The organism is Paenibacillus sp. 2KB_22 (assembly GCF_052115745.1).
Classification (GTDB): domain Bacteria; phylum Bacillota; class Bacilli; order Paenibacillales; family Paenibacillaceae; genus Paenibacillus.
Map to the genome: position 1 here is coordinate 57,672 of NZ_JBFRHG010000005.1, position 115,343 is coordinate 173,014.

At 47.4% G+C, this 115,343-nt stretch carries 98 protein-coding genes and 2 riboswitches (2 of these 100 cut by a window edge); of the genes, 24 read left to right on the forward strand and 74 right to left on the reverse strand.

All coding sequences use genetic code 11. From position 1 onward, the window contains the following. A protein-coding gene (locus AB4111_RS24265; RefSeq protein ID WP_442033536.1) for an MFS transporter crosses the window boundary here: on the reverse strand, window positions 1-974 show its 5' portion. It extends 238 nt beyond the left edge of the window; 974 of the gene's 1,212 nt are visible here — the first part of the coding sequence; the start codon lies at window positions 972-974; the stop codon falls past the left edge of the window. A gap of 154 nt (window positions 975-1,128) precedes the next feature. Then, on the reverse strand, window positions 1,129-2,544 hold the full coding sequence (locus tag AB4111_RS24270; protein ID WP_442033537.1) for a sensor histidine kinase: 1,416 nt from the start codon (window positions 2,542-2,544) through the stop codon (window positions 1,129-1,131). Between the two features lie 240 nt (window positions 2,545-2,784). Here AB4111_RS24270 and AB4111_RS24275 point away from each other — a divergent pair, with 240 nt between their 5' ends. Beyond that, complete coding sequence (locus tag AB4111_RS24275; RefSeq protein WP_442033538.1) at window positions 2,785-3,438, forward strand: phosphatase PAP2 family protein; 654 nt, start codon at window positions 2,785-2,787, stop codon at window positions 3,436-3,438. A gap of 4 nt (window positions 3,439-3,442) precedes the next feature. Here the strand turns inward: AB4111_RS24275 and AB4111_RS24280 are convergent, their stop codons facing one another. The 6 genes from AB4111_RS24280 to AB4111_RS24305 all read right to left on the reverse strand — a co-directional run bounded on the left by AB4111_RS24280 (window position 3,443) and on the right by AB4111_RS24305 (window position 8,756). Further along, entirely contained in the window at window positions 3,443-4,954 is a 1,512-nt protein-coding gene (locus AB4111_RS24280; protein WP_442033539.1) for an HD domain-containing phosphohydrolase, read from the reverse strand. Between the two features lie 249 nt (window positions 4,955-5,203). After that, window positions 5,204-6,187 (reverse strand): anti-sigma factor domain-containing protein, encoded by a 984-nt coding sequence (locus tag AB4111_RS24285; RefSeq protein WP_442033540.1) that lies wholly within the window; start codon window positions 6,185-6,187, stop codon window positions 5,204-5,206. After that, a complete protein-coding gene (locus AB4111_RS24290) occupies window positions 6,184-6,780 on the reverse strand; it encodes an RNA polymerase sigma factor (protein ID WP_091018589.1) in 597 nt (198 codons plus the stop codon). Before AB4111_RS24290 ends, AB4111_RS24285 begins: the two co-directional genes overlap by 4 nt. Before the next feature lie 1,145 nt (window positions 6,781-7,925). Beyond that, a complete protein-coding gene (locus AB4111_RS24295) occupies window positions 7,926-8,237 on the reverse strand; it encodes a hypothetical protein (protein ID WP_339299038.1) in 312 nt (103 codons plus the stop codon). Window positions 8,238-8,500: 263 nt separating this feature from the next. Then, window positions 8,501-8,608, reverse strand: coding sequence for a sporulation protein YjcZ (locus AB4111_RS24300; protein WP_190945226.1), 108 nt, complete (start codon window positions 8,606-8,608; stop codon window positions 8,501-8,503). Window positions 8,609-8,651: 43 nt separating this feature from the next. Next, window positions 8,652-8,756, reverse strand: a complete 105-nt coding sequence (locus AB4111_RS24305) for a hypothetical protein (RefSeq protein WP_017690880.1) — start codon at window positions 8,754-8,756, stop codon at window positions 8,652-8,654. Window positions 8,757-9,196: 440 nt separating this feature from the next. Here AB4111_RS24305 and AB4111_RS24310 point away from each other — a divergent pair, with 440 nt between their 5' ends. Beyond that, window positions 9,197-10,321, forward strand: coding sequence for a PsbP-related protein (locus tag AB4111_RS24310; RefSeq protein ID WP_442033541.1), 1,125 nt, complete (start codon window positions 9,197-9,199; stop codon window positions 10,319-10,321). A gap of 92 nt (window positions 10,322-10,413) precedes the next feature. On the opposite strand, the gene AB4111_RS24315 is transcribed toward AB4111_RS24310, so the two are convergent. After that, on the reverse strand, window positions 10,414-10,740 hold the full coding sequence (locus AB4111_RS24315; protein ID WP_017690882.1) for an MTH1187 family thiamine-binding protein: 327 nt from the start codon (window positions 10,738-10,740) through the stop codon (window positions 10,414-10,416). Window positions 10,741-11,515: 775 nt separating this feature from the next. Between AB4111_RS24315 and AB4111_RS24320 the strand changes: the two genes are divergently transcribed. From AB4111_RS24320 to AB4111_RS24335, 4 genes are all read left to right on the forward strand, one after another. After that, on the forward strand, window positions 11,516-13,849 hold the full coding sequence (locus AB4111_RS24320) for a ribonucleoside-diphosphate reductase subunit alpha (RefSeq protein WP_442033542.1): 2,334 nt from the start codon (window positions 11,516-11,518) through the stop codon (window positions 13,847-13,849). Between the two features lie 192 nt (window positions 13,850-14,041). After that, window positions 14,042-15,073, forward strand: a complete 1,032-nt coding sequence (locus AB4111_RS24325; protein ID WP_105601435.1) for a ribonucleotide-diphosphate reductase subunit beta — start codon at window positions 14,042-14,044, stop codon at window positions 15,071-15,073. A 165-nt stretch (window positions 15,074-15,238) separates the two neighbouring features. Further along, a complete protein-coding gene (locus AB4111_RS24330; RefSeq protein WP_442033543.1) occupies window positions 15,239-16,213 on the forward strand; it encodes an SMI1/KNR4 family protein in 975 nt (324 codons plus the stop codon). A gap of 21 nt (window positions 16,214-16,234) precedes the next feature. After that, window positions 16,235-17,269 carry a phosphotransferase family protein gene (locus AB4111_RS24335; RefSeq protein WP_442033544.1) on the forward strand — a complete coding sequence of 345 codons (1,035 nt, stop codon included), beginning with the start codon at window positions 16,235-16,237 and terminating at the stop codon, window positions 17,267-17,269. 99 nt (window positions 17,270-17,368) lie between these two features. Here AB4111_RS24335 and AB4111_RS24340 read toward each other — a convergent pair whose 3' ends face one another. Further along, window positions 17,369-19,180, reverse strand: a complete 1,812-nt coding sequence (locus AB4111_RS24340; RefSeq protein ID WP_442033545.1) for a S9 family peptidase — start codon at window positions 19,178-19,180, stop codon at window positions 17,369-17,371. A 139-nt stretch (window positions 19,181-19,319) separates the two neighbouring features. Next, the gene (fosB, locus tag AB4111_RS24345; protein WP_442033546.1) at window positions 19,320-19,739 is read right to left on the reverse strand and encodes a metallothiol transferase FosB; all 420 of its coding nucleotides are present in this window, start codon (window positions 19,737-19,739) and stop codon (window positions 19,320-19,322) included. A gap of 155 nt (window positions 19,740-19,894) precedes the next feature. On the opposite strand from fosB, the gene AB4111_RS24350 reads away from it, so the two are divergent. The 4 genes from AB4111_RS24350 (at window position 19,895) to AB4111_RS24365 (ending at window position 25,645) form a co-directional block, all read left to right on the forward strand. Next, window positions 19,895-20,794 carry a glucose 1-dehydrogenase gene (locus tag AB4111_RS24350; protein ID WP_442033547.1) on the forward strand — a complete coding sequence of 300 codons (900 nt, stop codon included), beginning with the start codon at window positions 19,895-19,897 and terminating at the stop codon, window positions 20,792-20,794. Between the two features lie 218 nt (window positions 20,795-21,012). Then, window positions 21,013-22,623: a gamma-glutamyltransferase family protein gene (locus AB4111_RS24355; RefSeq protein ID WP_442033548.1), complete on the forward strand. Its 1,611-nt coding sequence runs from the start codon at window positions 21,013-21,015 to the stop codon at window positions 22,621-22,623. 329 nt (window positions 22,624-22,952) lie between these two features. Continuing rightward, window positions 22,953-23,966, forward strand: coding sequence for a BMP family lipoprotein (locus AB4111_RS24360; protein ID WP_442033549.1), 1,014 nt, complete (start codon window positions 22,953-22,955; stop codon window positions 23,964-23,966). A 26-nt stretch (window positions 23,967-23,992) separates the two neighbouring features. Beyond that, complete coding sequence (locus AB4111_RS24365) at window positions 23,993-25,645, forward strand: methyl-accepting chemotaxis protein (protein WP_442033550.1); 1,653 nt, start codon at window positions 23,993-23,995, stop codon at window positions 25,643-25,645. Between the two features lie 744 nt (window positions 25,646-26,389). Here the strand turns inward: AB4111_RS24365 and AB4111_RS24370 are convergent. The 10 genes from AB4111_RS24370 to AB4111_RS24415 form a co-directional block, all read right to left on the reverse strand. After that, a complete protein-coding gene (locus tag AB4111_RS24370) occupies window positions 26,390-28,084 on the reverse strand; it encodes an NAD(P)H-hydrate dehydratase (protein WP_442033551.1) in 1,695 nt (564 codons plus the stop codon). Between the two features lie 196 nt (window positions 28,085-28,280). Next, window positions 28,281-28,913 carry an NAD(P)-dependent oxidoreductase gene (locus tag AB4111_RS24375; RefSeq protein WP_442033552.1) on the reverse strand — a complete coding sequence of 211 codons (633 nt, stop codon included), beginning with the start codon at window positions 28,911-28,913 and terminating at the stop codon, window positions 28,281-28,283. A gap of 262 nt (window positions 28,914-29,175) precedes the next feature. Continuing rightward, entirely contained in the window at window positions 29,176-30,975 is a 1,800-nt protein-coding gene (locus AB4111_RS24380; protein ID WP_442033553.1) for an alpha/beta hydrolase family protein, read from the reverse strand. After that, window positions 30,915-32,381, reverse strand: coding sequence for a tetratricopeptide repeat protein (locus AB4111_RS24385; protein ID WP_442033554.1), 1,467 nt, complete (start codon window positions 32,379-32,381; stop codon window positions 30,915-30,917). The genes AB4111_RS24380 and AB4111_RS24385 overlap by 61 nt, the downstream gene beginning before the upstream one ends. Beyond that, window positions 32,378-33,178: a hypothetical protein gene (locus AB4111_RS24390; RefSeq protein WP_442033555.1), complete on the reverse strand. Its 801-nt coding sequence runs from the start codon at window positions 33,176-33,178 to the stop codon at window positions 32,378-32,380. The genes AB4111_RS24385 and AB4111_RS24390 overlap by 4 nt, the downstream gene beginning before the upstream one ends. Then, a complete protein-coding gene (locus tag AB4111_RS24395) occupies window positions 33,156-35,900 on the reverse strand; it encodes a lanthionine synthetase LanC family protein (RefSeq protein ID WP_442033556.1) in 2,745 nt (914 codons plus the stop codon). The genes AB4111_RS24390 and AB4111_RS24395 overlap by 23 nt, the downstream gene beginning before the upstream one ends. Before the next feature lie 118 nt (window positions 35,901-36,018). Next, window positions 36,019-36,156 (reverse strand): hypothetical protein, encoded by a 138-nt coding sequence (locus AB4111_RS24400; protein ID WP_161799395.1) that lies wholly within the window; start codon window positions 36,154-36,156, stop codon window positions 36,019-36,021. A gap of 186 nt (window positions 36,157-36,342) precedes the next feature. Further along, window positions 36,343-37,614, reverse strand: a complete 1,272-nt coding sequence (locus AB4111_RS24405; protein WP_253442352.1) for an MFS transporter — start codon at window positions 37,612-37,614, stop codon at window positions 36,343-36,345. Continuing rightward, window positions 37,604-37,981: a ribbon-helix-helix domain-containing protein gene (locus AB4111_RS24410; protein WP_253429552.1), complete on the reverse strand. Its 378-nt coding sequence runs from the start codon at window positions 37,979-37,981 to the stop codon at window positions 37,604-37,606. Before AB4111_RS24410 ends, AB4111_RS24405 begins: the two co-directional genes overlap by 11 nt. Before the next feature lie 157 nt (window positions 37,982-38,138). Further along, a complete protein-coding gene (locus tag AB4111_RS24415) occupies window positions 38,139-38,552 on the reverse strand; it encodes a GNAT family N-acetyltransferase (protein WP_442033557.1) in 414 nt (137 codons plus the stop codon). Between the two features lie 111 nt (window positions 38,553-38,663). On the opposite strand from AB4111_RS24415, the gene AB4111_RS24420 reads away from it, so the two are divergent. Further along, window positions 38,664-39,551 (forward strand): hypothetical protein, encoded by an 888-nt coding sequence (locus AB4111_RS24420; RefSeq protein ID WP_442033558.1) that lies wholly within the window; start codon window positions 38,664-38,666, stop codon window positions 39,549-39,551. Between the two features lie 731 nt (window positions 39,552-40,282). On the opposite strand, the gene AB4111_RS24425 is transcribed toward AB4111_RS24420, so the two are convergent. Next, window positions 40,283-42,994, reverse strand: a complete 2,712-nt coding sequence (locus AB4111_RS24425; protein ID WP_442033707.1) for an S-layer homology domain-containing protein — start codon at window positions 42,992-42,994, stop codon at window positions 40,283-40,285. Between the two features lie 364 nt (window positions 42,995-43,358). Here AB4111_RS24425 and AB4111_RS24430 point away from each other — a divergent pair, with 364 nt between their 5' ends. Together AB4111_RS24430 and AB4111_RS24435 are read left to right on the forward strand one after the other, a co-directional pair. Further along, window positions 43,359-45,680 (forward strand): helix-turn-helix domain-containing protein, encoded by a 2,322-nt coding sequence (locus AB4111_RS24430; protein ID WP_442033559.1) that lies wholly within the window; start codon window positions 43,359-43,361, stop codon window positions 45,678-45,680. Window positions 45,681-45,995: 315 nt separating this feature from the next. After that, window positions 45,996-47,531, forward strand: a complete 1,536-nt coding sequence (locus tag AB4111_RS24435; RefSeq protein ID WP_442033560.1) for an extracellular solute-binding protein — start codon at window positions 45,996-45,998, stop codon at window positions 47,529-47,531. Window positions 47,532-47,606: 75 nt separating this feature from the next. Here AB4111_RS24435 and AB4111_RS24440 read toward each other — a convergent pair whose 3' ends face one another. From AB4111_RS24440 to AB4111_RS24480, 9 genes are all read right to left on the reverse strand, one after another. Further along, window positions 47,607-47,846 (reverse strand): YezD family protein, encoded by a 240-nt coding sequence (locus AB4111_RS24440; RefSeq protein ID WP_442033561.1) that lies wholly within the window; start codon window positions 47,844-47,846, stop codon window positions 47,607-47,609. 156 nt (window positions 47,847-48,002) lie between these two features. Beyond that, window positions 48,003-48,878 (reverse strand): sulfate ABC transporter permease subunit CysW, encoded by an 876-nt coding sequence (cysW, locus tag AB4111_RS24445; RefSeq protein ID WP_442033562.1) that lies wholly within the window; start codon window positions 48,876-48,878, stop codon window positions 48,003-48,005. Between the two features lie 67 nt (window positions 48,879-48,945). Then, complete coding sequence (gene cysT, locus AB4111_RS24450; protein WP_442033563.1) at window positions 48,946-49,782, reverse strand: sulfate ABC transporter permease subunit CysT; 837 nt, start codon at window positions 49,780-49,782, stop codon at window positions 48,946-48,948. Window positions 49,783-49,869: 87 nt separating this feature from the next. Then, window positions 49,870-50,949 carry a sulfate ABC transporter substrate-binding protein gene (locus AB4111_RS24455; protein WP_442033564.1) on the reverse strand — a complete coding sequence of 360 codons (1,080 nt, stop codon included), beginning with the start codon at window positions 50,947-50,949 and terminating at the stop codon, window positions 49,870-49,872. A 433-nt stretch (window positions 50,950-51,382) separates the two neighbouring features. Further along, the gene (locus tag AB4111_RS24460; RefSeq protein WP_442033565.1) at window positions 51,383-53,260 is read right to left on the reverse strand and encodes a rhamnogalacturonan lyase; all 1,878 of its coding nucleotides are present in this window, start codon (window positions 53,258-53,260) and stop codon (window positions 51,383-51,385) included. A 260-nt stretch (window positions 53,261-53,520) separates the two neighbouring features. Next, a complete protein-coding gene (locus AB4111_RS24465; protein WP_442033566.1) occupies window positions 53,521-53,928 on the reverse strand; it encodes a hypothetical protein in 408 nt (135 codons plus the stop codon). Between the two features lie 38 nt (window positions 53,929-53,966). After that, on the reverse strand, window positions 53,967-54,446 hold the full coding sequence (locus tag AB4111_RS24470) for a hypothetical protein (protein ID WP_442033567.1): 480 nt from the start codon (window positions 54,444-54,446) through the stop codon (window positions 53,967-53,969). Between the two features lie 343 nt (window positions 54,447-54,789). Next, window positions 54,790-56,157 carry a helix-turn-helix domain-containing protein gene (locus AB4111_RS24475; protein ID WP_442033568.1) on the reverse strand — a complete coding sequence of 456 codons (1,368 nt, stop codon included), beginning with the start codon at window positions 56,155-56,157 and terminating at the stop codon, window positions 54,790-54,792. Window positions 56,158-56,401: 244 nt separating this feature from the next. After that, the gene (locus AB4111_RS24480) at window positions 56,402-57,457 is read right to left on the reverse strand and encodes a lactonase family protein (RefSeq protein ID WP_442033569.1); all 1,056 of its coding nucleotides are present in this window, start codon (window positions 57,455-57,457) and stop codon (window positions 56,402-56,404) included. 235 nt (window positions 57,458-57,692) lie between these two features. Between AB4111_RS24480 and AB4111_RS24485 the strand changes: the two genes are divergently transcribed. Further along, a complete protein-coding gene (locus tag AB4111_RS24485) occupies window positions 57,693-58,553 on the forward strand; it encodes an AraC family transcriptional regulator (RefSeq protein ID WP_442033570.1) in 861 nt (286 codons plus the stop codon). A 158-nt stretch (window positions 58,554-58,711) separates the two neighbouring features. Beyond that, window positions 58,712-59,395, forward strand: a complete 684-nt coding sequence (locus AB4111_RS24490) for an S-layer homology domain-containing protein (protein WP_442033571.1) — start codon at window positions 58,712-58,714, stop codon at window positions 59,393-59,395. Between the two features lie 188 nt (window positions 59,396-59,583). Here the strand turns inward: AB4111_RS24490 and AB4111_RS24495 are convergent, their stop codons facing one another. Both AB4111_RS24495 and AB4111_RS24500 read right to left on the reverse strand, forming a co-directional pair. Further along, window positions 59,584-60,210: a nitroreductase family protein gene (locus AB4111_RS24495; protein ID WP_442033572.1), complete on the reverse strand. Its 627-nt coding sequence runs from the start codon at window positions 60,208-60,210 to the stop codon at window positions 59,584-59,586. A 285-nt stretch (window positions 60,211-60,495) separates the two neighbouring features. Further along, the gene (locus AB4111_RS24500) at window positions 60,496-60,960 is read right to left on the reverse strand and encodes an RrF2 family transcriptional regulator (protein WP_442033573.1); all 465 of its coding nucleotides are present in this window, start codon (window positions 60,958-60,960) and stop codon (window positions 60,496-60,498) included. A gap of 432 nt (window positions 60,961-61,392) precedes the next feature. Between AB4111_RS24500 and AB4111_RS24505 the strand changes: the two genes are divergently transcribed. Next, on the forward strand, window positions 61,393-62,124 hold the full coding sequence (locus tag AB4111_RS24505; RefSeq protein ID WP_442033574.1) for an MBL fold metallo-hydrolase: 732 nt from the start codon (window positions 61,393-61,395) through the stop codon (window positions 62,122-62,124). Further along, a complete protein-coding gene (locus AB4111_RS24510; RefSeq protein ID WP_442033575.1) occupies window positions 62,121-62,693 on the forward strand; it encodes a TetR/AcrR family transcriptional regulator in 573 nt (190 codons plus the stop codon). Before AB4111_RS24505 ends, AB4111_RS24510 begins: the two co-directional genes overlap by 4 nt. Window positions 62,694-63,204: 511 nt before the next feature. On the opposite strand, the gene AB4111_RS24515 is transcribed toward AB4111_RS24510, so the two are convergent. Genes AB4111_RS24515 through AB4111_RS24525 form a run of 3 tightly spaced genes read right to left on the reverse strand, consistent with a single transcriptional unit; the run spans window position 63,205 to window position 66,965 of the window. After that, window positions 63,205-64,335 (reverse strand): hypothetical protein, encoded by a 1,131-nt coding sequence (locus tag AB4111_RS24515; protein ID WP_442033576.1) that lies wholly within the window; start codon window positions 64,333-64,335, stop codon window positions 63,205-63,207. Between the two features lie 52 nt (window positions 64,336-64,387). Next, a complete protein-coding gene (locus tag AB4111_RS24520) occupies window positions 64,388-65,830 on the reverse strand; it encodes a glycosyltransferase family 2 protein (protein ID WP_442033577.1) in 1,443 nt (480 codons plus the stop codon). Then, window positions 65,811-66,965, reverse strand: coding sequence for a HEAT repeat domain-containing protein (locus tag AB4111_RS24525; RefSeq protein WP_442033578.1), 1,155 nt, complete (start codon window positions 66,963-66,965; stop codon window positions 65,811-65,813). The genes AB4111_RS24520 and AB4111_RS24525 overlap by 20 nt, the downstream gene beginning before the upstream one ends. Window positions 66,966-67,182: 217 nt before the next feature. Between AB4111_RS24525 and AB4111_RS24530 the strand changes: the two genes are divergently transcribed. Then, window positions 67,183-67,668 (forward strand): CcdC family protein, encoded by a 486-nt coding sequence (locus AB4111_RS24530; RefSeq protein ID WP_442033579.1) that lies wholly within the window; start codon window positions 67,183-67,185, stop codon window positions 67,666-67,668. A gap of 114 nt (window positions 67,669-67,782) precedes the next feature. Here AB4111_RS24530 and AB4111_RS24535 read toward each other — a convergent pair whose 3' ends face one another. Together AB4111_RS24535 and map are read right to left on the reverse strand one after the other, a co-directional pair. Then, window positions 67,783-68,796 carry an NADP-dependent oxidoreductase gene (locus tag AB4111_RS24535; protein ID WP_442033580.1) on the reverse strand — a complete coding sequence of 338 codons (1,014 nt, stop codon included), beginning with the start codon at window positions 68,794-68,796 and terminating at the stop codon, window positions 67,783-67,785. 174 nt (window positions 68,797-68,970) lie between these two features. Continuing rightward, window positions 68,971-69,717, reverse strand: coding sequence for a type I methionyl aminopeptidase (gene map, locus AB4111_RS24540; RefSeq protein WP_091018494.1), 747 nt, complete (start codon window positions 69,715-69,717; stop codon window positions 68,971-68,973). Between the two features lie 207 nt (window positions 69,718-69,924). Between map and AB4111_RS24545 the strand changes: the two genes are divergently transcribed. After that, on the forward strand, window positions 69,925-70,134 hold the full coding sequence (locus AB4111_RS24545) for a hypothetical protein (RefSeq protein ID WP_074093270.1): 210 nt from the start codon (window positions 69,925-69,927) through the stop codon (window positions 70,132-70,134). Window positions 70,135-70,353: 219 nt separating this feature from the next. Here the strand turns inward: AB4111_RS24545 and AB4111_RS24550 are convergent, their stop codons facing one another. Next, window positions 70,354-71,175: a serine/threonine protein kinase gene (locus AB4111_RS24550; RefSeq protein ID WP_442033581.1), complete on the reverse strand. Its 822-nt coding sequence runs from the start codon at window positions 71,173-71,175 to the stop codon at window positions 70,354-70,356. Between the two features lie 135 nt (window positions 71,176-71,310). Then, window positions 71,311-71,997, reverse strand: coding sequence for a hypothetical protein (locus tag AB4111_RS24555; protein WP_442033582.1), 687 nt, complete (start codon window positions 71,995-71,997; stop codon window positions 71,311-71,313). A gap of 544 nt (window positions 71,998-72,541) precedes the next feature. Here AB4111_RS24555 and AB4111_RS24560 point away from each other — a divergent pair. Continuing rightward, the gene (locus AB4111_RS24560) at window positions 72,542-73,495 is read left to right on the forward strand and encodes an L-lactate dehydrogenase (protein ID WP_442033583.1); all 954 of its coding nucleotides are present in this window, start codon (window positions 72,542-72,544) and stop codon (window positions 73,493-73,495) included. 257 nt (window positions 73,496-73,752) lie between these two features. Here AB4111_RS24560 and AB4111_RS24565 read toward each other — a convergent pair whose 3' ends face one another. Next, window positions 73,753-76,461, reverse strand: a complete 2,709-nt coding sequence (locus AB4111_RS24565; protein WP_442033584.1) for a PAS domain S-box protein — start codon at window positions 76,459-76,461, stop codon at window positions 73,753-73,755. Between the two features lie 339 nt (window positions 76,462-76,800). On the opposite strand from AB4111_RS24565, the gene AB4111_RS24570 reads away from it, so the two are divergent. After that, a complete protein-coding gene (locus AB4111_RS24570; protein ID WP_442033585.1) occupies window positions 76,801-77,361 on the forward strand; it encodes an acyltransferase in 561 nt (186 codons plus the stop codon). Window positions 77,362-77,456: 95 nt separating this feature from the next. Here AB4111_RS24570 and AB4111_RS24575 read toward each other — a convergent pair whose 3' ends face one another. From AB4111_RS24575 to AB4111_RS24595, 5 genes are all read right to left on the reverse strand, one after another. Further along, entirely contained in the window at window positions 77,457-78,191 is a 735-nt protein-coding gene (locus AB4111_RS24575; protein WP_442033586.1) for an ABC transporter permease, read from the reverse strand. 1 nt (window position 78,192) lies between these two features. After that, window positions 78,193-78,909, reverse strand: coding sequence for an ABC transporter permease (locus AB4111_RS24580; RefSeq protein ID WP_442033587.1), 717 nt, complete (start codon window positions 78,907-78,909; stop codon window positions 78,193-78,195). Further along, window positions 78,906-79,820, reverse strand: coding sequence for an ABC transporter ATP-binding protein (locus tag AB4111_RS24585; protein ID WP_442033588.1), 915 nt, complete (start codon window positions 79,818-79,820; stop codon window positions 78,906-78,908). The genes AB4111_RS24580 and AB4111_RS24585 overlap by 4 nt, the downstream gene beginning before the upstream one ends. Before the next feature lie 85 nt (window positions 79,821-79,905). After that, on the reverse strand, window positions 79,906-81,441 hold the full coding sequence (locus AB4111_RS24590) for a HAMP domain-containing sensor histidine kinase (protein ID WP_442033589.1): 1,536 nt from the start codon (window positions 81,439-81,441) through the stop codon (window positions 79,906-79,908). 26 nt (window positions 81,442-81,467) lie between these two features. Then, on the reverse strand, window positions 81,468-82,151 hold the full coding sequence (locus AB4111_RS24595) for a response regulator transcription factor (protein WP_105601503.1): 684 nt from the start codon (window positions 82,149-82,151) through the stop codon (window positions 81,468-81,470). Window positions 82,152-82,376: 225 nt separating this feature from the next. On the opposite strand from AB4111_RS24595, the gene AB4111_RS24600 reads away from it, so the two are divergent. Next, the gene (locus tag AB4111_RS24600) at window positions 82,377-84,131 is read left to right on the forward strand and encodes an alpha-glycosidase (protein WP_442033590.1); all 1,755 of its coding nucleotides are present in this window, start codon (window positions 82,377-82,379) and stop codon (window positions 84,129-84,131) included. A 142-nt stretch (window positions 84,132-84,273) separates the two neighbouring features. On the opposite strand, the gene AB4111_RS24605 is transcribed toward AB4111_RS24600, so the two are convergent. The 26 genes from AB4111_RS24605 to AB4111_RS24730 all read right to left on the reverse strand — a co-directional run bounded on the left by AB4111_RS24605 (window position 84,274) and on the right by AB4111_RS24730 (window position 111,326). Continuing rightward, window positions 84,274-84,786, reverse strand: a complete 513-nt coding sequence (locus AB4111_RS24605; RefSeq protein ID WP_253429480.1) for a PadR family transcriptional regulator — start codon at window positions 84,784-84,786, stop codon at window positions 84,274-84,276. Window positions 84,787-84,840: 54 nt separating this feature from the next. Continuing rightward, window positions 84,841-86,055 carry a YhgE/Pip domain-containing protein gene (locus AB4111_RS24610; RefSeq protein WP_442033591.1) on the reverse strand — a complete coding sequence of 405 codons (1,215 nt, stop codon included), beginning with the start codon at window positions 86,053-86,055 and terminating at the stop codon, window positions 84,841-84,843. 266 nt (window positions 86,056-86,321) lie between these two features. Continuing rightward, complete coding sequence (gene sdaAA, locus AB4111_RS24615; protein ID WP_253429476.1) at window positions 86,322-87,266, reverse strand: L-serine ammonia-lyase, iron-sulfur-dependent, subunit alpha; 945 nt, start codon at window positions 87,264-87,266, stop codon at window positions 86,322-86,324. Beyond that, complete coding sequence (gene sdaAB / locus AB4111_RS24620; RefSeq protein ID WP_442033592.1) at window positions 87,256-87,945, reverse strand: L-serine ammonia-lyase, iron-sulfur-dependent subunit beta; 690 nt, start codon at window positions 87,943-87,945, stop codon at window positions 87,256-87,258. Before sdaAB ends, sdaAA begins: the two co-directional genes overlap by 11 nt. A gap of 112 nt (window positions 87,946-88,057) precedes the next feature. Beyond that, a riboswitch (glycine riboswitch) is annotated at window positions 88,058-88,193 on the reverse strand. Between the two features lie 4 nt (window positions 88,194-88,197). Continuing rightward, window positions 88,198-88,322: riboswitch (glycine riboswitch) on the reverse strand. 353 nt (window positions 88,323-88,675) lie between these two features. Continuing rightward, window positions 88,676-89,653 (reverse strand): phosphotransferase enzyme family protein, encoded by a 978-nt coding sequence (locus AB4111_RS24625; protein ID WP_442033593.1) that lies wholly within the window; start codon window positions 89,651-89,653, stop codon window positions 88,676-88,678. A gap of 239 nt (window positions 89,654-89,892) precedes the next feature. Then, window positions 89,893-90,648: a phosphate ABC transporter ATP-binding protein PstB gene (pstB, locus tag AB4111_RS24630; protein ID WP_253429470.1), complete on the reverse strand. Its 756-nt coding sequence runs from the start codon at window positions 90,646-90,648 to the stop codon at window positions 89,893-89,895. A 12-nt stretch (window positions 90,649-90,660) separates the two neighbouring features. Then, window positions 90,661-91,548 carry a phosphate ABC transporter permease PstA gene (gene pstA / locus AB4111_RS24635; protein ID WP_105601638.1) on the reverse strand — a complete coding sequence of 296 codons (888 nt, stop codon included), beginning with the start codon at window positions 91,546-91,548 and terminating at the stop codon, window positions 90,661-90,663. Between the two features lie 2 nt (window positions 91,549-91,550). Further along, window positions 91,551-92,486: a phosphate ABC transporter permease subunit PstC gene (gene pstC / locus AB4111_RS24640; RefSeq protein ID WP_017690972.1), complete on the reverse strand. Its 936-nt coding sequence runs from the start codon at window positions 92,484-92,486 to the stop codon at window positions 91,551-91,553. A gap of 115 nt (window positions 92,487-92,601) precedes the next feature. After that, on the reverse strand, window positions 92,602-93,528 hold the full coding sequence (locus tag AB4111_RS24645; RefSeq protein WP_442033594.1) for a phosphate ABC transporter substrate-binding protein: 927 nt from the start codon (window positions 93,526-93,528) through the stop codon (window positions 92,602-92,604). A gap of 569 nt (window positions 93,529-94,097) precedes the next feature. Next, window positions 94,098-95,390: an arsenic transporter gene (locus AB4111_RS24650; RefSeq protein WP_442033595.1), complete on the reverse strand. Its 1,293-nt coding sequence runs from the start codon at window positions 95,388-95,390 to the stop codon at window positions 94,098-94,100. 188 nt (window positions 95,391-95,578) lie between these two features. Continuing rightward, window positions 95,579-97,669, reverse strand: coding sequence for a methyl-accepting chemotaxis protein (locus AB4111_RS24655; RefSeq protein WP_442033596.1), 2,091 nt, complete (start codon window positions 97,667-97,669; stop codon window positions 95,579-95,581). Between the two features lie 174 nt (window positions 97,670-97,843). Beyond that, window positions 97,844-98,902 carry an EAL domain-containing protein gene (locus AB4111_RS24660; RefSeq protein WP_442033597.1) on the reverse strand — a complete coding sequence of 353 codons (1,059 nt, stop codon included), beginning with the start codon at window positions 98,900-98,902 and terminating at the stop codon, window positions 97,844-97,846. A 216-nt stretch (window positions 98,903-99,118) separates the two neighbouring features. Further along, window positions 99,119-101,368, reverse strand: coding sequence for a bifunctional 2',3'-cyclic-nucleotide 2'-phosphodiesterase/3'-nucleotidase (locus AB4111_RS24665; protein ID WP_442033598.1), 2,250 nt, complete (start codon window positions 101,366-101,368; stop codon window positions 99,119-99,121). Between the two features lie 478 nt (window positions 101,369-101,846). Continuing rightward, window positions 101,847-102,263 (reverse strand): pyridoxamine 5'-phosphate oxidase family protein, encoded by a 417-nt coding sequence (locus AB4111_RS24670; RefSeq protein ID WP_339786775.1) that lies wholly within the window; start codon window positions 102,261-102,263, stop codon window positions 101,847-101,849. Between the two features lie 452 nt (window positions 102,264-102,715). After that, window positions 102,716-103,174, reverse strand: coding sequence for an NUDIX domain-containing protein (locus AB4111_RS24675; protein WP_442033599.1), 459 nt, complete (start codon window positions 103,172-103,174; stop codon window positions 102,716-102,718). Window positions 103,175-103,259: 85 nt separating this feature from the next. After that, on the reverse strand, window positions 103,260-104,033 hold the full coding sequence (locus tag AB4111_RS24680; RefSeq protein ID WP_442033600.1) for a LamB/YcsF family protein: 774 nt from the start codon (window positions 104,031-104,033) through the stop codon (window positions 103,260-103,262). A gap of 14 nt (window positions 104,034-104,047) precedes the next feature. Continuing rightward, entirely contained in the window at window positions 104,048-105,064 is a 1,017-nt protein-coding gene (locus AB4111_RS24685) for a biotin-dependent carboxyltransferase family protein (protein WP_442033601.1), read from the reverse strand. Continuing rightward, window positions 105,061-105,777 carry a 5-oxoprolinase subunit PxpB gene (gene pxpB, locus AB4111_RS24690; protein ID WP_442033602.1) on the reverse strand — a complete coding sequence of 239 codons (717 nt, stop codon included), beginning with the start codon at window positions 105,775-105,777 and terminating at the stop codon, window positions 105,061-105,063. The genes AB4111_RS24685 and pxpB overlap by 4 nt, the downstream gene beginning before the upstream one ends. Window positions 105,778-105,814: 37 nt before the next feature. Continuing rightward, window positions 105,815-106,648, reverse strand: a complete 834-nt coding sequence (locus tag AB4111_RS24695) for a DUF2785 domain-containing protein (protein WP_442033603.1) — start codon at window positions 106,646-106,648, stop codon at window positions 105,815-105,817. Then, window positions 106,649-107,242 carry a histidine phosphatase family protein gene (locus AB4111_RS24700; protein ID WP_442033604.1) on the reverse strand — a complete coding sequence of 198 codons (594 nt, stop codon included), beginning with the start codon at window positions 107,240-107,242 and terminating at the stop codon, window positions 106,649-106,651. After that, window positions 107,239-107,829, reverse strand: coding sequence for a DUF1572 family protein (locus AB4111_RS24705; RefSeq protein ID WP_442033605.1), 591 nt, complete (start codon window positions 107,827-107,829; stop codon window positions 107,239-107,241). Before AB4111_RS24705 ends, AB4111_RS24700 begins: the two co-directional genes overlap by 4 nt. A gap of 68 nt (window positions 107,830-107,897) precedes the next feature. Further along, entirely contained in the window at window positions 107,898-108,227 is a 330-nt protein-coding gene (locus AB4111_RS24710) for a DUF952 domain-containing protein (RefSeq protein WP_442033606.1), read from the reverse strand. Window positions 108,228-108,278: 51 nt separating this feature from the next. After that, entirely contained in the window at window positions 108,279-108,836 is a 558-nt protein-coding gene (locus AB4111_RS24715; protein ID WP_442033607.1) for a GNAT family N-acetyltransferase, read from the reverse strand. A 28-nt stretch (window positions 108,837-108,864) separates the two neighbouring features. Next, window positions 108,865-109,272, reverse strand: coding sequence for a DUF2809 domain-containing protein (locus AB4111_RS24720; protein WP_442033608.1), 408 nt, complete (start codon window positions 109,270-109,272; stop codon window positions 108,865-108,867). 4 nt (window positions 109,273-109,276) lie between these two features. Then, complete coding sequence (locus tag AB4111_RS24725; RefSeq protein ID WP_442033609.1) at window positions 109,277-109,828, reverse strand: GrpB family protein; 552 nt, start codon at window positions 109,826-109,828, stop codon at window positions 109,277-109,279. A gap of 391 nt (window positions 109,829-110,219) precedes the next feature. Beyond that, window positions 110,220-111,326, reverse strand: coding sequence for an Ig-like domain-containing protein (locus AB4111_RS24730; protein WP_210110000.1), 1,107 nt, complete (start codon window positions 111,324-111,326; stop codon window positions 110,220-110,222). 179 nt (window positions 111,327-111,505) lie between these two features. Between AB4111_RS24730 and AB4111_RS24735 the strand changes: the two genes are divergently transcribed. After that, a complete protein-coding gene (locus tag AB4111_RS24735) occupies window positions 111,506-111,709 on the forward strand; it encodes a hypothetical protein (RefSeq protein WP_076253873.1) in 204 nt (67 codons plus the stop codon). A gap of 226 nt (window positions 111,710-111,935) precedes the next feature. Here the strand turns inward: AB4111_RS24735 and serS are convergent, their stop codons facing one another. Then, entirely contained in the window at window positions 111,936-113,234 is a 1,299-nt protein-coding gene (serS, locus tag AB4111_RS24740; protein WP_442033610.1) for a serine--tRNA ligase, read from the reverse strand. Between the two features lie 388 nt (window positions 113,235-113,622). Here serS and AB4111_RS24745 point away from each other — a divergent pair, with 388 nt between their 5' ends. Then, window positions 113,623-114,858 carry an MFS transporter gene (locus tag AB4111_RS24745; RefSeq protein WP_442033611.1) on the forward strand — a complete coding sequence of 412 codons (1,236 nt, stop codon included), beginning with the start codon at window positions 113,623-113,625 and terminating at the stop codon, window positions 114,856-114,858. Between the two features lie 422 nt (window positions 114,859-115,280). Here AB4111_RS24745 and AB4111_RS24750 read toward each other — a convergent pair whose 3' ends face one another. Then, on the reverse strand, window positions 115,281-115,343 hold the 3' portion of the coding sequence (locus AB4111_RS24750; protein WP_442033612.1) for a hypothetical protein. 357 nt of this gene lie beyond the right edge of the window; the window shows 63 of its 420 coding nt (coding positions 358-420); its start codon lies beyond the right edge, outside the window; it ends in the stop codon at window positions 115,281-115,283.

The window sequence follows — 115,343 nt, forward strand, 5'->3', positions numbered from 1 at the left end:
AATGCCAGCTGATTAAATCCACCTACCCCAATCCCAAGGAAGATATGAGATAGAAATAGCGCGATCAATACGGGCATGAACGACATTAACCCCCATGACAGACAGGAGAGTGCAATGACTGGCAATGTCCAAAATAGCAGGGTTTTGTTGCTGAATCTGGCATTCAGATTGCCCCAGACATAGAAACCAGCCATCATAACCAGCGTCTGGACTACCGTGATCAGGGATACGGTCTGATAATTAATGTTTAATAGATCGAGCATAACATAGGAATAGAGCGGAACAATCAAGGTCTGGATCAATAACCAGACAGCCAGGAACAGCGTTGCTTTCAGGAAAGAACGATCCTGGAACGGCTTGATAAACATCCGCCAGAAAACCTTTTCGGTAGAACGCTCAAATAGCACGTCCGGGTAGAAGAAATAAATGACTGTATTGGCAATTGCACAGATCCAAACCGGAATAAACAGGATCAGAAAGCCCATTTCTCCAGGGTAACGGTCCAAAACAATACCACCTGCAAATAAGCATACGCTTCCAAGAGCATTCAGAATCGTATTTCGAATTCCAAAATAACGCCCTCTCACCTTGGCAGGTACGATGTCGCCAATCAGTGAAGTCCAGATCATGCCGCCGATCGTATTCGATATAAAAGCAACCGTATACACACCAATATATACGCTTACCCACCACTCTTTGGGAAATATAAACGGGATCAGTCCCGTCGCACTCCATAAGATACGATGTGTGCCCACAAATAACAGCAGCATGCGTTTGCGACTGCGAATACGCTGCATCCAGTATGCTGCTCCGATCTGGGCAATGTTCACGAACGTGGTAATCGCGAGCACAAAGCCGATATGTCTCGACCCGGCCCCAAGGTACAGCAGAAACCCGGTTAAAAACGGGCCTCCCAGCAATGTCTGTAAAATAATTGCCGGTACACCCTCCCATGTTGCAATTGATAAATTCATGCGTTGTGTCGAACCCTTGCGCCGTGGTTTGCTTGCTGACGGGGGAGGGTTAATGTTGACCGTCTTCTGTATGGGGATACACTCCTTAGACCGGGTCTCAAAAGCCGGTCGATGCTAGTTGTCATCCCAAATTCTACTCACGGCGCGGAGGTTGTCAACTCATTTTTTCACGGTTCAATGGAAGATAGAGATGGAAGGTGCTTCCCTTGCCTTCAACGCTCTCAAGTTCAATCGATCCTCCCAGTAATCTCGCCAAATCCCGACTGATCGAGAGGCCAAGTCCGGTACCGCCAAATTTTCGACTAATCGACCCGTCAGCCTGCTGAAATGCTTCAAATATGGAATGATGCTTGTCCTCAGAAATTCCAATGCCGGTGTCCTGAACGGAGAAAACAAGCCATTGATTCTGAATACCTGCATTCTTCACCTGCTTGGTGCTTACGATCAGCGTGACCTTCCCCCGGTGAGTGAACTTGATGGCATTGGACATCAGATTCCGCAAAATCTGTTGAACCCGCTGAGGATCAGACCAGAGTGTGTCGGGCAGTCCCGGTTTCTTCTCCATTTGCAACTGAATACCTTTTTTCTCGGCAATCAGTTGAAAGTGATTCATGGTATCTTCTGTAAGTTGTGCCACACTGATATCCTCCAACACAATATCCAATCGGCCTGCTTCCACTTTGGACAGATCCAAAATATCATTAATAAGCGTGAGCAGTTCCTGCCCGGAGTGATCAATCATGGTAGCAAAACGTACAATATCCTCCTGGTCCATCGTGTCCGCGTTCTCGCTGATCATCTGGGCAAAGTTAATGACACTGTTCAATGGTGTACGCAGCTCATGTGACATATTGGCGAGAAATTCGGATTTGTACTGTGAGGCAATCATCAACTGTTTCGCTCGATCCTCTAGTACAATCTGGGCTTTCTGTAACTCTTCCTTTTGCACAGATAATAGCCGGTTCGTACTTTGGATAAGCAAAATTCGATTCTGTTCATTCTGAAAATCACGTAATATAAAGGCAAACATAAGGCTTAACAAGATACCTGCAGGAAGCGTGTAAGGCATAATATGGGAGAAGAAGTATGTAGCCGGAATGACGCCAAAAATAGCAATGCCTACACTATTGACCACATTGACGATAAGAACAACAAGGATGCCTTTTGTGATCAGTCTGAAGTTGCTGCGTCTTATCCATATATTTAAACCCGCACATATTACACCGAGTAAAGTCATATTAATTACCGCTGCCACCGTAGCATCCGTGATACCAAAGGTTAACCTGGATAAACCTATCCCTACACCCACAATAATTACACTATAGGGTTGTCTGTATGTCAGAACGGCAACAATTAAAGGAACATAACGAAGGTCAAAGACTACTTCATCCGTGAGTTGAAATCCAAAAACTGTACTGATCCAGCCCGCAAAGATAAGGACAAGTACTGAACCGATCTGTTTCATTCGGGAAGAGGCACGTATGACGATATATTTATAGAACACACTGGCAAGATAGGCAATCGTTATAAGCATCCCCATATTCAATACGAACATTTTCAAAAATTGCATTCACTCACTCCTGTTGTCCCGACTTTACTGGTCAAATTGCCTTCGTCCGTATATGTTTCTATCATATCATGCCCATTGAAACTTCTGCATTCCTTCTTCGTCAAAAAAATACACAAAAATACACAAATCAGGATTCAATTTGTGCGCGGAACGTAGTAAAATATATTGTTGTTCAAATTTGAATTAGTTAATCGCTGGGGTCATGTTCCTGTTGAACATGGTTGAAAGGAGAACGTTGTTGTGCAATTGTTAAAAAGTAAATCCTATTGGCTGTCATTGAGTCTGATGTTGTCCTTGGCTGTCATGGGGCTATTCTATGATATTCTCAATAGTCCGGAACGCGGGTTCGTAGTACTTAATTCCTCGCTTGACCGGATCATTCCTTATGTACCCGTCATGTCCATTCCATATTTGGGTTGGTACCCGTTTGTATTCGGTGTGCTCGCCTACCTGTGTGCCAAGGATCGACTGACGTATTACCGCGTCTTGTTATCCATGAATATCTGTGTCTGGATCTGTTATCTCATCTACTTCAACTTTCAGACCATGGTACCGCGCCCGGAACTGACGGGTACAGGCCTGGGAGTATCTGTTCTCGGATGGCTCTACAGCCAGGACCGCCCGTTTAATTGTTTTCCAAGTATTCATTCTCTTCACTCTTATCTGGTTATGCGTGCCGTTCTCTCGGTTCCAAGCATTCGCAAACCCATTAAGCTGTTGGTGGCTGCCGGAGCAGCGACCATCATAGTATCGACGCTAATGATCAAACAACATGTAATCTATGACGCCTTGGGTGCAGTCATACTCGGCGAATGTGTTCTCACCATCATCACAGGCCTCGCTCTACACCGGAGACGCAGAAAAGAATCGAAGTGGACAGAGGGGATCAACTGATCCCTCACTTCGATGGTTTCTGAAGATGCTGTTGTCGTCTCCATTCATCAATAAACAAACCTGCAAAATAGGGGTCCCACTGGGTCCCTTTTCCTTCTTCCAAAATCGTTAGCGCTTTCTCGTGACTCATCCCATTCCGATAGGGTCGATCTGATGTCATGGCATCAAAGGCATCTGCTACCGCAATGATGCGGCCAAAAAGGGGAATATCATCACCAGCCATCCCATCCGGGTATCCTTTGCCATCATATCTCTCATGGTGAGATCGTACACCTGGCAGAAAGTCCGCCATGGCATCAACAGGTTCTATCTGTAACAAAATACTCTCTCCCTGCACGGGATGTGTACGAATAATCGCGAATTCTTCATCGCTTAGTTTTCCATCCTTCAGCAGTACCTCATCAGGTATGCCGATTTTCCCGATATCATGAAGCAGAGCTGATTTGTACAACAAATCTGCCTGTTCCTCATTCATTCCACTCAGCTTGCCAATCATCAGGGAATACTCTGCCACCCGCATCGAATGCCCTGCCGTGTACTTATCTCGAGCGTCTAAAGCAGCCGCCAGTGTAGAAAAATAACTTTGCAACAGCTGCCGATTGCGTTCCTGTCTCATCTCCAGCCGATTAATCATCATATTAAAGCCGGAGATCAGTGCCGAAAACTCATCCGCATACAGATCCGGAGCTCGTCTGCCAAGATCTCCCCCCTGAATTCGGTTCATCTCATGCGTCAGTTCAGCAACTGGATCACGAACATCACGAATCAAGAGCCAGCTTCCCACCAGCGCAAACCCCGCGCCCAGAACCACGATGAGAATTCCCCACAGAATGTACTCTTTTGCAAATTCACTGTCCATATACTGAAGCCGGATATATGTAGCCAGGAAAAATAGAAATAGAGGAAATAATCCGATCAGTGCCGTACTTAGCTGAAATTTACGTTGAATCGATACCAGAATACGTCCTCCCAGTGAAGGCTCCATCCCATACTGAGTTTTGCCTCGATGACGAATCTCAAGTAACAGAGGTCTAATCGCTCGTACCGTTAGGTAATACTCAATCAGCGCATGCATGACGGCAATCAGAAAGGCGCATGCGGCGGCCACGATAATATACAAGTAAGGGAATTCTAGCCCCCCTGTGGATATCATCCATATGGTTAATCCGGCTGCCGGAAGTGAAAAACCAAGCATGTGCGGACCCATGATCCGATATATGGTCTGTCCAGGGAAACGATGAATTCTCTCGTACATGTGATTCAATTCGTCTCTCTCGTGATGCTCGGAAGCGAAAAATTGTCTTATGGGCCCAAGCTGCACCCACAGCGTAATTAATTCTGCAACCAACATGAACAAGAGTGAAATCAGTACAATAAAGATGAGTCGAACAAATTGAATATTGGGTATTTGCAGCGTAGACACCATAACCACTGTACCGACAACAAAAACAGCTGCCAGTGAACCGATCAGATAATTGCGTATCAGGCGAAAGATAAATGAACGGTATGCTTCCAACTGAACCCCTCACTCTCTATGTGCAACCCGTTCTCCCTTGAGACACGGGGAAATTATGGGTATTGCCTTCTATTTGTTTATCGGCTGCTCCGACTAAAAAAATTAATAAAATCCAATGGATGGGTGCCGAGACTTCAACTGTCGAATCGTTTCAAAAAATTTGACCCTGTCCCGATCTTCTGGTAGTAATCTGTAAAGCACGAAAAGGCTGCTCCATAACGGAGCAGCCTTAGGTGATATATCCTATATTTATCCTTTAATCTTGGCAGCCAGAATCATCGTACCCCGCGGCTCATCTCCCATTGCATCCGGTTCAAGCGTGATCGCAACCGTATCATAGTCGTTGGCCGAATCCAATGTGTAGTATACCGCTCCCGTCCCATCACGACTAAGGAACGTACCTGCATTCTGAGGGGTATCTCCTTTGATCAACCACACCTGAAAAGCCTCGTTGCCTTCCAGGTTCGGCAGGTTCTCAGCCTGCACAACCAAGTGAGTGCCTTTGCTGTCAATAACGATGGTTGCGAGACCCTGAGCTACAATATCCTGCGTTGCAGGATTCAGCTTCACTGCCTCGCCAGTCTGCATGCCCTGTGCAGGTTCCAAAGCTGATGCCAACTGCTCTTGCAGCTGCGCATTCTGCGCCTGTGCCTGCACCAGTTGCTCTTGCGTAGCCGACGAGCTCGCCGCTTGCTGCGTCAGCGAGTCGATCTGGCTCTGCAGCTGCGCCGCGTACACGCCAAGCACCAGCGCCGCTGCCGCAAGGCCGGCACTGGCCACGCGCCAGGCGCGGCTGCCCCGCGTACGCGCGCGCCCTTGAGGCTGCCATGGCTGTGCCTGGGCAGCCTCTTCTCCCCGGGCCGCAGGCACCGCCGTTACCGGCGGCAGGCCTGGCCCGGGCTGCGCCGCACGTTCGTGCTGCGGCGCAAGATCCTCCTGAAGCACCACGGGTGCTTCAGGATCAGCAGGAGCAGCCGCCGGCTTCGCCTCGGTGCTCTCCTGCACATGTCCGAGCACGTTGCCCAGCACACGTGCTCGCATGCCTGGCGGCGGTGCCACAGGTTCCGCCGCAAGTGGCAGGAAGCCAGTCACTTCCTGCAATTCCTTCACCTCCTGGCGACAAGGTTCGCAAGTTGCCATATGCGCTTCAAACGCCGCCACTTCCTCTGCTTCCAGTCCGCCCAGCACATACATCGGTGCCAGATCAGACCACTCCTCATGTCGTTCTATCATGGATGTATGCCCTCCCTTCCCGCGTCCGGATGCAATTCAGCATCGGCCAGCAACTTTTGGAGCTGTCGCATGGCAAGCCTGACACGGCTCTTTACTGTACCCAGCGGAATCCCGAATCGGCTGGATACTTCCTGCTGGGTTAATCCCGCATAATAAATCGATTCTATAACTTGCTGCTGATCACCATTCAGTTGGGACAACGCCTCTTTAATACGGGTGCCTTCCAATTTACGCTGCACTTCTTCTTCCGTATTCGTATGCTCATCGGCATAGGCCGCCAGTGTCTCATGTTCAACTGAAGTAGCCGCTGCCCCTTTCGATTTCCGCCTCAGCATGTCCACTGCTATGTTGCGCGTAATCGCAAACATCCATGTGGTCAGCTTCCCCTGTGAGGCATCGTATCGTTCAGCATTATTCCAGACCCGCATAAAAAGTTCCTGAACGGTCTCTTCTGCCGTCATGGGATCACCAACGATCCGATAGGCAAAAGAATACACCGCTCGCTCATAACGGTCATATAAAAGCTCCAGTGCGGAGGAATCACGTTCCGCAATCTGCCGCATTAACCTGCTGTCCTCCATCGATTCAGTCATGCGAGGGCCCCTTTCTGTTTCTTCCCTCTTATTATAACCTACGCAGAATCTTTTGAAGAGGATTACCTCAATTGAGAAATAGTTTGAAAAAATTCTGTATATTTTCAGACGAGCATTTCAGCTTCTGACTTGAAAGACCACCAGAAAAACATGTTTTTTATGTTCGCCCTTTCCTTTTTATTGCAATAAATTACAACCTGTGGTATAGTATAAGAGTTGTATTAAACAACCTCATATGATTTCTGTCTTCTTTAAACCCCGGAATATTTTCTTCATGCTGCGACCGCAGCGAATTAAGCACAATCAACCTATGAAGATTGAAGAACCTGCATCACAATAACCCGGTAGTACAGAGTTTCACAAGATGTTCCCATTCACACTGGCGCGGTCATCGGAGCCGCAAGGACAAAAGAGAGGTAGGGCTTTTGTTGTTTTGGATATCACTTATTCTTGAGAAGATTGAAAACATACACAAAGCACCCGGAATTGGGTTCCGGGTGTTTATCCATGTCTACATATTCAGTTCAGCACCACGTACAGACTGCCCTACACCAACCTTCAGTGAGTAAAGTCTCTCCTTCCGCTTATCAGACTAACCAGATAAATTCGGCTCTGCTTTTAAAACTTTTCCGTTCTCCCACTGACTGCACTTCTCGATTCTTACTTCCTTACTTTCTTACTTTCTTACTTTCTTACTTTCTTACTTTCTTACTTCTCCAATTATGAAAATAACACCGACTCCTAAAGCAAATGTTTACGACGCTCACCAGACACTAACGAATCCTGGACACCTTATATTGAGGATTTCTGCGGTATGTAATATCTAACGAATCTCAGCCACGTTAATCCATGTCACTTCATGAATATAGGCTCCAAACATGCCCGGATTGAGGAAATAAGAATTCCACGATTCGTTAAACTTTTGAAATGGCAGAATTTTATGAAATAGAGCCTATGGATTTCGTTAAAGAAACTATTCGCGAAATAAAAAGGGAGCAACGCAGGATGGATTCCTACGCTGCCCCACTCTGAATCACGGGAACGCTACCCCTTTATCTCAGGGTTTAAGAATTTAAGGCTTTTTGGACCAGCGCCCATGCGTAACGATCCACGTTCAGCAAAACCGTGTTTGCACGCACAACCAACTAGATGAACATCGTTTTGGAGATAATGACCAGCAGGATGAACAGAACAAGAATTGTGCCCATGGAACCCCAGCTTCCGCCGCCATGCCCATAGGATACTCCACAACCTTGTTGATAACCATGCATCATTGGAGCTTGATTTGGCTGGTGTCCGTATCCATAGCCATATCCCATTGGCATTGTTCCACAACCATATCCATACCCATGCATTTCATGACCTGTGTATTGGTATCCTTGCATATGCTCATAACCTCCCATATGTCCGTATACATGCCCCTGTCCGTTCGGTGAATTCGGTTTTACTTCGCTCATTGTTCATTCCTCCTTAACATTTGCCTACACCCCTAAGCTATGTATTCAGCCTACCTCTGGACCGGGCTATCGCCCTCATTTTGACAAAATGGGCGTTTAGCCGTTAAGTACCCTTCCCTTTTTTCGAAATATATTCCGTCTTTCAGTTCTGGAAATCCACCAATTCTTCCGTTCACCGTAAGTGATCTCTTCTCCCTGGCTCTCCATCACGCTTGTCCTCTAGAAAAAAAACCCCACCGGTTGCCCGGCAGAGCTCGTCATTATTATACCCAGAATGATTTTGTGATGATTACGAGAAGGATGAACAGAACCAGGATTGCTCCAGTCGATGTCCAGCCGCCGTATCCTGCGCCTTCAACTACGTTGCCCATGTAGAACCCTCCTTTACTAATATATTAGGGTCCAAACGGTTTATTAGATCAGGAATGCTTTAGAAATGATGACCAACAAGATAAAGAGAACCAAAATCGCGCCAGTCGATGTCCATGCGCCGCCGTATCCACCTACTACTCCACTCATGTAAACCCCTCCTTTGATTTGAGGTACAGTTCACTATATGCACTGATCACACATGGGACCGGGCTCAGGTCGAAAATGGGCTTTTTTTTCACATGACTATTCTCTAATTGAACATACATACAGGGTTAATTCTTAAGTCTGACGGTTATGTTCAAATACGTTTAAGTCATACATGAAACACACGGTACATCAACCAAATGTATGTACTATCGTTCAAGATCGATATCAACACGGTATATTATTAGATTTCAACTTGTTAAATACAGCTAAATTACCTTTTTAGTAAGTATGAATACTGAAGTATTTATTTATGTTATTATTTTACTAATAAAGTAGAAAGGAGTTTATTCCCACCATCTAGACTTGAGTATGCCAAACGAAATGATGACCTTAGAAAAAATCCCAGCCGATGGGAAGCACATTAGGAGAAATTAGACATAATGAAGAAACTTATTACGATCTTGGCACTAGCCACATTGCTTAGCGCTTGTGGTAATTCAGAAACAAATACAACAGCTAGTAGCCAAACTCCAGAAGCAACCCAGGCAACTGAAACTGTCTCAACAGAAGCAAAAGCTACGAAATACACTACATATAGTGGAGAAGGATTTTCTTTTGCTTATCCTGAATCCTGGCAAAGCGTAGATACAAGTCAAATGAATGTGCCATCCATTAAAGCTGCTTTTTCAGACCAATCTTCATCAGCCACATTTGCAGATAATATTAATCTGACGATTGAGGCCAGTTCAACCGGTTCAATTAATCCTGAAGAATACGCCAATAATGTGGTTGATTATTACACACAAAACGGTTCAAGTATCGGCATTACCGATTATAGAAAAAACAGCTACACAAACAAGCCTTATAAAGAATATAGTGCAGGTGTATTGGAAGGTACGTATAAACACTCCTCGGGTACAGATGTTGTCCTTGTCCAATATCTGATTCCAACCAATACAGAACTGTATAGCATGACACTAACCTATGCCAAAGATACATATAACCAGGACGAGATCAAAGATATTCTGGATTCCCTAAGCATCACTGCTCCTCTGGAGCAAACAGCGCCAACTGCAACGACTGGAAATTTAGCTGCCACAGCATCAGCCGCTGATTTCTTTAATGAGTTAACTCCGTACATTACGGAAGATACAGCCTTTATGGAGCAGGCTTCATATGATTTCTTTGACAAGCATAGCGATGTATTCCCTGCCAGCACGGCAGAACTCCGTAAAAAGGCGAAGAATCTCGTTGAAACCAATGTAACGACCCGACACCTGAATAAAAATGTGGCCAACTATTACACTACTTTCGTGCAAGTCAACGGTGAAGTTATTTCAGTTGAAGAAGATAACTCTCTCGGAGCAACCTTCTCTATCGTTCATGTCATGGATGAGAACGGAAATGATATTATAGCGATGTACCCTGCAACGACCGGAGATTTACTTGATGGTGACTATGCCACTGTTATCGGTGCTCCAATTACCAACTTCTCTTTTGAAAATATTGGCGGTGGCTACACCAACGCCACTTTGATTGGAGCCTCATTGGTAGTTGCAGATTAAACTGTTCAATGAGTATACAAAAAGGCCAGCTCTTTAAAAAGACTGGTCTTTTTGACATTCGATTTAGGGATGTAGAGTATTTACATTAGGAATTAATTCGGTCTTGCCTGAAGTGACGTCAGTTTATCCTGAACCGATTGTAACTTCTGTATACTAGAGGCATCCGGTTTATCACGACGGTCATCAATCTTGACGGATGTGGAAACACGCTGAGCTCCTGACAAAAACGGCGCTTCATGCAGAGCCGCAATTGCTGTAAAGATCTCGTTAAGCGGTCCCTCAATAATGGTACTCATGGAAGTTAACTGATATGTAATGCCCCGTTGATGTTCCAATACCTTTTGCATGTCTGCCACATAACTGCTTAGACTCGTTGTACCCGTTCCGATTGGAATGACAGTCACTTCTGCTATTGCCATTTTGCTCCGCCTCCTCTGGGCCCCGTGAACAACCGCTGCCGCTTATTTTAGTCGAATTTTGACTACTTTTATTCTACCAGTTGAATGCGTTACAATTCAAACTGACGTGAAGACGTCATTGGAATTGGTCAAAATTTTTTTTTGATAAATCTTCAAATCTTCCAGTCCTTTTCCTTTGCGGATTCCTGGCTTAAATGGTATACTCGGAATTACGTTTTACTGGTTCTGCCCACTTTACAAACACAATATGTTGGGTTACAGTATGTTGACAGCTACAAAATGTAGTAACACTAGATTTCTCCGCTTCTAATAGTCACCTTCTGCATTCTCGCGAAAAACAGGATGAAATCACCTCCAAAGGCACGTCCCTGTAGGTGTAAATCGCTTTCTCGAAACAGAGTTGACACCGAGGTTAAAGGGGCTGTTTGGACTGCATCCGGTATCCTCAAACTACAGGCACATCTGCATATAGACAAAAGCTTACATAAGCACCCTTCTCTGTCGATATTCCTGAACCTCCAAGACAGTAAGGAAGCCAGAGCATCCATGGGCATTTTCAGCCGCAAGGCGGGAGAATGCTTTTTATATGAGCATGTTCTGCATTGTGCTGCTTTGTGCGCTCAAGTTGAGCGATCTAAGACATGATTTGTCGCCGCCGTTTCAGTCCGCAAAACGCAACCCTATTTCTTTTTCTCACCGTAAGAAAGACACTCAATTCTTTATATAAAGAATTTCTCCAATTTATCTCTTAAACATGCGAAAGCGAGGAATATTCATGCCACAAGTTGTGACCAAGCCGAACAACCGCCAGCTTGCCTTTGATGATATGCGCATCTCGGTATATGCCGACCGTATTCTGGAAGGACTGGACATGCTCGACAAGGAACGTCTGGTACGCGGGGTAAACAGCAAGCTCCGCCGTGACGAAGTTACCGGAGACGAGATCAGCAACGCTTTTATGATGAGCGCACTGGAACTGGTAACCAAAGAGGAGCCTAACTGGAAATTTGCAGCGGCACGCTCCCTGCTCACTTCCCTGTACAAAAAAGCGGCTACCAACCGCAGATACAAGTCTTACCCGGACGAGCCTTATGGCGCATTCCACCCTCTTCTTGTAGATCTCGTAAAAAAAGGCATCTACCGTGAAGAATTGCTGGAATGTTACACCAAAGAACAGATCGACGAACTTGCGGAGTGCATTGACTATCGCAACGATCTGCTCTTCGATTACATCGGCTTGCTCACACTGGCAGAACGTTACCTTGCTCACGATTTTGACGGAAAAGTGATGGAGTTGCCTCAAGAGCGTTACATGGTTATCGCGATGTACCTGATGCATCAGGAGCCTGCTGAGAAACGTATGGACCTCGTCAAGGAAGCTTACTGGGCGATGAGCAACATGTATATGACAGCAGCTACACCTACGATGTCCAATGCGGGCAAAAAAGTGGCTGGACAGCTCTCCAGCTGCTTCATTGATACCGTGGACGACTCACTTGAAGGTATCTTCGATTCCAATACAGATGTAGCACGTCTGAGCAAAATGGGCGGCGGCATCGGTGTGTACCTCGGTAAAGTCAGAGCTCGTGGATCGGATATCCGTGGACACAAAAACACAAGTTCTGGTGTAATCCCTTGGATTCGCCAACTGAACAATACAGCGGTCAGCGTAGACCAGCTCGGTACACGTAAAGGTGCCATTGCCGTATATCTGGACGTCTTCCACAAAGACATCTTGGCCTTCCTTGATCTGAAGCTGAACAATGGTGACGAACGGATGCGTGCACATGACGTATTCCACGGCATCTGTCTGCCTGACCTGTTCATGGAGCGAGTAGCCAGCCGCGGTGAGTGGAGTCTGTTCTGCCCGCATGAAACGAAAAAAGTGATGGGCTGGAAAGATGAGAACGGTCGTGCACTCGGACTGGAAGATTTCTATGATGAAACTGTAGGCGCAGGCGCGTTCCGTGAGAAATATGAGGAAGCGGTCAACCACCCGCTGTTGTCCCGTATCACAGTTCAGGCGATTGATATCATGAAACGTGTTATGAAATCCCAACTGGAAACGGGTACGCCTTACATGTTCTACCGGGATACCGTTAACCGTTCGAACCCGAACAGTGCACACGGCATGGTGTACTCTTCCAACCTTTGTACCGAGATCATGCAGAACCAATCTGCGACCGTAGTTGAAAAGGAAGAGCTCGTAACCAAGGATGGACAAACCCGTATCGTGATTTCCAAAGTACCCGGCGATTTCGTAGTCTGCAACCTGAACTCTATTCACTTGGCACGTGCTGTACCTCATGATGTATTGGAACGTCTGGTACCGATTCAGGTTCGTATGCTGGACAACGTTATCGATATCAACAACATTGAAGTGCTGCAAGCCCAATACACCAACAGTCAATACCGTGCAGTTGGTCTGGGAACCTTCGGACTTCATCATCTGCTTGCTCTTGAAGGCATTCGTTGGGAATCGGAAGAAGCAGTCACATATAACGATAATCTGTATGAAAAAATTAACTATCTGCTCGTGAAAGCCAGCATGGAACTTTCCAAGGAAAAAGGACATTATCCGAAATTCCAAGGTTCCGATTGGCAAACAGGCAAATACTTCGATCAACGGGAATACACGACTGGTGAGCGCGTAGGCGAATTCGTTACAACGGAACAATGGAAAGAACTGCAAGCCCAAGTTCAGCAAAACGGTGTACGTAACGCTTGGTTGTTCGCCATTGCACCAAATGGTTCAACGTCCATCATTGCAGGTTCAACAGCCAGCATTGATCCGCTTTACGAACTGTTGTCCTACGAAGAGAAAACGACATACAAGATTGCCAACCCGGCACCTGATCTGTCCGAAAAAACGATCTGGTACTACAAAACAGCGTTCATGGTGGATCAACATGCTTCCATCAATATGGCTGCTGCCCGTCAACGCCACGTCGATCAGGGACAGAGCTTCAACCTGTATGTTCGTCCGGATATCAAAGCAACGGAATTCCTGGAACTGCACTTGCACGCCTGGAGAGCCGGCATGAAATCGACGTATTACGTTCGTAGCCGGGCATTAACCATTGAAGAATGCGATTCTTGCGCAAGCTAAGTTTTATCCGTGATAGAGAAGATTAACTAGATTCACGATGACCACCAGGGCATCCTGTTTTGATTGCAAAATGGCGTTGCCCTGGTTATTTTTTGCCTAAAACACGATCACAGCATCGCAAGATGTTGATATAGATGATTTTCCAAAGTTCTGTCGGCAGAACATTATGATATTTCAAGGAGTGAACGGACGATGCAAGTACAGAAAATTTTCAACACCGAAGCCCCTAACCAATCCACCCGTATTATTGAAGGTGAATGCTCCGGTATCCTGAACTGGAACGACATTCGCATGCCACATATGTATAAATTGTACAAAGTACTGCTGCTCAACCACTGGATTGCAGACGAGATTCCAATGTCCAAAGATGCTTCCCAGTTTGCTCAACTGGATGAGGAAGAACAACGCACATTCAAAATCAACATTTCCCTGCTCGCAGTACTTGATTCCATGCAGACGATGTTTGTGGGTGACGTAAAACGTTACTTTACCGATTCTTCACTCGAAGCGATCTCGGCCATTATTGGACAGCAGGAAGTTGTTCATAACCAATCGTATTCCTACGTCCTCTCTTCCATCGTATCTGATCGGGAGCAAAAGGAAATTTTTGAATACTGGAAACATGATCCGGTACTGCTCGACCGCAACCGTTTCATTGCTGATATCTATCAGAACTTCCGGGACGAGCCGTCTCCACAGACGTTCTTCCAAGCTATGGTAGCCGATCTGGTACTCGAAGGAATCTTCTTCTATAGTACGTTTGCCTTCTTCTACAACCTGGCCCGTGACCAGAAAATGATGGCAACCAGCCAGATGATCTCTTATATCCAACGGGATGAAAACCAACACTGTTACTTCTTCGCTGAAGTGTACAAACAATTGCTGGTGGACTTCCCTGAACTGAACACACCTGAGAACATGGAATATGTATACACAACAATTAATCGTGCGGTTGAGCTTGAAACCAACTGGGCACATTATACACTCAGCAACGTACGCGGCATTGACCTGAACGAGCTGGAAGATTACATCAAGTACATCGCCAACAAACGTCTGCGTCTGATGGGTATGGAAAAAGCATATGAAGGTGTGGATGTAAACTGCATGCCTTGGATCAAACCATTTTCCGATGAAGCACTGAATGCAACCAAAACCGACTTCTTCGAAGCCAAATCCCGTAACTACGGTAAAGTTGGTGACGATAACGGATTTGACGATTTGTAAAATCTTCTGATCAAGTATCCCGATATAAATAAGCACACATTAAAACACTCCCTTTGATAGAATGCCTTCATGGCTATCTGCATGCGGGAGTGTTTTTTTGTCTCTTAACCCTGTAAGATAGTTTGTAAAAGACTCACATCCCTCCCAACGAAATGAGGCCTATTCATGGAAAGAGAACTGCTGGAACAAATCAACTTGTGGCATGAGCAGGACCAATTCAGTCTCATTATTGAACGTATCGAGCGTATCCCCGTCTCAGAACGGGATTATGATCTGATTGGTCAACTCGCCAGAGCCTATAACAATGACGCACGTTACCGCGAAGCCATTCAACAACTAATGTCTGTCGAGGAGCAAGGGGTAAACGATCCGCTCTGGCAATATCGCTTAGGGTACGCGTACTGTTATATCGCCGACTATGAACAAGCACTATTGGCGTTTGAGAGAGCTAACGAACTTCAGCCACATGATGAATCAACCCTTGAATTTCTAAGTCAGATTCGACCTTTTACCGAGAAGATGCGACGGGATCGACAACGCCATGAAGAACAAGTGACAGCATGGGAGCAGCGTGGCACGTTGAACCATCTTCGTGCTGCTTCAGGAACGTACGACCCAGTGACATTCTGGAAGCAGAGTGATTATGCACGGGATAACCATGTGTCGGCCCCCTTTGACGAAGACATGATTGTATCGCTTGAACAAGAATTTGGTTACAAGCTCCCTGCCTCCTATATTCAGCTTATGCATACCCAAAATGGTGGAATCCCTGCACGAACGGTGTTCCCAACCGAAGAAGCAACCTCCTGGGCTGTGGACCATATTGAGATTTCAAGTATTTTGGGGATCGGCCGGGACAAGATGTATTCCCTTGGAGGAGAGTTTGGGAGTCGGTTCATGATCGAAGATTGGGGATACCCCGACCTGGGAATTGTGATCTGTGATTGTCCATCCGCTGGTCATGATGTCGTTATGCTGGATTATCGCTTCTGTGGCCCTGAAGGCGAGCCCTGTGTAGTTCATGTAGATCAGGAAAATGATTTTGAGATTACATATCTTGCTCCGAATTTTGAAGCTTTCATCCGTGGATTGGTCGATGAGGATTGGTATGACCTGTCTGACGAAGAGAATGAGGACTAAACTTCAGGAGGATCCGGCCATATGACAACCCGTATCTATTTTGGTTCCAATCAACTTGGCGAAGTGGCTGCCATTTCATTGCAGGACGCGCTGAATGAACTTGAACTGGGAACCCTTGAAGACTATCAACGAACGGATAAAGGGGTTATGGGGCAGACCTTGCTCATTCGAACTTCCCGTGGAGAGTATATTCTGAAAGGCAATCCTTTATATGCTGGACAGTTACAGGAAGAAAAGTTCTTTGTAGAACAACTGGCGAAACATACGTCCATTCCTGTCCCTGACCCCTATTTATTACATGAAGATACCGAACTTCTGGGCTGGAGTTATGCCATCATGCCGCGCCTGCCCGGGAATCACCTGTATGATCCAGCATTCCAGGCCTCATTGTCACAGCAAGATCAGGAAGAGATCGCCTGTATGTTTGCACATACTTTGGCTGAACTGCACCGCTGGAAGGTGCCTGATGCCGGAGAATATGACCCTGTAGCGCAGCAGATTGTTTCCTTTGCAGGCGATTATCTGGACTGGTTGTACGGAACCATTCGTCACTGGTTACATGATGCTGAACAGTACTCGGTGATTACGGATGAAGATGTTCAGTGGGTGGACGAGCAATTCAAAAATGCTGAACCGGCGTTTCGTTCCAAAGCTGTTCCGAGTTTTGTCATGGGAGACTTCAAGGTCGAGAATATCCTGATTCAAAATCTGGATGATCGTCCTTCAGGGTGGCAGATTAGTGGTCTGTTTGATTTTACAACCGCCTATTTCGGAGACGGCACAGCCGACTTAACCAAAATATCCACCAGATATGTTCGTGAGGGTCAACCAGAGCTGGCCTCACAGTTCCTTCGCTGCTACCGAGATCTGATCTGTGCAGCAGATGAGGAGAAATGCCAACACTTCCGTACACGTCTCAGCATGCATCTGCTCTATCAACGGATCTTGTGGTGGGGCGAAGCCAAAGCGACAGGACAAGTGACGTGGGCACCCGACCTGCCTTTTGCACAGTGGGCGGAGCAGTCCATCGATTCGATTCTGGCATTGCTGGATTAATCCAGGCGAACGCGTATAACCGCCAAAGATCATTGATGATCTCTGGCGGTTTTCTTCATACCACTATATATCTCGAATAACGATGAAACCCTGCTCGACTCAAGCCTGTGCGACGGGTGACTCCTGATGTTTCTGCAAAAACTCCAGCATCCGGCGATACACGAGAATCTCGTTTGCCTTTCTGGAGAAGCCATGGCCCTCATCGTCCAGAACGATATATTCCACATCAAGTCCCTTCGACTGGAGCGCAGCCACGATCTGATCGGATTCGGCCTTCACGACCCTTGGATCATTGGCACCCTGAATGACCAGCATTGGGTTAACCATCTGATCGAGATACGTAATCGGTGAATCCTTGGTTAAGCGTTCGCGGTCACGGACCGGATCACCTAGCCAGTTATCCATCATCGGCTTCCAGTCTTCCGGTACGGATTCCAGGAATGTGAACAGGTTACTTGGCCCAAAAATATCAACCGCAGCCCGGAACAGCTCCGGATGGCGTCCTGCCAATAACAGGGTCATGTATCCCCCATAACTTCCACCTACCACAAACAGCCGCTCTGGTGAGGTAATTCCCTGATCAAACAACCAGTTGATCCCGGCAACACAGTCCAGTCTTGGCCCTTCGCCCCAATCTCGTTCAACCAATTTGACGAATTCCGCACCATATCCGGTACTGCCCCGGAAATTCGGTGCAAAGATATGATAGCCCTGAGCGAGCATCATCTGGAACATCGGGCGAAAAAACTTCGCTTCGGAGGCTTGCGGCCCACCATGAGGCCAAAATACGGTGTAGCCATTGGCCTGATCTGGCTTTGCTTTGAACAAGAGAGCTTCAATCTCCAGTCCGTCGTAGGAGTTATACCGAATAACGTCAGGGTACACGAGATCACTTGGGTGCAGTCCGGTTACCCGATTGGCAGTCAGCGGCTCCCAGGACTCAGCACCTGCCATTTTGCGATAAATGTTATGCGGCTGGATTGCTCCACGTCCGAGGATATACACATTGCCCGCCTTCGTAACGTTCACCTGCTCTATCGTATCCAACGGCATCTCTATGCGCCGAGGCTCATCGGCATTTTTGCCTAATACGTACATACGATTCTCCGGCCCTGTAAGTGTCCAGAAATATAAGGTCTCGGAAGCCTGATGCCAGCGGATAAACTCCACATCTTCCCCTTCGATTTTGCACAATGAACGGAATTCGCGGGTATCGATACGGTACTCAGCCACATAGGCGTATGTGGAGTCATCATTGGTAATGAACAGAAGGCGATTGTCATCTGCAAAAATCAGATCGGATACCTGACTATGACGTTCTGAGGCTGGCAGAATGACCATTTCTTCATCGTTACGATACAGATGCGCCGTCTGATACGTATTCGAGTACATTTTGAGAATGACATAACTCTTCTCGTCAGGACTTACGGCAACCAGGCTGCTCGTAACCTCTTCTCCACTGTACAAAAGTTCATCTTCACCTGTCTCCAGATCGATGCGCCGTGAATTCAGATAGTTCGGATTACCCGCGCTGGTGACATAATAGAGACGTTGTCCATCCTCGGACAATTCAGAGAAATAACAGCGATCATTCGGTTCTGCCGGAACCACAGGCAGTGGAACACCACCCTCGGATGGAAGTGCATAAAGATGATAGTTCTCATCTCCATCCCGATCAAACGCGGTAAGAAGATGACGTCCTTGCGGGTCTGCTTTAATAAATTGACTGCTCTGATTCAAGTACGTTAAAGGATACGGGTATCCTCCAGGCAAATCCATCGCCCAAATATTCGGCTGACCGTTCAGATTGCTGTCCATGAACAAACGTTTCTCGTCTGCCGATACGGCAAAATGCGAAATACGGTACGTCTGAAAATATTGCTCAACATCCGGTTTAGGGAACTGAATCATGACAAACCTCCTTGGAATTGAACCAATGAATTTAACATTGGTAAATTAAGGTACCATTTGTCCATATTATAGGTAATGCCAATGTTTAGACAATAGATATGTGAGTTATAATTCCGATTCTCTCCATTTTCCCCTCAAATCATGGATAAAAGGTCATATGAGCTTTGTCTTCCCGATAATAATCCAGCCTTTGTTTCATCGTACCTGTATGCAGTTCAAACAGATGTCCATCCGGATCGGTGAAATAGACAGAAGCTGCGTCCCGTGGATCTCTTGGCCTTCCGGGAAGTATGTCCGCCCCGGCGGCTCGCAGTTGCTGTACAGACTCGTCGAACTCCTCTTCTGTAACGGTAAAAGCAATATGGGTATAGGTTCGTTCCGTATAGTTGCGAATAACATCCTCCTGATTCAGTGCAATCCATAGTCCGGCAAGCTCGAAATAAGCGAGTTTACGTCCTTTCACTTGAATTCGGGCACCGAGAGCCTGCTCATAAAAGGTAATGGACCGCTCCAGATTGGAAACGGAAAAGCACAAATGATTAATTCCTTGAATATTCATGTGGCTCCTGACACCTCCATCGATTTAAGGATCTATCCTTATTATGGTATATTTTGCGCAAAAAACAACCGCTGTGCCTGCTCCTCTCGCACATCCTTCTGGGCGAATGCATAGGTTATCCGTATCAATGAACGTTCGAGGAGGATGTAAAGCGAATGAATCCTGTCTATCCTTTTTATGGTGAGAAAACGGTGTGCAAGGAGCAAAAGCTGGCATTTCCACCCCAGCATCAGGACCAGCAACCCGGTCTGGAAACCCTGATGGTGCCTGAACCGATTAGTGAAGATCCTGCTTATATCGGCAGCTGCAAACTCGAAGGCAAAGTTGCCATTATTACGGGTGGTGATAGCGGAATCGGCCGGGCAGCAGCCATCGCTTTTGCCAAGGAAGGTGCGGATATCGTCATCGCTTATCTATATGAACGGACAGACGCCGAAAGGACTCGTGAACGGATCGAAGAACTGGGACAGCGCTGTCTCTTAATCGAGATTGACCTCCGCCTAAAGAAAAATTGTGAAACCGTCATTCGCACGACGATGGAGACCTATGGAAAGATCGATATTCTGGTCAACAACCATGGCGTACAATATGTGCAGCCAAGCATTGTTGATATTACGGAGGAGCAGTTGTACCACACCTTTCAAACGAATGTGTTCGCCTATTTCTTTCTGATCCAGGCCGCACTCCCCCATCTGTGCAAAGGTGCCTCCATCATCAATACGGCTTCCATTACAGCATATAAAGGTAACGTCCAGTTGATCGACTACTCTTCTACCAAAGGAGCCGTCGTATCGCTCACTCGTGTACTCGCACAATCGCTCGCTGCACAGGGAATCCGTGTGAATTCTGTCGCCCCGGGACCCATCTGGACACCGCTCATCCCTGCCAGCTTCTCCGCGGAGGATGTGCAGGTATTCGGAACGGAGACACCTATGGGTCGGGCTGGTCAGCCTTACGAACTGGCGGCAGCTTATGTCTATCTCGCCTCCCGCGATTCATCCTACGTCACAGGTGAATGCATTCATGTCAATGGCGGCGATATGGTAACGACTTAGGGTAATGCGGTGGCTGATGTCACTTCACTTGGTAGAAACGTATTAGATGATAGCTAATCAGGCTGGGATGGAACGTATTTCTGAACGATGTGCTGCTGATGTCAGGTTGGATTTGGCAGGTGTGGCAGGATATCGGTTGTCCGGTTGCGAAAAGGGTTAGGAGTATAATTCGGTGATACCTGAACCTGACATCTTGTGAAAAGGAGCTGAACAACCTGATGAACTTTGATCCCCTCTACCAACCGTACCCCTCGTACCGCGTGCCCGTATATGCCAAGCAAGGCATGGTCGCCACGTCACAGCCACTGGCTGCACAAGCCGGTCTGGATTTATTGAAAAAAGGCGGCAACGCCATCGATGCCGCCATTGCAACTGCGGCAGCACTCACGGTGCTGGAGCCTACGTCCAATGGCATTGGAGGCGATGCTTTTGCCCTCGTCTGGACCGAGGGCAAACTGCATGGCCTGAATGCCAGCGGCCCTGCGCCTCAGGGCATATCCATTGAGGCGCTTCAAGCGGCAGGCCATACGGAGATGCCGAAGCTTGGGGTTGTTCCGGTGACGGTGCCTGGCGCACCGGCGGGTTGGGCTGAGCTGAGCCGCCGTTTCGGGCGGCTCACGCTGGGGGAAGCGCTGGAACCAGCCATCCGCTACGCGGAGGAAGGTTATCCGCTTGCGCCTGGGCTGGCCCGCCACTGGGCAAGGGCAGCCGAGATCTATGCACGCCAGGGTGATGCGAAGGCAGGGCGTGCGTGGTTTGAGACGTTTGCTCCAGGCGGGCGTGTTCCCGCAGCTGGAGAGTTGTGGCGCTCGCCGGATCATGCGGCGACTTTGCGCCAGATTGGCGAGAGCGAAGCGCGAGACTTTTACGAAGGAGAACTGGCAGAATGCATTCATTCCTTTATGGCAGAGCATGGTGGTTATCTGACCAAAGACGATCTGGCCGCATTCCGACCCGAATGGGTTGATCCCATCTCCGTCTCCTATCGTGGATACGATGTGTGGGAGATTCCACCGAATGGACAAGGATTGATTGCTCTGGCGGCGCTTAATCTGCTGAAAGGATATGAATTTGAAGAGAAAGAATCTGTTCAGGCGTATCATCAGCAGCTCGAAGCCATGAAGCTGGCATTTGCTGATGGGGAGAAATATATTACCGAAGAACGCAAAATGGGCGTGACCGTAGAGGAACTACTCTCCGAGGCCTACGCGGAAGAACGCCGCAAACTCATTAATGATACCGCACGAACACCTGAGGCAGGTGATCCACGAGCAAGTGGAACGGTCTATCTGGCTACAGCGGACGGTGAAGGCAACATGGTTTCCTTTATCCAGAGTAACTACATGGGCTTCGGGTCTGGACTTGTTGTTCCGGGGACAGGCATTGCCCTGCAAAATCGTGGACATAACTTCTCACTGGACCCGAACCATGCCAACGCACTGGAGCCAGGCAAACGAACATATCACACGATCATTCCGGGGTTCCTCACCCGTGGTAACAAAGCGGTCGGGCCATTTGGTGTCATGGGTGGTTTCATGCAGCCGCAGGGTCATGTACAGGTGGTCATGAATACAATCGATTATCACCTGAACCCACAGGCTGCCCTGGATTCTCCACGCTGGCAGTGGACGAAGGGCAAAACGATTCTTGTGGAACCGGGTTTCCCGCAGCACATTGCACAGGCACTCGCCCGCAAAGGTCATGATATTCAAGTGGCACTTGATCCATCCCAGTTTGGACGCGGTCAGATTATCTGGCGCAACCCGGACAATGGCGTATTATGCGGCGGTACGGAAACGCGAGCCGATGGCTCCATTGCGGCTTGGTAAGCTCATGTCATTTCATTTATAAAGACAAGTGTGGATATCACGACCCGCTTCTCATATCCGCTAGTTCATTTCAAAGACACAATAGAGATGATTCATGTGAACTCTGTTGTGTCTTTTTGTCTTTTTAGAGTTTTTAACATCAGCAAACAACATACTGTAGTTATTCAAGCCCCTTTTAACCAAAGAAATGTAAAACTAATGTATAATTCATGAAATATTTTTATATTTACGTAAATTTTCACTACATACCATAAATCACAATGCCTCTCTGTCCGATATAGATAGAGGGAAATCAGCAAAAAGCGACTATAGAAATGAGGGTACCACACATGAAAACAAACAAGAACAGACGTGCAGGTCTAGTTCTCACATTAATGATGATCCTGACGATACTGATCCTGGGGGCATGTTCAGCTAATAATACAACAACGGCAGCAGACACAAGAACGAAGGTCGGGATCGTGCTTACGGAAGTAGGTCTGGGTGACCGTTCTTTCAATGATGCTGCTTTTGATGGGCTGGTTCAGGCCAGAGACGAGAAAAGCATTGTCTTTGATTATCGTGAACCGGGCGATAAATTAACTGCCGAAGCTGCATTTGAAGAGTTTGCGGAAGCCAAATTCGATCTGATTATCGGCCTGAGTGATACGATCCAAGCAGATATGGAGAAAGTTGCAGCCAAATATCCTGACCAGCAGTTCCTCGTGATTGATAGTCAGTCCGAATTGCCTAACATTGCCTCCATCTCCTTCCGGGCGGAAGAAGGAAGTTATCTGGCAGGTGTGATTGCCGCTATGGCCACAACCGAAAATCATGTTGGTTTCCTTGGTGGGATGGAGATCCCGCTCCTTCGTGATTTCGAGCAAGGTTTTAAGCAAGGTGTTCTGGCTGTCAAGCCGGATGCAACCGTGGATGCCGTCTACGCAGGGGACTTTGGTAATGCCGATCTGGGTGAACAACTGGCTGCACAGATGATTCAGGACAAGGGCGCTGACGTGATCTATGTGGCTGCCGGTCTCACAGGTGTTGGTGCACTGACGGAGATTCAGAAATTAGGGAAATACGCCATCGGTGTAGATACCGATCAATTCTTTTTGGCGGAAAAAGCCATTCTGACGTCCATGCTGAAAAATGTGGATGTCTCCATCTATAATGCCGTGAACACGTTTATTCAAAACAATCATGCCTTCCCTCAAAAGGAAATCGTGGAGGGGTTGGCGGAGAACGCAGTGGGTCTGACCGCGTTACATAACATCACACTCAGTGATGAACAACAGAAAACCTTCGAAGATCTGAAAGCAAAGATCTCTTCCGGTCAAATCAAAATTACGCTTGATCAATAACCCATCGGATACAAGGAGGTACGCACATGAAACTACAGGGAAAACTAATACTTAATGCTCTAATTTCACTACTTCTATGCCTTGCGCTGGTCGCTTATATCATCATGCAATTGCTCGGTATGAATGCCAAGAATCAAAATCTGGTACCAGCCATGCTCAAGGTTAGTGAACTCAATGCCAATCAGATTCAGACCCAGCAGGCGCTGGATGTCTATTCGTTCTCCATGACAGCAGGAAATCAGGACGCAGTACTCCGCTTGCTGGATGAAGGCCAAACGATGATTCAGGAGCTTACGGACGGATTGCTCGAAACCGATCCGCAGTTACAACTTATACAGTCCATTGAGACAAAATTACAAGCTCTAAACCAGGGAGCCACCGAAGCGATGAACGCGATGAACAGTGCGGAAGCGAAACGTTACAGCACTCGGGTTCGGGGCATACAGAATGATATCTATTCGTTAGATGAGATGACTCGGGATCGTTATGATCAATATACCGTGGATTTGGAACATGACATTCAGCAAACGTGGCAAGTCGCTCTCGGTGGAGCTATCATATTGCTCGTCGCTGTAATGTTGTTCAATATGTATACTTCACGGCAGATCGCCCGGCGTATTCGTACGCTCAAAGCCGCTGCGGGACAAATTGCGGACGGTGACCTGACCGGACAATTACCGGAAGCTCGGGGCAAAGATGAACTCGATGATCTGAGTCGCTCCTTCGGTATCATGACCCATAATATCCGTGGCATTATTCAATCGATTGGTGCAGCTGGTCATCGTGTCGATCTGATGGCGCAAGATATTGACCGCGGTAACGATACAGCCCAAGCGATCGTGCAGCAAGTATCCCGCACCACGGAGGAACTCTCGATTGGTAGTCAAAAGATTGCCGAGGATCTGAGTGAAACGGTGATGGTTGTGGACAAAATGCAGTCTACCTTCAATAGCAATCTGGAGGCCACCTCCCAATCGGTAATCGATGGTCGCGAAGTATTAACTACCGTTGAGGAAGGCAATAAGGCTGTAGCGGAGCAACTCCGTCTGGCCGAAGTGAATCGTCTGGCGATGTCCGAGGTGGAACAAACGGTGCGGGAACTGGAAGAAAGCGCGGTTCGAATCACTACGATGACGGCATATGTTTCGGAGATTGCCAAACAAACGACCATGCTCTCGTTAAATGCCTCCATTGAGGCTGCACGCGCCGGAGAAGCTGGACGTGGCTTCGCTGTTGTTGCAGGCGAGGTGAATAAACTCGCCGAACAATCTGCGCAATCGGTGAAACATATCTATGCGGCTGTGGGCGAGATCACGGCTTCCATGGACAAGGTGAAGAACTCGGTAGCACAGAGCATGCAGCTATTCGGTGAACAGGAACAAGCCACCAGCCAGACTCGTGAATCCTTCTCTGCCATTCGTGAAAGTGTGGAGCGCATTAGTACGGGTATCCACCAGCTTGCTGAGGACATGCAACAATCCAACGAACTCAGTACACAGGTGCAACAGGCCATTGAAAATATCAGTGCCATCACCGAGCAGTCGGCTGCCAGCAGTGAAGAGATTACCGCCTCCACGTCGGAACAACAACGTTCCTTCGCTGATGCAAGTATCAAGGTGAAGTCACTGCGTGATATCAGTGCAGAGATGCATCAGGAACTGCTTCGATTCCGGCTGTAATCAGAATACCGGGAAAATTCGGGCTGCGTACATCTCCCAGCACGAAGTGCCCTGCTTCATGACAAGGGTGAAGAGGTAGGTTGGATGCAGTTAGATGCTGATTATAGGCACGTTATAGGTAGGTTACAGGTGAGCCAGGATCAGGCAGCGTGAACATACAAGCAAACAAAGGGGAGCCTCCGTCATAGACCATGACAGGGCTCCCCTTCTCAGTAGCTAATCGTTGTTTCATCTAACCATTGTTCCCAAGACAAGCGCGAGTCGTAAACCAGACACGAAAGTGGATCACAAGGCATCCGCGTTTCAGATCCAAACGTTTAACGAACCGAGCAAACCTTATTGGACCACGAATTGAGGATTATAAAATCTAACGAATCTCAGGCGCTCTATTTCCTGATTTAGCCCGGTTTTTCAAGTGATTTCTCTGAAATACATAGAAATAACGTGGATGAGGTTTGTTAGCTTTTGCTCTTGCTCCTCGATGTAAACCGTGGCATAAGGTGTATCAGGTTCGTTAGGGCATTGGGCATTGAGCATTGAGCATTGAATACTGAGTACTGAGTACTGAGTACTGAACAATGGACACTAAACATGAACCATGAACCATGAACCTTGAACAACCCATAACGTGCACGCACCTCGTTCTTGGTGTGCTGGTTCGTTGGTTTACTTATAGCTTGGACATGAGTAGTCATACACTCACATGCAGATAGCCAAAACGGCGAATTTGCCTCAGCCCCGTCCTCACAATGCGTCGATAATGTCTCCCGCCAGCAGGGACGACGGGTCACCGCGCAGCAGCGCTGCTCGTTCGGCGGCCTGTCCGTGGAGATATACGCCGAACGCGGCAGCTTGCTCCGCGCTGAGCCCTTGGGCAAGCAGACCGGCGATGATGCCGGTCAAAACGTCTCCGGCACCGCCAGTCGCCATGCCGGCGTGCCCGGTGGTGTTAATGTACGCCTCGCCGGATGGCGTTGCGATGACCGTTCGTGCTCCCTTGAGCACAAGGGTCACGCCCTGCTCGCGGGCGTACTGTGCAGCGTGTCCAATGCGGTCACGCTGCACTTCCTGGGTCGACATGCCCAGCAGTCGGCCCATCTCGCCAGGGTGCGGCGTCAGGATTGTCGCCGCACTTCGCTGGCCCCAGTCGCGAGGCCCATGTGGGCCCGCGTCTGCCAGCATGTTGAGGGCGTCCGCGTCAATGACGAGCGGACGATCCGTATGTTGCCACAGACGGCGCAGCCAGTCTGTGTCGCCCTTGAAGCGACCGAGGCCCGGGCCGGTCGCGAGCACGTCGCGGCTCTCCGCGAGACGCAGCACGACGCCCGCGGAAGCCGCGTTCCATTCGCCGCTGTCGCCATCGGCGGCGGCGGCGAGCATGAGCTCGGGCACGGTGCCGATGACATGCGGCAGCAGTGCCGCGGGCAGCGCCCATGTGGCGAGCCCGCAGCCTGCGCGCAGCGCGGCCTTGGCCGAGAGCAGGCCTGCGCCGCTCATCGGCAGACTTCCTGCGGCCAGCAATACGTGGCCGTAGGTGCCCTTATGGCCGTCCGGTGCCCGGAGGCGGCCTGTGTCCACGCGCAGCGCACCGCGCAGCACCTCGTCCGTCAGCAGACGGACCGAGGGGCCATGCTCTGGCGCAAGCCGCGCGGGAATGCCGATCGCGCGCACCACAATGCGCCCCGCGGCAGAAGCGCCCGGGTACTGCACCAGCCCGCGCTTGAGCAGCGCGAGGCATACAGTCACCCGGGCTTGAATGCAAGGCTCGTACACCTCTCCGGTGTCGGCGTCCAGCCCGCTTGGCACATCGGCGGACACGACCGGCTTGCCGCTGTCGTTCGCCGCCTTAATCAGCGCCGCGTAAGCTCCCCGCGGCGCCCCCCGCGAGCCGGTGCCCAGCAGCGCATCCACGATGCCTGTGCACCGGCTGAAGTCCACGGCTTCGCGCCCGTGGACAAGAGCAGGGATGCCAAGCTTCGCGGCGGCATCCCGTTGCACTGCGGCTTCGCCTCGCAGTGCCTCAGGGGCATCGGCGTAGACCAATGTCACGCCAAGCCCTGCTTCAACTAAATGGCGCGCGGCCACCAGCCCATCGCCGCCATTATTGCCCTTGCCGATCAGCATGTACCACTGCTGATCTCCCGGGCGCTCCATCACCAGCGCCGGATCGGCGATGATGTCGCCACCATAACCTTGCCGATCGCCGGGCCCGGTGTGTGCCCGCCTCGCATCGCCTTTACTGCTATAGCCCTTGTTGCTATAACCAAGCTGCCCTGAATCCGCAAGCCGACTGCCTTCCTGCCCTTCCCGGCACAGCTTGATCACTTCCTCGGCTATGGCGCGGCCTGCATTCTCCATCAGACTTGCTGCTGGAATACCAAGCTGATGAATCGTATGCTCGTCCACAGCTCTCATCTGTTCAGCGGTTACGATAAACAACGGTCATCCCTCCCCGTGCAAGCTCATCTCATACAATAAAGCAACAACTTCACACTTAAACGCTGATCCTGTATGTGTATCGCTATCTTGCCCTTTCCCTCATCCAGTTACCGTGATACACTCCACGCCTCATCGGAAGCTCTATCGATCCCATTTACGAGATCTTAAGATTCAGCTTTCCAAAGGCGGTCTACACTTAGTAGCCTACCGTAAACCGTGCTTGAATAAACTGCGGATCGTCCAGTTCGTCCACCAAAGCCGCTGCAAAATCACCAACAGAAATTGAGCTTTCCCCGATATCATCCGTAATCACACGGTTCATCCCAACTCGGAACTGGCCTGTCCGGCGTCCTGTTGTGATTGTCGCAGCGGGGCTCATGTAGGTCCAGTGAATACCCGATGCTTCAATCAGTTCATATGCATCTGCATGTGCTTTCGCCAGTGGTTTGACTTCTTCCGGGAATCCAGGCGTATCCATCAGCATATCACCGGAATCGGTCAGCAGGCTTCCCGCTCCACCCACTACAACCAAACGTCCTGCTTTTGCCCGGCGCACACCCTCGATCAACGAACGTGTCACTTCCAGCATCTCTTCTTCTCCACCGAACTTCGGCCCATATGCACTCACAACTGCTTCCTGACCCGCTGCAAAATCAGCCACCTGATCCGGGTTAAGCAGATCTCCCTGTTCTACACGCAAACGCTCATGCACCATCTCAATTTTGGATGGATCACGTACCACTGCTGTCACTTCATGTCCACGATCCATCAGCTCCCACAGTATCGTCTTGCCAATCGCGCCGGTTGCTCCAAAAATGGTTACTTTCATATCAATTCCCTCTTTTCTGTAAATATTATCTCAACAACTTACCGTTATTTTAATACTTAATCCCATTGTTATATACCTTAAACGGCTCACGCCATCTTAAACCGGATGTGACATCTTGTAAACGTTAATGTTATTCATTTAACCTCTGATACTATGCACCAGGCCACGGATAACACTTCACCCACCACTTTTCCGTTCCCTATCATTACCTTAACCATCGCCAAAAAAGCCGCATTTGCGGCTTCAACATCACGTATTTATCTTACGTGGACACTCTACTGTAGGTTAGAAAATCAACAGCCTTCTGCGCCCAGATTCGCTCCGAATAAGCTTCATGCGCCATATCCTGTACAATATGAAGCTCAATCCTGCCTATAGCTCCAGACAACCGCTTGTTTTCCATGATGTCCAGATACAACCTCTCCGTCTGCTCTACGGGACACAGTGGATCAGCCTGACCGTGAATGAATTGAATATTCACCTCACTGAGCCCGGATACATAGGCTGTTGGACTTCGATCCCGCAGGGCAGATGGATCATGCAAAAGCTCACCGATTTCCGTTTGCAAGAACGATCTCAGCTTCGCTCCTCCGCCTGCGTACAGTCTTTCCAGATCTGTGAACGGTGCACAGGCAACCACATTACTCCATAGCGCAGGACCTTTACCTGCTACCAGCAATGACAGATAAGCCCCATAGCTCACGCCATAGAGAGAGACGTTTGAATAGGAAGATAACATCTGCTCCCGCATGAACTGGATGACATCTGCATCCACGCCGCCCCAGTCGTTCTGAATGAGCATCCTGTAATCCGTGCCAAACCCTGAACTGCCGGGATAGTTCAGCCCAATGACCCGCACTCCTGCCTGATATAATCCTCTGATGACCGGACTAAAGCTGTCAAACAGGCAATTATGAGGCCCCCCATGGAGATAGATAACCACCTGTTCAGCACCCTCCGGGTGCATGTCCATGTACGGAATCATGTCCTGTCCATAACGAACCCTTCCATAGATTACATCTGGTTCCTCGTCAGGATGGTTGCCAGTTCTCTCATCTCTCCCAATCGGGAAAGGGGTACTCGTACTCGTTTGCTCTGAAAAACGGTATATTCCCGGCGCAGGAGGGCGGACAATAGATTCATATTTTCCGATCAATCCCTGCCTGTCCCTGCTGAGCACAGCCTGTGTCAAGATTCCCGGATAATCACGTAGCTCAAATCTCTTCTCTCTGTCCAATGTATATTGAACATATTGCCACCTGCCGCAGGTTATCCCTTCACAGAGGACGAGCTGTTGATGTGCATCGAGTTGCATTCTGATCAGTTCAGAGAAGGGTTCGCTATCCATTGAACATACATGTACCAATCCCTCTCCTTGCCTGATCCATCCAGGCTGGAAACCATGTTCCACAGGAATCGATACCGATACCAGGTCACCCTGCTTATCCATCACAGGGTAGGCATACTCCGTATAAGGGATTTCGGATGATGGAAGGATGTCTTGGGAATAAGAATACACTCTTCCGAATCCACCAACGTTTACGCCAACCTCTCGTGTAGATGCAGACCAGAATACAAATTGCGGCTGATCCAGATCAGGAGTAACCCATCTCGCTTCATCCTTTTCCGGATCATAAAGACCTATACGAACAGACCCTGACCGATTCCTAATGGAAAATAGCAGGAGTAATCGCTCCTCTTGCCACGCGGCTTGCATCACAGGAAATGGAAACTTCACCAATCGGCTCTGAACCAGAATTGCTTGCTCCTCATTCTCGTATATATGAAGCCATTTCCCCGTCTTGCCCTGTGTAATCACCAGAACACGGTTCCTGCCAATAAACTGAATATGCTGCGTGTGCTGCTCTGACTCCGTCCCATGTTCAGAGAGGATCTTCCGGCTACCCATGCGGCCTGTATCATCAAGACTGCACCATTCGCATGTGTTGTCATCATAACCTAACAGCATACTGCTACGGTCCTTGTTCACACTCATTCGTGTCAGGAATGGATCGTCCAACCCGATTTCCTCCTCTCGTTCCAGTGCTTTAACTGCCCCCATCCCTCCAATTGCGATTCCAGTTTATCAATATACTGGTCCTGCGTGTATGCATCTAGGGGCGTAACTGTCCCCAATCTGCCTAACGTTTCCCGAATCAACCTGATCTGTGGCAGACTGGCAACCGGCAGCCCCATCATCAATAGACGGTACACCCGGGATGCCTGTTCCTCTAACCCTTGAGTAATGAGCGCCCCAGCGATTTCCACCGCACGACCAAGCAGTTTGGAATGGACCGTGTTTGTCTTCATACGTAACAATTGAATCAACAGTTCATATTCCTGCTCCTGCTCACCAAGCTGTTGATGTAATACCATTTTTAATTGCAGCACATGCCCCAGCCAATCTGCATACGTATCAACACATCGCTTCTCCGCAGCCAGCAACGTCTTACCTGCCTCTGCATAGTGCCCCGCCCGGAGCTGCAACCCCGCAATGTTGAGTAGTGTCTGAATCTGAAAAACTCGCTGATCGGGTCCCTCAGGAAGCTGTCGTATACGCTGTCCGGCCTGACGCTCCAACATAATTGCACGTTCTACATTGCCCTCCTGCATCTCAATTAATGCTTCACCATTATCAAGCGCAGCCCATTTCCCGGTACGATACGTTTCCGTTAGTTCTTCATGGGCAAGGATTTCCCGAGCTTTCGAATAACAGTGTCGTGCTTCGGCATAATACTTCCCGTTTTTGGTCAACAGCTGACCCAGCTCAAACCAGAGTACTGCCTGCTGTGTCACTGACAAACGTTGAAATAACGAATTATGGTCAAAGAAATGAAAACAGGAACTGTAACGGGCCGGATTATCCGATTTGGACAACAAAATCCAGGCCAGCCTGTTGTAGAGCGCCAATGCGGCCTCTTTCTCCTTCCCTTTATCCTTGCTTACCATCCGTAGATGTTCCTCCAACAAACGTCGGGTCTGATCAGGCGTATCCCTGACAAGGGATACCGGAAGTTTGGCTATGTCCTCAGGATTGCTCGCTATGGTTGGATATTGATGAAAAAAAAGTACGACACTTACTCCCCTTAATTTCTGTCGATACAGGATATAGTGGATGGCCCCCAGATCCGCAGGGTGAAGGTAGGAAGATATTTCAACCAGAACCCATTTCCTATTGCCAGGTGTCCACCCTGATCTTTGGAATCTCAATAACGCATTTTTACATGCTACAAGATCATCTATGGGTTTAACCTGACTTAATTGATAGATCAGCGGGAGAGTAGCATACGGATCATCAACCGCGATTTGGATAGCTTTATCCTGCCAATGCGTTGTCAATTTGTGAATTTCATGCTTCACTGCATCCGATGTCCCTTCAACGACAAACAACCCTGGTTCATGACTCGCACGATACCATTTACTTCTCAGATCATGATAATCCGTACTTTCCAGTGGGACAGGCATCATGAAAACTCACTCACTTTCGTGATACGGCATACGTGTATAAGTTCAGGTACCTGTTGTAAATTCAGTGCCGTCATCAATTGATAACTGCCCCGGTTGTTTGCATCCAGTGAAGCTTTAACCCGCTGATTCGGATTGGAACTGCACCGATGGAAGCCATATGCAGCAAGCCAACGGGCCCAACCTTGACGTTTCGCTTCAGGTATCGTGAAGATATGAGCAAGGAGTATACTGCCGAACTCATCGCTTAACAGGCAGCCCCCGATCTTCCTTCCCTCCAGTTCCACAAGGCCGGAACCCTTCAGCAACTTGCCATACACCCCCTCATCAATATCTCGGATAGCTTGACGAGCAGCTTCCCAACTTGGACAGGTAGGATCACTGTCCTGGAGCAAGTGTGCCAGAGAATCCGCCTGCCCCTCCGCAGACATCCAAACCGCGTCTTCATTAGGCATAGCCGGCACGAGAACTTCCTTCAGCTTGCCGAAAAACCGGTATCGATGGGCAAGAACATCTGCCCGGTATCCAAGCTTCTCCCACGGAAATGAAGCAGGAGTGGTTGCATAGAGAGAGGACCATGTGATTTTGTCCAAAACGGATGACATTCGATCTTCCCAATAAGAATTGGAATGCGTTTCACTCCATAAATCCAGTGTATACTGCCCTTCTCCCTGATCAATTACCATGAGCGAAGATAGGGTATCCTCATTTCCAGGTTCAACGGCATAATAGCGATCACCCGTCTTTCCCGATTCATGCTGGCATTGCGGCAGAAGTTCAGACATGGATGTTAGCATCATACACTTTTCCCTCCCTGTCATGATCAAAACCTGAGTAAACCAGTGGTTCGGATGCAACAGACGGATAAAACCGGCGAAGCAGGAATGTATAGATCCCCATATATCCCGTCATATAATCCGGGGAGAACGACTCCATGTCCTCCAGTGGCCACATCCATATATCTTCCCGTTGATCACTTCGCAATACATGCAAGCTCTGTGTGTATTCCGCTAGTTTGGTTTCATATCTGCCCGGGAACCTGCGATTGGCCAAGAGCAGAAAATCTCCATTACCTGCAATTCCGTGACATTGCCCAAAAGAAGCAAATACCGTTGCCTGTGCCACTGCATCTGCTGCTTGAAGTCCTAGTCTAGTGCAGAGGGGATCTTGCAAAATATCAGCCGCTGCCATTAGGAATCGACCAATACCCGCCGATCCATTACACCAGTGCACCCAGAGTGTATCTGGTTTTTCAGGTGATGCGGGCCACAGACTCACGCCATTCTGTCCGCCATAACTTGTACGGTCGAGTGTATGTACAATTCGCTTCACAGCAGAATAGTACACTTCCTTTCCTGTACGCTCTGCCAAGGCAAGTAGAACATACCCGATGCCTGCAATGCCATGAGAGAATCCAAGGGAATGATGACCTTTTTTGTCCGATTTATCTTTTACTTTCCACAAACTCAATGATTCGCCTGTCCGCTCTTCTTGTTCCAAAATATAGACACCCAGTTCCTCTGCTCTTGCCAGAAGTTCAGGGCGGCCTCCAATACGGTATATTTCAAGCAGCATCAATCCCAAACCCGCAGCTCCATGACTAATATTGGTCTGCACTGGCTCATGCCGGGTGATTTCCAATGCCAGATCCTCTGCACGTCGTAGCAACGATGGATCATTTATTCGTTCAGCCGTCTCTGCCATTGCCCAGGGGACAGCGCCATATCCAAAGTATAATGCTACAGGTGTCTCATCTGGAACGTAAGGGTGATTCTTCAAAATCCATTCCAATACTTCATACGCATATTGATGGTATTGTCTGTTCTCTGTAATCTGACCAAGCTGATTAAAACCAAAAATCATCCCTGTCCACCCAAAGTTAAAATTAGCCGGGTGAAACATCTTGCTCATACTGTTTTCCGGGAACAGTTGCAAGGGGCTATTAAAATCAAGAGAAGTATACAGTGTGTTTACCATACGCTCAGCCTGACGGAGCACTTCTTCTGGTTCCATATTGCATTCATCCTTCTCTATTACATCCCTGCTTCCTCCTGAACGGACCTCTTGCTGCTCCAGTAATGCAACCAATGTTTCACGAATATCTGATAACTTCACATATCCGCCAGACATGATCTCAATACCCAGACTTCCCAAGCCACGAAGTTGAGTATTACTTTGATGATCCAAATAAGCTTGTGCAGCTTCCAGATGGGATTGCCGATATTTCAGATAGGGGTCGATGGATGAAGCCATGTAATAAAAGACGGCTCCCAGTGCATACAGATCATCTGCATGACTGGATCGCCTGCTGTGCTCACGCCCTCGTGGCACATAGCCCGGAGTATGACCGGTCAATGGATCAGCTTGGTTCTCATCACTTCTAACATAAGCCAGTTCAAGATCAATCAGGCGTACACTTCCGTCCGTAAGCACAACAATATTGTTGGGGGTCAAATCATTGATTACAATCCCTTTATCGTGACATTGCTGCACCATATCAAGAATATGTACACCCATCTGATGCATATCCGCCCGGTTGTAATCTACAGCTACATGTCTGCGATGGATATATTCACGCAAGCTGATGCTTTCAAAATACTCTAGGATCAGATAGCGGTTATTTTCAGTACTAAACAGATCAAGCGGCCTCGGGGTAACCCCCGTATCCTTCATCAGATCAAGCACGCGATATTCATTATCCAGATAGTCATGAGCAGACCGCCCACCACCGTCTACACGCATGCGGTAGACTGCTTCTTTCATGACAGCCTGTTCATACGATGTGCCAGAGATGAGAAATACTCCGCCCTTGCCGGATTTCTTAAGCACACGCCTTACACGAATGTTTCGTATACCAAACTCATTGTTATTGGAATCGACATGACGAGAAGTCACCTGATTTTTCTCCATGGCTTGGATGCGCATTAACTCCTCGGGTTCATTCACCCAATCCGGTTTGTACCTGCCAGGTGTTCTTCGATCCTCCTCCAGCTTACCTTCAGGATTCTGGATGGCATACACTTTTGCACCCGAGTAACGGTCATAGTAGAAACGATCAGTGAATGCACCATAACGATAAAATACACACTGGCTACCTAGGTATGCCCGATCTGTCGGAATAGCTGGTCCTTCCAGATCACCTGTACATGAATGCATTAGTTCAAGTAACTTCAAGAACTGTTCTTCGTCTCGTGCGTAGATAGTGACACATTTCCCAGTCTGAGGGAGAGGTATGGAACCGTTAGATGTTTCAATCAGTTTCAGCCCACTGCTCACTACTTTCCATTGCACTTCATTTTCTATTAGAACAGGTGCAATGCGTCGCAGCAATTCAGCTCCTTCCACAGGGATGACCGATATATGGATTTTCCACCCCTGCGCGGGAAGCCTTAATTCCTCCGGTCTAAAACAAATCCAATGGCCGTCATTCGACCATTGGATGGATTGGGGAAGTTCTCGTATTATATGTTCCAAAGCGTTCTCAAAGGCGTCCTTCTTGGGGGTTACACTTGCGAATTTCAATGAGAATCACTCCTTTTTGGATAAAGTAAGAGGGGGAGGTACAATTATTTTAGTAATGCGCGAAAACCAAAGACTTATCTTTCAAATGATTCAGTGAATAGAGCGTGTAAAGAAGTTCCTAGCTCTCGACAACGATTGTTTGTGAGCTAGTCCAGCTGCACACTGTACACAAGCTTGTTTCCTCAAACATGTTGTTATCCTCTTCAACCTCTAGTGCCATCAAATCCTGTACAGATAAAATTTCCTTGTTTTCCATGATAAATTACCTCCCATTTGTCTCCCCCTCTTATAAACCAAATTCTACATAAATTTTGATATTCCTTCTTTTTAATTGAATTATTTTACATAAATTATTCATCACATCCATTTATCCCGCCTGATCATGTCACATTACATGTTTCCTTGGACTAAAAAGAGGCGCAATATGACATCAGATTCCAGATTACACAGAGGTCGTTTGTTGCCTCGTACGCTTGCTCCTTTCTTCACGGAAAGGTCGGACAAACAGGCTTGCCATGCCCATACAAATAACAAATGTACCAATCCCCATGTACACCCATGAAGGGTTGTACGTTTCGATGAACCACCCTCCCAGTAACAGACCAAGCGGGTTACTAATGCCACTCATCAAGACACCCATGCTGTTCATGACACGTCCTCTTTTTTCTTCAGGTGTGGATAAAAGAATGGAAGTAACCAAGGGTACATTCACAAGAGCAAGTCCCATCATCAACAAAAATGAACACGCAATAGCGATATACAGGTTAGGAAACATCGGCATGAGCAGCAAACTTGTGCCTGAGATGAGATAACTAATCAAAAACCAGTGAGCGAGCGAGAGTCGTTTAGCATATTTGCCACTGAGCAGAGAGCCCGCAATACTGCCAGCGGCAAAGGCTGACTGAAGAAGACCGTAACCTTGTGGTCCGGCTTGCAGCACCATATTGGCAAAAATCGGCGTGAAAATATGCAATGGCGCACCCGCAAAATTGATAATGGCTCCAAAGATAATGCAGCAGGCCAAAATTTTACGGGAAAACAGGAATGTAATCCCCTGCATGCTATCTTTGACAAAACCAGAGACTCCTTTTTGTTTCACGACTTTGGTTACAGGGATGCGGATAAAGAAAATGGATATGGCGGATAACAGAAACGTAACTGCATAGATGAACAAGATGGACTGAACGGAGATGAGCGCAATCAATATCCCCCCCATGGCGTATCCAAGCAATTCAATCGTTTTGGAGGAAGAGTTCAGTAATGCATTGGCTGGAGCTAATTGTTTTGTAGGTTCTGGCAAAATTGCGGGGATGACTGTCTGGGTAGCCGGATTGAATAAAAAACCAAGAATTGCAATGAGCAGATTGGCTGCGTAAATATGCCAAGGAAGCATGGAATCTGTCATGAACAAAAGTGCCAGAAGACAGGCTATACCTGCGCGCAGTATATCTGTCCAGATCAAAAGTTGTTTCTTAGGCAGGCGATCACTGATCGTAGCCAGGGGAATGCCTAGAAATGCATAGATCAGATAAGGCAGCATCGGAATCAGCGCAGCAGCGAGTGCCGACTCCGTTAATTGGAGGATATACCACATCGTCGCCATAGAAAATAAAATCTGTCCTGCCCCGGAAATCAATCTGCCAACAAGAAGCACTACAAAAGAAGGAAGGCGCAAAACCGCTCGATAGCTGTCGCCCCGAATCTCACTTTTCATCTTTTTCACGCACCTCTCCATCGTACGTAATAGATTCTTCATCACTATTACGATGCAGACGCGCTACTAAACCTGAATCTCGAATGGTCTGTTGTATCTTGGCTTTTACCCGTTCCAGTTCAGCTGTATACTCACGTATCTCGTTTAATAAGGCCTGATGTGTTCGTATGCCTTCCCTAATCAACATCGCAGTTGCGTCAGAACGGTTTTTGGCTAACTCAAGAAATACAAGCTGATCTATGATATCAATCTCCTCCTGACTTAATCGAACGGAAACAACTCCCTTGGCTCCCGAAAGATTTTTGTTCGCCTGCTCCACAGATCGTTCCACCATCTGGTTAAACTGAGCTTTCTGGTCATTGTACATATTCAATTCCTCCATTCTTCACGAGTGCACGCGTATATCGTAATTTGTAAATCGTAAATTGGTTTTAAATTACATTATACCTGTAAATAAATGGTTGTAAAGCAAAAAACCTTCGGATTTATCCAAAGGTTCGCCGAATATGTTTTTAACTAGTTCACTAGTCTCCCTGCCTCCACCACATCCCCTCCGATTTTGGGCTGGTGTATTCAAATCCAAATTGAGCATAAAGTTGATCAGCCGGAACATCCGCCAGCAGACTGACTATACCACGGGCAGGTACTGCTTCACGCAGATAATTCATAATCTCGCTCATGATCAGCTTTCCATACCCCATTCCCTGAACATCCGGGTGTACAGCAATATCGACGACCTGAAAGAAACAACCTCCATCTCCAATCACTCGCCCCATTCCTACCAACACATCTTCTTCACGCAGACATACGGCAAACAGGCTATTCGGTAGTCCAACCTCCGCCCCTTCCCTGCTCATCGGACTAAGGCCGGCAATCTGTCGCAGGGAGAGATACTCCCCAGCTGCGGGTGGTGTGTGTTCAATATTCACTTGATCCATGAATTGTGCCCCTTTCTGCTTGAATTCATCTACTTCCTGTGTAATAGTGAGAGAAAGCTTACGTGAAGCGTGTTTCATGATACGTGAAGTTGCTGCAAAGGAGGAACAAGTGTGTTTCAACGTTGGATTGAAGATCTAACATCACGCCCAGGTGCTGTGGCTGTACTGCTTGGCGTCATGGCTGTGCTTCTGGGGATATACATATGGTCTGCCACCGAAGTTCGCCGCAGCCACGAAAGGCGAATGCAAAGGATACGAGATACATTATACATAAGTACAGCCCTCTTGGGACAACTTACCATCCGGGAAAATCAGAATTATGAACGGTCGGAACACGAACATAACGATCTGATCACGGCAATGTTAGCCTGCAAAGCTGCATCTTACCTATCCCCTCAACTACAGGATCAGATCCGTGACTGTATTAAGGAACATGATCCTGCCAAACTCGGACTGATGCACAGAGCGCTGGAACGAGAATGCACCGTATTATCAGATGAACTCAGCCGGGATACGCATGCTGATCATTGGGGCACAGCGGTCTGGACCCTCCTTCGGCCCGTAGCCGAACCAGCCGCACTGGCGGCCACAGGGTTTCTGGTTACAGATCTGGTATTTCGTCAGCGGATGTTGGATGTGCCTGTAGACTCATGGGACAGCATCTTGCCATGGATCCGCGCGGTTTCCTTAATGATCACCATAATATATGGTTACCTGCTCTGGGCCAGCCCACGACGGGATAGGTCACGTACAGTAACCAAAATGCTCTCCTTGCTGATCGCCCTATGCTCCTTGCTCCATCTGATTGGACCTGTTGCTGCACCCTATGCACTGGGACTACAGCTGATTATATTCACTTCGGGTTTCGGGTTGACTGGGACACGCTCTCGAAGTGATCGCCCCTATGCAGGACATACTGATCTGGAACCAACGAAGCAAGCCTCTACGGAGATGGAAGTGAATACACGTCGTACATCTGGTACCAACACCGACGAATAACCTACGCATCCAGCCGCTTCCGTATGATTAAACTTAGATACCCACCTCGATGATACGAGACTCGTTCCTCTCTCGACTGGATTTCCACCGATCAGGACGTGTCTCCTTACTCGGCATGCTATACGATGATGAATGTCAGTGTCCCAAAATTATCGAGCTCCCGTCTGGCTGTTCCTATTGAGTAGCCAGTCGATTTTCTAAGGAACACAGGACGTCTTATATTACCTCTATAGCCTCTTTCAAAATTGTAAAGAACCTCAGACACGTTATTTCCCAAAATCGCTCGATAAAAACGCTCTAAAACGCCATACATTTCGATATAACGTGTCTAAGATTCCTTAGATTTCTGTGGGTGCTTCAAACCCTTAAATAAGACGCCTCAGATTCGTTAGCGCTCAATCCCTGCTCATGCTCTGTTCCAAGAGCGACTGAGAGGACAAGCTCGTGTCCCTCCCCTCCTGTACGAGACGAAAATTTTTATTATTAGTGGAGGAAAACAGGATGCTCCCCTTTGCGATGTTCTGATCGCTTGCTCATACATGCATTATGCAGCACGTTCCCTACTCTGGGCTCGTTTCATGCACAACTCGGCTGTGAGTAGGTTGGGAGACACGCTCTAAATCATGCAAGACTATACGCAAAGAGGGCTGAAACTACATTGTAGCTCCAGCCCTTTTCTATATTACTAATTTTGTCTTGCGAAGAATTGAACGATAGCATAATTACTTCACTTATTTGGCTACAACATGTGCAATGACAAGACCATTTTCGTACGTGACAGTCACGTCATAACCATCTGCCGTTACACTGTCGAATTCACCTGTAATTCCATTAGCCGTGATTAACGTAATATCTTTGGAACCTTCAATCTTATAATTGGACAAGTCGAGTTTGAGACTTCCTCCATCAATATAGAGCTTTCTGCCGACATTCAGTTGACTGTTGCCATCAGCGACAACCAATTCCAGCGTACCCTTATCCATGGTGAAGTTTCTATTCAAGGTTAAGGCTCCATCAACATTCACAACAACTGTTCCATTCTCTACATACAGATCACCTGTACCAAAAGCCGTTGCAGATTCAGCTACCAATGTTCCTGCTTGCAGTAAGGTTCCGCCTGTGTAGCTATTTTTTCCTGTTAGTGTAAGTGTTCCTGTTCCCTTTTTCGTCAGCATTCCACTACCCGTGATATCATTTCTCCACCAGTCTTGTGCATTGAAACGTCCTTTGGATGCGTCCATATCCACAGTTACGTTGTTCAAGAATGCTCCGTATCCATCTGCAGCCGTCACCAGATCAATTCTACCCCAGCCCTTGGATTCATCCAGAACCGGATAACCGGAATCAATCGATGTTGTATACAGTACTTGTCTGCGCTGCTCATCTGTTAAATACGGCTGACGCGTTTCTAACAGGGCTTCTGCTCCTTGCGGTACGACTGGAGCCAAACCTTTGGTTCCGGTTTGTGGCAGACCATACGTCATCTTCTCTCTATAGAAGGCTTTATTGGCGTCATGATCTTCCCATTTGTGTTCATCGTAAGCACTCTTAAACGTGTAATCCTCTGTTACGGTATGTGCATATTCATACAGACTCATATTTTTTTCCTTGGCTGCAGCTCCAAATACTTCCCCTGCATTCTCATAGCCTTTCTCTAACACTTCTCTGTTCTCAGCCTGATTAAGTGCATATGCAGCCATGGCTGTGGATTGTATTCTTCCTCCTATAACATCAAGTGGTGAGTGCATCCCTGCTACGACTCGATTCTCGCCCAACTGAGCTGCTCTCGTTAACAATTCAGAGAATCGTTCTGGTGTAGCGTATGCCAAAGGAAATACGGATAAATAAGCTGCACTGGTATGTCCGCTCGGAAATCCGCCATCTTTTCCTCTTCCATCCTCAGCGATTCGTTTGACATAAGTTAACGCAGGAATAAGCTTAACGTTGGTTTCGTATTGCTGGTAATGTTTTTCTCCTGTTGATTTGGTTCCGCCTGAAGCCAAAGGTACTTCTTTTTTCTCACCTTCACCCAAGGTTTCCCATACAGGCAGTCCTTTGCTGTCAACAACTTCTTTCACTTCTCCATTGGAATTCATTCTCCACGGTCTAGGGGAAGAGTAGAAATATTTAGAGGGATTAGATGAGGCAGGAATTTTGAATCGAACCAGATCAACTAAATGGATCAAGTCTGAAAGCTCCGTTTTTGCATCCCAATCTCCAATGCCTTGGCTTTCATCTTCCACCGTTTCTTCGGTCAATACCACATTCATCTCGTCCACCGTTCGTTCAACGTTTGTCTTTGGCTTGATGATATCTACATACGTGTTAGCCAACGGACCAAAGCCCTCCATCACGCTATAGATCTTATCTCTTTGGTCATCATAATAGGCTGCCAATGTCTCTTCAGCCGTGCGATTTTGCGTGACCTTTCCTACATATTTGATATTGGCTTCCCAAGTCGCTTTGTTTCGGATCTCTTCATTTGCATATGTTTTCTGATCAGCGACAGCTACGGTTGGATCATTCTTAAAGCCGTCATAATATGGGGACGGTCCATCTCCATACTTTGCATTTTTTCCGTCAGCTCCAATTTTGGTTGCCGCCGTTCCATCTCTCCAGTCCGCTTGGTTCATGGACCATACTTGATCAAAACCGTCCAAAATATCAATAAACGGATTGGTCTCCGCAATATTTTTCAAGGTGTCGTCTCCAGCATTGGCTCCGTGCTTCACGGCGGACAACCGAGCTTCATCTGCTGGGGGATTAACATTCAGTACGGTTGCCGTTCCCTTTGGCTTAGCTGGTTTGGCAGCTGTAGTCGAATCTGTCTCTACAGCCTTAACGAGTGCTGATACTGCTTCGGCACGCGTAATGGAATTAAGCGGCTTGAAGCTTCCATCTGCATATCCAGCAATAATTTTCGCTGCTGCCGCTCCACCTACAGCTCCCTTGCTCCAAGCTGCAATAGATGATGAATCGCTAAAGACATTCGCTGCTGTTTCATTCAATTCCAAATTTAGAATACCGGCAATCACTTTAGCTGCTTCTTGACGGGTGATCGGATCTTGCGGCTTCATGGTGCCATCGGTGTATCCATCTATATATCCATTTGCATTTGCAATAGAAATGGCTTCGTAATACCATGCACTCTCAGACACATCGTTAAAGGTAATTTTAGCTTGTCCGGAATATCCAAACGCTCCATTTACCAAATTCATAAATTCTGCTCTGGTAATATACGTGTTCGGTTTGAATGAATGATCCAGGTAGCCCCGAATTAATCCTTCATCGCCCCATGCTTGAATATTTGCTTCCGCCCAGTGTCCCTTAATATCAGAGAACTGAATCTTCTGATCGGCTGCAAAACTCTTCTCTGCAAACGTCGGACCAACCATAGACAACATTAGAAGTAGTGCCAGTGACTTTTTAAGTGGTTTTCTCATGGCTTGCAAATACACGCTCCCATTATGGTAAATTATTTTTTGCTTCTGCATCTGCAAATGAGTAAGAAAGTCTCTATACAGATGTCTGATCTGCCGTTACTGTAGCATTAGGGAGCGTTTCGCATCTATAGAACAAATTCCGTTTTATATCAAAATCGTACGTTCCGATGATTTCTGCCCTAAAAAAAACAGAGGAGATACTACTTTCGTTAATTATGATATGCTTTTATGTAAACGCTTTATTAAATTGGTGTAAAATATGAGGAAGACGTTTGTTAAATTTCGGTCAACATGATTTCTCGTCCTCGGCCTGCTATATAATGATGAAGTTGTTTAGAAATGAGGAATTGAAGGGGGAAAAAAGATGCGTAAGCCATTTCAGTCTGTGAGATCCAAGATGGTTCTTTCCTACCTCGCTGTCGTGCTTGTCATTGCGCTTCTTTTCGGCTCCATTTTCTATCTCTTCTTCTCCCATCAATACAGCAAAGAGATCCGAATCAATAATCAACTGTCGCTGAAAAGCACTGTCAATTATATTGAGAGCTCTGTGATCCAGAAGGTAAATCAGGTCTATCTGTCCCTGGCACTCGGTAACGCCGCTAGTATCGATTTAGATAGCTTAAAAGGAAACCATAGCAAAATTTTGGACATCGAACAGTCCCTCAAAAATATGGTGCAAAACTATTCCGATCTCATTGAAGCTATTCATGTGTACGATACGGAAAATCATTTCACAGTCTCCTCTGTATATGGTCTGTTGCTCTATGAGGACATGCCATCGAATGTGGATCATACCACGGATTGGATTGCCGCAATGAAAGGGTCCAGTGAGAGTTCCTTATGGATGAAGACTCGCATGGTTCCTCAGGATGCATATATCGAATCGCGGGGACAGAGCAACATGAGCCCTATCATTTCCTATGTCCACAGTTACCCGTTTCAATCTTCTGGAAAAGACAGCAAGGTCATGATTGCGATTGATATCAAAGAGTCAGCGATCAGTCAGATCATTAAGAATATGCTCCCTGCTGACTATGCAAATACATTAATCATCGATCAGGATGGAACTGTCATCTCTGCCGCAGACAAAACGTTGATAGGCAGCTCTACGGAAGAGAATTTGACTCATTCACTGCTCTCCCTTCATTCTTCAGATGAGAGCTTCGCGCCTGTATTTAACTATGACTCTTCTGTTGTTACTCAAGATCAATTTAAAGGAAATGCATGGCTGATCTACACGACCACGCCTAATGAAAGCTTCTACTATAAGCTGGATAGCTTGAAAGAGATATCGGTTCTTCTTGGCTTGCTGGCTGTCGCGGTTGGGATAGCAATGTCTTCCATTTTTACCACAGCCAATTATAGTCCTCTTAAGCGAATCCTGAATAACATCAAGAGCCGGATGGACAGCCCAACCAGCCTCAAGCAGGACGAATACCGGTTCATCGATACAACGTTTAACAGTCTGTCCAATAAAGTTGATAGTCTTGAAGAAACCTTGCAGGCCAATCATAAGATGATTAAGCATAGTATCATGCTTAACATGTTGAATAACCGATTTACACCGGAAGAGCTGACGGAGCAACTGCAATCTGTTCAGATTTCGATGGATTATTCCCGCTTCCGCTGCATCGTCATTGACCCCGTCAATGAGAGATGGAAAGATCTGCAGCCACGACAGTTGCAGCATACGCTGTACACGATGATTCAGCAACTTGAGATGGCAGACATGGAAGGAACTCAACTGCTGGCGGAGGAATTGCAGGATCACAAAATAGCAGTGATTATCTGTACTAACCAATCCGAAGAACCTCTCTCTAATCACATTGTGGACTTTATTCACACGGAGGCAAGAAGCAGATTTGGCCTTGAATTTGTACTTTCATTAGGCGGATGGGTAGAACACTTCACGAAGATTCACAGAAGCTACCATCAGGCTAATGCCTTGATTCGATACAGCTACTTCTTTCCCGATCAGTCTGCCATTCAGGATCTTGATCTGCTGAACAGGGAAGCCAGCAGTCTGGAGATTCCGGAGTCATACCTCGTAAACTTTGAGAAGAAATTACAGAATCGGGATGTGCAAGGTTCGGTTCAGGCCATTCAGGAATTGGTAGCGACAATAAAGGAAGGCCCCTATTCAGCCGAATACAGTCGTATCATCTTATTAAAAACGGTATCTATATACGCTGAATGTATTCATCAGGTGCGCCTGCAACCTGCCGAAGCGAGTTCATTGAATTTGTACAAGCAGTTTTCATTGTTCTACAATATCAATCGTTATTCCGAATGGATGATCCATCTCGTGACTGAATTTGTGATGCACATGGAGAAGCGAAGCGAGGTACGGAGTGTAGATACCATATCGGCGGTCAAAGCCTATATTCACGAGCACTTGTCGGGCGATCTCACGCTTGATCATGTCTCAGAGCAAGTATTCATCAGCCCTAAATATCTCAGTAAACTGTTCAAAGAAGAAACAGGGATTGTCTATTCCGAATATGTTACGAATCAGCGAATGGAACGCGCCCGGGAACTCATGACACAACGTGAAATTACGGTTGAGCAGGTCGCAAGTACGGTCGGTTACCGTACCCCTGCCTATTTCATTAAGAAGTTCAAAGAAATTCATGGATGTACGCCGAAAAATTTCATGCGCAGTCTAATGGAACAGGGGTCTATATAAGTTGAATTTAACATTTACACAAAAACGGAGAGGACAGAAAGAACCTGAAGAAGCGAAGCGTTCGCCTTTATTCCCGGATTTCACCCCTTTAGAAGAGGGATCAAAAGAAATCTGGGAATAACAGCGATCGGAAGGTTGTTCTGTCATCGGAGTGTCCGTGTAAATATTATTTGATTGAACCTATATAGAATTAAAATTAGGAAAGGAGCTGCTATGAACATCAACCTTTCAAGAAAGCTATGTCTATATACCACAATACTTCTCCTTCTCGTATTTACAAGTGGGTGTACCTTTTCAGGTGGAGAAACAGCACAAGTGCAACAGCAGGACCATCTAGCAAGCGCTGAGAAGGATACAACACCGCAGTATACGATATCCTGGACCATGCATCAGAATATCCCTGTTCCTGAAGACGCGGAGATGATTGCATATATTGAGGATCGGTTTGATGTTGATCTGGAGGTGTGGAACCTTGAGAACAAGCGGTACGAGGAACTGCTGGATCTGGAGCTGGCTCAGGGAAAAATACCGGATCTGTTCCGGATTAGACAACCGCATGATCTGCTTAAGTATCAAATGCAAGGCGTGTTAGCAGAAATTTCCCCGGAAGTACTTGAACAATATGCGCCAAATATTGTACAGCGAATTCGCGATTATGATTCACGTTATCTGGAGTATGGAAAAATAAACGGCAACATCTATGGAATTCCGGTCATCAATCAGACCAATATCTATCGAACTCCTGTCGTATACCGAGAGGACTGGCTTAAGAAGCTGGGTCTGGACGTTCCGAAAACATTAGATGAATTTGAGACGGTCATGTATGCTTTTGCCAGCGATCCGGACGGAAATGGTAAACAGGATACGTATGGCCTATCCAGAGAGGGCTTAAATGTCGTATTTGGCGCCTTTGGACAATCTGTTTTTACCGAGCAGCTGTATTTTAATGAAAAAAACAACCAACTCGTGATCGGCGCTTTGGAGCCTGAGATGAAAAAAGCCTTGGAGTATATGCAGAAATGGTATCGGGATGGGATTATTGATCCTGAGTTTATAACGGGAGAGAATAAAGGTGGCTATAAACATCTGTCCCATGCTTTTATTAATGGCAAAATCGGGATGACCTCGATGGGAAATTACTATCATTGGAATCAAGAGGGAGACTACAGTGTCCTCAATGAAAATGGCGAGGAAACTCCGGTGGAACCCTCCTTCAATGTCAGTGAGTTACTACAGAAGAATGCAGCCGCAAAGATTGTATTCGGTTCTCCGGTTATAGGTCCTGATGGACATAGCGGAACCAAAGGGAATAATCTGCTGATGAATTTTATTGCTATAGGCGCTGAGGCTGCAAACGAGCCGGGAAAACTGGAGAAAATCTTGGAGATACTCGATTATGTAAGTGCCAACCCCGATCCGGTCGAGCAGATCAAAATGGAGTATGGCCTTCCAGGAAAGCACTGGGATTGGAGCGCTGAAGATTCAAAATCGTTCCACTTGCTTCGCCCATACAACCGAATGGAGAATTATACGAATATGATCGGCTCAAGTATTGGCATGATGGTTCCAGGTGCCCCCTCGGACAAACGTGAACAGTGGGCTGCATCTGCAGGGTTGACGGAGAATGGTATCTATAATCGCCTGGAGGTTGCAACCCCTGCCCTGATTCAATATTCATCGGAGTTGATTCGCATGAGAGACAGAGCGTATATCTCCATCATCACCGGCGATCAGCCTGTGGGGTATTTCGATACTTTTGTGGAAGAATTTAAGGATGCAGGTGGGCAACAGGTACTGCTTGAAGCGAATCATTGGTATAAGGAGCATAAGGGAACAAGTCGCACGCAATAGGTAGGACGTATTGGAAGCGTCACATCAAAAATCCACTACACTACCATCCTTGCTTCCCTGACGCAACGTCACTCTCTATCCCTTCGCACTCGCATTCGATCCGCGCAGTGAACGGGCTGAACTGCTTCGTGCCGTGCTTCCGGATTTGGAGGTGCTGCCTGAGGGTGTGTTCTCAAAACGCTTGCGTTCGGTTCGCTCCATCTGCACAATCTGACCTTCGTGCACCACGATGTGTAAAGAACCAAACTCCATGTCATTCAGCTGTCCGGCAATTCGGTCCAACCATACCTCATCCACTTTTAACGGCTTAGCCATAGAGCCGCCTCCTCTTCTCGGGCTACTGCCCGCCATATTCCTTAGTCCGTTGTCATGCAACTGATTTATAATTCATTCTTATCCAACCTATATACTTGGTTTATACATTAGCAGGGCTTCCAGTAGCTGTCAATCTGTATTTTCTTCTTCTCATCATCACTTTTCTGAAATGGCTTTGTGACCAAGCCAGCTCTTGAGCAACAACGTGGCGAGAGCCAGAATCAGGAGCAGTGACGCTACGGCAAACGAAGCTGAGAATTGATATTCGTTATACAAAATCTCCACATGTAGCGGTAGCGTATTGGTCTCTCCGCGGATATGTCCGGACACCACAGATACCGCTCCGAACTCGCCCATGGCACGGGCATTACACAGAATAATACCGTACAGCAGCCCCCATTTGATGTTGGGCAAGGTTACACTCCAGAAGATTCGCCACCCGGAAGCACCCAGCGTAACCGCTGCTTCCTCTTCCCGGATTCCCTGGTCCTCCATAAGTGGAATCAACTCCCTCGCTACAAAGGGGAACGTAATAAACAGCGTCGCAATGACAATGCCTGGCAGCGCAAAAATGATTTTGATATCATGTTCGGACAGCCACGGCCCAAACCACCCATTCGAACCAAAGACCAATACAAAGATCAACCCGCCCACGACAGGCGAGATCGAAAAGGGAAGATCAATCAGGGTGATCATGAGTCCCTTGCCTTTGAACTGAAACTTGGTAATGACCCATGCAGCGGCCACACCAAATATCGTATTCAGCGGCACGGTAATCGCCGCAACCAATAACGTGAGTTTCAGTGCAGACATGGCATCCGGCTCGGTAAGAGCGGCGATGTACACCCCCCACCCCTGTTTCAGAGCCTCCATGAGTACGATCACCAGCGGCAGAATAAGCAGCCACAATAACACCAGACTTGCAAGTCCAATCAATAACCATTTGACCCATGGAGCTTCCGTTGTTGCACGGTTGGTTCCGCGGCCAGCTCGTACGGGTGGAACAGGGCTCAGTGGGACAGAACCCGCCATATGCTGCACCTCCTTTGGTATGGGTAAGTGACGTCTTTAAATATCCTTATTGCATCATGCTTCATCATCATGCCCTGCCCGCCTTCCGACTCCAGCGTTGCAAGGAATTAATGATCAGCAGCAGGATGAAAGAAACCAGAAGCAGCAGCAAAGCTACCGCTGTAGCGCCTGCATAATCGAACTGCTCCAGCTTGGCCATGATCAGCAAGGGGGCAATCTCCGTTTTCATCGGCATATTACCTGAGATAAATACAACGGAGCCGTATTCACCAATGCCCCGGGCAAAGGCCAGAGCAAACCCCGTTAACAACGGGGGGATCAGATCCGGCAGCAGAATCGTGCGGAATATCCGCCATCTTCCTGCTCCCAGTGTGGCAGCCGCTTCTTCCACCTCCGCCTCCAGCTCCTCCAATACCGGTTGCACCGTACGAACCACGAACGGAATTCCGATAAACATCAGCGCCAGCGTAATCCCAGCCTGGGAGTAAGCGAGCTTAATGCCCAAAGGCTCTACAAACTGTCCAATCCAGCCATTGCCGGCATAGATCGCCGTGAGGGCAACCCCCGCTACCGCCGTTGGCAGGGCAAAAGGCAGATCAATGACCGCATCGAAGAGCCGTTTGCCAGGAAATTCATACCGAACAAGCACCCATGCCAGGAGTAATCCCAGCACGAGATCGATCAGGGCCGCTGCACCTGCGGTCAGAAAGCTGACCTGGAAGGAAGCAAGCACCCTGGGATTGGTCGCAACCTCAATCATGGTTGCCCATGTCAGCCCTGTTGAGTTAAACAACAGCGCTGACAGTGGAATAAGTACAACCAGGCTCAGGTAGAGCACACTGTAACCCATCGTTAATCCAAACCCCGGCAATGTGCGTCTCCTCGCCACCACCACCTTGCTCATGCACGTTCATCCTCTCTGCCTTCAGCCGGTAAGGCTGGTTGGCCGCTTACAGCGCGATTGATCGGGTCTTCTATGAACAGAGCAATCTTAGCTGCCTGGAACATAGATCTGGTCGAAGATACCACCATCATTGAAATGTTTGGCCTGAGTATCCCGCCATGTGCCGAATACATCTTTCAACGTGAACAGTTCAAGCGCCGGGAACTGATCCTTGAATTTTTCCTCCACGCTGTCCAGCGTTGGGCGGTAATAATTTTCAGCGGCAATCGTCTGTCCTTCTTCACTGTACAAATATTTCAGGTAGGCATCTGCCACGGCGCGGCTTCCTTTTTTGTCTGCATTTTTGTCCACAATGGCAACCGGTGGTTCAGCCAAGATACTAACCGAAGGCACGACTATATCGAATTTGTCCGGACCCAGTTCTTTTACCGATAAGAAAGCTTCATTCTCCCAGGCAAGCAGCACATCCCCAATGCCACGTTCAACAAACGTTGTTGTAGAACCGCGAGCACCCGAATCCAGTACAGGCGCATGCTTGAACAATTCACCAACAAATGCCTTCGCTTTCTCTTCATCATTGTTATTGTGCTTAAGGGCATATCCCCATGCCGCCAGATAGTTCCAGCGCGCCCCGCCGGATGTTTTGGGATTCGGGGTGATGACTTGGGTATCCCCTTTGATCAGATCATCCCAGTCTTTGATGCCTTTTGGATTGCCTTTACGTACAAGAAATACAATCGTAGAGGTATACGGAGAGCTGTTATGCTCGTATTTGTCCTGCCAACCTTCATTAATCAGACCTTTATCTTCAATCGCATCAATATCGTATCCCAATGCCAGTGTCACCACGTCCGCATCCAGTCCGTCAATAACAGAACGGCTCTGTTTGCCCGATCCTCCGTGGGATTGCTTGATGGTCACTTCCTGGCCTTTCTCTTTCAACCAATGCGCCGCAAACGCTTTGTTATATTGTTCATAGAGTTCCCGTGTTGGATCATAGGAAACATTCAGCAGTTCGATAGCCTTAGTCCCTTCCTTGCCACCTTCCGCTCCCCCCGATGTTCCTGCTTCACTGGACCCGCCGCTATCCGACCCGCATGCTGCCAGTACCCCTGTTAACACCAGTGCCAGACCAACCAGAATACCCTTGTGAATTCTCTTTTTCATCAAAAACACTCCCCCGATATCAATCTGCATGACTACCTCAGGCCGGCTGAACAGGATCGAACGCCCCGTATAAAAACAAGAAGACGGAGGAACCCCCGCGCACTTCTCCCCATAAAGTCATGCCGGCCCTGGGCCGTGTATGCTTTCATCCGGAAAGGATGCGCTGCGGTGTTCCTCCGTCTGTACGGTGAGAACGTTATTCTGTTCAGGTTGCATGATTTATTATTCCTACCTGTTTAGTAAGTTATATACGTATAATAAAGGCAGTCTATATACCTGTCAAACGTTTTTTCCGATTTTTACCGGATTTCTGCACCATTGGCAAAAAAAGAGGAACAACGGACCACCGTCCGTTGTTCCCTTCAGCGAATGCTAACCTTCGCTGTCTATTGTAAACAGGAATGGAATTGCACCGCCATACCTTGTCCATTCCTCATCTGCCCGCATACCGGATATTCGGTACCGGTGGTGGGTTCATGCCTTCGCCCAGATAAAATCCGGTGTGCGGCGGCTGATTGTAGGCTACATTTTGCCAAGCGACGCCAAGACGGTATACCGGATCATGCATCAGTGTGTAGATGCGTTTGTCGGTAACCGCTGTTGTAGTATAGATCCGCAGCGCTGAGCTGTCATTCGTCCGCCACACAACTTCCTCTCTCCAGTCCCCGAACAGATCGGCCTGCAGATTTGGTGTAGACTTGGTTCCGTTGTTGGAAGAAACGCCGGATGCGGTGAGCAGGTTCATCGTTGTGCTATTGGTATAATTCCACTTGTCGATTCGGTTGCTGTCCAGCAGTTCACGGAGCAAATCCCCATCCCACCAGATGCCAAAATTCGTGGAGGACGGTAGGGTTGTCCCGAGTTTCTGCCCTTTGGCCGTATACAGACTGCCGTCTGCCCATACTTCAGCGCCTTTATACCTTGGATCGATATCTGCCGCCATGCCACGTCCGATATCCTTTGTTGTTTTGACTCCCCAGATTAATTGGCCTGTACCCGCATCACGGAATTCCACTCCGGCATTGGACGGTGTCTCATGGACCTGAAATACCTCAAGTCCAGGGCGGTCCGGGTCGAGGTCACTCAGATGCATGGCATCGCCATGATGAAGTCCTGTCGTGTACAGTCCTTTGCCGTTGTCATCCACTGCCATGGCGCCATAGACAATCTCGTCTTTCCCATCCCCGTCTACGTCCGCCACACTCAGATTGTGATTGCCCTGCCCGGCATAACCTGAGTTACCCGATGTGTTGGAATCAAATGTCCACTGTTTGGTCAGCTGTCCATTCCGCCAGTTATACGCCACGAGTACACTGCGCGTATAATACCCGCGAGCCATAACCAGACTTGGCCGCTCGCCATCCAGGTAAGCAATGGCAGCAAGGAATCGGTCCACCCGGTTGCCGTAGTTGTCTCCCCAGTCGGATACATTGCCACGTGCCGGTTCGTAATTCACCGTGGAAAGCGCTTTGCCAGTCTGCCCATTGAAAACCGTCAGGAATTCGGGGCCAGATAATACATAACCGCTGGAATTGCGGTAATCCTTGCTAGCATCCCCGATGACCACGCCAGTGCCGTCCTTGGAGCCATCGGCTGTTTTCATCGCGACCTCGGCTTTGCCGTCACCGTCGAGATCGTACACCATGAACTGGGTGTAGTGAGCGCCGGCACGGATATTTTTGCCCAGACCAATTCGCCACAGGCGTGTTCCGTTTAATTTATAGGCGTCGATAAACACTTCCCCGGTATAACCGCTCTGGGAGTTATCCTTGGAGTTGGAAGGGTCCCACTTCACGATCAATTCATACTCACCATCACCATCCAGGTCACCTGCACTGGCATCGTTGGCACTGTAAGTGTAGGCTACTCCATCGGGCGTTGTCCCACCAGCGGGTATACTGAGCGGTACAGATAGATAGTTATTGCCCCATACGCTTGCTGCCGCTGAAGCAGCCTGCTCCGTTCCACTGACCACAGCGCGAACCGTATATTTGGAACTGCTTGTCCCGCTTGCATCCTGAAGGTTGGTGCTGTTTGTTATGGGCGTAGCGTTCACCTTGGTTCCATCTCGATAGACATTAAACGATACATTCGATCCTTCCGTTCCCAGAAGCCGCCAACTGACAAACACACCTGTCCCGGTCTTCACAGCCACCACACCGCGATCCAGATATTCCATTTGTCTTGCACCCGCTGCATGTGTTACGGACGTATTGCCCAATCCAAGCGAAGTAACCAACAACGTCGAACTCAGTAGCGATACTCCGGCTGTACGTAATGTGCGCTTCCACAGTGATGATCGATTTCCCATAAACAATTGCCTCCCCAATTGTAGTGGTAAGCCCGATGCCCTTGTAGCGCCATCTTTTGTGTAAGCGCTTTAATATATCCATCTTAAATTAAACATATAATTCCATCTATAGGTCTAATTTAGTAATTGAATGGATAGCACATAAAAAAGCCGAAGGATTTCTCCTTCGACTTTGTGAAATATATTACAGTGTACTTATATCCCTGCAATCAGATAATATATATATTGTATTTTTTCTATCTATAAGCAAGGAACATATCTTAATTCAGTAGCACCTCTTTTAGTTGAACACTTCTGCCACTCTCGTTTAATTTTTCAAGTAACTCTCTTGCGTCCCAAGAAAAAATTGGATTTTCTTTTAATTGATAATCACTTATAAATTGTTCGAAGCAAAGGAAATTCATTTCGATCTCTTTGATATCGAATAAAGTCATTACGTTATGTTTAACTTTCTGAACATCAGGATGCTCTTGGTCCGGGTGAAGATGGATACTGAATAGGAGACACAGATTGGTTATAAAATGTTGATCTTCTCTACTTAATTCTTTTTCGATGCACCATTTCTCATATGGCGAAAGAGAATCTCCTACCAATTCTGTTAATCGGTCTTTCCAGTCTAACAATATTTCAATTCTCTTCTCAAGTTGTTCAACTTTTTGTTTAGTCATCCTGATACCTCACATCCATAGAATCAACTTAAATGAAACTATAATAATAACTGACTACCATAGTATATTAACCACTCAACAACTTGTCCAACGATTTGACCGGGAGCACCCTTAATTTGTTGTTGTATTGCACTTCTCGCACCTGCTGCAATCTCCCGAGTAGTCAAGTCTACTGCATATAAATATTCATCAAGTACTGAGAAAATTTTGTTTTTATTTTTTATTACAGTTTTTACAGTATCCTCATCAAAAATAGCTTCTAAAGCCCATCTTGTTACTGGATTATCAATTACACTTTCAAGTGCCTTTATCGCTAACTGAACCGCTTTAACTTTTACCCCTTGGATTTCAGTCACCGGTTCTACAACTGTTATTACGTTTGAATTAGGGGCAGTGGCCTGCGCTTTTTTCTCTATAATTTCTGATGATGATGCGTAAGCTGCAAATGGTGCGCTAATTGAGAAAAGAGTTGATAAGGTGAGTAGACTTACAATCACTTTTTTTGTTTTTTTCCACATCAGGGTTCTATACCTCCATTTATGATTTTTCTGAGTTACTAAAAATGAATTCAAGTGGAGCGATATCTTCCTAGCCAAACTGATAAGTAAAATTAACATATTACATCTTTATACTTATGGGTGTGAAACCATGCACTTCCAAACCGTCTCAATTCATTGTACAACCACCTCTTTTAATACTATTTTAGTATCCTATGACAAATTTTTCATTTTACTTAATGAGGCACAAAATGAAAATTTAATACGAGGTAACAATTAAAAACCTCCTAGTTATTTAACTAGAAGGCTTCTTCACGCTATAAGAGAATCGATATTAACTAGATTCAGAACTAGAGTATTGATATCAAGTATTAATTCGCTGCAGCTCATTAATTAGCAATTTAAGCTTTTCTTTGTCTACAGATTTTTCACTACTAAAGCATTTTTCAAGAAAAACTATGACATATTTAATGAAATTGAGATCATTATTCTTTTGGATAGAGAAGTTTAATCCTTCTAAAATTCGATTTATTGCAATATCGCGATTGTGATTTAAATAGTATAGCGCCAATTCCCCTAGAAGTTTTGCATAATTTTGATCCATTATTGAAGAGTTGTATTGTCCAAATTCTGTCTTGTATGTACGTAAGGTAATATAATCCGAGAAACGCTCTAAAATATCATCAATATTCCAGTTAAACTTATTCGCTGCCTGGATGATATAACGTAATGCCAAAAATATTTCCTCTGGGTATTGTGTGATGTAATTTGCGTATTCTTTAACAACCTTCTGATCCCCAGATAACATCTGATAGAGGTACTTATTAGCCAATGCCCATTCTTCGAATTGATTCAGCACACGTCGAGATTCTTCATCGTCCTCCCGAACCCAACTCTTTCCACTTGCATACAGCCCCACAAGTTCTAATGCTTCGGTATAGTCTCCCTGCTCCTCAAATACCGTTGACTGAATTAACCAAGCATATAGTATATAAAAGTAAAGTGGTCGCACTGTTTGTTTACACTCCTGATTTCGTCGATCCACAATGTTAATTGAATCATATTGAATTTTGGCTAACTGTAACATCTTGTCAGCGATATCTTTAACTTCGCTCCATTTATTTACCGAACCAAAAACATGAATCAGATCTTTGAAGGCTTCCAGTTGGTATCCCTCATCCAACCGGTCAACATAGGGCTCGAACAAGATAGCCGCCTTTAGATTTTCCTCCAAGTTCTCTCCTTGTCCAATTAAAAACAACCGATATTGACACATCGCAAGCCGTTCGGAATGCTGATATTTCTCAACTTCACTCACACTCTTATATAACAATGCCGCCGCAGACCGTTGATCTCGTTCAAACAATTGTTCCGCCATCTCATATAATTCTGTCGCATAATCCAGGTCGTCCAGTAGCCGATAAAGAATCTGTTCAATGCAGTCCAGCCGATTCAACTCCGCACTTCGGAGAATAAACGGTCTGATCCGCCGCATCGAGACCGAATAAGCGAAACATTCTTCCACATAGTCGGCAAAAAAATGATCCGCTGCCACGCCCATTCCTGATGAGATCGCAATCAACTGACTCACCGATATGGGACGATTCCCATGTAAGATACGACTGATTGTGCCTGTATTGATGCCAGATACTTCCGAGAATCGGGAGAGCGTCATGCTGTTCTTTTCGATAAACTGGGTTAATTGCTCCCGAATTGAATTTGCAGGTTCCAAGGAAAGCACCACCCTTCGTGCAACATCCAGATTTTAGGTTTAATCGCTATATATTCTGATCATAATGAACGTTCGAACGATGGTCAATAAAAAAATGTGATAATTGCCACTATTTTCAAGTTAATCGCATTAAAAAACTAAAAAAAGCTGTAAAACCATGTGTTTCCCCATGATTTCACAGCTTGTAGACCAATTATTAAGATGTACTATTGCATCTGCACTTCTCACTTCACCGGATTACAACTTATACTACAGGCGCAATACATACCGGACGAGGCAGTTCCAGCTTGAACCCGTTATGCGTCAGACGTCCGTCTTCTTCGCTGATCTGGAAACTTACGAGGTTATTGCTGTCCTGATTCGCCACGACTAGAATTCCACCTGGCAAAATATTAAAGTTACGTGGTGTCTGCCCAATCGTGGACGTCCACTCTACGGCTTCCAACTCACCACTCTCCTGGTCAATATGGTAGAGTACGATGCTGTCATCTCCCCGATTGGATGCATACAGGAAACGTCCACATGGTGATAAACGAATGTCTGCAGCGGTTCCCTCACCTTTATGTCCTTCTGGCAGCGTGGAGATGTGCTGCACCGTAGTAACCTCCCCTCTGCGCTCATCGTATAGGAATGCCGTAACCGTGTTGTTCAATTCGTTGATTACATATGCCCACTTCGAGTTGGGATGGAACACGAGATGCCTTGGCCCTGCGCCTGGTGGCTGATCCATCTCACGATGGGTAACCAGACGTCCCTCTTCCAACCGGTACACAATGATCTGATCCAGACCGAGGTCACATACGACAGCATATTGTCCAGACGGATCTGGCTGAATGGAGTGAGCATGCGGCCCTTCCTGGCGTTCTTCGTTGATTCCACTACCCGTGTGCTCTACCCACGCACTCATCTCACCAAGCGTCCCCTGATTGCCTACCGGAAATACATTGACACTGCCACTGCTATAGTTGGATGAGAACACCCACTGACCATCCTTGGAGACAGACACATAACATGGAGAAGCACCTCTGGTCTGCTTTCGATCCATCAGGTGCAGTTCACTCGTTGCCGCATCTCTCCGATACACCAACACCTCTCCCTCATCCGTCTCACTCGCCACATATAGACAGTTGCCATCCGGGCATAACGCCAGATAAGACGGATTATTCACGCCCTCCATGTGATTCACGATCCGCATCTCTCCTGTATCCGCATTCAACGCACACAAGAATATTCCTGGTTCTTCCGCTGACGCATACGTACCTGTATAGAAAAGCGTTTCCTGCGTTGTGACTGGTTCCATAACTAAATCTCTCCCTTATCCTATATATTCACTATTCTGATTCTACCCACTGATATGTACTTACCCAATTCACGGGCAACTGCTTCACTTCCTGTAACTTGGCTCTCTAAATCGATTACATCCCTGGTGAGCGCTCTCATATCCGTTATTGACTCCCTTAACCCCTCTCACCATAATACAAAGTATGAGACCTAACAACAGACCACCCCTACAGCGTAAATCTGACGGATTTCGTATGCAAAAACTCATAGTGCTTCCGGACCCGCTGTTGCAAGAAGCTGCAGCTTATCCAGTCACGTCCGGGTTATATGTTACCGATATCGGTTACTTTCACGAAGCAGAGCATCATTACCGTGACCGTCCCGATGGTTGTGAATCACACATTCTGATGTACTGTGCCCAAGGTACAGGCTGGTATACGATGGATGGCAGCAAAACATATGATGTCCGCCCTGGGAACCTTGTCATATTGCCTGCACATATTCCTCATGTATATGGTGCCAACACAGCCGAACCATGGAGTATTTTCTGGATTCATCTACGGGGGGAACACACTTTATCCTACATAGAACCATTGTTAACCCATCATATTACGACCATGCCACCGGCCAAGGCTCAAAAATGGCTTGAGCTGTTCCATGAATGTTACGGCGCGTTAGAGACAGGTTACTCCATGCAGACGATGACATATGCCTCCCAGATTATCGGTTATATGCTTGGTATGCTCGCTTATGGACCAGAGACGACAGGCACAGATGGTGGGATTGTGAGCAGCAAACGTGCGGCAGAACAATCCGTTCAATACATGCTAGATCACCTGGAGAACGGAATCACCCTCAAGGAACTGGCGGCACATGCCCGGCTGTCTGTCCCTCATTACTCACAGTTGTTCAAGCAAGCTACCGGGCATTCGCCCATCGATTATTTCCTGCGGCTCAAGATCCAGCATTCCTGCCGCTATCTGGATTTTACGGATTGGACCGTGAAGCAGATCAGTTCCGAGCTTGGATTCAAGGACCCGTACTACTTCTCCCGTCTGTTCAGCAAAATGATGGGACGTTCACCCACGGATTATCGAAATGAATCCAAAGGATAGATGCCGTGTGCTTCACAAAGGGCTTCACCTAAATCTTGACGAATTGTAATCTAGGCCATTGGAAAATTTCAGCAACCTTTTGAACAGTAGGGTCGTCTATAGGGGCAAATAACTTTTATATAAAGGGATCAACCCTGGAAAAGTGAGGCGAACCTATCATGAAAAAAAATATACTTGCTACATTAACTGCGGGAGCTCTGCTCACGCTGTCTCTAAGTGCAGGCCCGATCAACGCTGCGCAGGCCCAATTCACGGATATTCAAGGTATCACAGGAGCAGACAAAATCGAATCTCTCCATCAGGATGGATTCATCAAAGGTGTGAGCGACAGCTTGTTCAAACCTGAACTGGAGTTAAATACCGCTCAGGGTATTCAACTGATTGCGGACGGACTGAATCTGAATCTGGACACCATTCGTTTTATCAAAATGCCAGTGCCAAGTGACCACTTTGCCAATGTAAAAGATGGCGTATGGTACAGTGATGCATTTATCCGCGCCCAATATAATGGCATTCAGATGTCACAGGATATCGATCCGTCCAAACCGCTCACTCGTGAACAATTCACATTGTTCCTGATGCAAGGCATCGAGGCCAAAGGCGGTCTGCCGATGATTAATATCAAACCTGTGGACATTACCGACGAACAGGAACTTACGCCAGAATATCAAGGTGCCATTCAGCGTTCACTCGTTCTCAAGATCAATGAACTGGATGCTGAAGGAAATTTCAATCCCAAACAAACGATTACCCGTGCTGAAGCAGCTGTTATGATGTACAACGCAATCGAGTACATGGAATCGTTCCATGCACCACAAATCCCGGAAACACCTGAAAAGTAATTTTCCCATACAGAAGCTTCTGATTTCATTTGGGTGTATAACATCAAAATATATTGAATTTCAAGTGCACAGCCCTTTCCATACAATCACAGCATGCTCAATAGCCGCACCTTCCCTCAACAGGAATGTGCGGCTATCTGTATTTATATTTATATCACTGAAGCAATCGTCAGAGCGGGCTTTTCGACTTAGAAAGAGCCTTTAACCACAACTTCGGACAACGGCAAGCGACCTGCCGGGCGAGCTGGCACTGCAGCTTTTCCTACCGTAATCAACAACGTTGGCACGAAGCGTGCAGGAATGTTGAAGGTTTCAATCAGTTGCTGTGGGTTGTATCCGCCAATCGGGCAAGTGTCGTAACCCAGGGAGCGTGCAGCGAGCATAATATTTTGGGATGCAAAGGATGCATTGCGGATCGCTTCATCGCGAGCCGTTTGCGGGTTTTGGTAAGCACCATTAATCTGTCCTACCAATGCGTCACGAATTTCAGCAGTCAATGCGCCTGCTTCAACAGCCTGATCGTAGATCACCGTGTTGCGGTTTGCTTCAAGATCTCCGAGAACCGCAATGGTAACGGAGCTTTCCGTAATTTGACTTTGGCCATAAGCAACTGGCAACAATTTCGCTTTGTCAGCTTCGGTTTCAATCACAAGGAATCTCCAATGTTGCAGGTTCCATGAAGATGGTGCTTCCCCAGCTGCTGTCAGGATCGCGTTCAGATCCGCTTCAGGCAAGACAAAACCTTTTTCGTACTTTTTGACAGCATGGCGTTCGCTAATAACGCGAAGTGTTTCATTTTTTTCAGTGCCTGACATGTGTTCCACTCCCCAAATTCTTTTTTTGTTTGTTTTTCCTTTTTACATTCGCAAGGCGATTTTGATATCAACCGTACCAAGAACTTGCCTTCCGAAAATAACATCAGCGCAGACGATCTCTCCCATCTGTGTTCACGTTATGCCCGGAATCGCTTTAAAACCATCGATGGATCTTTCACCGGAGCATAAGCCCTCACCCTAACCAGTCGACCACATGAACCTTACGACCACCATGCCTGACTAAACCAAGGCCATATCTCGAAAGACCTTTGATTATGGAATCTGTCAGGACTTCTCTTTTGCAGACAATCCATCTAGCGTTAACTCACATGCATCGCCACGACCTATACGTTCTTTCACATCCTGGATGGAAATACGGTCAAAATAAGCGCTTAGCGCCTCTTCGCCTCCGTTATAGATGTTCCCCATCACATCCTGCATATTGGAAGATACCACGCACGATGAACCGGACTCCCCTGAGCACCAGTTGGGACCGAGCGAACCACCAGCTACCAGTCTGTACAATTCTCCAAGCTTGATCTCTTCACTTGAACGGCTTAGCAAGTACCCACCATGAGCACCTTCCTTGGTCGTCAGGTAACCATGCTTGCGCAGAACACTTAGTACCTTACGGACTCTGGCCGGGTGTGTACCCACACTCTGGGACAAATCTTCACTATTGGCCATACACTCATCTCTCATCGCCAGAAAAACAAGACAATGCACCGCTATGGTAAATTCGCTGTTCATAACTTACTCCCTTCCCGGCTTACAACACCGATGAACTTCAACCCAAGGTAAGTATAACTGTCATTATATGAATAACAGTTATGTTTGTCAACTTTCACCCAGCTTGGAGATCAAACGTGATTTTTCCTGTTATACCAATACTTACAGCTCATCAACACATTCAAGCTAGGATTAACATCCCATCTGCACACTTATCCAAAAAGAACAAAAAAAGTGAGCCTTTCGCTACGCGAAGGGCTCCAATAAGATAGACATATGAAAGGGCTTACGTGATTATTATAATCGGTAATCTCCATTTTGAAAACGCTTTTTTTGTAAAGTGCATCATTATTTAAATTTTTTTTTATTGGAACCAAATGAACACCGGGTATTGCCAAAACTAATGCCATTAGTTATTATACTAATATCATTAGTTTTAAGGAGGGTTTACCGATGCGCGTTACCCGAGAATTCGATGTCGTTCAAGTTACGTTTTTTCCAAGACTCTTCCCTGTGAACGTATACTTGGTTGAAGAGGAAGATGGATTAACCCTGATTGATGCCGGAATACCGTTCAGTCTTAAGGGGATTTTGGCAACTGCCCAGTCCCTTGGGAAGCCCATTACCAAGATCATTCTGACTCACGCTCATAGCGACCATATTGGTGCATTGGATCATCTCAAAGAAGCACTACCCCAAGCCGAAGTCTTCATCTCCAGACGGGATGCGCGGCTATTGGCGGGAGATACTTCCCTTCTTCCCGGTGAGCCTCAAACCCCGGTACGCGGCGGCGTGCCCAAGCCCCAAGCGGTGCGCACCCAGCCAGACCACTTGCTGGATGATGGTGACCAGATTGGTTCGCTGGTTGCCATTGCCTCCCCAGGACATACGCCGGGGCACATGTCCTTCATAGATACGCGCAGCCGTGTGCTTATCGCTGGCGACGCGTACCAACTGCAAGGCGGCCTTGCCGTATCCGGCCGCATGCGCCCGCTCTTCCCGTTCCCCGCGCTGGCGACGTGGAACCGCGAAGCAGCTCTGGCCAGCGCGAAGCGCCTGGCGGAGCTGGAACCGTCCGTGCTGGCTGTAGGCCACGGACGGATGCTGCGCCAGCCCGCGGCCGCCATGCGCGCGGCAACCGCTGATGCACAGCAGCGGTTCGGCCTTGCCGGGGGGCAATTATGAGCCCCCGGCAAGGGCTGGATCGCGGCGCTCTGCTCAGCGCCGCCGCCCAGCTTGCTGACAGCGACGGCTTTCAGGCGCTGACACTGGCCGCACTCGCCCAGCGTCTGGATGTGCGCTCGCCGTCGCTCTACAACCACATCAGCGGACTTCCCGGGCTTCGCCAGGAAATGGCGCTGATGTCCGTACAACAGCTCAGCCGAGCATTAACCACGGCTACGGCTGACCGCACAGGCGACGATGCCATCCAGGCCATCGCTGCGGCATACATTGGCTTCGTTCGCGAGCACCCCGGGCTCTACGAAGCTTCATTTCATGCCCCGGATCGCGAGGAGCCACAGCTCGCCGCCGCCAACACAGCCACACTGGAGTTGCTGCTGCACAGCTTGCAGCCCTACCCGTTAACCGAAGCGGAAGCATTGCACGCCGTTCGTGGTTTGCGAAGCCTCTGCCATGGATTTGCCTCCATTGAGGCACAAGGCGGCTTTGGCATGAATTTTGATCCGGACGAAAGTCTGCGTCTGACCGTATCCGCCTTCCTTCATGGACTCCACCATCTTCACGAGGACTAGTAAGGCAAGCATTGCATCATGAAAAAGGACTGCAGATCCTCTGCAGTCCTTTTTACGTTACCCTTCCACATATCATTGCTCACTGACTAACTGCAATCTAACGAACCGGGAACACTCTAAAACGGCAATTAGAGCGAATAACAACATCTAACGAACTCCACACGTCCTATTTCGCAGAAAACTGGCAGTGGTACAGGAATAATCAGGGTATCCCGACTTTTAACGTGTTTGTGATTCATTACACTTACCAACCTACCAAATTAGGCTAAATAAGATGTGCTGAGTTCGTTAGAACATGCTACGTACGGTGCTTCAGATCATGATGCAATATCGGTACACGTCGAGACATACATCGTGTTATGGAGTCTAAATACGGAGCGTTCATTCTCCAGATTGCATTGATTATGCGGGTACCCTGTCTCTCAACCATACTTTTGCCATTCACAACTACGCGCTTCTCTAATATGTACATCTCCCGTTTCTCTTCCCTCTCCATCGAACGATAGCCACCCTACGGCCATTGCTGCCGTCCATCCTGCACTTCCTCTAAAATATGCTTCATCACGGGCACATACACCTTCCAGTAGAACATGTCAGGAATATTTTTCTGATCTGGCGTGAGTTTGGACCGGACGACCTCCCATCCCCGGATTCGGCGCCAGAAGGAATAATGCTTCATCTCTCCGAATGAACCTGCCATGTAATACGATCGATTATAGTCGTCGTAGCGGACAAGTGCAGCAAATTCCGCAGGTATTCCTGCATTCCCCAGTTTCTGCTCGCCTGTCTCCGTCAGATCAGTCTTATACCAAGCCAATATGGAATCCTGTTGTTGCGGCAAAATGATATCAAACCAGCCACTGTATTGAATATCCTGGCTTATGCCACTCCAATCTCTGCCTTCCTGTGTGAATGCAACCTCTACATCTCCTGTCTTTACATCCGTGCCTTTCTCCAGCACGATGACCTGCCCATCTACACGAACTAGCAGAATACCAGCTCCGGAATAAGGCCATTTCTTCTTTTCTCGCTGCTCATAACTCGCCTCAACCCACCGGGGGACTTCTTCCACACTTTGCAGATTAGATACCGATTTCCCTTGCCATCCACTGCTGTTCACTCCCAAGATGGGATACAGCTGCTCCCTGGTCATCTTCGAAGCCGTATTCGCCAACGCACTGTATTCGGCGACAATCGTTACCCCTTTATACGCAGCCTCGCGAATCTTCTGCGCATCATATATCGTTAGTCCTTCATAGATTCCGTCTTTTTTCCGTTCATTCTTCTGTGCAGACAGACTACTCCGATTTGCCGTCAGATAGATCAGATCCGTATCTGTCACCTCATCCGGCAGCAGTTGCTTCATCCGAGGAAGCCCGTTCTGAATATCATAGCCGTAATAATCCTCTTCATACGAGTAGTATTCCCCTGTGTGCTGTACAATCTTCTGCTGATTCAGAAGCCAGACCAATCCCTTGTGCCCCTGATAGGACGAGTCTGGTCTGCTTTTGTCAATAATCATGATGTTCAGCGGTACAGGAGCCTGGGATTGCCACATAATCCAGGGGACAACCAGCACCACCGATACCACTGTAAAACAAGCCAGCGTCCACATCGTGGCTGGCCTGTAACTTTTTTTCATGAAGCGTCTTCCTCCTTGCTTTGTTCCAAGGTATGAACAGGATTCCGGTAGATTACTTCAATCCATTCCTGATCTCCTTCTCCTCTTCCTTCCTCAATCCCATAGCCTGCACGATGCCAACCATACGGAATATATTGTTCAGCGGTCTGAACCAGAACGTCTCCGAACAAGCATACAATAGCAGACGCGTCACCTCTCTGGATGTGTACGTTTTGCGTGAACACCATATTTCGAACATTACCATACCTGCGGACAACAGTGAACCATAGAGCATCAGCAATAGAGCGAGAATGATGCATAGATTGATATCTACCAACTGTAGTCCTATGCCTGAGATGAACAGCAACAACGTTCCCAGTTCCATCACAGGTCCCAGCAATTCGATCAGAATAAAATACGGGATGGATACCATCCCCATCCAGCCATAGGCTGGGTTAAAAATCATGCTCCGCTGGGCCCATAGACTACTCGCAAGCTGCATATACCAGCGGGTTCGCTGTCTGCGCAGCTGACGCCACGTGCCCGGTACTTCTACCCTGCAGATCGGATCGGGAATGTATATAATACGACCACGTTCCCTAATTCGCTTCATATGTTTTTGCAACCGCATCACCAGTTCCATGTGAGCGGCATGATCATCGCCCTTGTAACCACCGACTTCCATCACCCGGTTCTTTTTGAATACACCGAATACTTGGGCCGTAAATAAAAGCACATTAATATTGTAACGAACGAGTCCCACACCACCAATCAAAAAAGCACGCACGTATTCAATGCTCTGCATGATATACAATGCACTGCTCGTCCGTCTTGTGCTATTATCCGTTAATTCCGGATGAGCCGTATTTTCGGGGACCATAAGATCTACTCGTCCACTACAAGCAACAACCTCTTCTCCTGGTAGAGCATCCATAACGGGTTTCATAATCTTCACCAATGCATCCCGTTCCAGAAATGTCCGGGGTCCAACAGACGCGATATAAGGATATTGCGAGATATTTAGACCTGCATTCAAGGAGTCCATTCGTCCTCCATACGCCTTATCGATCACAATCAGACGATGATGCAGCCTGGATTGGTAGACACATTTAATCTGAGCCGTCTCCTGAACGAGTCCCGAGTAATGAACTTTACTCCGAATGGGCATCAGATCGTAGGTTTCCATTAACCGCGGCATTGTTGCATCCTCTGATCCATCATTAATGATAATAACTTCATAGCGTGCATATTGAATACCCAATAGACAGTTAATTCGCTGTACGATCGTATTCTCACTATTACGCATCGGGACAAGCAGAGATACCGCCGGAGCCAATTCTTCATCCAACATCTCATGATATTGCAGCGGGTCCAGATCCCTTCTCAGGATCAATGTACAAGCGGCAGCAACTACCAGAACACTGCACATCACAATCGCTAGTACAAGATAGATAAATATACCCTCGTAACATGCTAAAACAAAACTCCGCAGCATCTCAATCCATCTTTCGTCCATACTGCATCCTTTCCAGCGTTTCTTCCGCTATCTGCCTTGCATATCTATCCGGATGGTTTACAGCCGTATCCCGAAGTTCGTCAAGTCCCTGCTCGTACCGGGCAAGGGAATTCGCAGCTTCTTGTCTGATCTGAAAAGAAGGATCACCCATCATCACCTTCAGGCGAGGAATAAAAGCATCCGCATGAATATCGCCCATGAGCCGGGTCACTGTTAGTCTTTCAGAGCGCTGCCTTTCCTCACCAGATTCGTTCCATACCAGCAATAGACCCTTCAGCAAATCTTCACGACATCTGCCCACTTGAGCCAATGCCTGATAAGCGTGGGTACGCAGCAGTGAATCCTCTCCAAGAATGAGCTTCTCCAGCAGAACAAGAGCACCCTCCGTCTGGTCATCCCGAATACGAATGGCATGGACGATATTAGACTGGACCTGATAAGGTACATCCTTGAAATGATCCTTCAGACGAGTCCAGGATGAATCGGTAAGCAACAGCAGAATCTGCAGAACCTGCGAATCCGACCATACACATTGCTCACGCATCAATTCCTTCACGATTCTGAAATAACCAGTTCTGGCATATATACGCAAAATGATGAAGCGTTCAAGCGGTGTACAGGAGGTGACCCGGAGCATATCCTCTAACCTCGGCAGAAGCTCCACCATATGAAACTGTTCAATATATAACAACGTGTTGACCCGTTCACTCCACTTTCCCGTCTTCAGAACCGACCGGTATGAGCTTCCGAAGACTTGCCAGGATAACAGACGAATTCGCAGACTCTCCTGCTCTAACGGACCTTGAGCGAGCCGTTGCAATAACAACTGCTGCAAAACGATCTGTTGATCTCCACTTATATTCAATACATCTACACCGATTTCTCCGTTGTTCAGATACTGCTGTAGAAATGAACCTTCTGCAAGTAATTCCTGCATCAGTGTTGTCTTAACTTGTTCCCTGCGTCTGCTCTTATATTTCAACCATAAGATATAACCGTAGATAATCAGCAAAAGAATCAGTACACTTGCACATATGAGGCTAACCACATGTACCAACCAATCTGTATTACCTGCAAGCCATCCTGTATGATGTGAATCGATGAGCTTAGTATACATCCATTGATGTCCAATCATTGTATGATTTCCCCTTAATCGAATAAACGGCCTTACAACGGGCACATTAATACAAAATTTTCAAATAAACCCTGTGAATACATATCGGGTATATGATACACTAAGCTTTCTATCGGCTATATGCGTTTGTGATATAATAGGAACTGAAAATTCCGGCAATTCGTGCTGAGTTCCGGATCTCCGGATAACATATTATTCCAGAAAGAGGGAGTTCTACGTGGCTCAAATCAGTCCGTACTACCTGCAAATCGGAGCAACTGTGGGCATGCTCGTCATGGCACTGCTTGCCATCTTCATCCGCATGAAAGCCAGTCACAGACCGGTGACCATTCGCAAAATCCTTATTCCTCCGCTCGGCATGAGCACAGGATTTCTTATGTTTGTTGTTCCGGCAACACATGTTCCTCTACTCTGGGCATTCATTGCGTTTCTGGTGGGCTGGTTCCTTTTCTCGTATCCCCTTATTCGCAGTACAAAGTTTGAACGAGTAGGTGAAGAGATTTTCGCCACGCGCTCCCGCAGTTTTGCTTTTATTCTGCTCGGTTTGCTGGCTGTACGACTGATTCTGCATGAAGTCATTCAGCGATATGTAAGTATTCCGCAGACAGGCGGATTGTTCTTCCTGCTGGCTTTTGGCATGATTGTACGCTGGCGTGTATATATGTACAAACACTACAAAGAAGTGCTGGTCGCCGAACACTAGTCACCATAAACAAACCACGCACTGATTTACAGAACAAAAAGACACGATCTGCACCATAATGCAGATCGTGTCTTTTTGTTCTTAACCTAATTGTACATGTACATCGTTCGGTATCTATTCCGGATCTGCAACCTTAACCAACTGCTTGCCCAGATTATCTCCAGAGAAGAGGCCCATAAAAGCTTCAGGCGTCTGTTCAAACCCGTCCACAATGTTTTCTTCATACTGGAGATGACCTTCCTTGATCCATTTCGCCAACTTGGCGCGGCCTTCCTTGAAGGATTTCGTATAGTCACCCAGCAGGAAACCTTTCATTAATGCTGTGTTTGTTAACAGTAACGTCTGTGGTCGCATCCCGATATCCGGTTTCTCCAGATTATAAGACGAGATCTGACCGCATAACGGAATACGTGCATTCCGATTGATGTGACGCAAGACTGCATCTGAGATGTCGCCGCCCACATTGTCGAAGTAGACGTCTACGCCATCCGGGCAAGCCCGTTCAATGGCCGCTGACATATCCTGCTCCTTCTTGTAGTTCAACACCACGTCGAAGCCCAGTTTTTCTTTCAAATACACGCATTTCTCATCGGAGCCTGCAATGCCGACCACGCGCGCTCCTACGATTTTACCAATCTGACCTGCGATCATGCCTACCGCTCCAGCTGCTCCCGATACAACGACTGTTTCGCCGTCCTTCGGCTTGCCGATGTCTTCCATACCAAAATAAGCCGTCAGACCCGTCAGGCCCAGCGCACCCAGGTATGCCGTGATTGGTGCCTCTTCAGTATCAATCAGCGAAAGATCCGTCGTATTCACTGCGGCATATTGCTGCCAGCCCCACATGCCGGATACGAGATCTCCTTTGCGTAGATTGGGTTCCGAAGATTCCACAACCTGCCCAATGGCCCCACCCTTAATGACTTCATTCAACGCGTACGGTGCAGCATAGGATTTTGTATCTTTCATGCGGCCCCGCATGTACGGATCGACCGACAAATATAATGTACGGACCAGGACTTGCCCAGCTTCCGGTTCAGGAAGAGGTGCATCAATGAATTTGAAATCCTCTCTGGATGGGGCACCTTCGGGACGAGACGCAAGTACGATCTGTTTATTTAAAGACACCAAAATTACCTCCTTGTTGCCAAGTGGACGCAAGGTTAACCCTTGTCAGCTGAGATCACTTACCACTGGCTCTGTGTTATCACTTCTTAATAGTTTAAACCGAAACAGGCGGTTCACAAACGTGGGCCGCCTTGAAATATGCAAATATCGTCACATTGTAGCTGCTTTTGGCTATTATTGTGCTGTCAAAATCACTGGACCATCCGCCGTAATCGCAATCGTATGTTCATACTGGGCTGATAGACTTCCATCCATAGTACGAGCAGTCCATCCATCTGAATCCAGCTTACTTCGGAACGTACCAATATTCAGCATCGGTTCGATCGTAATAACCATGCCCTCCTTGAGACGTGGACCCCGATGAGGCGGACCGTAATGAGGGACTTGTGGTTCCTCATGCATCTTCTCACCAATACCGTGTCCAATAAACTCACGCACAACCGATAGGCCTTCACCTTCTGCATACACTTGAATCGCATTGGAGATATCTCCGATCCGGTTGCCCACCACGGCAAGTTCGATGCCTTTGTAAAGAGATTTTTTGGTTACATCCAGCAGATGTTGTGCTTCCGGAGTCACTTCACCTACGGCATATGACCAAGCCGAATCCGCCAGCCAGCCATTTAGATTAACCACCATGTCGATGGTAACGATATCGCCGTCTTTCAGTGCATATTTTCCCGGAAACCCGTGACAGATCACATCATTAACCGACGCACATGTCGCATATTGGTATCCGTTATATCCCTTTTGTTCCGGCGTAGCGCCATTTTTCTTCATAAAAGCTTCTGCAAACTGGTCGATCTCCTGTGTCGTAATGCCTGGACGAATCATCTTTGCAATTTCTCTATGGCATGCGGCGAGAATTTCTCCGGCTTTTTTCATATATTCAATCTGTTCTTTGGTCTTTAATGTAATCATAATAACTACTCCTGTCCGTTAAAATCTTATCCTGTCCTCTATTGTAACGCTAAACGCTCAAAATAAAAAATCCCGTGCAATCAGCAACATCCTATTATACGCCAAGCTCCTGTCCAATGAATACAATTATCCATGAAAAAATCGAAACCCCTCCATATCTGACCACGTATATGCTTAAAACAGTTGAAGTCGAAAGGGTGAAAGCTCATGTTCAAAAAGATTATCGGCAAACTTATCGATTCCAAATCCTCATCTCACCGCAAACGTCATAGCTCCTCCGACAGGCGCTCCTATAAACGTCACAGCAGTTCCTCAGGCAAGCGTTCCTACAAGCGCTATTCTTCTTCGGATGTGAAATACCGGGACAGTCGTAGTGGCTCCGGGTATTACAAAAGCAGGAAATATAGCTCCAGCTAAGCGACTCTCACGACTGCTTTTAAAGAGAGCAATGATTACACCGGCTTATTAGACGCTACAATAAATGAATATGTAATAAAGGGGTGTTCTGTTAGCCGTAAATACGGATAACAGAACACCCCTTTATTTTTTCTATATAGTAAAAAGGAAAAAGACCCCTATAGATATCATACGAAGAGGTCACGGATAACAAATATAGGTCCGCCTATAAAGCTTATTTCATTGTAATTTCAGCAACAACTTCTCAATCTCTGCCTGTAACTCTGTCGCCCCACCCTCATAACTTGGCCGGAGTCCAAGGAGTCGCTCCAGCATCTGGTGCAATTCCGGCGTAAGCTTCAGTTCCTCCTGCCAACTGGCGGGTTCACGGCCCTTCTCTGGCTCATAAGCCGAATACAGCATAAAGAGAAGAAAGTGGCCGATATCCTGCAGATCATGATCCGGTGTAGCTGGCTCATCTTCAGGCTCAGGGACTTCACGCATACGTCGCTTTAGCTCCGGCAACAACGGCTCCCCCAAGCGTCTCGCCAGGCCAAAATCAATCAGATGCACCGTCCCTTCACGTAAAATAACATTGGGAATCCGCACATCTCCATGAATATATCCCTGCTCATGTACATGAGCCACCGGAGCCAGCAGTTGACCTGCAAGTTCCAGACATTCCCGCTCCGTATATCGAAGACCTTGCTCAAATATGCATTCTTCCAGCGTCTGTCCACGAATATACTCGGTAACGATATAACTTCGTCTCCCAGATGTGAACACATCCAATAGATCAGGGATCGCCGGATGATGCAGACGTCTCATCACGTCCGCCTCCCGCTCCAACAGGTGCGCAGAGAGTCTGCCCTTGCTAGGTTTGGACTCCTTCAACGCCACTTCCTTGCCGTTCTGGTCATCTGTACACAGGTATGTCAGCCCATAACTCCCCATACCCAGCAATTCCTGTATTGTATAACGCTCAGCAATGGTCGTACCTTCCCGCCGAGGACGATCCGTCCATAGTCCGAGCAATCTTTGCCCACTTCGTCGCAGCTCCACTTATCCTCCCACGCCAGCTTCCTGATCCACTCAGTCTTTATCTATACTGAGCAGTTCGTTGCCAGTCCTCATGTTGTATGGAGCTTATTATATCAGGCCGATACTGTAAAATCACGATGAGCAAGAGCCTGTCATTCAAGCTTCCTTATGCTTCTTGGGCAGGAACCCAAACAACATACGCAGGGATACTCCTTTTGGTTTGCGTTTTCTTCCCTGGAAACTGCGCAGATTGGTTACGAGTTCACGATCCCGCTCCTCTTCCAGCTTCTCGTTCATCCATAGACGCTGTTTTTCCATCTGTTCCTGAAGAGCCATATGTGTATCAGCCAGATGCTGAAGGGTCAGCTCCAGTTCATCGACCCGCTGTTGCAGCAACTGTACCCGATCGTCCTGCTGCTGTTCTACAGCACCGTATGTTACCTCACTTACCAGTTGTCCCAGACCCTCATAAGATCTCAGGTTCCCGATGGATTCCGCGCCCTCAGGATAGGTTGGTGGCATGACAGTCGCTGCACATTCGGACTCTGACAGACCTTCGATCCCCACCGCCGGTACATCTATTTCTACTACCGCTACAGGTGATTCAGGGGCCAATACAGTCACCACAGCATCAGCCAAAGGCAGATTATGCTCTCTGAGTTCGGTCATCAGGCGTTCAATGCACTCGATGTCGTCGGACTTGAATAGTCTGGATTTGTTGGCGGAACGTTCGAACCGGTATCCCTGCTCTTCCAGTGCCGCCGCATATTTACGAAGAGTACTGGCACCTATGCCCAGGCTCTTGGCCGTTTCCGTCGTTGCTCCTGCTTCTTCAATCATCATTAATTCCCTCCCGGAATGAAGTCTTTTGGGAACCAATTTCATAATACCTTTTGTGAGTTATGAAATTGATTCTTGGATAAGAACATTATGGCTTCAGCGTTCCTTTTTGGAACCGTCATCGGATCGGGGCAACCTGTCTCATGGATCAAGTCTGTTTATCTTTTGCTTGTCCGTATGTATTCGTCAGCTTCTCGGCAGATCCCTTTGGCGGTTTTGTTCTGTTTCTGCGGATTCCTAAGAAGTTTTGTCAGGTATATGATCCGCACAAATAACCCCCAATCCGACAACGAGCACGAATGCTGTCATGTCGAATGACACAGGTGCAAACGCCGTCAAATCATATGATTATGAATTATTCATGTCAATTTTGTTAACTCCGTTACTCCAATACGCTCCCGCGATAGCGGATATCATTGCTGCACAGCTTTTTCATGTGTTATCTTATGTAACGTAGAAGTACATTCCAGCATAAAATAAAGGACTATACTTAACATAGAACGCGTTAGTAACGGAAAATATCAATCTAATTGGGGGCTGAACGGCAGTGTTAGGCAAATCAGGTAAAGTAGCGGTGATCGGGGCGGGTCTTGTCGGTTCAAGTTGTGCGTATTCCATGATTAATCAATCCATATGCAGAGAAATTATGATGGTTGACCGGACGTATGACCGTGCCGTAGCACAGGCACTGGATTTCTCCCATTGTATGGACTTTACACATAACCGAACCAAAGTATATGCGGGCACGTACGCGGATTGTGGCAATATGGATGTGATTATCTTAACCGCAGGGGCGAATCCGAAGCCAGGACAGACACGGCTGGATATTCTGGAGGAAGCAGAGTCCATCGCCAAAGACATCGTCGTTCCCATCATGAACAGTGGATTTAACGGGATTTTTGTCGTCGCTGCTAATCCGGTTGACATAGTAACTTATATGGTATGGAAGTTATCAGGTCTTCCGCGTGAGCATGTCATCGGCACAGGGACGTCCATTGACTCTTCACGACTCAAAACACTGCTGTCTGAAGTCTTCTCCATCGATCCACGCAGTGTGCATGGTTATGCTCTCGGGGAGCATGGGGAGTCCCAGTTCGTGGCCTGGTCACATGTGACCATCGGTGGCAAACCGATTATGCACATTTTGGATCAGCACAAGGAGCGCTTCAAACATCTGGATCTGGACGATATTGCACGCAAAACGAAGGATGCGGGTTGGGAGATCTTTACCCGTAAAGGCTCTACTCAATTCGGAATCGGCAACGCCCTCGCGCACATTACCCGTTCAATCCTCAATGATGAACACAAGATCATCGCCGTATCCGCTATTCTGGATGGTGAGTACGAGCAACATAATGTCTGCGTCGGTGTTCCTGCAATCATCGGAGGAAATGGCATTCAAGAGATTATCGAATTGAATCTGGATGCGGCGGAACGCCAAAAATTCAATAATTCCTGTGAAATTCTATCCGGCAATATCAATCGTCTGACATTGGCATAACCATTCGTATACAGCTCAACTTCGGTAGCTTCGGTTCAACTCCAAAAGCCTTTCAACGCAAACACGCCAATAACACTCCATCTGAGGAGCATTATTGGCGTGTTTGCGTTTGTTATTTTCACAGCCAGGTGAATCAATTTCATAATACCTTCAGCTGCTTCAATCAAGGCTAGATATAGATCAAAACGGTTCATTTTGTCTATATTTAGTTACAGAAATTGATTTAAGTGAGTTATGAAATTGATTCGAGTCGTTGTTCAATTCGGTGCAAGCTGAGGTTCGTCCCTTGGCCCCCATTGCTGTAACACCCGCTTCAACTCACTTAGCATGACCGGTTTGCTAATAAAGTCACGCATTCCAATCTCCAGACAAGCCTCCTTATCTTCACGTTTGGCATTGCCTGTAACTGCGATGATTGGAGGTATGCGATCCCGTGGAATTAGGCGGTGTAACAGGTCTGTTGCCTTAAGTCCATCCATCACTGGCATATGAATATCCATCAGAACAATATCATAAGCATTCTGAGAGATGGCATCAATCGCTTCTACGCCATTGGTACACACATCTGCCTGGTATCCAAGCTTCTCCAGATATTCTCGCAAAATCTTGCGGTTCACTGGATGATCCTCCGCCACCAGAATACGCATGGCGACCTTGTCACTCTGACGTGTACGATCATGATGGAACTGACTTGCTGTCTGTTCTGCTGAAGCATCTATACTCGCCGCAGGAACAGCAAACCGGAAGGTTGAGCCTTCCCCTTCTGTACTCTCGACACTGATACTACCTCCCATGATCTCAACGAGTCGCTTGGAGATGACCAGTCCCAGCCCTGTACCACCATATTTGCGGTTAATCACCGGATGCAGCTGAGAGAAGGACTGGAACAACTGATCCAGCTTGTCAGCCGGGATGCCAATTCCCGTATCTTGCACAGCAAAATCAAGCACGCTATCTTCAGGCTTCCTGCCTTTGATAATATCCACGTTAACATCAATGCTTCCCTGATCTGTGAACTTAAGCGCATTGCCAACCAAGTTCACCAGAATCTGCCGGATACGTATGGCGTCACCAACCATGAACTCAGGGATGCTTGGATTGAGACGATATCTGATCTCCAGATGTTTCTCATCTGCACGAGGTTTAAACAGTTCGGCAACCTGTTCCAGCATCTTACGTAATGCAAATGGTTCATAAGCCAGCGCCATTTTTCCGGATTCCAGCTTACTGAAGTCCAAAATATCATTAAGGATGTTCAGCAGCGCATCGCCACTGTCTTGAATAATCTCGGCATATTCACGCTGTTCTTCCGATAAATCGGTACCGATCAATAATTCTGTCATCCCCACGATCCCGTTCATCGGTGTGCGGATCTCATGGCTAACCATTGACAGAAATTCTGACTTGGCCTGAGCCGCCAGCTCAGCTGTCTCTTTGGCACGTACAATTTCGCGTTCGCCAGTCACATCATTGAACACGACCACCGCGCCCTGAATCTGTCCCTGTTCAATAATCGGCGTCACCTGATACTGTACCAGAAAGCTGCTGCCATCTTTACGCCAGAATACATCTTCCTTGACTGAACGTCTCTGTCCATCCAACACGGTCATGTGAATTGGGCACTCTTCTATTGGGAAATGACTTCCGTCTGCACGGGTGTGATGAATAATGGGATGTAAGTTCTTGCCAATGAACTCTTGCGCCTCATAACCGAACATCGAAGCTGCTGCTGGGTTCATAAACATGGTGATTCCATCCGCATCCAAACCATATATTCCTTCCGTAACCGTGTTGAGGATCAGCTCATGTTGCTTGCTTAACTCCTGAATTCGTCCCGTGTATTCCTTACGCTCGGTAATATCGGACACGATTCCATAGACGCCTACCACTTCTTTATCCACAATAATCGGCACATTCGTAACAGACACTTCAATCTTCCGACCCCTTGAATTGACGATTCGGGTCTCATAATATTGCGGTTCGCCTTGCTTCACCATTGCAAAATAATGTTCGCCGTATTGCACTTCGCATTTATCCAGATTAGATAGAAAAGATTCGCCAATCAGCTTATTACGCGGAATATCCAGCATCTGTACAAGTTTGCTGTTCACCGCACTATATTTGCCTTCCAGATTCAATGAATACACAGCTGCCGGGTTATGTTCGAATAGCGATCTGTATCGCTGACGACTTTCGCGAAGACGTCTATCCGCATCCTTATGCTGGGTAATATCCCTGCTGATGCTTACAATCTGGACACTCTTGCCCTGTTCTCTGGCCACAGGCTTCGCCAATGTCTCCATCCAGATATAGTGCCCCTTCTTGTGCAGCACACGCATCTTGCAGCCATTGCTGATCTTGGTAAGATCCATCGGGTCAGGGTAATCTCCCGGATAACAATAATCCTTGAAGGACTTTCCTGTAACTTCCTCCGGCCTATAACCCAGCAAGGCGTACACGGAAGGTGAGACATATAACAACTCTCCATCCGTAGAACAAGTCGTAATCAGATCTTGTGCATGGTCAGCCAGCACCTGATATTTCTCCTGTGCCTCTTTAAGCTCACGTTGCACTTCCAGGATACCGGTAACATCTTTGGCAATACCATAGATTCCTACAACTTCGTTTCCATCCGTTATAGGCACATACGTAATCTCTGCCTGTTTCAGAGAACCATCTTTATGATAAAAAGTAATGGAATTACTGACTGAACGTCCAGCCAGTACCTCTTTAATATATTCATTGCGTAAATTTGCACTGTCCGGAGGACAGAGCTGATTTTGATTCATACGAATCAAGCCATCCAGTGTATACCCCGAGATTCGCTCTACCGAGGGATTAGCATCAATATAGTTTCCATGGATATCCATCACATAAATGGCATCCGGGTGGTTAAAAAACAGTGATTGGTAAGAACTTCCCTCAGAAATAATGCGCTTCAGGGTTTCCGTTTTATTAATATCCAAGGCTTACCCCTCTTTTCTCAGCCAATATCTTCATCTAACATCAGGGATTGATTATCCCTTGCCAAAATGGGTCTACCCTCGAATAACCATGTAAGCCCGCCTAGAAACAGCTTTTTTTATTTTACCAGATTCTCGTCTCATTTTGCTTACAATCTATGATTAAATTCACATGTTGTGTGATGTAATACTTGGAATTTTAATTTTACTTCGGAGGCGTCTTCGAACGCATGCAAGGTATACAAAGTAGAAAGCCACGACATAAAATTAACGATACATTTTGTATCAAAAAGGCTATAATCGTTAAAAAACGTTTTTGACGACGGAGAGGATGGATGAATCATGCTGCCCAACAGAGTTAAAATTGCCTATGGCAAACTAAGAGGCTTGGCCATTTTTGGTAAAATCCAACCCTCAATGGGCCTGCTGCCAAGAATCAGGGGTAAGGTTTATCTGAATAAACGGGGTGACTTACAGGTGGGAAAGAGGCTTAACATCATCGGTAAACCCTGGGGAACCCAGCTAACCGTGGTCAAAGGGGCACGATTAACCATTGGCGATGACGTCATGATTAATGCCGGTGTGGGGATTGCCGCCAACGTAGAGGTGACGATTGGTAATAACGTCATGATCGGTCCTCGAACAAGTATATTCGACAGTGCTTATCACCGGATTGATTCACTGGATGATGGGAGCCAGACTGCCAAACGAATTGTTATCCGGGATAATGCCTGGATTGGTACAGGCGCGCTCATTCTGCCCGGAGTGACGATTGGCAGAAATGCAGTCGTGGCAGCAGGGAGCACGGTGACCAAAGATGTACCCGAGAATACACTTGTAGCAGGAGCCCCAGCCAAAATCATTCGAGAGCTGACCATTCATGACGGGTGGGTTAGGCATTAGAAAAAATCCTCCTGAAGCCTACATACAATAGAGCTTTGCATGTTTTGCTTAAGAAGGATCTTGATTTTACGATAACCAGGCGTATATCTAATTATTCAAATTTCTTTTTTGGCAAAATACATCATGCCGATTCCAATGAAAATGACAGCACTGCCTCCAACGACCGCCAGCATCGTCATCAGCGGCACGTTGTAGGCTCCGAAACCTCCGCCGTCTACGGGTGTCATCAGAATCATCGGTTGCGCCCAAGGATAATACGGTCCATATGTCGCTGAGTTGACGATGAGGATATTGGGCACGGTCAGTGCAAAATTCAGTGCGAGCGGTGCAGCAAAGCTGCTCCACACCAGGGAAACGAACATCTGCAAGGCAGCCAGTGGTACACAGGCCAGCAACCCAAGCAGCAGTTTGCCCACCAGGAATCCCCATGGGATCTGCATCGTAATGCCATGGATCATGCCTGCCAGCAGAATGGACATCAGCAACAATACTTGTGTACCCGCCAGAAGCATGAGTACAATCGTCAGCTTGCCTGCATACACCCCTGAACGTGTGAGTGGCAATACCAGCATCTGCTTCCACCCTCCTCCTGCATGTTCAAAACGGCAGACAAAAGAGGTAAACACGCCAGTCAGCATCGGCAAAAGGAGTAATCCGTGCAAGAATACCATGGTGCCCATCAATACCTGCCAATTCCCCGATGGAGTGGACAATAGCCCGATGAGCAGCGCAATGAGCGGACTCAACAGAATCAGGAGCCACACGGGGGATTTGCCCATTTTTAGCCGCTCAGCCGATAGAATGCGAAAATACGTTGTCGCGAAGCTCATATCAGGCCACATCCTTTCGGCTAAAGTACAACATACCCATCAACAGGATTAAGAGCCCCAGACCTGCACCCATGCCTGCATACAGATATGGATTAGGTCCATTCCAAGCCATCTGTGCCCAAGCAAGTGGAAAGTTCGGTGAGATACTGAGCGCGAACATACCTGTTATCGCGAGAACAATTCCCAGAGTGACGGGAAGCGCCTGATTTTTATTGACCATTGTGAGCCATAACTCCAACGACAACACGGGAAGCGCACCAGCCAAGGGCAACAGCCCCAGCTTGATTGCATGCATCCAAGGGATCTCATTGGCATGGAATCCGAGGATCAGACCCAAACCTATAATCCCTGCGGTTAGCAGCAGGCAGGAGATCACCAGCAGCAGACATGCCAGCAAAAACTTCGACAGATATACGGCCGGCCTTGGAATCGGCAATGCGAGAAGCTGTTTCCACGACCCCTGTTCATGCTCGACATTAGCAATCATGGAGCTAAGAATGGTCGCTCCCAGCATAAGAGACAACGGCACAAAGACAACCACATTGCCCAGCAATCCACCCCACAGGTTACCGGCATACTGTTCTTTCAGATAGTCCAACCGTAAGCCAAAATTAAGCGCCTGCATCGCTGTCAATCCAATAGGGGCCAGAAAAACGAGAAACCAGATTCCCTTCCCCCGAATCTTGAGCCAGTCCGACGATAATGCACGTCCGGTCATATGGATGCCCCCTCGCCGATGACCCGCATGAACAGATCTTCCAGCGACTGACGCTGTTCTTCTACACGATACACATCATGATCCTGTTCAATCAATCGGCGCACAAGCAGCGCAACCGAGGGATTATCCATATAAGGGAACGTTAACGCCGAACCTTGTTGCTGACCAAATTGCCCCTGCTCTCTCGCCAGTTTCATGGCCTCTTCCGGTTCGGAAACTGTTAACCGGATCGAGCTGCCCGTCTGACTATGCAGACTCGCGATGGTATCCTGAAGCACCATCTTGCCTTCACGGATAATACCGACACGACTTGCCATCTGTTCAACTTCACTCAGCAAGTGGCTGGAAACCAGAACGGTAATGCCATGTTCCAGAGGCATGCGTTTGATCAGTTCCCGAATCTCCTGAATACCGGCAGGATCAAGCCCATTCGTTGGTTCGTCCAGAATCAGCAATTCCGGTTCACCCAGCAAAGCGCTGGCAATACCCAGACGTTGCTTCATCCCAAGGGAATACCCCTTCACTGAACGTTTGGCATCCTTGGTCAGATCTACAATGGACAGCACCTCATCAATTCTTGATTTTGGTACATTGATGATGCGGCGCAAGGCTTCCAGATTCTCTACTGCGTTCAGATGTCCGTAATAGGACGGGTATTCAACCAAGGAGCCTACACGGCGCAAAATATCCATGCGCTCCTTGCGGATATCCTTGTCAAAGACACGGATCACGCCTTTGGTTGGTTTAATCAAGCCGAGAAGCATGCGAATTGTTGTTGTTTTGCCGGCACCATTGGGACCGAGAAAGCCGTAGATATCTCCCTTTTTAATATGCAGATCAAGTTCACGGACCGCTGCACGATCCCGATATGTTTTCCATAGATTTGCTGTTTGAATAATATTTTCACTCACTGTATGATCACCTCGGAACTATCGTAACCTTCCAAGGTTAAAGCCAAGGTAGTCTCCAGTTTAAGTTTAGTTTAAAAAAGCTATTTCAGCGGTGGATCGTTTCCTTCATTCCTTTACCACTGTAGATAGATGTCCGGACACCCGCATCGGAACTGTCTACCCGCTTGCGCAGACCCATCTCACGAATCAACAAGTCTACAATGGATAAGCCCAGACCTGTGCCTTTGGTGTCGGAATCCTGTTGCATTCCCGGACCCCAATCTTGAATAACGATGGCCGTCTCCCCCTGAATCTCCCGGGTTGAGATGCCAATATATTTCCCGCTGGCGGCATGACGGATCACGTTTTGAAACAAATTATCGAGAATACGGCGCATGCCTTGTTCATCCATATGCCAGATTAGCGGTTCATCCGGCAGGTCAATATCAATTTCGAATTGCTCTTTCTCCCAGACCGGGTACCAGGCAGCCGCCGTTTCCCTGACAATGCGTAGCATATCTTTCTCTTCCAGCTTCAACGTATATTTACCACTCGTGAGCAAATTGTAAGACAACATGTTGTCAATGAGCCCGCCGAGGTCCTCCATCTTCGCTTCCATGCGATGTAATGAACGGTCACCTTGCTCGCTCAGCGCTTCCTTGTGCAAAGCATGCATATGTCCACGAATCACCGTTAGCGGGGTGCGCAGATCGTGGGAAAGCCCCGCAATCAGACGTTTGCGCAATTGTTCTTCCTCACGTTCACGCTCGCGGCTGTCGGACAGTTGATGTACCATCTGGTTAAATGATTCCTCCAGTTGACCAATCTCGTCTGACCGGCGGATATCAACCGGAAGCGGGATGCCTTCTTTGCCCGTGGTCATCATTGCCGTCTGCAATCGTATAAGCCTTTTGCGAATGCGTGCGAAGAAGAGAACCGACATGATGATGAAAATCATGAAGATGATCATCATGACAACGCCGAGATACAGGAGCTCCATCGGCCAGTTACTCTGTGTCATTTGCAGAAGTGATCGCGGCACTTCAATGATCATGAAGCCCTGTCCCTTGTCCTTTTCACCTCCGCCGATGTATGTAACTACGGTTAACGGATCTCGAAAGGAAGCTTCTTTCATGAATTGCACCGTGTTGCTCACATTCCATATAGCCGGAATTCGAGTCTCTGCCGTTTTCCCGGAATCCAGTGACCATCTCAATGTCGTGTCTGTCCCGCCATCCGGCGATGTGGAATTCAGAAGCGTTACATCTTCACCACCGAGAATAAAGAGGGTCTCACCGCTCGCATTCACACGATACATGGAAGACTTGGGATACGATGCATGTAATTGCTCCAAACGGGCCTTAATCTCCTCATCTGAAGCACCATTCAGGTTCTCCGCTTCACGCGACCAGAGGTTACTAATCCGAGTAACGTCACCATAGGGTGCCGCTTGATTCGTATTCGTGTTATTCACTACGACAACATATAGGATGGATATAATCGGAAGAACGACGGGCACGAATAATACTGCCGCTAGAATCAGGATGATATATCTGGACATCAAGGACCGCCCGAAGCGTAGCTTGCGCCGCCCAGACTGCTTTTGACCCGCGCTTCGTTCTCCCTTCCGTTCTGACTTCATCGTCTTCCGTTCTCGGAACCGCCGGATCATGGCTTCTTCACGCGATATCCCACACCGCGGACTGTCTGAATAATTACCGGATTGGCCGGATCAAGTTCCAGCTTCTCACGTAGATGTCGAATATGTACCATCAAAGTCTTGTCTCCATCCAGATAGGGCTCGTTCCAGACGGCTTCATAGATCTGCTCTTTGGTTCGAATCATGCCCATATGTCGTAGCAGGTAGGCGAAGATGTGGAACTGTTTTCCCGATAAAACAATCTCATCCCCCGTCTCCTCATTGACGATGCGGTTATCCTTCTCATAGATGGAGAGATGATCCAGCTTCAGAGCTGTATCCGATGAGACCGCAGTTCCCGCCTTACGCAGTTGGACCTCAATCCGGGCAGCCAGTTCATCGGGGTGAAATGGTTTCGTTACATAGTCATCGGCAAAATCGAGACCATGCAACTTGTCGTCAATGGACGTTCTGGCCGAGAGCATGACAATGGGCACGGCGGGATGTTCTTTTTTCAGTCGCTGGCCCACCGTAAATCCATCCAGCCCGGGCAGCATGACATCCAGAATAATGAGTGAGCAACCAACAGCAGCCTCCGCTGCACCTTCACCACTGCCGAGCCATACCACCTCATAACCGCGCTCCTCCAGATCGGCTCTGACCCAAGTTGCAATTTCCGTATCATCTTCAATGTATAACAGTTTGGTTTTCATTCGAATATTCGTTTCCTTTCTGCCCCCAATGGGTTAATGATATATCTGAGCATCATCATAAAAGCTGTCTATAATACATGGATTCATATCTTGTTGAAACCATGTTGAAATCCTTTACGTTACCACACATTCTAATTATAACTTATCCATTCACGTGGGGAATGTAATATCAATCAAGTCTACCAAGTACATATTATACCTACACCTGACGGGAGGAATTTCATTATGCTGCTGGAAGCCATCTATCATCAACCGAAACGCAATTGGGCCTATGCCTATGATCAAGATACAATCCATCTGCGCCTGCGCGCAAAAAAGAATGATCTGACTGAGGTACATGCCCTGACCGGAGACAAATATGCGTGGGATGCAACCAAAGCGCTGGTTCCCTTAACGAAGTTCACCTCTGACTCCATGTTCGATTACTACGAGGGCGAGGTGAAACCTCCCTACCACCGACTGAAGTACTCTTTTCTGCTTAAAAGTGGAGACGAACAGATCTGGATGACCGAGACGGACTTCCAGGAAGAAGAACCAGATGATCCGGGTCGTATGTTCCAGTTCCCTTATATTCATGCAGGAGCTGTATTCACACCCCCTGCATGGGTTAAGGATGCCGTGTTCTATCAGATTTTCCCTGAACGATTCGCGAACGGCAACCCGGATATTAGTCCGGAAAAAGTGGAACCGTGGGGTGGCGAGCCGACCCCTTTCAATTTCTTCGGCGGTGACCTTCAGGGCGTGATCGACCATCTGGATTATATCAGTGATCTTGGCATTAATGCGATCTACTTCACACCCATCTTCGAAGCTACCACCAATCATAAATACGATACCGAAGACTACCTGCGGGTAGACCGGCACTTTGGTGACGCAGATACCGTGAAGCGACTGGTCGAGCTGTGCCATGCACGTGGAATTCGCGTACTTCTGGATGCTGTGTTCAACCATTCCGGGAAGACGTTTGCGCCGTTTGTGGATGTGCAGAAGAACGGAGAACAATCCAAATACAAGGACTGGTTCCATGTACACGAATACCCGCTGGACGTGAAAGACGGCATTCCTACGTATGAGACCTTCGGATTCGAAGCACACATGCCTAAGTTGAATACGGAGAATGCCGAGGTTAAGGCATATCTGCTGGAGGTTGCCGAGTACTGGATTAAGGAAGTGGGTGCGGACGGATGGCGTCTGGATGTTGCAGACGAAGTGGATGATGCCTTCTGGCGTGATTTCCGCCGTGTAGTCAAAGCTGCTAATCCGGATGCCTATATTCTGGGCGAAGTATGGAATGAGTCCTCCTCCTGGCTACAAGGCGACCAGTTCGATGCGTCCATGAACTATCCGTTTACGGATGCCGTAAATGCTTTCTTTGTGAAAAACACAATGCACTCCGAACAGTTCGCGAACTCCATCGGTCGGCAATTATCCCGTTATCCGCTTCAGGCCAGCGAAGTAGCATTCAACCTGCTGGACAGCCACGATACCCCACGGCTGCTCACGCTGTGTGAAGGCGACCAGCGCAAGATGAAGCTGGCTGCGTTATTCCAATTCAGTTACATGGGCGCGCCGTGCATCTATTACGGAGACGAGATTGGAATGGACGGCGAGCATGATCCGGGCTGCCGTAAATGCATGGAATGGGATGAAGCGAAGCAGGACCGTGAGCTGTTCGACTTTTATCAGAAACTGATCTCCCTGCGTCATGCTCATCCTGCCCTGCGTGCAGAAGGCACCGTTCGTTTCCTGCAGGCTCGTCCCGATGGCAGCCAATTGGTATTCGAGCGGCAAAATGAGGAGGAACGTATTCTGATCCTGTTCAATCGATCCGAAGAGACGGCTATTGTCGAACTGGAGGCAGGAGACGGGGAATGGACCGAGCTGTTTGGTGGAAACCATCGTACCGCCAAGGATGATGGCGTGCTTGCCATTGAATTGCCTGCGTATGGATATGCCGTACTGAGTACTAGTCTCACATAAACATCAAGCTATATATGCTTTTATGCAAGACAGGACAGGAGTGCACTTTATCGGAATATAAAAAATCAAATAGGCGCTTACAGACCTGTTCCGGATCTGATGAGTGCCTATTTGACTTTGACGTTAATCATTAGGGCCATGGTTATTCTGCCTGAACCAGCTGTTCCTTGAGCAACTGGATGGTAGCCTCATATTGTACAAGCCCCACTTGCAGACACAGACGCTGTGCAGGAGAAATACGCTCACCGAATTCTTCCATCTGGCGCTGAAGTTCAGCATATAACATTTCCTTTCGCTTCAACTGGGTCGAGATCCACCCCGTTACGGTATCTTCATCCGCCAACTCTCCGAAGTACAAACGCATCAGAAAATCAGAACGAAATACCTCAGCTTCCAAAGGACTCATTAAATAGGCGTGAAATTGTGCTGCTCCTTCAGGGGTCAATGAGTACACGTTCTTATCAGGTTTCCCTTCCTGCTTCACCGATTCCTTAGTCAGCAATCCTGACTTTTCCATCTTCGCAAGTGTAGGATATATGGTGCCAAAGCTGGCATCAAAGAAAAATGAAAAATATTGTTCAAAGTACTGCTTGATCTCGTATCCGGAACTTGGCTGATTGTGCAGTATTCCGAGGATGACATGCTGCGTGTTCATCGGTGTACCGCTCCTTTCCATTCCCCTTAACGTATCACAATCAGTACCCCTTGTTCAATGATCAGATGACGAAACGGTTGCTTTTAGAGCGACCGGCACAGCAACAGGCTGGTTCTCCCTACGAGGTTCAGAACGTGCCGGGCCGGAGCGTCTGATCCAGGTGCAAAGTGCACCCAAAGTCAGTGTTACTCCGCCGATTACGACGAGCAACATCGCATCTCGGCCGATCCCGTTTCCTCCGAGCACAAGGTTCATCATCCCCTCTACAGCATAAGTCGCTGGCAGATAATGACCGATAAATTGGTAGAACTCAGGCATTACATCTCGCGGAATTGTTGATCCCGAGGACAGCATCAATAGAGGCAACAGTGCACTATTTAACCAAGCCCCAGCATTGCCAAGCAACAACAGGCTCAACTGAGCCATGAATAGAAAAGATATGGTGATTAGTAACTGGAACAGCCATAACATGAACCAACCGTCTGCTGACGATACCCCCATAATGTGCATCATCCCCGATCCAACGAGCGAAACGATAAATGCCGCACCAAGATTAACGATGTTACGTGCCCAGAAGCGCTCCCACTTCCCTGCCCTGCCACTCAATTCACCAGAAACTTTCTGCAGATTCATGCCAAGCAACATCGCTCCGGTAAACGTAGCCGTTACAATCAACATCGGTACCATGGAAAAGGCAAAATTATCAACAGGGTTTAGTCGCTCCACCTCTGCCTCCACGCGTGAGGATAACCCCAGCGCCAATCCATCGGCCTGACCGGCAGGCATACCGGACTGATTCAGCACTCCGCGAATGCTATTCTGTTGTACTTCACGATTCAATGTCGCTGTAACCTGTGCGGCTACGTTCTGCATCACACTTTTCACGGTAGCCACGTTCGATTCGTTCATCACATAATTGACTGCCACCGTCTTCGACAAGTCTCCTGTCTGCTGCATAAAACCGGATGGAATCTCAATGATCATGTATACTTCCCTGTCCGTTAACAGTTGTCTCGCTTCTTCCATCGATTCGGATGGTATGATCTCGAAATCCAGCCCTGCTGCCAAAGACTCCGCCACTGGCTCAGCTGCCACCCCATCTTCATTCACGATCGTGACAGCCAACTCAGTCATTCTTTCATTAACCCGATCGTATCCGCTAAGCCAGATGATGTTAAAGAAAACCTGAAATAGTACGGCCGTAATTAGACCCACAATAGTCGCTCCATTTTTCAAAAACAGCAGACTCGTACGGATAATCCCTTTCATTTTAACCATCTCCTTTAGTTTTGTTTCGCTCTTTTATATATCGTATTGATATATGACAATTGTTAATATATCAATACGATATATAAACGTCAATATGTTTTTATTTTGTTTGTTGTCAAAGACAAAAAAAGCCGATACAAATCTTCACCAGGAAGAGATTGTATCGGCCTTTCGTATCATGCAAAGAGCGCTGCATCACCTTTAATAATCAAGACTAAGGACTACATGAGATAGCGTTAAGTTAGATTTAATTCATACCGATTCTATTACGCCTTAGGTTCTACGTCATTTTCATTTTCAGTCGCGGACTCCGTCTCAGGCTCTGCACGCTTTGCCTTCGGTTTAGCCAGCTTCTGCATCATTTTGCGACCGGTTGGTGTCTGAGCCAACCCGCCTTGGGCTGTCTCCCGGTGACGGCTCGGCATCGCACTGCCTACTTCCAGCATAACGTCGATGACTTCATCTGACGGAATAGCACTACGCACTCCGGCCAGGGCCATGTCAGCCGCAGCCAGCGCCGTAACTGCACCCAGTCCGTTACGGACGATGCACGGGATCTCAACGAGGCCTGCGACCGGATCGCAGATAAGGCCCAGTGTATTTTTTAACGCTAGGCCAACAGCATGAACGACCTGTTCCGGTGTACCTCCACGCAGTTCAACCATGGCACCCGCAGCCATGCCGATCGCGGACCCCACTTCTGCCTGACAACCACCTTCCGCACCGGAGATAAATGAATTGTTGGCAATAACATAACCAATCGCTCCCGCGCAGAACAACCCATTCACCAAATGTTCGTCCGTCCAGCCAAATCGCTCCTGTGAGCTGATAAAAACGCCAGGGATGATGCCGCAGGAACCGGCTGTAGGTGTTGCCACAATCCGGCCCATGGAGGCATTCACTTCAGATACACACAGGGCATACGCCATGGCAAGTGCGGAAGCATCACCAGAGCAAGTCTCACCCTTGCGAATGTACTCGGCCATTCTTTTACCGTCTCCACCCGTTAATCCACTACGTGATGTGGTATCTTCCGTTAACCCTTTACGTACCGCTTCCTTCATCACCTGATAATATTCAGACATCTGCTTCACAACATCCGCTTCCGGTGTATTGGTCTCCTGAACTTGCTCCTCAATCATCAGTTGAGCAATCGTTTTGGATTCCGCTGTACAGATCGTATTCAGTTCGTGTAAATGTTTAAATCGCATCCGAATCAACTCCTCTCTTCAAATCGATGACACGAATGTCCAGTACATGATCCAGCTCCTTCAGACGCTTGAGCATATCAGGATTCGGCACGCCGTCCATCTCCATCGCAGTAAGCGCTTCGCCATCACGGGCTTTCCGGTCCACCTGCATATACCCGATGTTAACCCCGGATGAACTGATCGTGGACGTTACCGAGGCAAGCACTCCTGCTTTGTCCGCATGTCGCAGAACGAGTGTCGGAAACTCACCACTAATCTGAACACGAAAATCATTCATCGCATGCACCGATACACTACCACCACCAATAGAAGCACCGATTAAGGAACATGTACGTCCTGCATGCCACAACTCAATTTTGACCGTATTGGGATGAGGAGCAGGCAGGCCGCTTGTATAAAACTCGACTTCCATGCCCGCTTCCTCTGCGTATTGCTCTGCATCCGGTATACGCGGATCGTCTGTGACATAATCCAGCAGACCGCCGATCAGTGCCAGATCTGTTCCGTGCCCCTGATACGTATCAGCGAATGAACCGTATAGTGTCAGCCGGGCACGTTCAGGCGTACAACCTAGCCACTGACGAGCGATTCTTCCCAGCCTTGCTGCTCCAGCTGTATGTGAACTTGAAGGCCCCGTCATCGACGGACCAATAATTGAGAAAACATCTTTAAATCGCACCTTATAACCCTCCAATTGTATTCGTCATTTCCATCCAGATCCCATGCCATAATGTTCCTTTATTACTGAATGATGACATCAAAAAAGGACAGAAGAAGGCCTCAGGCCCTCTCTCTGTCCTCGATACCTGAGAGTTTCACGATCAGCAGTGTCTCACGACATGGTGCATGGCCTGCAATTGCAGACAAGGTCACCAGGCTAACTGATCATATACCCCTTGGGTGGCGCAGTTCGCGCACTCTCCAGAGTTGCGTCCAACGATGGTACATTTACCTGAGAGATTAACCACTGGGCCGGGTGCGCAGCAGCTTGCTCCTTCGGTGCCTGAACACTAGCCATTTTGCTCGGCTAACTCAGGTCTCTCCCGCTCGTTATCATCCGCTGTATGGAACCATTCTGAGCGTATGTCAGAACAGTAATGGAAATCGTTCATTCTTCTTCATTAAGATTAATCGACCGGAAGATCAGTGTCAACAAACTTAACGATATCTTTGGATGTATTTCCTTCATTTCCTGTTGAACCGCTGGAAACCAGAATATATTGTCAGATTTCATCACATTAATACGATAAAAAGAACTTTTTAAACAGATTATTTTATTCTCCTTCAATTCATAAAGCGCTTACTACTATTTATGATAATGTCCACGAAACTGTTCGGGTATTCAGGCAACCATAATCTTTGAACCTCCTGTTCATAGCGCTTCCGGATCTGCACATCTGAATTATAATTCACAGTTTGTAGAAGATACTCTCGTTCTGTACATAAGGTCTGCAATACTTGCTACATAGCTTCGGCATGCGATCTTTCATCCATTCGTGCCTAGACTCGTTCGCCATCTGAAAAGCATAATAACCAAGTGTAAAGATCAACATGAACCCTTCCATTAATCGGATATCACGATCCGTCAGTGGTGCGATCTGTTTGGTGTATCCGGATAAGAATATGTCACGTTCCTCTCGATTGAACATAAGCGCTGCCCCTCCGGCATCGAAAAGATAATAACCATAACCGTGTAGACAAAAATCAATCATGGACATCCCCTGATCCGTTATCAGCAGATTGTTGCGAGTAATATCCCCATGAATGACGCCCCAGGTCCCCGTGTGCTGTGGGTACGTTGCTAGCTGCTCATTAATGTTCTCAAACGTCTCACGAAGCAGATCGAAGTCTTCCGTTGTAAAAATCCCCAATCGGACTCCCTCCTCCAGCTGCCCTAGCATGACCAAATTCTCATGGATATTGCCATATGTCGGCCGTACCTTTGTTCGATCTGTCTGATTCTGAACACGCCCATATTGATGAAGCATCTGTAGTTGCGCACCAAGATCATATATCTGCTCTGTTGTCAGACGTTCTCCCTGCTGGATGTCCCTGCCCTCAATCCACTCCAGTACTGTACAGCAGATTTCTTTACCTGCTTCACTTGTCCATAACGTGACCCAATCTCCCGATACATTGCGTACCGGATGTTGTACGCGTAATGCTGTCGTTGCATTTAACTCATGAAGCAGGTTCATCTCTGCCTCCAGTGCAGGAGGCGTGTGCTGAATGCCTGACATACTTGCATATGCAGCTTGATGGATACGCAGCAGATACTTCTGCCCGCTCGCTTCATCAACGACATGATACGTCAGGTTCTCATTGTGACGAATATAAGAAACGACAGGTTTTTCAATCGTGTAATTCTGTATGATATCGGTTGCCATGTGGTCATAAGACCTCTGATTCGTAGTGATTATCAACATCTCCTTCGAAGTTGTGTAAACGCTCTCTTATTACTGAATATCGTAGCATAATGTTTATCCCGCATACAGAAAATTCCACTAAAATTATAAATTAAAAAAAGCACAACTCCCGAACAAGCGTCCAGGCATTGTGCTTCTTTTGTCTCTATTTATTTCTTCATTTCTCTGTCTGTTGCCCTATGTGACACTCCATGATCCAATTAACCAAAACGACCCATAATGTATTCTTGGGTCAAGCGATTGTCCGGGTTCGTGAAGATATGCTCTGTATCCCCGTGCTCAATCATGCTTCCCAGATAGAAGTAAGCTGTATAATCCGAAATACGTGCTGCCTGCTGCATGTTATGGGTAACAATAACAATCCGCAGCTCCTTCTTGAGCTCGGTAATCAATTCTTCAACTTTACCCGTGGATACCGGGTCAAGTGCAGATGCAGGCTCATCGAGCAGCAGAATCTGCGGATCAACAGACAGGGCGCGGGCGATACATAGACGCTGCTGTTGTCCACCTGAGAGAGACAGGGCTGATTCATTCAGCCTGTCTTTCACTTCGTCCCAGAGCGCAGCACGACGCAAGCTTTTTTCCACAATCTCATCCAGTGCCTTCTTACTCTTCGTACCACGGTAGCGGGGGCCAAACGCGATATTGTTGTAGATGGACTTGTGAAAAGGATTTGGCTTCTGCCACACCATGCCAATCTTCTGGCGAAGCTTGATTACATCGGTTCCAGGCTCATTCAGATCGTTACCGTCCATCCAGATATGTCCCTCTGTGCGGGAACCGGCAATCTCGTCGTTCATTCGGTTAAGCGATCGTAGGAACGTAGATTTACCGCAGCCAGACGGCCCGATAAGCGCCGTTACGCTCGCTTCGGGAAATGTGAGACTGATCTGCTTGACCGCCTGAAAATGTCCATAATATATGCTTAACTGTTCCGTACCAAAAGGTATGGCCATGTTGGTTCCTCCTTATTTCGAAGCTGTCATGCGGCGGAATACAACCCGACCGATCCAGCGTGCACTTAGATTGAACGCCAGCACGAGAATGACAAGCACGGCGGATGCCCCTGCTGCCACTTCTTTGGAATCCGGGCCAATGCCTTCACTATTCACTTTCCAGATATGAACAGCAAGTGTTTCTGCCGGACGGAAAGGATTAAGTGGTGATCTTGGACTCGTCGGATTCCAATCTGTAAAGTCCAGTGGCGGACTACTCATACCTGCGGTGAACATCAACGCGGCCGCCTCACCAAAGATCCGGCCCGATGCCAGAATCGTACCCGTAATCAAACTCGGCAATGCCACAGGCAGCAGAATGGAAGTGATAATCTTCCACTTGGACAATCCAAGTGCCAGACCTGCTTCCTTCTGTTCCTTCGGAACGGCCCGGAAAGCCTGCTCCGTTGTCCGCACCATCAGTGGCAAGTTAAAGATCGCCAGAGCCAAGGCACCCGAGATCAGAGAGAAACCAAGACCAAATTGATTGACTAGCAACAAGAGACCAAACAAACCGATAACGATGGAAGGGAATGATGACAACACTTCAACGACAAGACGAATGAAGCTGGTAATCTTGCCTGGCTTGGCGTATTCCGCCATGTAAATTCCGCCGCCCCATCCGAGTGGGATGGTCACAATTAATGTCAGGACAAGCAAGAATATAGAGTTAAAGAGCTGTGGACCAATCCCGCCGCCACCCTTAAGCAACTGTGGTGCACTCGTCAGGAAGTTCCAGCTAATATGTCCAATTCCTCTATACATGATAAAGCCAAGCAGACCGAGCAATATAATAACAATGAACAGGGCCAATACAACGATAACAGATGTTGCAATCTTATCTACCGTCTTTGCCTTCATTTTCATACCCGGTTCCTCCTCTCAAGCAGGCGAACCAGAATGACGAAGACAAATGTCATCACCAACAGGACAAGCGCCATACTCCACAGTGCATTGTTATGAACAGAACCCATCGTGGTGTTACCCATGCTGAGTGTAATTACACTTGTTAATGTTGAAGCTGATTCGAGCAAGGATGTTGGAACATGCGGTGCATTACCGATGACCATCTGCACAGCAAGGGCCTCACCAAAAGCACGAGCCATACCCAAAACGACACCTGTCAACAAAGCTGGCAAAGTCGTTGGAATGATGACACGGTAGATGGTTTGCCAGCGAGTGGCACCCAGTGCGTACGAGGATTCACGTAATCCTTTTGGCAAAGCAGACAACGCATCTGCCATAATACTTGTTACCGTAGGAAGAATCATTACCGCCAGAACAAGACATCCGGCTGCAATCCCGACGCCTGTTCCACCAAAGATACTGCGCAGCAAAGGTACGATGACACTCAGACCGATAAATCCGTACACAACGGATGGAATTCCAGACAAGAGCTCAATCGCGGGCTGCAATATCTTTTTCCCTTTACCCGGTACAATCTCTGTCATGAAGAGTGCTGCACACAGGCCAAGTGGACTAGCGATCAATGCTGCAAGCAAGGTTGTAATGAAAGAACCTGTAATGAACGGCAATGCCCCGTAGAACGCAGGTTCTCCAGTTGGATTCCACGTCTTTCCACCAAGGAATTCGCTTATGCTTATTCCGTTTTGGAAAAATGTGGACAGTCCTTTGGACGCTACAAAATAAACAATGGAAAACATGACAACGATCAGGAAAACGACACAAATCGACGTATAGATCCGTCCCGTCCACTCTTCCCAATAATGTTTCTCTTTTAAGGGCCGGCGCGGTTTCAACTTGTTATTCATTACCGTTCCCCCTTCGGTCTGTTCCATAACAACCATCCTTCTATAGTAGAATTAATGCAAAATATGGGATTATTTCAGAGCAAACCGCGTAAAGAGGCGGGACCTAAGTCCGCCTCTTTCGCTGTATGCGCAAGTTCAAAGATTATTGAACCACATTACCTGCTGCATCGCGTTTTACTTTCATACCTGACATTGGAATGTATCCAAGTTCTGTCACGTCGTTTTGTTGAATTTCGTCACTCAGGATGTAGTCCAGGAACGCTTTTGTTGCTGCATCCGGCTCACCTTTTGTGTACATGTGCTCGTAAGCCCACACTGGATAAGTTCCTGCTTCTACGTTCTCAACTGTTGCTTCTACACCTTCGTATTTCAACACTTGCAAGCTGTCATCCAAGTAAGACAGGGCAAGGTAACCAATAGCACCTGGCGTTTCAGCTACCAATTTTTTTACGTTACCAGAAGAATCTTCTTGAATCGAACCTTGGATATCATCCATTTTTGCACCCAATGCATACTTCTCGAACGTTGCACGAGTACCGGAACTACTTGGACGGTTTACAATAACGATTGCTTTATCCGCGCCACCAACGTCTTTCCAGTTCGTTACTTTACCGGAGAAAATGTCGACCAGTTGTTGTTTCGTCAAATCTTCTACACCTGCATCTTTGTTGCTAACTGGAGCCATAGCTACTACGGCTACTTGATGGTCGACCAGTTCTTTTACTTTGGCTTCGTCCTCCAGTTTCTCTTCTGCGAATACATCAGAGTTACCGATTGTAGCTTGTCCGTCAGATACTTGTGTCAAACCAGTACCACTACCGCCACCTTGAACTTGAACCGTTACGTTCTTATATTCATCAACTGCCATAAATTTCTGTCCAGCTTGTTCTACCAGAGGTAACAATGCTGTCGATCCGACTGCCAGAATGTTACCGCTAAGCTCAGCAGCAGCTTCCCCTGATCCATTGCTTGCAGCACCCTCTGTACCCGCGTCATTTTTCGATCCGCATGCAGCGAGCACCAGTACGAACGTTAAGGTCATCAAAATAAACGGCAACTTTTTAAACATGTTTTGTTTTCCTCCCCCAATGTAGTGATGGCGTTTTGTGAATTTGTTTGTTCACCATCAACTCTTTTCTTATTGTAGTTTCGGTATGTCATCTTAAAATCAGTGTTTTGTAAACGCAATGTTAAAAATATCGGCTGTATATTGAAATATTTAGGATTTATTTGACGCTGAAGTGGCCGCTTCGGGAACGGACGTTGTTTCAATCGCTGTTATCCCCGGATTTATATGATTTACTTTTTCCAAGGAATACATCCGGGGATAAAGGCGAACGCTTCGCTTTTCCACAATCGTTCCGTTCCCTTCGCTGTGTCAGCGCTCGTTGGATCTCAGGCATTTCAATCTCCTGCCTGGGAAGTAGGCAAAGAAGGCCAGCCCTATAAAAGGCTGGCCTTGTGTAAATACTTTGTTGATTCTTTGATAGAGAAAGAAAATCTGTTTCCTCTATAGAAGTTACAAAAGCAGGCAACAAAAAAACTGCCTCATTGCCAGTGCGTAGCACCAGCTGTGAGAGCAGCTTTTACAATACAACAGATTATCTTATTAATACTTAATGTAAAATCTAATTTTCACTAACCCAGAATCCATAACCACAATGCCAATCCAGCTAGGGTAATTAACAATGTTGGAATCGTCAGGATGATGCCTACCTTGAAATAATACCCCCATGTAATCTTCACACCTTTGCGGGATAACACGTGCAGCCACAGCAATGTGGCAAGTGATCCAATTGGGGTCATTTTGGGACCCAGGTCGGAACCAATGACATTGGCATAGATCAATGCTTCCTGAATGATACCTTCGGTATGCGCGCCCTGGATGGCTAGCAGGTTAATCAATACGGTAGGCAGGTTGTTCATGACCGATGACAATACGGCCGCTATGATGCCCATTCCGAGCGAAGCAGCCAGCAGACCATGCTCTGCTATGGCATCCAGCCAGCGGCTCAGATGATCCGTTAACCCTGCATTCCGCAGTCCATATACGACGATATACATGCCCACGGAGAACACCACAATTGACCATGGCGCTTCCTTAATGACCCGTTTCAGATCAACAGCCTCGCTCTTGCGTGCCAGTAAAGCGAACAGCAGCGCAACGGAGCCCACGATCACCGACACGGGAATCGGCAGAAACTCACTGGATGCGTAAGCCACCAATAACAGCCCAAGCATGAACCAGGCAATTCGGAACATCCGTGGATCACGTATTGCTTCCTTCGGATCGCGTGCTAGAGAGATGTCGTAGCGCTGGGGTATGCTTTTGCGATAAAACAAGAATAACATCCCCGTACTCGCTACAATCGAGATCAGATTCGGCACGGCCATGCGTACCGCATACTCTACAAATGTAATGCCAAAGAAATCGGCAGACACAATGTTAACCAAATTGCTGACGACCAGCGGCAACGATGTAGTATCCGCGATAAATCCACTCGCCATTACAAAAGCCAGTACCATACGCTCATCAAACTTTAATGCCCGCACCATCGCCAGTACAATTGGCGTCAGGATGAGCGCTGCACCATCATTGGCGAACAGGGCAGATACTGCGGCTCCCAGCAGAATGGAGTAGAAGAACAGTCTGCGACCGTCTCCTCCAGCCAGCCTTGCCATATGAAGGGCAGCCCATTCAAAGAAACCCGTCTCGTCGAGAATGAGAGAAATCATAATAATGCCAACAAAGGCCAGCGTTGCATTCCATACAATGGATGCTACATCCGAGGCATCGTTCAAGCTGACGACCCCGCATAGCAAGGCAACCAATGCCCCACCCGATGCAGTCCAACCGATCCCCAATTCACGAGGTTGCCAGATTACCAAGGTGATTGTTACTACAAAAATCAGTATTGCTACGTATACCATAGAGCCTCCTGCTGTACCCTGTATCCATATATTATTTCGTTAATTCGATCTTGTTTTGTAAGATTACACCGCTATACGCGCAGAATAACCAGACGATATATTTATACAGGGCTACAGGAACATTGTCTATCTTTATTTTCTTCTATATATAAAAGTTGTGATAAATTATGTTGCTAAAATGCTAAAATTTATTCTTTGCCCTTATCCTTCGGCGTATCCTCCACCATCTTGAACATGCCAAGCAATCCTTGCAATTGTTCCGCCATACTGTTCAGATGTGCCGACGATGAAGCAATCTCTTCTACCGATGCCAGTTGTTCTTGCGAAGATGCAGACACGGATTCTGTATTCGCAGCCGATTCCTGGGTCACATTCGAAATATCGCTCATCGCCTTGGCAACGTGGGATGCCCCACTCTCCAGTTGTTTCGTTGTTGCGGACAAGTCATCCAATGTATGAACCGCATCTTCCACCGCCTCCCGAATCTGAGCAAAGGATTGTCCAGACGTATTCACAGCCTGAATTCCTTCTCCCACCCGAGTCTGAGCCGCATTCATGGCGATTAGAGCGGCATCCATGTCCTGACGGATATTATGAACGACCTGACCGATCTGCGCTGCCGAGCTTCCGGATTCTTCTGCCAGTTTGCGTACCTCACCGGCTACAACTGCAAACCCACGACCTGCATCCCCTGCTCTGGCCGCTTCAATAGAAGCATTCAATGCGAGCAAGTTCGTTTGTTTGGAGATGGATGCAATGACATCCACCATGCTACCAATCTCAACGGAACGAGCATTCAGAGATTGAACCACAGTTCCCAGCTGCTCCACGGTTTGCTGGATGCTGTTCATCTGCTCCACAGCCTGTCCTGCTGCCTCATTCCCAGAAGAAGCCGCTCCGGACGTATTCCGCATATTCGCCGTAATGGATTGCACACGCTCAGACATCATCCGAACATCTTCTGCCATTCGGCTCATCTGTCCCGATCCGTCTTTCACACTGTTTACTTGCTGCTCAGCACCTTCGGCCAGTTCCTGAATGGCCTGTGTTGAATGTTCAATCGCTTTGGTGGTTTGTTCTGCACTGGCAGACAACTCTTGAGAAGAAGCAGATACTTGCTCTGTCGTTTCCTGTACACCAAGAATCATCATCCGCAGGTTATCAACCATACGTTCAAAATATTTTGCCAGTTCCCCGACTTCATCTTTACGACCTGTTTCCATTTTCACGGTCAAGTCACCTTTACTAACCGCTCTGGCCGACTCCTGAAGTCGTTTGATCGGACGCAGCATGGAGCGTGTGAACCAGATAATAAAGATGAGCGTAAGGAACGTGGCCGCTAGGATCACTATAAATGTAATCATGCGAATGTCCTTGCTCGCATTGGTTATTTCACTTTTGAACATCGTGCCGGCAATTTTCCAGCCCGTTGCTTCATTGGTAGCAAAGATCATCGTTTTGTGTTGCTCATTGAATACGTAATCGAATTGACCTTCTTTACCCTCATACATTTCATCCAGCAAACCACTCGCTTCCTGTGTACCGGCATCTGCTACAGGCGATACGACATAATTTTTGTTTGCATCCAAAATAATGACGTAGCCTTCTTTACCCACCTTAATGGATGCTTGCTCTTGCAGGTCTGTCAGATCCAGAGACAAACCGACAACACCGGATTGGTCCTTTAATGTTTTGGAAATAAATACAACTGCAACGCCATCGGTATTAACAGACACAGCGGATACAACGGCTGTACCCGGCTTTTCCATCGCCAGTTTGTACCACTCCCGCTCCCTAGGATCATATGCATCTCCTCGCGTACTGCTCGCTGTTGCTTTACCTCGAACCATGACTCCGTCCGTTGTTCCTACAAAAATGTTCATGGCATCGGGATGCAAGCCCAGATATTGCTCCAGCTTCAACTGAAGCTCGGGACTATCGTTCTCCCCTTTGATTAGGCTCGGATCAAGGGCATCCGAGAAATAGTTAATGTCATGGATCTTGTAATTCACTTGGCTTTCTACAATGGTATTGGCAGTGCTCACACTTTGCTTGGCACTATCCACTAATTGTCCTTGTACGCCATCTTCAGCCATCGTTAGTGTGATCAAGCCGATCGCCAAGCTTGGCAGGAGCAGAACGGCCAGGAAGGAGACCAATAGTTTGTTCCTTATATTCCAGACGAAACCTTTCTTTTTCTTCTTCTTTTTATTTTGATTATGTTTTGCTTTGGCAGGTTTCGCTGCTTTCATTGGTTTGTTATCCTGAGTTTCACTCATGTCTTTATCCCCCTCTAAATGTAGAAATGCCCTCTTTCTTTTTATGTATGGAACACTCTATAAGGCTTATCTATATATATCGGCTAAATGATGGGATTTATTTGAGAGAAAAATGTACAGGCACGCCAAACAAGTCACCTCTGATCAGAAGTGACTTGTACAGGGTACAGGTTACTAATTATTCCATGAATTAAATGAAGTATTGGAGTATGGCTCGCCTGGAGGTTGTGCCGAGGGTTTACCAAAATAGTAGCCCTGTGCAAGCTCAATACCTATGGAACGACAGAATTCAAACTCTTCCATCCGTTCGACCCCTTCGGCAAGGACTTGACCTCCAAATCGATTCGACATCTCAACAATATGAAGAATTTTCTGTTGTTTGGCCGAATCCTGATCACAACGGTCAATAAGACTTCGATCTATTTTGACAAAATCCGGTTCTAACCGATTCATTAACTCTATTGTCGAATATCCGGCACCCACATCATCCAGTGCAACCGACATTCCACGGGAACGATACACCTCAAATATCTGCTGCAAGATGGGCATATGCTGAATCTGCTCTGTTTCCACGACTTCAAACACAAAATCTTTAGGGTCAAGCGAAAGACGTTCAATCGCTTCAAACGTATGTGTCAGACAATATTCGGGGTTATATATGGAGGAAGGCAGGAAATTTACGAAGCGTTTGACACCATGCGGCAAAAACAGGGCACTGGTCTCAATAGCAGTAATACGCGCCGTTCGATCCAGAAAAGAATGTAGTCCGGTTTCGCGCGCAACTTCAAATAATTCATAGGAACTGAAGGATCTGCCATTCTCAGCAGGACGAAGCAAAAACTCATATCCGATAATCTGCTCCGATGCATCAACGATGGGTTGCATATGACTGCTGAATTGATGCTCCAGAATAATGGAAACAAGCTCCGCATGCTTGAAACGGGACTCCTGCATGGTTAGACTAATCCAGCTTTCTTCATTCGCCTGTTCGTATAAAGGCATAATCTGAACGGTTAGGGAATCACGTAATGTTGGATCCATCTCGCCGATCTTTTCTATTAAGCTCTGAACCGCCTCAAGATTCGAAAAATGCATCCACATCCTGTCATCCGACGTTTCGATAAGTCTTCCCGGCGTTTGCAGCGCTTCCAGCAAAGCGGGGGAAATGGGACGCAGGTATAAGGTACCTTGGCCCTCTATAGGATAGATTGGACTGCAGCCACTGCAATTCATGTAGGACCCCCTTGCCAATTTATAATTCCATGTCCATTAATGTTCACTTGTATATACCCAAAGTTTGTAAATATTATATCATGGGTCTTAGAATTAATCTCTACTGTTTTGATGACTTCGTATATGACGGTTACTGAAACAAATATATTCAAAATTACAGAAAAAAGACCGACAGTCTGATGACTGTCGGCCTCCTCCCTCACCGCTTATTAAACTTTAAGAAGCGGGAATCACGATTTTCTGTCCAACTTTCAGGTTATGCACATTTGAGATTTTGTTAGCTGTCGCAAGCTTGCGCCAGTCCACACCATATTTCAAACCGATGCGGTACAGGTTATCCCCTTTTTTCACCACGTGTACAACCTTGTTATTGGTTGCCGGTTTCTCTGGTTGTGGCTTAGGCGTTGGTGTTGGAGTTGGTTTAGGCGTTGGAGCTGGCTCCGTACCTGTTTCAGGTGTTGTCGTTGCTTCACCAGTCAGTTTCAAGCCATACTCTGCAAAACCTTCTTGGTTCGTACTGATGAATGACATCGCCGGATTCGCTTCAACCAGACCTTTCGCATCCGGGGAAGAAGCAAACACAACTTCAAGATCGTTCAGCGCTGCTGCGGTTACACTCGCAGATGGTTTGATTGGTGCCAGGGACCAGTTGCCGTCCGCTGCCGGATTAATCGTTTTATTTTCACGGATGTAGTCGATGATCACTTGACGGTTCTCATCCGGTGCAGCCAGAACGATCCGTTTGCCGTCCGGGTTAGCCAGTTTGGATGAAGAAGCACGATAGTTATTTGTCGCTACAATGAATTTTTGCGCTGGGTCAATCGGTTTGCCGTTAAAGCTCAGGTCCTTGATCCGGCTTGCGGATGCATTAACGATCGTAGCTTTGCTATCGTATTTGGCTGGTTGGGTCACATCAATCTGATACGTTACCCCATCGATAACATCGAAGTTGTACGTTGGGAAGTCATTATTGATCAGTTGTTGTTGTCCACCTTTGGCCGGGTCGATCTGGTTGAACTGGCCTGCAGACCATTCCAGCCATTCTTTCAGTTCTGCGCCGTTAACCATTACAGCATGTACCGTATTTGGATATACGTACAAGTCAGCAACGTTTTTGATCGCAATGGTGCCTTTAGGAATATTCGTGTAATACGAAGCGCCTGAACGTCCACCCGCTTTGAATGGTGCACCTGCCGACAATACAGGGATTTTCTCATATTCCGTACCTTGCATATGTTTTTCGACATACCATTTCTGTGCATTCGTTACGATCTGAATGGATGGATCATCCTGAACCAGAGCGAAGAAGCTGTTGATCGGTGCTGTCGTTTCGCCAACGGGACCACGAACATACTCCAATGTACCTTCATGCTCTTCATGAACCGCATCAATGATGTCCTGATCCGCATCTACCAGTGGCTTTTTGTTGGCTGTGTCATAGATTGGGCGTGCTTCCGTTTTGGAATCCACCACTTTCCATTTGCCATCAACCAGCTCCAAGTCCAGATCGATAATACCCAGATGATCTCCCCAGAACCCTGGCTCTACAGCAGGTACACCATTAATTGTACCTTTCTCAAGGTCTACCCCTTTTTTGCCGGCAAAATCAGCACTTGGGAATACTTTGTGAGCATGTCCAAACAAAATGGCATTAATGCCTTCTACCTGACTCAGGTACAACACGGAGTTCTCCATCAGATCCGTTTGAGGGATATCCTCAAATCCGGAGTGGGGAATGGCTACAATAATGTCGGCACCTTCAGCCTTCATTTTTGGAATGAATTTTTTAGCGGTAGCAATAATATCCTTGGCGATGACTTTGCCTTCAAGGTTAGCGCTGTCCCACTGCATGACTTGTGGCGGTACAAATCCGATCACACCCACTTTGATCGTATGTTCTTTGCCAGTCTCGTCCGTTACTTTTTTATCCAAAATCTCATACGGTGTGAAGTAATTCTTGTCATTCGTCTCATCATCATCACCATCGTCTACATAGACATTGGCATTAATGTAAGGGAAGTTCGCTCCCTCCAGCGTCATGTCCAGGAAGTCCAGACCATAGTTGAACTCATGGTTACCGATGTTACCTGCATCATAATCGAGCAGATTCATCGCTTTATATACAGGGTGAGTCTCACCCTTTTTCAGTGGATCAATCTTCGCAACATAGTCTCCCAGCGGGTTACCCTGAATCAGATCACCATTGTCGAACAGTAAGCTGTTCTTGGCTTCATCACGCGCTTTCTTGATCAGTGTAGCTGTTTTGGCAAGGCCATACTGGTCTGTTTCTTTGTCGGAATAATAGTCGTAGTTAATCAGATTGTCATGAATGTCTGTTGTCTCCATGATCCGCAGTTTAACTTTGGCAGCATCCGCAGCCGATACAGGTACCGGAAACACCGCAAGCACGTTTAATGCAACCAAAGCGGCAGTCAGGCTTGATAATACTTTTTTACTCGTTTTCAAAATAACCCCTCCCGGTTATGTACATTGAATCATGCATTATTGGGCAAACGAAGAGCGCAGAAAAAAGATAGATCTCATGGGTTGTGCGTACTGACGCTCTGATGACATGCATCGGAATTTCAGGTAAGTTTATCTCACATGAACATCTATTTATGTCTGTGCTTGTCGTTTACATTCCAAATCATAACGCAATGTTCAGCCATTGAAAAGCATTATTTTTTTACATTACCCGCACATACCTAGGCCAGTTTACATTATCATGCGTGATTTCGACATTATTTTCAACATTTTAGTAGGTATATTGTACTTATTATCTTTAAAATACGTATATTACATGTGTCTTACATGTATATCCAATTCATCTTTATTCATGCACGCAAAAAAACCGTGAAGCCTTGACGGCTTTCACGGTTGGATAGAACTCTGCGAGCATTCCGCATAAGGACGCTATTTTGCAGAGGTTATTTTCATCGTTGCATTATTGTTCCCACACATGATGTTCATGATCTTTTCCTGTATATTCAATACGAGTCGGGGTGATGTCCAGAATGACATAGTTCGGATCATTAGGTCCATCGAACCACGCCTTCAGTTCGTCGTTCCATACTTGCTCACGCAAACCTTCGTTCTTGGTCACTTCACAGGTTCCTTCAATCTCAACCACTTCCTTGGAACCACCAGCCTCATAACCAAGTAGCAGGCTAACATTCGGATTATTCTCCAGTTCCTCTACTTTGTGTGTACGGCGGTTCGTTGCCAGGTGAATGTTCAATCCATCGTTGAAAAGCGCCATATAACGGGATTTCGGTTTACCATTCTCCACAGTCGAGAAGCTGCAAAAAGGGTTGTTTTTCAATGCTTTTACAATATTTTGTTCCAATTCAGTCTGGTTCATGGGAAGTGCTCCTTTCGGTTTGGGGGGATATTGGGAGGACTCTTGTAGGCGGCCGTTCCGGGTACGGATCGTTCTTTGGATCGCTGTTATCCCCGGATTTTTTGGATTCCCTTTTCTCAAAGGGAAAATCCGGTGATAAAGGCGAACGCTTCGCTTCCTCAGAATCGATTCCGTCCCCTCCACTACGTCTACCGTTCTCCCAATTAAGGTTGATTAATAAAAGTACAAAGAGAAGTGTAGTTGTTACTCTCTCTTTTGTTTAATGACAGTTCATTAATCGCTTATCACTAGAGCCAGCTTAATGCTGCTCTGTAATAAGCCTGTACTTATAGTGTACCCACCTCACCTATGGTGAATCCCATGAACCTGTTCGCAAACGTGACAAAATCGGAAAATCGCTTTATAAAAATATTTACATAAAAGGGTTATCGCAAAATTTCTTCATGGCTGATTTAATTTAAATCTCCAAGATAGATTGAGGAAGAACCCGATTGAAGCAGCAACTCACCAATGGTTTTTGGATACAATCGAACCTGAGACAGCTCTTCCAGAGCAATCCATTCCACGGCGACTTGATGGTCGTCAGGATTGGAGCCTTCAAAAATAGTTGCCTTCGGATTGATCAGGCTGCACGCAAAATAAAATTCAACCTGGTGGATATCTGCATCCCACTCGGCGAATTCATGATTTTTTCCGATATACTCTCGAATATGTAACAACTCTCCCACGTTCACAGCCTGACCAATCTCCTCCAGACATTCGCGCGCGACCGCATCCTTGAGTTCTTCACCCTTCTCTTGTCCTCCACCTGGAAATACATAAGCGGTACCATATTGGTCTTCCAGCCGGATGACCAGCAATCTTCCATCCTGCACAATGACGGCCTTTGCCGAGTTGCGTATGGGTTTCATTCTGTTCGTTCACTCCTTGTCATTCAAAATTTCAAAGTTCCATCCGTTCAACCTCATAATACTATTGTTCTGCTGAACAGGCGTATCATCCCGTTGTATGCGCGGATAACTGAATGCCTTCCGATTCCAGCACATGACGAATCTCTTGAGCAAATGCAAGAGCATTCGCTCCGTCACCGTGGATACAGACCGTCTCTGCCTTAATGAAAACCCGTGTGCCATCCGTGGATACAACCACTCCGTCTTTCACCATCTGGATCACTTGAGCAATCGCTTGTCCCGACTCTTCAATGACAGCTCCCGCTTGGCTTCGAGGGGTTAGCTTACCATCCGCCCCATAGGTTCGATCCGCAAACACCTCGCTCACACTGCGCAGACCGATGCGATCCGCAGCGTGAATCAGCTCACTACCCGCCAGACCATACAGATATAACTCGGGTTGTACTTGATAGATTGCCTCCACGATGGCTTCAGCAAGCTTCATATCTTCTGCAGCCATATTGTATAAGGCACCGTGCGGTTTCACGTGATGCATTCGCCCCCCACTTGCACGGACAAAGGCATCCAGCGCACCGATCTGATACACCACCATGTCATATGCTTCCCGTGGCGTAATGTCCATACGTCTTCTGCCAAACCCTTGCAGATCCGGCAACCCGGGGTGGGCTCCAATTGCCACCTGATGCTCCAATGCCTTCTCCATCGTTATCCGCATCGTAGCCGGGTCCCCTGCATGAAACCCGCAGGCAATATTGGCTGATGTAATTAAGGGCAGAATGGCGTCATCCGATAACGTGCGATATATACCATAACTTTCGCCCAGATCACAATTGATATCCAATGTTTTTGAGGTATTCATTGCGTACCCTCCATTCATGCCATTCTTCTGCGTATCAGCTTATCCATGAGCTGCATGTTGATCTCCTGTCCCATGTACAACTGCCGGGCTTGATCATGCGTAATCTGTTCAAACGAAATTCGGGTTCCCGGCCTAGCCTGAGCCAAGATTGGCATATCCACCTGAGCTACCTGTGCTATAACAGGATAACCTCCAATCGTCTGATGATCTGCCATCAAGATGATTGGCTGACCATCTGGTGGCACCTGCACCGTGCCATAGGTAACGGCTTCAGACAGCCGATCCAGCGGCTGATTCAGCTCCAGTCTGGAGCCTTGCATGCGATAGCCCATCCGATCGGATTGCGGAGAGATTACGTATTTTTCTGCGTAGAATTGTCCCAGACTTGCCTCGCTGAACAGCGAACTATCTATACTCTCCATCACACGAATAACAGATCTCCCATAATAGTCAGGTCTTTCGCGTTCAGATAAGAACCACGCAGGCGCCAATATTCGGCGGTCCCACTCACTCTTTTCTACCTGCTGCTCCATACGCTTCATCCATACTTTTGCTTCACCAGAAGGTTCACCTGTAGATAACAGGTCTGCCACACGCAGGGGTCTTCCTGCCAAACCGCCAATACCGGTCTTAAGATCTGTACTTCGACTGCCCATTACTTCCGGCGCAGCTATTCCGCCCGCTAACGCCAGATAACAGCGCAAGCCATGACGACATGGGCCAAACTTCAGTACACTTCCAGCCCGCACCAGCACAGGACGCCACAAAGGTACAGGCAGATGATCCACCGTTGCTGTCAGATCACCCCCACATAATGAGACTAGCTGGCTCTCCTGAAATCGAAGCTCCGGCCCCGTCATCGTCATCTCCAGCACTGCCGCATTGCGGGGGTTGCCCACAAGCATATTGGCGGCTCTGGCTGCAAAGGTGTCCATGACCCCGCCAGGATGAATACCATACCTGCGATAGCCGGTTCTGCCTTCATCCTGAATGGTAGATAACAGCCCAGGACGAATCACTTCAATACTCATCGTTCGCCCTCCATCCGCTTCAACGCCAGATAGTCCTGCTTCGTAATCTGTTCAAATCGAACCCGATCCCCTGCTGCCAGCAAACTCGGTACCTTCTCATCCGGCCGAAACAACCGGAGTGGCGTTCGTCCAATACATTGCCATCCTCCGGGTGTGTCCACCGGATAGATTCCCGTCTGTTTGCCACCAATTCCTACTGTACCGGCATCTACCCGAATCCTTGGCGTTGCCCGTCTGGGCGTAGCAATTCGTTCAGATAACCCACCGAGATACGGAAAACCTGGGGCAAATCCAATCATATGGACGAGATAATCCCCGGATGTGTGAATTGCAATAACATCCTCTGAAGTCAGTCCATGCTCACTGGCAACATAGTCCAGATCAGGCCCCCATTCGCCACCGTAACATACGGGAATCGTGACCGTTCTGGGCTTGTCTTGTACGGATTCCTTCATTTGGTTCAACTGTTGAAGCAGAGCGCGGCACAACTCAGGGTAGGGAGAGATGAACGGATCATAAAATAGTGTAACGGACGTGTATGAAGGCACCCATTCGATCATAGCCGGCAGAGTGCTTTTTTCCAGCAAAGCACATACAGACGTCACTCTGCGCTGCACCGCGTCAGACAAGCGATCCCCGCAATCGATGATAACGGCTGTCTCACCCAGCGGAAATAAGATCTCCTCTGTCCAAGCATACGGTAATTCGCTCATGCGCCATCTCCCCTTTGTCCACACGTTTAAAGTATCGTTATTTCTCTCTCTCCAATGCCAGCAATACTAGTGAACGAACTGCCGGAAACGGCTCGTCTTCTTCTGTACGTATCGCAAGATACAGTGTCTGCAAAAACAGACGCACATTCAGGTTCCTATGACTGGTGTCCAGAAGTGATCTGTTTACTGCCTTTGTTTCTTGATGAAGGGAATCGATCCACAACGTAATATCTTTTTGTTCCAACAAATTGCGTCGAAGAATGGTCACTACAGCATGCGCTATTCGCTGATCTTCATCATGGAGGTAAACTTCACTTGATTCGGTTATTTTCCGACTGATTGCATGCAGAAGTTCCAGCAGATCCATTCGCTCCAGATATGGTGACTGAGCCAGGTCTTCAACCGCATCCGCCGCATGTGCGGGGGCATGCGCCCAGCCCTTATCATCGACATAGCCGCGAAGATCTTTTTCACATTGCAGAAATGTAATCAACCGATGATGAATCCCTACGATATCCACCTTGTTCAGGAAAGGTTTCTCACGATCCAGATTCAGGATTGGAGGCAGTAACAATATGGAGAACGTCCGTGTAAACACACTGTCCGTTCCCTGCTCTCCGATGCCATGGAAGAGGTGCTGATCATCCAGAGCCAACTGCAACAGATGCATCAGCTCGTCTTCCGTAAATACACCCTTTCCAATCCAGGTTGCAAACGTAGTATAGATCAATTCATCCCGCAGGACAGGGTCAGGACTGCCAATATGTTTCATCATATGCAGCGCCAATTCATAAGGCTGTTCCACATGGTCGATGGACCGATTAGCTGACTGGGTATGCTGCAATTTTTGCTTTAACGTCAGAGCATCCATCTATTCTGCGTCCTTGGACGAATTCAAATGCACGCTGCAATTGTACAGTTCGCATTGCCATGTATCATCTTTCTTGGCAATCCGGGTAATGGATGTATTGGACAACTTCACGCTAATATCAAGTTCAGGCACCAGACCTCGTAATGTATTCCGCAGGACGGCTCCGTGACTGACCACGATTACTTTTCCATCAGGATGCTGCTGTACAATCTCTTCAAGCACCGCACTGCCTCGAACAGTCCCTGCATCTGCAAGCTCTCGTCCCAGATCCAGGGTACTCCAGTCCGCTCCCCACTTGGCTAACCGTTCCTCTTCCGTCGTTCCTTCGACCTGTCCTCCGCCCATCTCGCGAAGTCTGGAGTCCAGATGGATCTCTTGAATGCCCAAGCGGTCACCAATGATGCGAGCCGTCTCACTTGCACGTTCCAAGTCACTTGCATAGATGGCATCCCAGGATTCCTCGGCCAGTCTCGCGGCAAGTAAAACCGCCTGTTCCCTTCCATCCTGATCCAGCGGATTGTCCGTCTGTCCCTGCGAACGTTTTTCCTTGTTCCACGCTGTGCTTCCATGACGAATCAATGCAATTTCAGTCATTGTTGTTCCTCACCTTTTTCGATATGAAGTTCATCTTCTGTAAAATGTTTGCGTGCCTTCGGCTTGGCAAATTTGCCGCCATTATATTGAGCAGACCCGTTTCTTGGGATCGAGAGACTGTCCCACGCTGTTTCTTTAAGCATTTTCGCAGCAAATACAATCTGTCCGACATGATATGGATAGTGTGCCAATTGCCGAATAATGGCCTCCATGACGGTATGCCCTTCATTGCGAATATATATGATATGAGACAATTGTTCCGGGGTAAATGAACGAATGGCTTCGAGCAGGCATGTCCAGCCTTCCTCCCATTTGGCAATCAACTCTTCCCGGGAAGCAATATCATTCACGAATTCGGCATCCCGTTCACGCCACGGTTTCTCACCATCTGTTGTCAGTACATCCGTCCAACGGGACAGCATATTGCCCCATAGATGTTTTACAACCACCGCTATGCTGTTCGCATCTTCATTCCAGGATTGAAACAATTGCTCAGACTCCAATTGTGCCATCGCTTTTTCCCCGAGCTGCTTGTAATACAGAAATTGCTTCTCCGCTGTCTCCAGAAAAACCTGATTCATATCCATCCGTTAACCACCCTTCGGAAAAGTATGTGTCCCCTGATCACGTTCAGACAGATCCGTCACATGTTACTTTATTCAGGAAATGAGAATGTGCCGTCTGCATTTGGTGCAAATGGAATGACTTTACGAACCGCATCCAGATTGAGTTCTCCATAGATATGTGGAAATAGTTCATTCAATTCGTACAGATCCTCATACACCAGTTCCGGCTTTAACGCTTTCTCATCAATGCTAAGCAATAAAAGATCCGTGCGGCCTGCATAGTATTGCCCAGCTACCCATGGAATCTGCTCCTTGGTGGAACAATGAATGAATCCGTCTGTCTCCAGGCTATCTGGTGCATACTCAGTCCCCTTTGACACTTGCTCCCACAACGAACGGGAAATAATACTATAGATCATGGTTCCGCCTCCTTCAATTTCTGCGATGTACCCTATGTGTCATTGGAAGTATTATAGATCATCCCGGATACGGGAGTACAATTTTTGATCCGTAAATACACCTTTGATCTTCAACTGTTTACGCAGCAAACCTTCGTACGACATGCCCAGCTTTTCCATAACACGTGCAGAACCTATGTTGCCTGCATTACATTTCCCCTCCAACCGATTGCAGTCCAGTTCCTGAAAACAATAATCCACGATGGGTTGCATCGCTTCTGCTGCGAGACTCTTACCCCATTGGCTGCTGGCTATTGCGTACCCCAGTTCAGCACTCTGCATAGAATCGTTGAGATGAAAAATGCCACCCCTCCCAATTAACGTCCCTGTTTCCTTCAGGACAAAAGCCCAGATATAGACCGTTTTCCGTTCAAAATTATCCAGTACCCGCTGAATATATTGCATTGAATCTTCAACCGTCTCATGGCAATTCCACAAGCTTTGCTGACTCACTCGTGGATCAGAGGCAAACGCATAATATTCATCGAGATCATCCATCGTAAGACGTCTCAATCTTAACCGCTGTGTTTCGAATTCGGGCAATTCGGCAAAAAGTTTTTCTACATTCATGCAGCACACCTCCATGATTCAATTGAGTTCATGATCCACCCACCTTATTTCTCAGGAAATAACGATCTATCATAACCATGCACAGAATACCGACCGTATATCGAATCAGATCGATCACTAGAAATCCATGTCCCAAAATAAGTGCACCTAATACGGTAGAGCGTATCTCAATCAGCCAAGGCGTCTGGATCAACTGCGAGAACTCAATCATCCAGCTGAATACACAGCTCAAACACATCGCCCATACCAAGCTGCGATGAGGCCACACCATGCGTACTCCGAAATAAATCATGCCCGCCCAACATGCATCTCCGAAATGTTCATGCAACCAATCCGGCAATCGTTTACCAAAGTGTCTGGATGCGATTCCTGCCGCCATGGTCATCATGACTGCGAAGAAATAGATCAGCCTTTCTCTGATAAGTACGCTTTTCAATCCATCACACGCCTTCATCAAGCACTTGTAAAATAAATTGCGTTTTGGCAGCGGTATACGATTCCCTATCTTCCTTGTTCTCATTAGCAAGCTTCGTCTTCAGGACGGCGTAAGCTTCCACCAGATCTGGGCGTTTTCTCAGCACATCCCGAAACCGAATTTGACGATCCCAGCGTTCTTCTCCCGGGCGCATCAGATGAAGGTGTACAGCTCTCTTGCCATCCTTAACCTTGACCCAGAATCGTCTGTACTCCCGTCCATCCAGTTCAGGCGGAACGTAGTTCCAGCCCAACGGATTCAGCTGATCCGCAATCAGATCCATGTCGTCCCATGACTGTACCTCTGCCATCAAATCAATAATGGGTTTGGCGGGTAATCCGGGAATGGATGTGCTTCCGATATGTTCGAATTGATGGATATTAAACTGCTGTAGAAGACGTTTGAGTTGCCGGATTTCTTCCTGAGCCTGTGCGTCCCAGTTGGGGTTGGCTGGAGCAATCTCTACCGCCTCTGTCGCCCAGGCAGGCCAGTTCTCTGGTTGCATTGGATCTGTCATTAACATGCTCCCTCCTCTTGACCATGACATTTTAAATGATAACCTTCTCTGTATTTTTCATAGGTGCGTTGCTTCATGCACTCAATCGTAGTATTCCGTTGAAATGTTAGTATGGAACTTAGGGATAAAAGAAGATATTTCAGGTAAGCCAGATCACTAGAATTAGAATCTGAGCTTATAATCGAAGCTTTCATAATTCATCCCATCCAATCCTGTTATATTGTTGTTCTAGCAGAGGGCATCCCAGATACATATTTCTATATATCCAAAAAAGGAGCGTATGTCTACGCCCCTGATTGTCTGATACCCTTAATCACATTGATGATATTTAACGTGATGATGTACTGAATTTATGTTTGGATTTATGCAAAGCGCTTCATTATATGAAGATTTATTTTACCGTAACAGGGATCGTCACTTTTTTATTGCCCCACTTGGCCGTGATAGACGTTTTACCTTTGCCTACAGCCACGATCTTGCCATTTGTTACTGTCGCTACGCCCGGCTTTGTGCTGCTCCACACCGCACTGTTGGTCACAACAGTGGTCTTGCCCGTATCATACTGGGCCATCACACTCAGTGTTGTGCTTCCCTGTGGGGACAAAACCAGTTTTTTCTGGCCTGTAATCAGCTTTTTGAGCAAAGGAACAACGGTAACCTCTGCCTTTATTGTCTGATTTTGATAAGTTCCTGTCAAGGTTGCTTGTCCCTCGGTCAGCGTCTTAACGGTTCCATTTTTCACGACAGCTACATTTGTATTGGAAGAAGTCCATACGATTTGTTTCGATAGGTTGATCGTTTTGCCATTCGCGTAGGTGCCGATAACCTTCAACGCTTTGGACTTCTTGATGTTCAGCTGCATTGTGGCAGGAGTGACCTCAACTTTAGTAATCTCATCCGTCACAGCAACAGGGACTTTCACGATCGTTGTTCCATATTTGCCTTGCAGCAATACTCTGCCGGGTGTAACCCCTTTGATTTTACCGTTTTCCAGCACAGCCGAAGAAGTGGATACGGACCACACAATCTCAGACGTCACATCCTCTTCCTTACCATTCGCACGGGTGATGCTTACTTTCGGAAGGGTGCTTTCACTGCCTTTAACAAAACTGTAGGATTTCGGTGAAGCTTTGATGCTTTTGATCTTCTCCTGCACTTGGACAACCAACTGGGCTTTTGCCCCATCTACCTCTGCAAAAATCGTTGCTTCGCCCGCGGCCACAGCCTTGACTTTGCCTTTCACCATCGTCGCGACTGCTGCATTACTGGTGGACCAAGTTACGCCTTCGGTAACATCCTGCTTGTTATCAAAACCTTCTACCGTTGCCATCACCTGAAGCGCAGCTGTTTCGGAAACACTCATCTTCTGCGGGCTGCTATTGGTTATTTCAATCGATTTCACGTCACCAGTAGCCGCCAAGGCCAACGAAGGGACCAGTACGGTTAATGCCATAATTAGAGCAAGTGTGCCTCGAAGCGCCAATTTGATTCTACTCATTTCTATCTCCATCTCCCATAATCCAATATTTTACTTCTATTATATTATATCGGATACGATTGGCATAAAGTTGAATAACGTAAGTGGGAGTCTTGGAACAATTCATGATTTTCATTGTATAATATGGGAAGGTCGCGTAATACTGTTTTAATAAACCTAAAAGATGGGGTGGGATATGTATGATCGAAAAGAATTTGCTTGATATGGTTTCACCCAAAAATAACCGTAAACGTATGAAAGCTATCGTCACTTCGACATCCACCAAGATTCGTCCTGAAGACGAAATGGTTCTATTGATGAAAACAGCCCGCAATCGTTTCAAAAAAGCCCTTGAATCTGGACAAATTGAAATCATTAACGAGCGTGAATGGAAGCTGCGTTAACATTTAAGAAATAAGTTTATTTACTTACATAAACGAAGAAATTTGTGAAGAAAGTAAGCTACATTTTAGGTCCAAGCACGATACAGATCAGTAAAATTTGGCACAACATATTAGGAGATCGGATCCTAAAAAAGTATTATCATTAAAAGGGGATGTCCCCTCGTCACATGCAACTTGACGTGTGGAACATCCCCTTTTCTACTGCCTAAAGCGTCACATAACCTCTCTACTTCACTTCATCCTGCTCTGGCAAAATCAAACTCTCCGCGCCGCCCATATAGGGCCGCAGGGCTACCGGAATGCGAATGCTTCCATCCTCCTGCTGATGATTCTCAAGCAACGGAATCAGGATACGCGGCGATGCCACTGCCGTATTATTCAGCGTGTGACAATAGGCCAACTTACCTTCGGCATCCAGACAACGAATATTCGAACGGCGAGCCTGAAAATCATGCAGATTCGACGACGAATGGGTTTCCCCATATGCCCCACGGCTCGGCATCCAGGTCTCGATGTCATACTGTTTGTACGTTTTCTGCGACATATCTCCGGTACACACGGCGACAACACGATACGGCAGTTCAAGTAATTGCAGCAATTCCTCCGCGTGTCCCGTAATCTCTTGCAGCATGCGCTCCGATTCTTCCGCATCAGGGGCACAGAGAATGACCTGCTCGACTTTGGCAAACTGATGCACACGGTACAATCCGCGTACATCACGTCCACCGGAGCCAACCTCACTACGGAAACACGTCGATACCGCAGCGAGCTTCACTGGCTCCTTCACATCGACAATCTCATCCGCATAATACGAGACAAGCGGCACTTCAGAAGTCCCCACCAGCCACTTGTTCTCCCCTTCGAGTTCGTAGACCTGATCTCGACCGGTTGGGAAGAATCCAGTGTTCACCAATGCATCCTCCCTGACCATCAGCGGTACCTCCATCGGTGTAAACCCGTGCTTCAGCAGCAGATCTAGCGCAAGTTGCTGTACTGCCCGATGCAATAACAGGCCAGCGCCTTTTAATACATAGCTTCGCGTACCGCCAATCTTAACTCCACGAGGAATGTCGATCAGATCATTCAACTCCCCAAGTTCCACGTGATCTTTGGTGATATACTCGAACGTTGGAACCTCTCCCACACGTCGCAATTCCACATTATCCTCATCCGACATGCCTTTCGGGGTATCCGGGGATACGATATTGGGTACCAGCCATTGCAGCTTGGTTACTTCCTCCTGCACAGGGGCAAGCTTCGCTTCCACGTGTTCCAACTGTTCATTGATCTGTTTCACCTGAGCCCGCAAACCCTCGGCCTCTTCGCGATTCCCGGCTTGCATGAGTCTGCCAATGTCTGCGGATAACGTATTGCGTAATCTGCGTCCTTCTTCCGATTCCTGCAAAAGCGTTCTGCGTTCCTCATCCCGCTCTAGCAATGTGCGAATGTTAATCTTGATTTTTTTTCCGTCTGCTGCTGCCTGAACCTCATCTGCATGTGCACGAATCCATTTCATTTCCAACATGGTCACCGTCTCCTTTGGCTGTAAAAATGCAAAGAACGCCCTCATCCCTTGGGACGAGGAGCGCTCTGCTCGCGGTGCCACCCAACTTGCTGAATCAGGATATCCTGCTTCCAGCCTCTTGGTCCGCGATAACGGGCGGTTCCGGTTAACTTGGGGAAATATCGCTCCCCTGGCGAAAACGCCTCCGAGTTGGATGCTCATCAACGGCATGGTCCGATCTGTAATTGTTGTGTCTCAGTATATACGAACGATAGACCAGATTGCAACCTTTTGTATCGATCAGGAATTCATGGCACAACGTAACCTGTCCTGTTATGATAGACTTTGTCTTCATGATTGCGCTTTATCGTGATCCTCAATTTATGTATATATGTAGAAGGAGTTCTTTATGAAAAAATTACTTTGGATCGGGTGTCTCTCCTATTTCCTGATTGGACTTGCCCACGTTGTGCTCGGTTCCATTCTGCCCGTTGCACTTGAGCATTACGGCAAAGATTATAGCCAGGGCGGGACATTGATCTTTGCTCAATTTGCCGGATTCCTGGGTGGTGTATTGTTATCTCCATGGCTGAACAGACGCTTTGGTAAAAGGGGAGGCCTGTTAATCGCCACAGCATTGCTCTGTATTGCAGAATTATCCTACATGCTGTTGCCACCATGGGGCTGGATGTTCGTCATCGCACCCGCTGCCGGATTCGGTTTCGGAATGGTTGAGGCTGTCATTGGCACCATTATCATCGCTGCAATTAAAGACAATACCGCCGTTGCCATGAGCCGACTGGAAGTATTATTCGGGATCGGGGCCATGGTCATGCCGCTCATGGCCAGCGGACTGATTGCTGCCGGATACTGGCGTCTGTCCTTCCTCGTTGTTGCAATCTGCGCAGCGCTGACCTTTGTTTTCTGGGCGAAAGGATCATTTGGAGAGCTGGACAAGGTTCTGGATCAACGGGGGTCAAATCCTGCTTCGGTACATACGAACACTGCCGGAACATCAGGTGAGATACACCCCGCATCTGCAAGTATACCCGGTTCAGCCTATCGCGGACGCAACCTGACTCTTCTGGTTCTATTTGTCTTGTTCTTCTTCCTTTATGTTGGCACCGAGATGAGCCTCGCGAATTTCATGCCAGCAATCCTGATTGAGAAAATGAACATGAAGGAAGCCGGAGCAGCGCTTAGTGTCACCTGTTTCTGGATTGCCATGTCTGTAGGACGTCTCTTCGCGGGATATATCGCAGAGAAATTCCAATACCGCGTCTATGTGCTGTACAGTTGTCTCGCATCTGTTCTTTTGTTAATGGTGTTTCCATTTACAAACCAAATCTGGTCTGCGTTTCTCATCATCTTGCTGCTCGGACTTGCGATGTCAGGCATCTTCTCCATTGCCCTAGTATTCGCCAGTAAACTGCTGCCTGGAACCGAAGAATCCACACCCAGCATTTTGATTGCCTCAGGTGGGGTTGGCGGTGCCATTCTTCCTTTGACTACGGGATGGAGTCTGGATCATCTGGCGGTTAATCAGTCTGCATGGATGCTTGCCATCTTTGCAGTTGGCCTGCTTGTCATTAGTGTGATCACGTATCAGTGGCAGAACAAACATGTGGTCGATACAGCGACTTAACAGTTCGGTGTCGATCCAGTCCTGATGATTAGAAATATCTATTATTGAGATTGAAATGTCTACTGTCATGACCTGACGGTGGACATTTTTTTGTGGCGTTACTCTGTTCTAACGAACCTAGTACACGCTACCCATCTCCATTTCCGCACATTTGAAATCTAACGAATCCTAGAGATCTTATTCTAAATAATCAGCTTCAAATGAAGTTCTCGTTTCAGTTTCTTAGCATCATAACGCCGCTGAGATTCGTTACATTTTTCATTCCCTAAAAACTGGCCGAATAAGATGTTCTCGATTCGTTAGCCTGTAACCATGGTGGCCAATATCCTATCTTTACCTCAGATCACCCTTTAATTAAAGATCAGAATACGGTCTATTCATTTGCACAAGATTGCCCAGGAAATACTTTAGGCCCATTAGAATTACACACTTTTGTTAACAGTAGGCATTACAGGCCCGTTGCTCTTGATGAATTTACCGAATAT

Excerpts from the sequence above, each read along its gene's own strand:
- AB4111_RS24320 (WP_442033542.1), top strand. The coding sequence starts at position 11,516 with ATGCCACAAGTTGTGACCAAGCCGAACAACCGCCAGCTTGCCTTTGAT.
- AB4111_RS24405 (WP_253442352.1), bottom strand. The coding sequence starts at position 37,614 with ATGAAAAGTGAGATTCGGGGCGACAGCTATCGAGCGGTTTTGCGCCTT.
- AB4111_RS24670 (WP_339786775.1), bottom strand. The coding sequence starts at position 102,263 with ATGAACCAGACTGAATTGGAACAAAATATTGTAAAAGCATTGAAAAAC.
- AB4111_RS24570 (WP_442033585.1), top strand. The coding sequence starts at position 76,801 with ATGCTGCCCAACAGAGTTAAAATTGCCTATGGCAAACTAAGAGGCTTG.
- AB4111_RS24440 (WP_442033561.1), bottom strand. The coding sequence starts at position 47,846 with ATGGCTAAGCCGTTAAAAGTGGATGAGGTATGGTTGGACCGAATTGCC.
- AB4111_RS24660 (WP_442033597.1), bottom strand. The coding sequence starts at position 98,902 with ATGAATTGCAGTGGCTGCAGTCCAATCTATCCTATAGAGGGCCAAGGT.
- AB4111_RS24380 (WP_442033553.1), bottom strand. The coding sequence starts at position 30,975 with ATGGGGGCAGTTAAAGCACTGGAACGAGAGGAGGAAATCGGGTTGGAC.
- AB4111_RS24295 (WP_339299038.1), bottom strand. The coding sequence starts at position 8,237 with ATGAGCGAAGTAAAACCGAATTCACCGAACGGACAGGGGCATGTATAC.
- AB4111_RS24410 (WP_253429552.1), bottom strand. The coding sequence starts at position 37,981 with ATGTACAATGACCAGAAAGCTCAGTTTAACCAGATGGTGGAACGATCT.
- AB4111_RS24710 (WP_442033606.1), bottom strand. The coding sequence starts at position 108,227 with ATGATCTATAGTATTATTTCCCGTTCGTTGTGGGAGCAAGTGTCAAAG.
- AB4111_RS24700 (WP_442033604.1), bottom strand. The coding sequence starts at position 107,242 with ATGACTGAAATTGCATTGATTCGTCATGGAAGCACAGCGTGGAACAAG.
- AB4111_RS24680 (WP_442033600.1), bottom strand. The coding sequence starts at position 104,033 with ATGAATACCTCAAAAACATTGGATATCAATTGTGATCTGGGCGAAAGT.
- AB4111_RS24625 (WP_442033593.1), bottom strand. The coding sequence starts at position 89,653 with ATGGCAACCGATATCATACAGAATTACACGATTGAAAAACCTGTCGTT.
- AB4111_RS24355 (WP_442033548.1), top strand. The coding sequence starts at position 21,013 with ATGAACTTTGATCCCCTCTACCAACCGTACCCCTCGTACCGCGTGCCC.
- cysW (WP_442033562.1), bottom strand. The coding sequence starts at position 48,878 with ATGGCGGGTTCTGTCCCACTGAGCCCTGTTCCACCCGTACGAGCTGGC.
- AB4111_RS24490 (WP_442033571.1), top strand. The coding sequence starts at position 58,712 with ATGAAAAAAAATATACTTGCTACATTAACTGCGGGAGCTCTGCTCACG.
- AB4111_RS24350 (WP_442033547.1), top strand. The coding sequence starts at position 19,895 with ATGAATCCTGTCTATCCTTTTTATGGTGAGAAAACGGTGTGCAAGGAG.
- AB4111_RS24315 (WP_017690882.1), bottom strand. The coding sequence starts at position 10,740 with ATGGCAATAGCAGAAGTGACTGTCATTCCAATCGGAACGGGTACAACG.
- fosB (WP_442033546.1), bottom strand. The coding sequence starts at position 19,739 with ATGAATATTCAAGGAATTAATCATTTGTGCTTTTCCGTTTCCAATCTG.
- AB4111_RS24605 (WP_253429480.1), bottom strand. The coding sequence starts at position 84,786 with ATGAACACGCAGCATGTCATCCTCGGAATACTGCACAATCAGCCAAGT.
- AB4111_RS24470 (WP_442033567.1), bottom strand. The coding sequence starts at position 54,446 with ATGTGGAAAAAAACAAAAAAAGTGATTGTAAGTCTACTCACCTTATCA.
- AB4111_RS24290 (WP_091018589.1), bottom strand. The coding sequence starts at position 6,780 with ATGACTGAATCGATGGAGGACAGCAGGTTAATGCGGCAGATTGCGGAA.
- AB4111_RS24595 (WP_105601503.1), bottom strand. The coding sequence starts at position 82,151 with ATGAAAACCAAACTGTTATACATTGAAGATGATACGGAAATTGCAACT.
- AB4111_RS24545 (WP_074093270.1), top strand. The coding sequence starts at position 69,925 with ATGTTCAAAAAGATTATCGGCAAACTTATCGATTCCAAATCCTCATCT.
- AB4111_RS24715 (WP_442033607.1), bottom strand. The coding sequence starts at position 108,836 with ATGAATGTAGAAAAACTTTTTGCCGAATTGCCCGAATTCGAAACACAG.
- AB4111_RS24465 (WP_442033566.1), bottom strand. The coding sequence starts at position 53,928 with ATGACTAAACAAAAAGTTGAACAACTTGAGAAGAGAATTGAAATATTG.
- AB4111_RS24300 (WP_190945226.1), bottom strand. The coding sequence starts at position 8,608 with ATGGGCAACGTAGTTGAAGGCGCAGGATACGGCGGCTGGACATCGACT.
- AB4111_RS24725 (WP_442033609.1), bottom strand. The coding sequence starts at position 109,828 with ATGACAGATCCAATGCAACCAGAGAACTGGCCTGCCTGGGCGACAGAG.
- AB4111_RS24455 (WP_442033564.1), bottom strand. The coding sequence starts at position 50,949 with ATGAAAAAGAGAATTCACAAGGGTATTCTGGTTGGTCTGGCACTGGTG.
- AB4111_RS24305 (WP_017690880.1), bottom strand. The coding sequence starts at position 8,756 with ATGAGTGGAGTAGTAGGTGGATACGGCGGCGCATGGACATCGACTGGC.
- AB4111_RS24330 (WP_442033543.1), top strand. The coding sequence starts at position 15,239 with ATGGAAAGAGAACTGCTGGAACAAATCAACTTGTGGCATGAGCAGGAC.
- AB4111_RS24745 (WP_442033611.1), top strand. The coding sequence starts at position 113,623 with ATGAAAAAATTACTTTGGATCGGGTGTCTCTCCTATTTCCTGATTGGA.
- AB4111_RS24375 (WP_442033552.1), bottom strand. The coding sequence starts at position 28,913 with ATGAAAGTAACCATTTTTGGAGCAACCGGCGCGATTGGCAAGACGATA.
- AB4111_RS24580 (WP_442033587.1), bottom strand. The coding sequence starts at position 78,909 with ATGACCGGACGTGCATTATCGTCGGACTGGCTCAAGATTCGGGGGAAG.
- AB4111_RS24285 (WP_442033540.1), bottom strand. The coding sequence starts at position 6,187 with ATGATAGAACGACATGAGGAGTGGTCTGATCTGGCACCGATGTATGTG.
- AB4111_RS24695 (WP_442033603.1), bottom strand. The coding sequence starts at position 106,648 with ATGGATGCTCTGACGTTAAAGCAAAAATTGCAGCATACCCAGTCAGCT.
- AB4111_RS24390 (WP_442033555.1), bottom strand. The coding sequence starts at position 33,178 with ATGATGCTAACATCCATGTCTGAACTTCTGCCGCAATGCCAGCATGAA.
- AB4111_RS24335 (WP_442033544.1), top strand. The coding sequence starts at position 16,235 with ATGACAACCCGTATCTATTTTGGTTCCAATCAACTTGGCGAAGTGGCT.
- AB4111_RS24325 (WP_105601435.1), top strand. The coding sequence starts at position 14,042 with ATGCAAGTACAGAAAATTTTCAACACCGAAGCCCCTAACCAATCCACC.
- pstA (WP_105601638.1), bottom strand. The coding sequence starts at position 91,548 with ATGAAGGCAAAGACGGTAGATAAGATTGCAACATCTGTTATCGTTGTA.
- AB4111_RS24655 (WP_442033596.1), bottom strand. The coding sequence starts at position 97,669 with ATGAGTGAAACTCAGGATAACAAACCAATGAAAGCAGCGAAACCTGCC.
- AB4111_RS24600 (WP_442033590.1), top strand. The coding sequence starts at position 82,377 with ATGCTGCTGGAAGCCATCTATCATCAACCGAAACGCAATTGGGCCTAT.
- AB4111_RS24575 (WP_442033586.1), bottom strand. The coding sequence starts at position 78,191 with ATGAGCTTCGCGACAACGTATTTTCGCATTCTATCGGCTGAGCGGCTA.
- AB4111_RS24685 (WP_442033601.1), bottom strand. The coding sequence starts at position 105,064 with ATGAGTATTGAAGTGATTCGTCCTGGGCTGTTATCTACCATTCAGGAT.
- AB4111_RS24500 (WP_442033573.1), bottom strand. The coding sequence starts at position 60,960 with ATGAACAGCGAATTTACCATAGCGGTGCATTGTCTTGTTTTTCTGGCG.
- AB4111_RS24515 (WP_442033576.1), bottom strand. The coding sequence starts at position 64,335 with ATGAAAAAAAGTTACAGGCCAGCCACGATGTGGACGCTGGCTTGTTTT.
- AB4111_RS24610 (WP_442033591.1), bottom strand. The coding sequence starts at position 86,055 with ATGAAAGGGATTATCCGTACGAGTCTGCTGTTTTTGAAAAATGGAGCG.
- AB4111_RS24510 (WP_442033575.1), top strand. The coding sequence starts at position 62,121 with ATGAGCCCCCGGCAAGGGCTGGATCGCGGCGCTCTGCTCAGCGCCGCC.
- AB4111_RS24675 (WP_442033599.1), bottom strand. The coding sequence starts at position 103,174 with ATGAAACCCATACGCAACTCGGCAAAGGCCGTCATTGTGCAGGATGGA.
- AB4111_RS24485 (WP_442033570.1), top strand. The coding sequence starts at position 57,693 with ATGCAAAAACTCATAGTGCTTCCGGACCCGCTGTTGCAAGAAGCTGCA.
- AB4111_RS24360 (WP_442033549.1), top strand. The coding sequence starts at position 22,953 with ATGAAAACAAACAAGAACAGACGTGCAGGTCTAGTTCTCACATTAATG.
- AB4111_RS24460 (WP_442033565.1), bottom strand. The coding sequence starts at position 53,260 with ATGGGAAATCGATCATCACTGTGGAAGCGCACATTACGTACAGCCGGA.
- AB4111_RS24505 (WP_442033574.1), top strand. The coding sequence starts at position 61,393 with ATGCGCGTTACCCGAGAATTCGATGTCGTTCAAGTTACGTTTTTTCCA.
- AB4111_RS24645 (WP_442033594.1), bottom strand. The coding sequence starts at position 93,528 with ATGTTTAAAAAGTTGCCGTTTATTTTGATGACCTTAACGTTCGTACTG.
- AB4111_RS24430 (WP_442033559.1), top strand. The coding sequence starts at position 43,359 with ATGCGTAAGCCATTTCAGTCTGTGAGATCCAAGATGGTTCTTTCCTAC.
- AB4111_RS24310 (WP_442033541.1), top strand. The coding sequence starts at position 9,197 with ATGAAGAAACTTATTACGATCTTGGCACTAGCCACATTGCTTAGCGCT.
- pstC (WP_017690972.1), bottom strand. The coding sequence starts at position 92,486 with ATGGAACAGACCGAAGGGGGAACGGTAATGAATAACAAGTTGAAACCG.
- AB4111_RS24705 (WP_442033605.1), bottom strand. The coding sequence starts at position 107,829 with ATGGATATGAATCAGGTTTTTCTGGAGACAGCGGAGAAGCAATTTCTG.
- cysT (WP_442033563.1), bottom strand. The coding sequence starts at position 49,782 with ATGAGCAAGGTGGTGGTGGCGAGGAGACGCACATTGCCGGGGTTTGGA.
- AB4111_RS24415 (WP_442033557.1), bottom strand. The coding sequence starts at position 38,552 with ATGGATCAAGTGAATATTGAACACACACCACCCGCAGCTGGGGAGTAT.
- AB4111_RS24365 (WP_442033550.1), top strand. The coding sequence starts at position 23,993 with ATGAAACTACAGGGAAAACTAATACTTAATGCTCTAATTTCACTACTT.
- pxpB (WP_442033602.1), bottom strand. The coding sequence starts at position 105,777 with ATGAGCGAATTACCGTATGCTTGGACAGAGGAGATCTTATTTCCGCTG.
- AB4111_RS24555 (WP_442033582.1), bottom strand. The coding sequence starts at position 71,997 with ATGATGATTGAAGAAGCAGGAGCAACGACGGAAACGGCCAAGAGCCTG.
- map (WP_091018494.1), bottom strand. The coding sequence starts at position 69,717 with ATGATTACATTAAAGACCAAAGAACAGATTGAATATATGAAAAAAGCC.
- AB4111_RS24495 (WP_442033572.1), bottom strand. The coding sequence starts at position 60,210 with ATGTCAGGCACTGAAAAAAATGAAACACTTCGCGTTATTAGCGAACGC.
- sdaAA (WP_253429476.1), bottom strand. The coding sequence starts at position 87,266 with ATGCGATTTAAACATTTACACGAACTGAATACGATCTGTACAGCGGAA.
- pstB (WP_253429470.1), bottom strand. The coding sequence starts at position 90,648 with ATGGCCATACCTTTTGGTACGGAACAGTTAAGCATATATTATGGACAT.
- AB4111_RS24400 (WP_161799395.1), bottom strand. The coding sequence starts at position 36,156 with ATGGAAAACAAGGAAATTTTATCTGTACAGGATTTGATGGCACTAGAG.
- AB4111_RS24385 (WP_442033554.1), bottom strand. The coding sequence starts at position 32,381 with ATGATGCCTGTCCCACTGGAAAGTACGGATTATCATGATCTGAGAAGT.
- AB4111_RS24650 (WP_442033595.1), bottom strand. The coding sequence starts at position 95,390 with ATGGTATACGTAGCAATACTGATTTTTGTAGTAACAATCACCTTGGTA.
- AB4111_RS24270 (WP_442033537.1), bottom strand. The coding sequence starts at position 2,544 with ATGCAATTTTTGAAAATGTTCGTATTGAATATGGGGATGCTTATAACG.
- AB4111_RS24735 (WP_076253873.1), top strand. The coding sequence starts at position 111,506 with ATGATCGAAAAGAATTTGCTTGATATGGTTTCACCCAAAAATAACCGT.
- AB4111_RS24520 (WP_442033577.1), bottom strand. The coding sequence starts at position 65,830 with ATGGACGAAAGATGGATTGAGATGCTGCGGAGTTTTGTTTTAGCATGT.
- serS (WP_442033610.1), bottom strand. The coding sequence starts at position 113,234 with ATGTTGGAAATGAAATGGATTCGTGCACATGCAGATGAGGTTCAGGCA.
- AB4111_RS24340 (WP_442033545.1), bottom strand. The coding sequence starts at position 19,180 with ATGATTCAGTTCCCTAAACCGGATGTTGAGCAATATTTTCAGACGTAC.
- AB4111_RS24425 (WP_442033707.1), bottom strand. The coding sequence starts at position 42,994 with ATGAGAAAACCACTTAAAAAGTCACTGGCACTACTTCTAATGTTGTCT.
- AB4111_RS24480 (WP_442033569.1), bottom strand. The coding sequence starts at position 57,457 with ATGGAACCAGTCACAACGCAGGAAACGCTTTTCTATACAGGTACGTAT.
- AB4111_RS24730 (WP_210110000.1), bottom strand. The coding sequence starts at position 111,326 with ATGAGTAGAATCAAATTGGCGCTTCGAGGCACACTTGCTCTAATTATG.
- AB4111_RS24525 (WP_442033578.1), bottom strand. The coding sequence starts at position 66,965 with ATGATTGGACATCAATGGATGTATACTAAGCTCATCGATTCACATCAT.
- AB4111_RS24590 (WP_442033589.1), bottom strand. The coding sequence starts at position 81,441 with ATGAAGTCAGAACGGAAGGGAGAACGAAGCGCGGGTCAAAAGCAGTCT.